The organism is Streptomyces sp. NBC_00210, assembly GCF_045160975.1.
Classification (GTDB): Bacteria; Actinomycetota; Actinomycetes; order Streptomycetales; family Streptomycetaceae; genus Streptomyces.
In genome coordinates this window covers 8,562,714-8,675,799 of record NZ_CP108120.1, presented here as the reverse complement: position 1 = coordinate 8,675,799, position 113,086 = coordinate 8,562,714, and the positions used below count along the sequence as shown (strand labels likewise).

The 113,086-nt window shown below is 68.8% G+C and carries 100 protein-coding genes and 8 pseudogenes (2 of these 108 only partly in view); 52 read left to right on the top strand and 56 right to left on the bottom strand.

From position 1 onward, the window contains the following. Both ppdK and OG729_RS38935 read right to left on the bottom strand, forming a co-directional pair. Positions 1–141, bottom strand: a pseudogene (gene ppdK, locus OG729_RS38940) (pyruvate, phosphate dikinase) (it extends 2,518 nt beyond the left edge of the window). Continuing rightward, positions 138–602 carry a universal stress protein gene (locus OG729_RS38935; RefSeq protein ID WP_405810873.1) on the bottom strand — a complete coding sequence of 155 codons (465 nt, stop codon included), beginning with the start codon at positions 600–602 and terminating at the stop codon, positions 138–140. Before OG729_RS38935 ends, ppdK begins: the two are co-directional and overlap by 4 nt. Before the next feature lie 172 nt (positions 603–774). Between OG729_RS38935 and OG729_RS38930 the strand changes: the two genes are divergently transcribed. From OG729_RS38930 to OG729_RS38910, 5 genes are all read left to right on the top strand, one after another. After that, positions 775–1,314: a hydrogenase maturation protease gene (locus tag OG729_RS38930; protein ID WP_405810872.1), complete on the top strand. Its 540-nt coding sequence runs from the start codon at positions 775–777 to the stop codon at positions 1,312–1,314. A 479-nt stretch (positions 1,315–1,793) separates the two neighbouring features. Then, positions 1,794–4,499: a GNAT family N-acetyltransferase gene (locus tag OG729_RS38925; RefSeq protein WP_405810870.1), complete on the top strand. Its 2,706-nt coding sequence runs from the start codon at positions 1,794–1,796 to the stop codon at positions 4,497–4,499. Between the two features lie 14 nt (positions 4,500–4,513). Further along, positions 4,514–5,245 (top strand): CBS domain-containing protein, encoded by a 732-nt coding sequence (locus tag OG729_RS38920; RefSeq protein ID WP_405810868.1) that lies wholly within the window; start codon positions 4,514–4,516, stop codon positions 5,243–5,245. A gap of 13 nt (positions 5,246–5,258) precedes the next feature. After that, positions 5,259–5,774, top strand: coding sequence for a flavodoxin domain-containing protein (locus OG729_RS38915; RefSeq protein WP_405810866.1), 516 nt, complete (start codon positions 5,259–5,261; stop codon positions 5,772–5,774). A 214-nt stretch (positions 5,775–5,988) separates the two neighbouring features. Then, positions 5,989–6,369, top strand: coding sequence for a hypothetical protein (locus tag OG729_RS38910; protein WP_405810865.1), 381 nt, complete (start codon positions 5,989–5,991; stop codon positions 6,367–6,369). Positions 6,370–6,741: 372 nt separating this feature from the next. Here the strand turns inward: OG729_RS38910 and OG729_RS38905 are convergent, their stop codons facing one another. Continuing rightward, positions 6,742–7,287 carry a flavodoxin family protein gene (locus tag OG729_RS38905; protein WP_405810864.1) on the bottom strand — a complete coding sequence of 182 codons (546 nt, stop codon included), beginning with the start codon at positions 7,285–7,287 and terminating at the stop codon, positions 6,742–6,744. Positions 7,288–7,764: 477 nt separating this feature from the next. Next, positions 7,765–8,667: a universal stress protein gene (locus tag OG729_RS38900; RefSeq protein ID WP_405810863.1), complete on the bottom strand. Its 903-nt coding sequence runs from the start codon at positions 8,665–8,667 to the stop codon at positions 7,765–7,767. A gap of 400 nt (positions 8,668–9,067) precedes the next feature. On the opposite strand from OG729_RS38900, the gene OG729_RS38895 reads away from it, so the two are divergent. Further along, entirely contained in the window at positions 9,068–9,769 is a 702-nt protein-coding gene (locus tag OG729_RS38895) for a response regulator (RefSeq protein WP_405810861.1), read from the top strand. Positions 9,770–9,849: 80 nt separating this feature from the next. Here OG729_RS38895 and OG729_RS38890 read toward each other — a convergent pair whose 3' ends face one another. From OG729_RS38890 to OG729_RS38855, 8 genes are all read right to left on the bottom strand, one after another. Further along, positions 9,850–10,098: a hypothetical protein gene (locus OG729_RS38890; RefSeq protein WP_405810860.1), complete on the bottom strand. Its 249-nt coding sequence runs from the start codon at positions 10,096–10,098 to the stop codon at positions 9,850–9,852. Between the two features lie 225 nt (positions 10,099–10,323). Beyond that, a complete protein-coding gene (locus tag OG729_RS38885; RefSeq protein WP_405810859.1) occupies positions 10,324–11,805 on the bottom strand; it encodes an alpha/beta fold hydrolase in 1,482 nt (493 codons plus the stop codon). A 217-nt stretch (positions 11,806–12,022) separates the two neighbouring features. Next, positions 12,023–13,387, bottom strand: coding sequence for a carotenoid oxygenase family protein (locus tag OG729_RS38880; protein ID WP_405810857.1), 1,365 nt, complete (start codon positions 13,385–13,387; stop codon positions 12,023–12,025). A gap of 34 nt (positions 13,388–13,421) precedes the next feature. Continuing rightward, positions 13,422–13,862 carry an SRPBCC family protein gene (locus OG729_RS38875; protein ID WP_360875776.1) on the bottom strand — a complete coding sequence of 147 codons (441 nt, stop codon included), beginning with the start codon at positions 13,860–13,862 and terminating at the stop codon, positions 13,422–13,424. A 76-nt stretch (positions 13,863–13,938) separates the two neighbouring features. Further along, the gene (locus tag OG729_RS38870) at positions 13,939–15,411 is read right to left on the bottom strand and encodes an MFS transporter (RefSeq protein WP_405810856.1); all 1,473 of its coding nucleotides are present in this window, start codon (positions 15,409–15,411) and stop codon (positions 13,939–13,941) included. Between the two features lie 115 nt (positions 15,412–15,526). Further along, positions 15,527–17,518 (bottom strand): ATP-binding protein, encoded by a 1,992-nt coding sequence (locus OG729_RS38865; RefSeq protein WP_405810855.1) that lies wholly within the window; start codon positions 17,516–17,518, stop codon positions 15,527–15,529. Positions 17,519–17,773: 255 nt separating this feature from the next. Further along, the gene (locus OG729_RS38860; protein WP_360875770.1) at positions 17,774–18,166 is read right to left on the bottom strand and encodes a nuclear transport factor 2 family protein; all 393 of its coding nucleotides are present in this window, start codon (positions 18,164–18,166) and stop codon (positions 17,774–17,776) included. Positions 18,167–18,262: 96 nt separating this feature from the next. Further along, positions 18,263–19,516, bottom strand: coding sequence for a cytochrome P450, cyclodipeptide synthase-associated (locus OG729_RS38855; RefSeq protein WP_405810853.1), 1,254 nt, complete (start codon positions 19,514–19,516; stop codon positions 18,263–18,265). Positions 19,517–20,035: 519 nt separating this feature from the next. On the opposite strand from OG729_RS38855, the gene OG729_RS38850 reads away from it, so the two are divergent. The 6 genes and pseudogenes from OG729_RS38850 to OG729_RS38825 all read left to right on the top strand — a co-directional run. After that, positions 20,036–20,533, top strand: coding sequence for a SigE family RNA polymerase sigma factor (locus OG729_RS38850; protein ID WP_360875766.1), 498 nt, complete (start codon positions 20,036–20,038; stop codon positions 20,531–20,533). Then, positions 20,526–21,008, top strand: coding sequence for a hypothetical protein (locus tag OG729_RS38845; protein ID WP_405810852.1), 483 nt, complete (start codon positions 20,526–20,528; stop codon positions 21,006–21,008). The genes OG729_RS38850 and OG729_RS38845 overlap by 8 nt, the downstream gene beginning before the upstream one ends. Before the next feature lie 283 nt (positions 21,009–21,291). Continuing rightward, on the top strand, positions 21,292–22,566 hold the full coding sequence (locus tag OG729_RS38840) for a glycosyltransferase (protein WP_405810850.1): 1,275 nt from the start codon (positions 21,292–21,294) through the stop codon (positions 22,564–22,566). A 5-nt stretch (positions 22,567–22,571) separates the two neighbouring features. Beyond that, positions 22,572–23,822, top strand: a complete 1,251-nt coding sequence (locus tag OG729_RS38835; RefSeq protein WP_405811440.1) for a hypothetical protein — start codon at positions 22,572–22,574, stop codon at positions 23,820–23,822. 388 nt (positions 23,823–24,210) lie between these two features. After that, positions 24,211–24,492 (top strand): annotated as a pseudogene (locus OG729_RS38830) (hypothetical protein); the annotation flags it as partial. Between the two features lie 120 nt (positions 24,493–24,612). Further along, positions 24,613–24,881: pseudogene (locus OG729_RS38825) on the top strand (ATP-binding protein); the annotation flags it as partial. Between the two features lie 66 nt (positions 24,882–24,947). Here OG729_RS38825 and OG729_RS38820 read toward each other — a convergent pair. From OG729_RS38820 to OG729_RS38805, 4 genes are all read right to left on the bottom strand, one after another. After that, positions 24,948–27,128 carry a M48 family metalloprotease gene (locus tag OG729_RS38820; protein WP_405810849.1) on the bottom strand — a complete coding sequence of 727 codons (2,181 nt, stop codon included), beginning with the start codon at positions 27,126–27,128 and terminating at the stop codon, positions 24,948–24,950. Then, complete coding sequence (locus OG729_RS38815; protein WP_405810847.1) at positions 27,107–27,724, bottom strand: hypothetical protein; 618 nt, start codon at positions 27,722–27,724, stop codon at positions 27,107–27,109. The genes OG729_RS38820 and OG729_RS38815 overlap by 22 nt, the downstream gene beginning before the upstream one ends. A gap of 175 nt (positions 27,725–27,899) precedes the next feature. Next, positions 27,900–28,121 carry a sensor histidine kinase gene (locus OG729_RS38810; protein ID WP_405810846.1) on the bottom strand — a complete coding sequence of 74 codons (222 nt, stop codon included), beginning with the start codon at positions 28,119–28,121 and terminating at the stop codon, positions 27,900–27,902. After that, positions 28,118–28,279, bottom strand: a complete 162-nt coding sequence (locus tag OG729_RS38805; protein WP_405810844.1) for a hypothetical protein — start codon at positions 28,277–28,279, stop codon at positions 28,118–28,120. Before OG729_RS38805 ends, OG729_RS38810 begins: the two co-directional genes overlap by 4 nt. Before the next feature lie 332 nt (positions 28,280–28,611). On the opposite strand from OG729_RS38805, the gene OG729_RS38800 reads away from it, so the two are divergent. After that, entirely contained in the window at positions 28,612–31,104 is a 2,493-nt protein-coding gene (locus OG729_RS38800; protein WP_405810842.1) for a SpoIIE family protein phosphatase, read from the top strand. Positions 31,105–31,136: 32 nt separating this feature from the next. Beyond that, positions 31,137–31,383 (top strand): annotated as a pseudogene (locus tag OG729_RS38795) (ABC transporter ATP-binding protein); the annotation flags it as partial. A gap of 727 nt (positions 31,384–32,110) precedes the next feature. Here the strand turns inward: OG729_RS38795 and OG729_RS38790 are convergent. The 3 genes from OG729_RS38790 to OG729_RS38780 are packed head-to-tail and all read right to left on the bottom strand — an operon-like array spanning position 32,111 to position 34,862. Further along, a complete protein-coding gene (locus OG729_RS38790; protein WP_405810840.1) occupies positions 32,111–33,133 on the bottom strand; it encodes a TolB family protein in 1,023 nt (340 codons plus the stop codon). After that, complete coding sequence (locus OG729_RS38785) at positions 33,130–33,960, bottom strand: MFS transporter (protein ID WP_405810838.1); 831 nt, start codon at positions 33,958–33,960, stop codon at positions 33,130–33,132. Before OG729_RS38785 ends, OG729_RS38790 begins: the two co-directional genes overlap by 4 nt. Positions 33,961–33,965: 5 nt before the next feature. Beyond that, the gene (locus tag OG729_RS38780) at positions 33,966–34,862 is read right to left on the bottom strand and encodes an alkaline phosphatase family protein (protein WP_405810836.1); all 897 of its coding nucleotides are present in this window, start codon (positions 34,860–34,862) and stop codon (positions 33,966–33,968) included. Between the two features lie 698 nt (positions 34,863–35,560). Between OG729_RS38780 and OG729_RS38775 the strand changes: the two genes are divergently transcribed. Then, the gene (locus OG729_RS38775; RefSeq protein WP_360875747.1) at positions 35,561–35,893 is read left to right on the top strand and encodes a putative quinol monooxygenase; all 333 of its coding nucleotides are present in this window, start codon (positions 35,561–35,563) and stop codon (positions 35,891–35,893) included. Between the two features lie 142 nt (positions 35,894–36,035). On the opposite strand, the gene OG729_RS38770 is transcribed toward OG729_RS38775, so the two are convergent. Then, positions 36,036–36,542, bottom strand: a complete 507-nt coding sequence (locus OG729_RS38770; RefSeq protein WP_405810834.1) for a nuclear transport factor 2 family protein — start codon at positions 36,540–36,542, stop codon at positions 36,036–36,038. 409 nt (positions 36,543–36,951) lie between these two features. On the opposite strand from OG729_RS38770, the pseudogene OG729_RS38765 reads away from it, so the two are divergent. From OG729_RS38765 to OG729_RS38750, 4 genes and pseudogenes are all read left to right on the top strand, one after another. Next, positions 36,952–37,218, top strand: a pseudogene (locus tag OG729_RS38765) (IS5/IS1182 family transposase); the annotation flags it as partial. A 61-nt stretch (positions 37,219–37,279) separates the two neighbouring features. Beyond that, complete coding sequence (locus tag OG729_RS38760; protein ID WP_405810833.1) at positions 37,280–37,783, top strand: hypothetical protein; 504 nt, start codon at positions 37,280–37,282, stop codon at positions 37,781–37,783. Positions 37,784–37,786: 3 nt separating this feature from the next. Beyond that, entirely contained in the window at positions 37,787–38,638 is an 852-nt protein-coding gene (locus OG729_RS38755; RefSeq protein WP_405810831.1) for an alpha/beta fold hydrolase, read from the top strand. A gap of 274 nt (positions 38,639–38,912) precedes the next feature. Continuing rightward, on the top strand, positions 38,913–40,049 hold the full coding sequence (locus OG729_RS38750) for an alpha/beta hydrolase family protein (RefSeq protein ID WP_405810829.1): 1,137 nt from the start codon (positions 38,913–38,915) through the stop codon (positions 40,047–40,049). Positions 40,050–40,245: 196 nt separating this feature from the next. Here OG729_RS38750 and OG729_RS38745 read toward each other — a convergent pair whose 3' ends face one another. Next, complete coding sequence (locus OG729_RS38745; RefSeq protein ID WP_405810828.1) at positions 40,246–40,392, bottom strand: hypothetical protein; 147 nt, start codon at positions 40,390–40,392, stop codon at positions 40,246–40,248. A gap of 187 nt (positions 40,393–40,579) precedes the next feature. Further along, complete coding sequence (locus OG729_RS38740; RefSeq protein WP_360875720.1) at positions 40,580–40,810, bottom strand: helix-turn-helix transcriptional regulator; 231 nt, start codon at positions 40,808–40,810, stop codon at positions 40,580–40,582. A 333-nt stretch (positions 40,811–41,143) separates the two neighbouring features. Between OG729_RS38740 and OG729_RS38735 the strand changes: the two genes are divergently transcribed. After that, the gene (locus tag OG729_RS38735; protein WP_405810826.1) at positions 41,144–43,069 is read left to right on the top strand and encodes a SpoIIE family protein phosphatase; all 1,926 of its coding nucleotides are present in this window, start codon (positions 41,144–41,146) and stop codon (positions 43,067–43,069) included. Positions 43,070–43,338: 269 nt separating this feature from the next. Here the strand turns inward: OG729_RS38735 and OG729_RS38730 are convergent, their stop codons facing one another. Together OG729_RS38730 and OG729_RS38725 are read right to left on the bottom strand one after the other, a co-directional pair. Beyond that, positions 43,339–43,866 (bottom strand): helix-turn-helix domain-containing protein, encoded by a 528-nt coding sequence (locus OG729_RS38730; protein ID WP_405810825.1) that lies wholly within the window; start codon positions 43,864–43,866, stop codon positions 43,339–43,341. Positions 43,867–44,073: 207 nt separating this feature from the next. After that, the gene (locus OG729_RS38725; protein WP_405810823.1) at positions 44,074–44,901 is read right to left on the bottom strand and encodes a hypothetical protein; all 828 of its coding nucleotides are present in this window, start codon (positions 44,899–44,901) and stop codon (positions 44,074–44,076) included. A 1,291-nt stretch (positions 44,902–46,192) separates the two neighbouring features. On the opposite strand from OG729_RS38725, the gene OG729_RS38720 reads away from it, so the two are divergent. Beyond that, a complete protein-coding gene (locus OG729_RS38720) occupies positions 46,193–46,891 on the top strand; it encodes a hypothetical protein (RefSeq protein ID WP_405810821.1) in 699 nt (232 codons plus the stop codon). Between the two features lie 241 nt (positions 46,892–47,132). Then, entirely contained in the window at positions 47,133–48,260 is a 1,128-nt protein-coding gene (locus tag OG729_RS38715; RefSeq protein WP_405810819.1) for an NADH:flavin oxidoreductase, read from the top strand. Positions 48,261–48,372: 112 nt separating this feature from the next. Here OG729_RS38715 and OG729_RS38710 read toward each other — a convergent pair whose 3' ends face one another. Together OG729_RS38710 and OG729_RS38705 are read right to left on the bottom strand one after the other, a co-directional pair. Beyond that, positions 48,373–49,362 (bottom strand): TolB family protein, encoded by a 990-nt coding sequence (locus OG729_RS38710; protein ID WP_405810818.1) that lies wholly within the window; start codon positions 49,360–49,362, stop codon positions 48,373–48,375. Positions 49,363–49,367: 5 nt separating this feature from the next. Then, entirely contained in the window at positions 49,368–50,633 is a 1,266-nt protein-coding gene (locus tag OG729_RS38705; protein WP_405810816.1) for an MFS transporter, read from the bottom strand. A gap of 380 nt (positions 50,634–51,013) precedes the next feature. Between OG729_RS38705 and OG729_RS38700 the strand changes: the two genes are divergently transcribed. Further along, on the top strand, positions 51,014–52,390 hold the full coding sequence (locus tag OG729_RS38700; RefSeq protein ID WP_405810815.1) for a DNRLRE domain-containing protein: 1,377 nt from the start codon (positions 51,014–51,016) through the stop codon (positions 52,388–52,390). 288 nt (positions 52,391–52,678) lie between these two features. On the opposite strand, the gene OG729_RS38695 is transcribed toward OG729_RS38700, so the two are convergent. The 6 genes from OG729_RS38695 to OG729_RS38670 form a co-directional block, all read right to left on the bottom strand. Further along, on the bottom strand, positions 52,679–52,909 hold the full coding sequence (locus tag OG729_RS38695; RefSeq protein ID WP_360875720.1) for a helix-turn-helix transcriptional regulator: 231 nt from the start codon (positions 52,907–52,909) through the stop codon (positions 52,679–52,681). A gap of 285 nt (positions 52,910–53,194) precedes the next feature. Continuing rightward, the gene (locus tag OG729_RS38690) at positions 53,195–54,430 is read right to left on the bottom strand and encodes a cytochrome P450 (protein ID WP_405810813.1); all 1,236 of its coding nucleotides are present in this window, start codon (positions 54,428–54,430) and stop codon (positions 53,195–53,197) included. Between the two features lie 142 nt (positions 54,431–54,572). Further along, positions 54,573–55,964, bottom strand: a complete 1,392-nt coding sequence (locus tag OG729_RS38685; RefSeq protein WP_405810812.1) for an NAD(P)/FAD-dependent oxidoreductase — start codon at positions 55,962–55,964, stop codon at positions 54,573–54,575. Then, a complete protein-coding gene (locus OG729_RS38680) occupies positions 55,954–56,199 on the bottom strand; it encodes a ferredoxin (protein WP_405810810.1) in 246 nt (81 codons plus the stop codon). The genes OG729_RS38685 and OG729_RS38680 overlap by 11 nt, the downstream gene beginning before the upstream one ends. Before the next feature lie 112 nt (positions 56,200–56,311). Continuing rightward, positions 56,312–56,980, bottom strand: coding sequence for a hypothetical protein (locus tag OG729_RS38675; RefSeq protein ID WP_405810808.1), 669 nt, complete (start codon positions 56,978–56,980; stop codon positions 56,312–56,314). 138 nt (positions 56,981–57,118) lie between these two features. Further along, positions 57,119–57,301, bottom strand: a complete 183-nt coding sequence (locus OG729_RS38670) for a hypothetical protein (RefSeq protein ID WP_405811476.1) — start codon at positions 57,299–57,301, stop codon at positions 57,119–57,121. Here OG729_RS38670 and OG729_RS38665 point away from each other — a divergent pair. From OG729_RS38665 to OG729_RS38650, 4 genes and pseudogenes are all read left to right on the top strand, one after another. Further along, a pseudogene (locus tag OG729_RS38665) lies at positions 57,300–57,377 on the top strand (transcriptional regulator); the annotation flags it as partial. The gene OG729_RS38670 and the pseudogene OG729_RS38665 overlap by 2 nt on opposite strands. A 380-nt stretch (positions 57,378–57,757) precedes the next feature. Continuing rightward, positions 57,758–59,656: a propionyl-CoA synthetase gene (locus OG729_RS38660; protein WP_405810807.1), complete on the top strand. Its 1,899-nt coding sequence runs from the start codon at positions 57,758–57,760 to the stop codon at positions 59,654–59,656. A 192-nt stretch (positions 59,657–59,848) separates the two neighbouring features. After that, positions 59,849–60,364, top strand: coding sequence for an SDR family NAD(P)-dependent oxidoreductase (locus OG729_RS38655; RefSeq protein WP_405810805.1), 516 nt, complete (start codon positions 59,849–59,851; stop codon positions 60,362–60,364). Positions 60,365–60,563: 199 nt separating this feature from the next. Then, the gene (locus OG729_RS38650) at positions 60,564–61,472 is read left to right on the top strand and encodes a hypothetical protein (protein ID WP_405810803.1); all 909 of its coding nucleotides are present in this window, start codon (positions 60,564–60,566) and stop codon (positions 61,470–61,472) included. Between the two features lie 153 nt (positions 61,473–61,625). Here the strand turns inward: OG729_RS38650 and OG729_RS38645 are convergent. Continuing rightward, positions 61,626–61,685, bottom strand: a pseudogene (locus OG729_RS38645) (hypothetical protein); the annotation flags it as partial. Between the two features lie 343 nt (positions 61,686–62,028). On the opposite strand from OG729_RS38645, the gene OG729_RS38640 reads away from it, so the two are divergent. The 6 genes from OG729_RS38640 (at position 62,029) to OG729_RS38615 (ending at position 66,207) form a co-directional block, all read left to right on the top strand. Further along, positions 62,029–62,655, top strand: a complete 627-nt coding sequence (locus OG729_RS38640) for an ATP-binding protein (protein ID WP_405810801.1) — start codon at positions 62,029–62,031, stop codon at positions 62,653–62,655. Continuing rightward, complete coding sequence (locus OG729_RS38635) at positions 62,652–63,104, top strand: Fur family transcriptional regulator (protein WP_405810799.1); 453 nt, start codon at positions 62,652–62,654, stop codon at positions 63,102–63,104. Before OG729_RS38640 ends, OG729_RS38635 begins: the two co-directional genes overlap by 4 nt. 736 nt (positions 63,105–63,840) lie before the next feature. Then, positions 63,841–64,098, top strand: a complete 258-nt coding sequence (locus OG729_RS38630) for a hypothetical protein (RefSeq protein WP_360875700.1) — start codon at positions 63,841–63,843, stop codon at positions 64,096–64,098. Between the two features lie 20 nt (positions 64,099–64,118). Then, positions 64,119–64,385 (top strand): hypothetical protein, encoded by a 267-nt coding sequence (locus OG729_RS38625; RefSeq protein ID WP_405810797.1) that lies wholly within the window; start codon positions 64,119–64,121, stop codon positions 64,383–64,385. Between the two features lie 129 nt (positions 64,386–64,514). Continuing rightward, positions 64,515–64,754: a hypothetical protein gene (locus tag OG729_RS38620; RefSeq protein WP_405810795.1), complete on the top strand. Its 240-nt coding sequence runs from the start codon at positions 64,515–64,517 to the stop codon at positions 64,752–64,754. 334 nt (positions 64,755–65,088) lie between these two features. Next, the gene (locus tag OG729_RS38615) at positions 65,089–66,207 is read left to right on the top strand and encodes a PP2C family protein-serine/threonine phosphatase (RefSeq protein ID WP_405810793.1); all 1,119 of its coding nucleotides are present in this window, start codon (positions 65,089–65,091) and stop codon (positions 66,205–66,207) included. A gap of 174 nt (positions 66,208–66,381) precedes the next feature. Here the strand turns inward: OG729_RS38615 and OG729_RS38610 are convergent, their stop codons facing one another. From OG729_RS38610 to OG729_RS38600, 3 genes are read right to left on the bottom strand one after another with little or no spacing between them, the layout of a single operon-like run. Beyond that, positions 66,382–68,691: an FtsX-like permease family protein gene (locus tag OG729_RS38610; protein WP_405810791.1), complete on the bottom strand. Its 2,310-nt coding sequence runs from the start codon at positions 68,689–68,691 to the stop codon at positions 66,382–66,384. 3 nt (positions 68,692–68,694) lie between these two features. Further along, positions 68,695–69,465 (bottom strand): ABC transporter ATP-binding protein, encoded by a 771-nt coding sequence (locus tag OG729_RS38605; RefSeq protein WP_405810789.1) that lies wholly within the window; start codon positions 69,463–69,465, stop codon positions 68,695–68,697. Beyond that, on the bottom strand, positions 69,462–69,965 hold the full coding sequence (locus tag OG729_RS38600; RefSeq protein WP_360875688.1) for a PadR family transcriptional regulator: 504 nt from the start codon (positions 69,963–69,965) through the stop codon (positions 69,462–69,464). Before OG729_RS38600 ends, OG729_RS38605 begins: the two co-directional genes overlap by 4 nt. A gap of 157 nt (positions 69,966–70,122) precedes the next feature. Here OG729_RS38600 and OG729_RS38595 point away from each other — a divergent pair, with 157 nt between their 5' ends. Next, complete coding sequence (locus tag OG729_RS38595; RefSeq protein WP_405810787.1) at positions 70,123–71,388, top strand: ABC transporter substrate-binding protein; 1,266 nt, start codon at positions 70,123–70,125, stop codon at positions 71,386–71,388. A gap of 280 nt (positions 71,389–71,668) precedes the next feature. Beyond that, positions 71,669–72,157, top strand: coding sequence for an ATP-binding protein (locus OG729_RS38590; RefSeq protein WP_405810786.1), 489 nt, complete (start codon positions 71,669–71,671; stop codon positions 72,155–72,157). A gap of 369 nt (positions 72,158–72,526) precedes the next feature. Here the strand turns inward: OG729_RS38590 and OG729_RS38585 are convergent, their stop codons facing one another. The 3 genes from OG729_RS38585 to OG729_RS38575 are packed head-to-tail and all read right to left on the bottom strand — an operon-like array spanning position 72,527 to position 75,437. Next, complete coding sequence (locus tag OG729_RS38585) at positions 72,527–73,315, bottom strand: ABC transporter ATP-binding protein (protein ID WP_360874880.1); 789 nt, start codon at positions 73,313–73,315, stop codon at positions 72,527–72,529. Next, positions 73,312–74,208, bottom strand: a complete 897-nt coding sequence (ntrB, locus tag OG729_RS38580) for a nitrate ABC transporter permease (protein WP_360874883.1) — start codon at positions 74,206–74,208, stop codon at positions 73,312–73,314. The genes OG729_RS38585 and ntrB overlap by 4 nt, the downstream gene beginning before the upstream one ends. After that, positions 74,205–75,437, bottom strand: coding sequence for an ABC transporter substrate-binding protein (locus OG729_RS38575; RefSeq protein WP_405810784.1), 1,233 nt, complete (start codon positions 75,435–75,437; stop codon positions 74,205–74,207). Before OG729_RS38575 ends, ntrB begins: the two co-directional genes overlap by 4 nt. A gap of 796 nt (positions 75,438–76,233) precedes the next feature. On the opposite strand from OG729_RS38575, the gene OG729_RS38570 reads away from it, so the two are divergent. Beyond that, positions 76,234–76,896 (top strand): hypothetical protein, encoded by a 663-nt coding sequence (locus OG729_RS38570; protein ID WP_360874893.1) that lies wholly within the window; start codon positions 76,234–76,236, stop codon positions 76,894–76,896. Positions 76,897–77,031: 135 nt separating this feature from the next. On the opposite strand, the gene OG729_RS38565 is transcribed toward OG729_RS38570, so the two are convergent. Then, the gene (locus tag OG729_RS38565; protein ID WP_360874896.1) at positions 77,032–77,226 is read right to left on the bottom strand and encodes a hypothetical protein; all 195 of its coding nucleotides are present in this window, start codon (positions 77,224–77,226) and stop codon (positions 77,032–77,034) included. A 472-nt stretch (positions 77,227–77,698) separates the two neighbouring features. On the opposite strand from OG729_RS38565, the gene OG729_RS38560 reads away from it, so the two are divergent. Beyond that, complete coding sequence (locus OG729_RS38560) at positions 77,699–78,628, top strand: PIG-L family deacetylase (protein ID WP_405810781.1); 930 nt, start codon at positions 77,699–77,701, stop codon at positions 78,626–78,628. A gap of 147 nt (positions 78,629–78,775) precedes the next feature. Here the strand turns inward: OG729_RS38560 and OG729_RS38555 are convergent, their stop codons facing one another. Genes OG729_RS38555 through OG729_RS38545 form a run of 3 tightly spaced genes read right to left on the bottom strand, consistent with a single transcriptional unit; the run spans position 78,776 to position 80,395 of the window. After that, a complete protein-coding gene (locus tag OG729_RS38555; protein WP_405810780.1) occupies positions 78,776–79,312 on the bottom strand; it encodes a nuclear transport factor 2 family protein in 537 nt (178 codons plus the stop codon). Continuing rightward, complete coding sequence (locus OG729_RS38550; RefSeq protein WP_405810778.1) at positions 79,296–80,144, bottom strand: class I SAM-dependent methyltransferase; 849 nt, start codon at positions 80,142–80,144, stop codon at positions 79,296–79,298. The genes OG729_RS38555 and OG729_RS38550 overlap by 17 nt, the downstream gene beginning before the upstream one ends. After that, complete coding sequence (locus tag OG729_RS38545; protein ID WP_405810777.1) at positions 80,141–80,395, bottom strand: hypothetical protein; 255 nt, start codon at positions 80,393–80,395, stop codon at positions 80,141–80,143. The genes OG729_RS38550 and OG729_RS38545 overlap by 4 nt, the downstream gene beginning before the upstream one ends. 305 nt (positions 80,396–80,700) lie before the next feature. Here OG729_RS38545 and OG729_RS38540 point away from each other — a divergent pair, with 305 nt between their 5' ends. Further along, entirely contained in the window at positions 80,701–80,895 is a 195-nt protein-coding gene (locus OG729_RS38540; RefSeq protein ID WP_360874911.1) for a hypothetical protein, read from the top strand. Here OG729_RS38540 and OG729_RS38535 read toward each other — a convergent pair. Beyond that, positions 80,859–81,236 (bottom strand): hypothetical protein, encoded by a 378-nt coding sequence (locus tag OG729_RS38535; RefSeq protein ID WP_360874914.1) that lies wholly within the window; start codon positions 81,234–81,236, stop codon positions 80,859–80,861. The genes OG729_RS38540 and OG729_RS38535 overlap by 37 nt on opposite strands. A gap of 206 nt (positions 81,237–81,442) precedes the next feature. On the opposite strand from OG729_RS38535, the gene OG729_RS38530 reads away from it, so the two are divergent. Then, a complete protein-coding gene (locus OG729_RS38530; RefSeq protein ID WP_405810775.1) occupies positions 81,443–82,093 on the top strand; it encodes a TMEM175 family protein in 651 nt (216 codons plus the stop codon). Positions 82,094–82,167: 74 nt separating this feature from the next. On the opposite strand, the gene OG729_RS38525 is transcribed toward OG729_RS38530, so the two are convergent. From OG729_RS38525 to OG729_RS38515, 3 genes and pseudogenes are all read right to left on the bottom strand, one after another. Next, the gene (locus tag OG729_RS38525; protein WP_405810773.1) at positions 82,168–82,524 is read right to left on the bottom strand and encodes a hypothetical protein; all 357 of its coding nucleotides are present in this window, start codon (positions 82,522–82,524) and stop codon (positions 82,168–82,170) included. A gap of 306 nt (positions 82,525–82,830) precedes the next feature. Further along, positions 82,831–83,310 (bottom strand): L,D-transpeptidase family protein, encoded by a 480-nt coding sequence (locus OG729_RS38520; protein WP_405810772.1) that lies wholly within the window; start codon positions 83,308–83,310, stop codon positions 82,831–82,833. A 544-nt stretch (positions 83,311–83,854) separates the two neighbouring features. Next, a pseudogene (locus OG729_RS38515) lies at positions 83,855–84,275 on the bottom strand (Ig-like domain-containing protein); the annotation flags it as partial. Positions 84,276–84,795: 520 nt separating this feature from the next. On the opposite strand from OG729_RS38515, the gene OG729_RS38510 reads away from it, so the two are divergent. From OG729_RS38510 to OG729_RS38495, 4 genes are all read left to right on the top strand, one after another. Continuing rightward, a complete protein-coding gene (locus OG729_RS38510) occupies positions 84,796–85,491 on the top strand; it encodes a response regulator transcription factor (protein WP_405810771.1) in 696 nt (231 codons plus the stop codon). Next, positions 85,481–87,298, top strand: a complete 1,818-nt coding sequence (locus OG729_RS38505; RefSeq protein ID WP_405810769.1) for a sensor histidine kinase — start codon at positions 85,481–85,483, stop codon at positions 87,296–87,298. Before OG729_RS38510 ends, OG729_RS38505 begins: the two co-directional genes overlap by 11 nt. 271 nt (positions 87,299–87,569) lie before the next feature. Next, positions 87,570–88,187: a hypothetical protein gene (locus tag OG729_RS38500; protein ID WP_360874930.1), complete on the top strand. Its 618-nt coding sequence runs from the start codon at positions 87,570–87,572 to the stop codon at positions 88,185–88,187. 184 nt (positions 88,188–88,371) lie between these two features. Continuing rightward, positions 88,372–89,028, top strand: coding sequence for a TetR/AcrR family transcriptional regulator (locus OG729_RS38495; protein ID WP_405810767.1), 657 nt, complete (start codon positions 88,372–88,374; stop codon positions 89,026–89,028). 68 nt (positions 89,029–89,096) lie between these two features. Here the strand turns inward: OG729_RS38495 and OG729_RS38490 are convergent, their stop codons facing one another. The 3 genes from OG729_RS38490 to OG729_RS38480 all read right to left on the bottom strand — a co-directional run bounded on the left by OG729_RS38490 (position 89,097) and on the right by OG729_RS38480 (position 94,931). Further along, on the bottom strand, positions 89,097–90,737 hold the full coding sequence (locus OG729_RS38490; RefSeq protein ID WP_405810766.1) for a carboxylesterase/lipase family protein: 1,641 nt from the start codon (positions 90,735–90,737) through the stop codon (positions 89,097–89,099). Positions 90,738–90,833: 96 nt separating this feature from the next. Further along, the gene (locus OG729_RS38485; RefSeq protein ID WP_405810764.1) at positions 90,834–92,078 is read right to left on the bottom strand and encodes a choice-of-anchor Q domain-containing protein; all 1,245 of its coding nucleotides are present in this window, start codon (positions 92,076–92,078) and stop codon (positions 90,834–90,836) included. A gap of 426 nt (positions 92,079–92,504) precedes the next feature. Further along, the gene (locus OG729_RS38480; RefSeq protein WP_405810762.1) at positions 92,505–94,931 is read right to left on the bottom strand and encodes a SpoIIE family protein phosphatase; all 2,427 of its coding nucleotides are present in this window, start codon (positions 94,929–94,931) and stop codon (positions 92,505–92,507) included. A gap of 285 nt (positions 94,932–95,216) precedes the next feature. Here OG729_RS38480 and OG729_RS38475 point away from each other — a divergent pair, with 285 nt between their 5' ends. Continuing rightward, positions 95,217–95,393: a hypothetical protein gene (locus OG729_RS38475; protein ID WP_405811475.1), complete on the top strand. Its 177-nt coding sequence runs from the start codon at positions 95,217–95,219 to the stop codon at positions 95,391–95,393. On the opposite strand, the gene OG729_RS38470 is transcribed toward OG729_RS38475, so the two are convergent. Further along, the gene (locus tag OG729_RS38470; RefSeq protein WP_405810761.1) at positions 95,363–97,147 is read right to left on the bottom strand and encodes a sigma-54-dependent Fis family transcriptional regulator; all 1,785 of its coding nucleotides are present in this window, start codon (positions 97,145–97,147) and stop codon (positions 95,363–95,365) included. The two genes, OG729_RS38475 and OG729_RS38470, sit on opposite strands and share 31 nt — an antisense overlap. A gap of 180 nt (positions 97,148–97,327) precedes the next feature. On the opposite strand from OG729_RS38470, the gene OG729_RS38465 reads away from it, so the two are divergent. The 6 genes from OG729_RS38465 to OG729_RS38440 all read left to right on the top strand — a co-directional run bounded on the left by OG729_RS38465 (position 97,328) and on the right by OG729_RS38440 (position 103,937). Further along, positions 97,328–98,353 (top strand): NAD(P)-dependent alcohol dehydrogenase, encoded by a 1,026-nt coding sequence (locus tag OG729_RS38465; RefSeq protein WP_405810760.1) that lies wholly within the window; start codon positions 97,328–97,330, stop codon positions 98,351–98,353. Positions 98,354–98,370: 17 nt separating this feature from the next. Continuing rightward, complete coding sequence (locus OG729_RS38460; protein WP_405810758.1) at positions 98,371–99,969, top strand: extracellular solute-binding protein; 1,599 nt, start codon at positions 98,371–98,373, stop codon at positions 99,967–99,969. An 81-nt stretch (positions 99,970–100,050) separates the two neighbouring features. Beyond that, on the top strand, positions 100,051–100,929 hold the full coding sequence (locus OG729_RS38455; RefSeq protein ID WP_108153095.1) for a carbohydrate ABC transporter permease: 879 nt from the start codon (positions 100,051–100,053) through the stop codon (positions 100,927–100,929). Then, positions 100,926–101,771 (top strand): carbohydrate ABC transporter permease, encoded by an 846-nt coding sequence (locus tag OG729_RS38450; protein WP_405810756.1) that lies wholly within the window; start codon positions 100,926–100,928, stop codon positions 101,769–101,771. The genes OG729_RS38455 and OG729_RS38450 overlap by 4 nt, the downstream gene beginning before the upstream one ends. Further along, complete coding sequence (locus OG729_RS38445) at positions 101,768–102,856, top strand: ABC transporter ATP-binding protein (RefSeq protein ID WP_360874958.1); 1,089 nt, start codon at positions 101,768–101,770, stop codon at positions 102,854–102,856. The genes OG729_RS38450 and OG729_RS38445 overlap by 4 nt, the downstream gene beginning before the upstream one ends. 1 nt (position 102,857) lies before the next feature. Further along, positions 102,858–103,937 (top strand): ABC transporter ATP-binding protein, encoded by a 1,080-nt coding sequence (locus tag OG729_RS38440; protein ID WP_405810755.1) that lies wholly within the window; start codon positions 102,858–102,860, stop codon positions 103,935–103,937. A 118-nt stretch (positions 103,938–104,055) separates the two neighbouring features. Here the strand turns inward: OG729_RS38440 and OG729_RS38435 are convergent, their stop codons facing one another. From OG729_RS38435 to OG729_RS38415, 5 genes are read right to left on the bottom strand one after another with little or no spacing between them, the layout of a single operon-like run. After that, complete coding sequence (locus tag OG729_RS38435; protein ID WP_405811439.1) at positions 104,056–105,213, bottom strand: MFS transporter; 1,158 nt, start codon at positions 105,211–105,213, stop codon at positions 104,056–104,058. A 5-nt stretch (positions 105,214–105,218) separates the two neighbouring features. Further along, complete coding sequence (locus tag OG729_RS38430; RefSeq protein WP_405810754.1) at positions 105,219–105,788, bottom strand: GNAT family N-acetyltransferase; 570 nt, start codon at positions 105,786–105,788, stop codon at positions 105,219–105,221. Beyond that, positions 105,778–107,031, bottom strand: coding sequence for a type III PLP-dependent enzyme (locus tag OG729_RS38425; RefSeq protein ID WP_405810752.1), 1,254 nt, complete (start codon positions 107,029–107,031; stop codon positions 105,778–105,780). Before OG729_RS38425 ends, OG729_RS38430 begins: the two co-directional genes overlap by 11 nt. Continuing rightward, positions 107,028–108,353, bottom strand: coding sequence for a DUF6271 family protein (locus OG729_RS38420; RefSeq protein ID WP_405810750.1), 1,326 nt, complete (start codon positions 108,351–108,353; stop codon positions 107,028–107,030). Before OG729_RS38420 ends, OG729_RS38425 begins: the two co-directional genes overlap by 4 nt. Then, a complete protein-coding gene (locus tag OG729_RS38415) occupies positions 108,335–109,399 on the bottom strand; it encodes a phytanoyl-CoA dioxygenase family protein (RefSeq protein WP_405810749.1) in 1,065 nt (354 codons plus the stop codon). Before OG729_RS38415 ends, OG729_RS38420 begins: the two co-directional genes overlap by 19 nt. Before the next feature lie 780 nt (positions 109,400–110,179). Here OG729_RS38415 and OG729_RS38410 point away from each other — a divergent pair. Then, positions 110,180–111,697 (top strand): glycoside hydrolase family 3 protein, encoded by a 1,518-nt coding sequence (locus OG729_RS38410; protein WP_405810747.1) that lies wholly within the window; start codon positions 110,180–110,182, stop codon positions 111,695–111,697. A 172-nt stretch (positions 111,698–111,869) separates the two neighbouring features. Then, positions 111,870–113,086: the 5' portion of a serine/threonine-protein kinase gene (locus OG729_RS38405; RefSeq protein ID WP_405810746.1), read on the top strand. It continues 337 nt past the right edge of the window; only the first 1,217 of its 1,554 coding nucleotides appear in the window; its start codon is at positions 111,870–111,872; the stop codon falls past the right edge of the window.

Here is a 113,086-nt window from a genome sequence, read left to right as displayed (position 1 = left end):
GCAGGCCTGCGAACTGACAGTGAACCCCGGGGGCACGGGCAGCCCCAGCCGAGTCATCTCGGCCAGGTTGGCGCCCTTGCCACCCAGCAGGTCAGCCATCTCACGGCTGCCCTCGCCGAATCCGTACACGTACTGCCTCATGAGTCTCGACCTCCTGCAAGGGGTGGGTCAGCCGTGCGGAACGACAGCGACGGGGCACCTTCGGCGACGGTCACGGTGACAGTGACCTCGGGGAACTTCTCCCGCCACGGGTGCAGCGCCGCACTCACGGCGTGTTCGTGCTCGGCGAGCAGTTCCGGGCCGGGCTTCGGGACGGGTTGGTCGACGGCGGCATACGGAGGCGGGGCGCTGAAGGTGTGGATCACGCGCAGCGTGGCACCACGATGCTGTGCGGCGTCGAAAGCGGACTCGATCAGTTCGTCGCACGGGCTGCTGGTGTCGAGGCCGAGGACAACATTCCGGTACGGGGTCTTGACCGAATCCCGGTCCGAGTCCGGAGAGGCTCCGTCCGGGCCGCGGCGCAGGGCCTCCCGGGCCGCCCAGTGCGCGGCGGCGAGGCTCTCGGGAAATCCGTCGATTCCGGCGACGACAAGTCGATGCACGATCCGCACCTCCTGTGCAGGGCTCCGCTTGGTGCCTTGCCGTCGAGCCTGGCGTGTGTGCGGTCAGGTCCGCAGGTGCCGCCCAGACCCCTCCTGGGGGCCCTTCGGCCCAACGCTCCCCGGCAGGTCCGCACGCAGGCTGGAGAACACACGCAGTGAAGGGAGAGGAATCATGTCCGGCCCCACACGCTCCGCCCGTATCGCCATCATCGGGGTCGGCAACGAGTTCCGCCACGACGACGGGGTGGCCTGGGCGGTGATCGCCCGGCTACGCGAGCGGGCAGTCGGCCGTCCCCTGCCCCCCGGAGCAGTCCTGTCGGTGTGCGACGGCGATCCGGGGCGGCTGATCGGGCTGTGGGAGAACGCGGACCTGGCCGTGGTGCTGGACGCGACGCACGCCCATCCCGGCCACCCGGGGCGGGTGCACCGGCTGGAGCTGGACGCAGCCGAGCTGGGGCGGCCGCGCACGTCGAGTTCGCACGGGCTGGACCTCGGTGAGGCCGTCGAGCTGTCGCGGGCGCTGGGGCGACTGCCCGGCCATCTCGTGGTGTACGCCGTCGAAGGGGCGGACACCTCGCTCGGCACGGGCCTGTCGGAGCCGGTCGCTGCGAGGGTCGAAACACTCGTCGAACGGGTGGAGGACGAAATCGTCCGCCACCGGGACGCGGCCGCACGCGGCCCCCGCGACACACACGGCGGAGGCCTGCCATGACCGGCAAGCGTGCACCCGGCGCGTCGAGGTCTTCGGCACTGTCCAAGGCGTGGGCTTCCGCCCGCAAGTGCACCGTCTGGCGACCGGCCCGGAGATGTGTCCTAGCATTCCCGGCCGGGTTCTTGAGGTCCACGACTCCGGCGCACTGCGCATCGCGGCAGTCGACTTCGGCGGAGTGCGGCGCGAGGTGTGCCCGGAGTACACCCTGGGGCCGAGGCCGGAACATACGTCATCGTCCATGTTTGATTCGCGATCTCGACTGGCGACGAGGCGGAGGCCGAGCGGACGCTCGGGGTGCTGCGCGCGATGGCGGACGTCGTCACCGGCGAGCTGGGCGAGATGCTGCCGCGGGCGCCCCGGGACCGACCGGACGCGCCCTGAGGGCCGGTCGGCCCCGCTCACTGGCCTGGCCGACCCCTGCGGCCGGCCGCGCTCCCGCCTGAGTCTGGACGTGGATTCCCCACGAGGAAGGCACCGTCATGACGCAGATCCACAGCCCTGCGAGTACCGCCCGGCAGGTGCACGCGCTCCTGACGGACGGCACGACAGTGCGGATACGGCAGGCGGAGCCGGCCGATCACGACGCCGTCCTGGCCCTGTACGAAGGCATGTCGGCGGAGAATCTGCGGCGGCGCTTCTTCACGGTGAGCCACCTGTCCGCCGAACAGGCGGCCGACCGGCTCAATCGGCGCGACCGGTCCGGCTACCGCGCTATGGTCGCGGAGAGCGGCGGGCGGCTCGTGGGACTCGCCGAGTACGAGGCCATACCGGAATCGGCGACGGCCGAGATCGCACTCAGCGTCGCAGACGATTGGCACCGCCGGGGCCTGGGCACCCTGCTGCTGGAGCATCTTGTCGACGCCGCCCGCCAGGCGGGCATCACCGCCTTCGCGGCCGACGCACTGGCCGAGAACCACGAGATGCTGAAAGTGTTCGCCGACCTCGGCCTGCGTACGACCCGCCACTTCGATGGTCCCGAAGTGCGCTGCACGGTCGAACTCGCCGCGGATGAGGACTACTTGTCCGCGGTCGACAACCGGGCAAGCACCGCCGACGTGGCCAGCCTGAAACCACTGCTGCGGCCCCGCACGGTCGCCGTCGTCGGCGCGGGCCGCAAGGCGGGCTCGGTCGGCCGGGCCGTGCTGCGCAATCTGCGGACCGGTGGTTTCGCGGGCCGTTTGGACGCGGTCAATCCGCATGCGGACGTGATCGAGTGGGTGAGCTGCCACCACTCCGTGGCCGAGCTGTCCTTCCCGCCCGATCTCGCCGTGCTCGCCGTCCCCGCGGCCGCCGTCCCGCAGGCCGCCGAGGACTGCGGAAAGCTTGGCGCCAGGGCGCTGCTGGTGGTCTCCTCCGGCCTCGACGCCCGACAGGCGGCCGCGCTGCTCGCCACGTGCCGTGCGTACGGGATGCGGCTGGTCGGCCCCAACTGCCTCGGTCTGGCCAACACCGACCCAGATCTGCGGCTGAACGCCACCTTCGCCGCCGACCGCCCCTTGACGGGCACGGCCGGAGTCGCCGTGCAGTCCGGAGGGGTGGGCATCGCGCTGCTCGACGGGCTGTCCCGGCTCGGCATCGGGGTGTCCACCTTCGTATCGCTGGGCGACAAATACGACGTCAGCGGCAACGACATGCTGCAGTGGTGGGAGAGCGACGGGCAGAGTGACCTCGCTGTGCTGCACCTTGAATCCTTCGGCAATCCGCGCGCATTCTCGCGAACAGCGCGGCGGGTGGCCCGCACGATGCCGATCCTTACCGTGGACGCGGGGCGCTCCGAGGCCGGTCGCCGGGCCGCCGCCTCCCACACCGCGGCGGCAGCCACGCGGACCATGACCCGGCAGGCACTGTTCACCCAGGCCGGAATCATCGCGACCCGGACGATCGGCGAACTGCTCGACAGTACGGCGCTGTTGCACTCCCAGCCGCTGCCGTCCGGCTCCTCGGTCGCCATCGTCACCAACGCGGGCGGGGCAGGCGTACTGGCCGCCGACGCCTGCGCAGAGGCCGGGCTGAGGATTCCCGCGCTCGGCAGCGAGCTGGTCACCGAGCTGCTGGCCGGGCTGCCCGAGGGAGCCTGTGCCACCAATCCCGTCGACGCCACCGCCGCCGTCACCGAGACGCAGCTGCAGGAGTGCGTCAACCGGCTCTCGGGGCACGGGGCCGTCGACGCCGTACTGGTGGTGCTGGTCCCCACCGCGGTCGCCGCGGCGACCGGCGACGATCTCGTCCGGGCCCTGTCCCCCGGCCTGGACCACCGTCGCTCCCGAACGGTCGCCGCGGTCCTGCCCGCCCAGGCCGCGCGGGTCGAGCTGCTGCCCACCGCGGGCGGCGGATTTGTACCCGCCTACTCCGACGCAGCGGACGCGGCCGGCGCCCTGGCGCACGCCGTGACGTACGCACGCTGGCGCGCCCGCCCGGAGGGCACGGTCCCCGACCTTGCGGGCGTGGACACCACGGCAGCAAAAGCAATGGCCGACGCCTTCCTCGCCGAACACCCCGACGGGGACTGGCTCGACCCCTGTGCGACAGCCGAACTCCTCGGCCACTACGGCATCCCGCAGATCCGCTGGGAGTGGGCCGAGGACGAAGAGGCCGCCGTCGCCGCCGCGGCACGGCTGGCCGGACCTGACGGGCGGGTCGTGATGAAAGCCCACTGGCCCGGCCTGGTCCACAAGAGCGAACAGCGCGCCGTCCACCTCGATCTTCAAAATGCCTCGCAAGTGCGGGCTGCACACCGCGATCTGGTCACCCGATTCGGAGACCTGATGACCGGAGTGGTCGTCCAGCCGCTCGCCGAACGCGGCATCGAGCTCTTCGCCGGCGTCGTTCAGGACGAAGTCTTCGGCCCGCTGGTCCTGTTCGGCCTGGGCGGTACGGCGACCGAGCTCCTGGCCGATCACGCGGCCCGGCTCGCCCCGCTGACCGACCACGACGTGCACGACCTCATTACCTCGCCGCGCTGCGCGCCGCTGCTCTTCGGCTTCCGCGGCGGCGGCGCCGTCGACCTCGAAGGACTGGAGCAGCTGCTGCTGCGGCTGTCCCGGATGGCCTGCGATCTTCCGCAGCTCGCCGAGGCCGATCTCAATCCCGTGATCGCCCGCCCGGACGGCATCACAGCCCTGGACGTCCGCGTCCGGCTGGTGCCGCGGCGAGCCCGCGACCCGTATCTGCGCCGGCTGCGCTGAGAGGAGCCATGGACATGAAGCACATGAAGATCGGTTCACTGATGGTCGATGACGTCGTCAAGGCCGAGTACGACACTCCGTTCAAGGAAGTCGCCCGGCTCCTCGGCGAGCACCACATCAGCGGACTGCCGGTGGTCGACGAGGACGAAAAGGTCATCGGGGTGATCTCGGAGAGCGACCTGATGGCCCGGCAGGCCGAGGGACCGGCTCCGGACGAGCGGGGACGACCGCACTGGCTGGCTCGGCTGCACATCTCCAAGGGGAACGATGCGGACAAGGCCCATGCCCGTGACGCGGGCACCCTGATGTCCGCGCCTGCCATCACCGTGCGGGCCGAGTCGAGCATCGCGGAGGCCGCCAGAACCATGGCGCAGCGCCGGATCGAGCGGCTGCCCGTGGTCGACGAGGAGGACCGGCTGGTCGGCATCGTCACCCGCCGGGATCTGCTCCAGGTCTTCCTGCGGCCGGACGAGGAGATCCGCCGCGCGATCGTGGACGAAGTGATCGTCAACGCTTTCTGGCTCGCCCCGGAGACCGTGACGGCCGACGTGACCGAAGGCGTCGTCACGCTCAGCGGCCAGTTGGAGCGGCGCAGCGAAATACCGATTGCCCTGCGAATGGCCAGCCAGGTCGACGGAGTCGTGGCCGTCGTCGACAAGTTGACGTACCGCACGGACGACTCGCATCTGCGGCCCGACGAGCCGGCCGTCCACGGCGTCGGCGAGGAGTGGCTGCGCAGGCTGTGAGGAGGTGTCCGGAATGAACGCGAGAGTACTTGTCGCGTACGGCACGAAGAACGGTTCGACTGCAGAGATCGCCGACGTCATCGCCGACGCCCTGAAAGAGGCGGGACTGCGCTCCGAGACACGGCCCGCGGCGGCGGCCCGCGATGTCACAGAGTATGACGCGGTGGTGCTCGGCGGCGCCCTGTACGCGGGCCGCTGGCACCGCGACGCCGTACGCTTCGCCCGCCGCCACGAGCATTCCCTGGCCGAGCGCCCGGTGTGGCTGTTCAGCAGCGGTCCGCTGGACGCCTCGGCGGGCGAGCGCGACATCCCTCCGGTGCCGAGCGCTGCCCGCGCGGCGACCCTGCTCGACGCCCGCGAGCACGTCACCTTCGGCGGCCGACTCGAGGAGGGGGCCCGAGGCTTCATCGCCCGGATGATCGTCAAGCAGGGGCGGGGCGGTGACTTCCGCGACATGGAGCGGATACGGGCCTGGGCCCGCGGCATTGCCAAGGAAATCAGCAAAGCGGGGCCGGCATCGCCGACATGAGGCTCGCCCTTGATTCCGCCCTCGCTCGCGGTCCGCTTCCTCCTGGCGGACGCCGCCAACCGTGCCCGCCCGGCTCGGAGTTGTTCCTCGTGCGACTCCCGCGCTGCTTGGACAACCGGCCCGTCCCACCACAAGCCGAAGGAGATCTCACCATGACCGATGTCCACCCGACGTTCCGCCTCGACCTGGGCGGCGAGGAACAGGAGCCGCGACTGTGATCACGGCACTCGTCGCTGTCTTCCTGATGGCCCACGGCCTTGTCCATCTTGCGGTATGGGCCGGACCGGCCGGCCCCGAGCGCCCCATGTCGTTCTCGCCGACGCGTTCATGGATCCTTGCGGAATCCGGTCTGCCGCGGTCGGCGGTCAACGTCTCCGCCGTGTCCGTCGCCGCCGTTACCGCGATGCTTTACATCATCGCCGGCGCGGCGGCGGCCGCCCACAGCGGCGGCTGGCCGGATGCCGCCGTCGCCGCAGCCGTGTCCGGCCTGGTCCTCAAGGCGGTGTGGTTCAACCCCTGGCTCCTGGTGGGTGTGCTGCTGGACGCCGGGGTCCTCGCCGCCGTGTTCGGCCAGTGGCCAGCCTCGCTGTACTGAGCGCGTCGCCCCCTCGCCGCGCGGTGTGGGCCGCACGGCCTGCGACTGGGGACATTCGGCCCCAGGAGCCCGTGGGCACGACCCGATGCTGGAGGCAATCCGCACGAAGGGAGGCCATAGTGGCCGTGACCGCTCTCGACACCACGACCGTGGCCGCACCGGTGAAGGACGCCACCACCGCGCCGTCCATGCACAACGCCCAGCCCTGCCGGTTCCGGTACCGGCGCGACTCGGCAACGCCGAGCTGTGCGCCGATCCCGAACGTGCGATGCCGTACGCCGATCCGGTCGGCCGCGCTCTCCACATCGGCTCCGGCCCCGTGGGCCTGTTGGCACCGGCTTCGGCGCGGCCCCACGGATCAGGTGGGATGAGTCAGTCCAGTGCCGAGCCCCAGGCCTTGGCCCGGTCGAGCTCCCCTTCCCGCAGCGGGCCTTCGGTGTCCTCAATGATGAAGCCTTCAGGTTCGGCGGCCAGTTGGTAGCCGTGAGTGCGCAGTCTGCGCGCTATGGCGTGGGCGGCACCGCCGGCCAGACGGAAGTCCGCACGGGTGTCGAAGGCCGCGGCGCGGGCACCGTTGCGGGTCTTGGACAGCCCGTGGAACCAATCCCGAACCCCTGGGCCCTCCGCGCCCTCCTCGGGCTCGTGCCGGGTTTTCTCCTGGTCCTGGTCGTCCTCGCTCTCCTTCTGCTCGGCCTGCAGCCCCATCTTCCGGCTGAGGCCTGACGTCATGCCCCGCATATGGGTCGGGCCGCCCACGACGAGCAGGTCTGCCGCCGCGACTCGCTCCGGGGTCGCCTCCTCCACTCTCAGACAGTCGATTTCGGCGTCTGGCCGGGACTCGCGCACACCATCCGCGATCGCCTCGGCGACCTGGCGCGTATTGCCGAACAGACTCTCGTACACGATCGCGACACGCATCACGTCTCATCTCCTCCAGAACTTCGGGCGTCCGCGGATGCGGACCGTGCCGGCTCTCCCTCTGCCGCCTTCTTGACCGCCTGAAGCGTTGCGCGCAGGACCACGCCGACGCCCGGCGAGACGAGCGCCCAGTAACGGCCGAAGCGCGCCGTGGACTCCGGATCGGTGCAGGCAGTGCGAGCCTCGTAGGGCAGCAGGGACCGCTGCGTTCCCTATCGGTGGTGGACGAAAGCGGCGGCCATCTTCGCCCAGCCGGGCAAACCGAAATTCCGGCAGTGCACTGTCCAACAGCAGTCGCGCGGCGGCCGTTTCGTTGGCCGCGTCGGCGTTCATGAGGGCCTCCCAGAGCCGGTACTTCCCATGTGAAACCGGGTGGGGCTCCGGGCGCGAGGGCCAAATGGCCCGCGACGCGGGTCACCCGGGCCACCTCACTCCATGGCCGGTCGGCGCAGGATCGTGGGACTGGCTCGGAGAGCCTCACTCATGAGAGACGATCGCCACGGGGCATCCGGCACGGTGCATGAGCGCGTGGGCGACCCGACCGGTGTGCGGGCCCATCGAGCCCGGGCCAACTTTGCGGCCTACGGCCAGCAGGCCGGCTCCATGGGCGGCCTCGAGAAGCTGTCGGACAGGCCGGCCCTCCGCAACCAGCTCATGGACCTCCACCGCCGGGAACTTCTTCCGCCACGGCCCGAGTGCCACCGCGAGGGCCCTCGACGCCTCCGCCTCGGACTCCGTCCGTACTCCGGCGTCCATGGGGCCGGGCGCGTAGCCCGAGGCGTGCGGGAAGTCCCAGGCGTGGATTGCCTGCAGGGGCGCGTGGCGCCGAGCGGCCTCGTCGAAACCGAACTCGACGAGCTCACCGCAGGGATGCGACGGATCGATGCCGAGGACCACCGGGGCGTGTGGCGTGAGTGTGGAGCGCCCTCCGTTGGGGCTGGGCACGTAGTCGCGCCCGGCGGCCGTGCCGGCTCGTACAAGAACCACCGGCCGCCGCGCCTGAGCCACGACCGCCTGGGCGACTGAGCCGACCAGGAAGCCGCCGACACCGCTGAGGCCACGACTGCCGAGCACCAGCATCTCGGCGGCCACCGCCTCGGCCAGCAGCCCGGCGGGCGCGGGCCGCGCGATCACGTCCCCGCTGATGTGGAGGTGGGGGTGGCACTCGACAAGCCGGTCCAGCGCTTGGCGCAGAGTGAGGCGCGCCCGGTCCCGTGGTACTTGAAGCTCCGGCAGGGTTGCGTCGTCACCCGCCATTCCTTCCCAGGCGTGCACAAGACGCAGGGGCCGCCCGCGCAGCACGGCTTCACTCGCCGCCCAGTGGGCAGCGGCCAGGCTCTCGGGGGATCCGTCGATTCCCACGACGACCGGTCGAAGCATGATCCGCACCTCCCGTCCCGCTCAACTGTGGGACTCGTACCCTTCCATCACATACCGACGCGGGGCGCGACACAGGGTGCTGAGGTTCCCTGTTGAGGGCCGAACGGCCCAGGCCAAGGGCCGGGCGGCCCGTAGTAGCGGTGCGGCGGCTGCCTGACGCTGAGGGTGTCAGCCTCATACGCACGCCCAGGGGTGCGACATGGATGACACTCCGGCGGCCGTACTCGACAGAAGCGGGCTCGACGCTACGCGAGGGGCCGCTGGTCCGCGCCGGCGGGCCGACCGGGGCCTCTCACAGACCCAACTAGGGCCGGTCGGCCCTGGTACTCCTGCCCGGGGCTGGGCAATGATCGTCTCAGGAAGTCGCAGTGCGGGAGAGATGACAACCGAGGGGCCCGTCATGACCGAGGCACGGACATTCACGGCGGAGGATCCGGTACGAGTGTTCCTCGTCGACGACCATGAGGTCGTACGCCGTGGACTGACCGATCTCCTCGACGCCGAGCCGGACATCACCGTGGTCGGTGACGCGGGCAGCGTCGAACAGGCGCTGGCGCGCGGTCCGGCGCTGCGCCCACACGTGGCCGTGCTCGACGTGCGCCTGCCCGATGGCGACGGTATCGGCGTGTGCCGCGAACTACGCAGCCGTATGCCGGAGTTGGCTTGTCTGATGCTGACTTCGTTCGACGAGGAGGACGCCCTGCTGGACGCGATCATGGCCGGTGCCTCAGGGTATGTGCTCAAACAGATCAAGGGCTCCGACCTGGTGTCGGCGGTGCGCACCGTCGCTTCGGGCCAGTCCATGCTCGATCCCGCGACGACGGCCCGGCTGATGAGCAGCCTGCGGGCGGAGCCGAACGACTCCGATGCCGTGCCGCCCGCGCTGGCAGGCCTGTCCCCGCGTGAGCGGGACATTCTCGCGTTGATCGGAGAGGGGCTCACCAACCGGCAGATCGGCAAGCAGCTGTATTTGTCCGAGAAGACGGTGAAGAACCACATCTCCCGCCTGCTGGCCAAGCTGGGCGTTCACCGCCGCGTCCAGGCCGCGGTCCTGGCGACCCAGCTGCAGCAGCACGAGGCCCCAGACCACCCGTCCCGCTGAAACGCGGAGAGCGTATGGGCCGCCAGCCGGGGTCGGATTGACGTGCGAATGCCGTGGCCGTCCTGGGCACTGGGCGTGGCTCAGGTCCCTGGATCCGTGGTCACGAACCTGCGGCCTGCGCCGCGCCGCCTGGGCATGTGCACCACCGTGGCATTGGCGGCGTCCTCCTGCTCACGGCGGAGGTTCTCCACCTCGATCGACAGTTCCACGGTGGTGCGGCGCATGAAGGCGGTCAACTGACGTTCTGCTGACCGCTGTTGCTTCGCCTCCTTCAGCTCCTCGACCACGGCCGCGTGCCGCTCGGCGAGTTCCTGGGCGGCTGTGGGCACTCTGCCTTGCGCCCTTGCCGCTGAGCCGGAACTCGTCGACCAGGTCCTGGTGTTGTGGATAGACCACATCACGGCGCAGCCCGGACAGGTCTCCTGATGACCAGGCAGGTCGCCCACGAGCGCTCGCTGCCCTCTGAGCGGTGAGGTCACCGCTCAGAGGGCTCCGAAGACGTGGGGGACGTCGGGCGCGCGGCCGGACGGTCTCCTTCGGCAAGGCGATGCTTCTCAGTCGGTGCAGACGGTGCCAGGGGCGGGCAGCGCGCGGGTGGTCAGGTAGCGGTTGGTGGCGTCCCGGGAGCACTGGGAGACCAGGAACATGCTGTAGTCGTCACCTTCGTGGCCGAGTACGACGCTGCCGGGCAGTTGGGCGGCCATGGCCGCGCCGGCGCGGTACGGGGCGAGGGCCTGGTGGGTGGACTGGAGGATCAGTGCGGGCGGTGCGCCGTGGACCGGGGCGCCCGTCTTGAGGGGCTTGGCCGGGCTGGGCCAGCCGAGGCAGCCGGCGATGGCCTTGTAGGAGCGCACGGCCCCACTGAGGTGCGGGGCCACGCGGGCGAGTTCCTTCCGCAGTTGGGTGAGCTGGGCGAGGGTGTGCACCGGGCGTGCGTTGTCGAGGCAGGCGGGCACCTGTACATGGACCGGGTCGAGGGTGTCGTCGGGGTCGTGGGTGAAGTCCGTCGCGTCGCCGGCCTTTGCCTTGACGATGGCCTGCGCCAGGGCTGGCCAGGACAGACCGGACAGGGTCAGGTAGTCCTGGGTGGCTTCGCGGATGTCCTCACCGGTCAGCGGCTGGTGGGCCGTGCTCCCGGTCGGGATGGGGGTGCGGTCGGCACGGGCGACGAGGGCGTCGTACGCGGCCGCGACGTCCTTGCCGTGCAGCGCGCAGTCCTTCGACGCGGTGCACCAGGCGGTGAAGCGGTTGAAGGCGGTCTCGGCGGTGGCCGCCTCCTGGGTGACCCGGGACAGAGGCGAGCCGGTGTCGTCCAGCGCGGTGTCGAGGACCATGGTGCGCAGCCTGCCGGGGTAGAGCTTGGCGTAGGTGCGTCCGAGGAGCGTGCTGTAGTGGATGCCGTACCAGTTCAGCTGCCGTTCGCCCAGCCCGATCCGAACCGCTTCGAAGTCCCGCGCGGTGCTGGTCAGGTCGACGTGGGCGGTGAGCGGGCCGTTGCGGCGCAGGCAGTCCTCGGCGAAGGCCCGGTTGTGGGCTATGAGCGTGTCGAACGCGGCCCGGCCCTGCGGGAAGTGGCTGACTCCGGCGGGCTTGAGCGGTTCGCCGCAGCGGATCGGCGAGCTGTGTCCTACTCCGCGCGGGTCCACCGCGACCAGGTCGAAGTTCTGGGTCATGGCGCCGGCGAACTTCGGCATGCCGATGTGCATCGCCAGTCTCAGCTGCTCGATGGAGGAGCCGCCGGCTCCGTCGTTGAGGAGCAGGGTGCCCTGGCGGTGGGCCCGGTCGTCCGCCGGTCGGCGGACCACGGCGAGGGTGGTGCTGCCGACGTGGGGCTGGGACCAGTCCACTGGTACCTGGATCGATCCGCACTGCATGTGCTTGAAGTCGGTGTCGGCGCAGGCGTGCCAGTCGATGCCGTTGGCGGGGGTGCGGTGGTCGGCGTCCTCGGTCTGCGCGAGCGCCGGTACGGCGATGGTGGTGGCTACGAGCGCGGAGAGGGCGGCTGTCCAACCGGCGTTTTTCCGGTTTCTTGTCATGTCGACTTCCTTGGTCTTGTGCCGCGGCCTGTGCGGGTTCGAGGCGTTGTTCGGGCTGCCCGGGAGGAGGCGGGGCCAGGGGAACTGCGATGCCTATCGGCGGCGTTGGAGGCGCACGAGCGGCTTCAGCGGTCGGCAGGTCCCGTTGGGCTCCGGGGACAGTCAGCCTTGCGAAAACACGCCGCCGGTGGAGCTTGAGGTGCGTCTTGGATGTCCGTCAGCCCTGGGTGGCCTCCAGGGCGGTGTCGGGGATCCAGGAGCCGTGGAGTCCGGCGCTTACCCGTTGGGGCAGGTGGACGGTGGCGATCCGGTCGAGGCCGGAGGCGTCGAGGACAAGGAGCTGGGAGGCATCCTGCTTGAGGTCTGAGGTCACGGTGAGGAGGTAGCCGTCGTCCTCGCGGGTGGCTCCGGCGGCGGGAACGAACACCGCTTCGCTGGGCATGCGGGCGTCGCCGACCTGGTGGATGCGGCGGGCGCCGGTGGTGCGGTCGTACTTGACGATGCCGTAGCCGCCGAAGCCCTTCTCGTCGGGGAAGGAGATGGCGTACTGGTAGCGGTTCTCAGAGCCCAGGTAGTCCTCGTTGAGGGTCGGGAACTCCACGGTGAGGTCGTCGATGATCTGCTCGTCGACGGTACCGGCCGCCATGTCGACCACCCAGCGGCGCGTGTAGGAGCGGGCGACGGGCTCGGTTCCGCGCCCGGGGGCGCCGACCCACCAGTTCCAGGAGAGCTGGAAGCCCTCTCGGTCCACGGTGGGGCCTTCCAGGACGATCCGGCCCTGGCCGTCCTCGTAGGCGTTGGCGACATGCAGCAGGTTGCCGGGCTCGATGGAGAACCAGCGGACCTGCGGGGCGCCGTCGGTGCCGCGGGGCACGATGCCGATACGGGCGGGCTGGGCGTCGCTCCAGCCGTAGGGAATACCGGAGTGCTCGGCCGGGTCGAAGGTGACATTGCCCTCGATGAAGACCACATGGCGGCGGGTCAGGGCGAAGTCGTGTTTGAGGGATGCGGTCGCTCCGGGGATCTCGGCGCTGTGGACGATCCCGCCCTTGGCGTCGGCGACGTAGTACGTCAGGAACGGCGGGAAGGGCGAGGAGCCGAAGAAGTGCAACTCGCCGGTGAGCGGGTCCTCCTTGGGGTGCGCGGTCATCGCGCTGCGCAGCGTGCCGTCGAAGTCGTACGCGCCGATGGTCTGAAGGTCCGGGGTGAGTTCGAAGGGGACGTTCGCCTCGCACAGGGCGAGCAGCCGACCGGCGTGTTCGATGACGTGTGTGCCGGCGGTGCTGGCGGTCAGGTCGGGGCCGTGCTCGGTCATGTAGGGGGCGCCGTCGAGGGCGGGGGTGTGCACCCAGCGGTTGCGGTACCACTCGGCGCGGCCCTCGCGGAGGCGGATGCCGTGGACCATGCCGCTGCCCTTGAACCAGTGGGTCGGGGTGACACCGGGCTTGGGGTTGTGGCCGTTGCGGATCAGCCGGCCGTCCAGCTCCGGGGGCAGCGTGCCTTCCACGGTGAGGTCGGTGGCGGTGATCTCGTCGGTGACGGGGGTGTAGTGGCCGGTCAGGTAGGGCTTCGAAGCAGTCATGGCGGGAATCTCTTTCAGTGGATGGGATTTTTTGTCAGGCGGCTTGTTCGGCACGGGCCTTGAGGTGGGAAAGCCAGTTCTCCAGGGAGTCGTGGAGGGCCTTGCCGAGGTGGTCGGCCGCGGCTTCGACCGGGGCGCCGCTCCAGGACTCCTCGGTGCGGACGGTGACGTGGTCGCCGTTCTGCTCGAACGTCCACACGTGGATGCCGGTGATGCCGTCGGCGGGGCCGCCCCACACGATCCGCTCGCCGGGCACCAGTTCGCGCACCGTGGAGGTGATCTCCAGGCCGTGGGTTCGCCAGCTGAAGGAGTTGCCGGGCATCAGGGGGCCGTTGAGCTCGGCCTGGTCGATGTCCGTGTTCCAGGCGGGCCAGGACGCGATGTCGGTGTGCAGCTCCCACACCGTCGCGAGCGGGGCGTTGATCTCGGTGCTCAGGCGGACGATGGCGGGGGCGGTTTCGTCGATGGTGACCATGGCTGTGGGTTCCTCTCTCTGGATGACATGTTTCGGTGGCGCGGCTGATCCATTGGTTCAGCCGGATTCAGGAGTTTCAGGCGGGTTGCGGGTCGGAGGCCGGGCCGATGGGGGTGGTTGCGGTCCGCGGGCCGGTGCAGCGGGTGAGGAGCAGCGCGAGGAGGGCTGTTGCGGCCAGGACCGCGGCGGCGACGGTGAAGACGGTGCGGTAGCCGGCGGTGAGGGCTTCCAGATGGGGCTGGTGGGTGGACGCGTGGGCGGTGACGGAGCCGGCCAGGGTGGCCAGGGCGGCGAGGCCGATGGCGCCGCCGACCTGGCGGGTGGTGTTCACCAGGCCGCCGGCCAGGCCCGCGTCCTCCCGCGGGACGCCGTCCACGGCGAGGGCGGTGAGCTGGACGAAGGCGATGCTGAGGCCCAGGCCGATCAGGATGCTCGGGCCGAGGAGGTTGGCGAGGTAGCTGCCGTGGGCGCTGATCCCTGACAGCCACATCAGGCCCGCGGCCTCGGTGAGCAGAGCCGCGGTCACGGTCGCGGAGGCCCCGATGCGCCGGGAGATGCGCGGCGCCAGGGCGGCGCCGAGCATGTTGGCGCCGGCGAGCGGGAGTTGTCCCGCTCCGGTCGCCAAGGGGCTGGATCCGAGGACCTGCTGCTGGTAGAGCGGCAGGAAGAAGAACAGGGCGATCCACACCGAGCCCAGCAGCGCCATCAGGAGGTTGCCTGCGGCGACCTGGCCGGTGGTGAACAGACGCGGCGGTATCAGTGCGTTCGGCCGGCGGCGCTCGATCACGGCGAAGGCCGCGAGCAGAGTGGCGGCGGTCCCGAGGGCGCCCAGCACCCGGCCGTCGGTCCAGCCTGCGTCGCGTGCTGTGGTCAAACTCCAGACCAGGCAGGTCAGGGCGAGGGTGACGGTGGCCGTGCCCAGCAGGTCAAACCGCCCCGCCTTCCGTCCGGCGGCCCGTGGCACGAGCGCAGCCACGGCGGCCAGGACCAGCGCCGCCCCGAGCGCGACCGAGTGGAAGATCCAGGGCCAGCCCCACGCCTGCGTGAGCACACCGCCCAGCAGGACGCCGCCCGCTCCTCCCGCACCGGAGACAGCCCCCCACACCCCCAGTGCCTTGCCACGCCCCGGGCCTGATGGAAACTGGTCCATCGTCAGGGCGAGCGCTGCCGGGGCGATGGCGGCGGCGGCAACGCCCTGAACGGCGCGGGCGGCGATCAGCACGCCCGAAGCGGTGGCCAGTCCCGCCGACAGGGAAGCCGCGGCGAACAGCGCGAGCCCGCCGATCAGCACCCGACGGCGGCCGAGGAGGTCGGCCGCCCTCCCGCCCGCCAGGAGCAGTGCCCCGAACGCCAGGCCGTAGGCGTTGACCACCCAGGTGGTTCCGCCGTCCGACAGGCCGACTCCGGCGCGGATCTGCGGAAGCGCCACATTGACGATCGAGGTGGCGAGCATGACGGTGAACTGTGCCGCGGCGAGTGCCGCGAGCACGGCTCCCGGCCGGGGGGCTTGGCGGGCTTCCTGGTTCGTCTGCGTGTGTGCAACGTTCATGGCGCACAGGCTCGTGTCGGACGGTGTCCACTTTCCAGGCCCGGCAGGGGCAAGGACTGTCCACTGCTGTCCGCACCCGTCCACCCGCATCTGCCGAAGCGTGCGGCTTCGGTTGCTATCGGGGGCCGTGCAGCTCCTGCTGCCACAGGGCGTCGCAGAGCAGGTCCAGGCCCTGGCGCAGGTGGCGACGGTAGGTGCCGTACGGAAGGCCCAGGCGGCGGGCTGCGGCCTCCTGGGTGGGTGCACCGGAGAAGTAGCCTGCCGTCAGGGCTTCGCAGGCGCGCACTCCGCGCGGGTCATGGGCGAGGTCGTCGACGGCCTGGCGCAGCAGGGTGCGCAACTCCCCGACAGGTTCACCGAAATCAGCCGCGAGACGGGCGCGCATCAGGGCACAGGCGGCGAAGGCTCGCGCATCGCGCCAGTGCGCCAGAGCCTCACGCACGGCCCTGTCGAAGGCGGTACGCGAGATGGGCGACGGTCCGGGTGGAGCCGGCACTTCGGGGGCTGATATGAAGTGCAGAAGCCAACTCTCCACGGGTACCTGACGCCAGTCGACGCTGAACAGCCCGTAGGTGTGCTCACCGACTCGCGGGCGCGCCCCGGTGTCGCTGAGGGTGCCCTTGACGCGCTCGGCCCAGGTCTCGGCGTCCCGGTAGACGGCGAAGCCATAGGCGCGACCGCGGGCGCGGGCGGCCTCCGCCTGGGCCCGGGAACTACTCAAGTCGATGACGCGCGAGGGGACCTGGTACCGCTCGGGGTAGATCGAGAAGCGGCTTACGCCGATGTGTTCGCCGGGGCTCACCGGGGCGGTGGCATCGGTGTACTCCCACGCTGCCGCGACGACAGGATCGGTGGCAAGGTCCTGAGGGTCGGGAGGGGCCGGCAGAGCCAGCCGGGCCGTGAACGCCACGATCCGGCCCGAGCTCACGAGACGGTAGACGCTGAAAGCCTGCGGCTGGCGCTGTGCCCAGTAGCGCACCAGTTCCGCGGAGGCGGCCCCCTCGGTCTCCTCGGCCATCCGCAGCACGACATCGATGTCATCCGGGTGCAGCGGACGGTCGTGCACCTCGTCCTCGCGGGACCAGGTGCGTAGCCGGGCCAGGGTCTCCCCCTCCCGGAACAGGTAGAAGAGCTCGTCGGTGACGGTCCACACCCGCTCCTCGGGTGCCTCGCGCAGAATGCGCAGGTACTCGTCCGCCAGGCGCTGGCGCATCGTCTCGAACGCGTTGGGAGCACGCCAGCGCAGGTCGGCTGCCAGCGTCTCGCGTGCGGCGTCGTGCGGGTGGAGCCCCCGATGCGTGGGCTCCATGAAGGGCAGGTCCCTCAGCCAGGAGAAGAGCAGATGGGCATCCTCCTCGGGCAGCACCGCGTCGAGCAGTTCCTCGGACGTCGAGTGAGCCTGTGCCGCCACCTCCAGGGCGCGGCGGTGGGCCGCCGTGGGCACCTCACCGATCAACCCCGCCAACAGGGTGCGCAGGACGTCCGCCGAGGGGGCCCAGATCTCCTCCCTGCCGCAACCCGACGATCCTGCCGCGGCCGCGAGGGACAGAGCCAACGGGTTGCCTCCGGCGAAGCGGAGCACCCGGTCCCGTAGTTCGGGCCGGATCTGCGCCGCGACCAGCAGGCTGCGGGCCTGTTCCTCGGAGAACGGCTCCAATTCGGTCACGTGCAGGAGCCCGGACCAGGCCGGATCGGCGGTCCACTGCGGCTGCGGAGCGCGCCGACCGGCCAGGACGACCAGGGTGTCGTCCGCCGCGCGAGGCAGGAAGTGGTGCCACAGCCAGCTCTCCAGCCACTGGCAGTGCTCGAAGGAGTCCACGAACAGGACCGTGCCCGGAACGTCCAGGAAGGGACCGGCGGCGCGCTCGAAATCGGCCGGGTCCCGGCTCACGAACCGGCCGTCGAGTTCGACGAGCAGCCGGCCCGCCGAGCGAGCGTGGTCCGCCAGGCGCCGCAGTAGCGTCGACTTCCCGATGCCGCCCGGCCCGAACACGTAGAACACGAACGGCGCCTGCGGATCGCCGGCCAAAGCCTCCCCGAAGCGCCCGAGTTCCTCGTCCCGGCCGATGAAGGCCCGCACGCGCGCTCTGCTCAGTCTCTCTCCCACGGACACCATGGCGGCTCCCATCCTCCTTGTGCCACCGGACAGCCACGCCCGGAGACACCCATCAGGCCCGCGGCGACAGCCACCGGCACGAGTTACGCAGGGCGGTGGTCCGAGCTCCTTGTGCACCACCCGGCTCCGGCCGGTCGAGGCTGTGCCGCGCACGCGTGTGAAGAGGTGTCGCATCCGGCGCTTCGCAGGCCTATTCCCCTCCAGGACCGCTACTCCGGGGAGATCCTAACGGAGGCCCTGTCCATGTCACCTGATGAGCCCGAGGTTCCCGTCGTCGGAGTGGCCGGTGATCAGGAGGGTGGTTTCTTCGACTCGATGGAAGCGGCCGTCGGGGGCCAGCTGGGCGAAGAGGTAGACCTCGGTGCGGGAGATGCGGCCGTTGTGCTGGCTGAGAGTGACGGTGTGGCGGTCGGCGTAGCGCAGTCCGTCCCGGAGTTCGTCGTGGACCTCTATGTGTCCGCTGCGGATCAGGGAGCGGAGGCGTGTGATGTGCTGGGCGAAGGAGGTCCGGTCACTCCACACGCCGTCGGTGCGCTGGCGGTAGTCAGGGGTGAAGTGCCGCTCGAGGGCTTCGGCGAGGTCGAGGCCCGGATTGAACAGCAAGTCGTTGATGGCTCGGGTGATGTCGGTCGATGTCATCGCTGTATTCGCCTGAAGAGAGTAGAGGCATGAAGTTGGTCCCGGCTGCTTGAGCATGGAGGCATGGACACCGGGCCGGCCAGGGACAGGCCGGGATCAGGGACGGCCGTCAGTCGTGGCCGGTGCCGCCTTCGTGGACGGAGTGAAGTCCAGCGACAGCGAGACAGGGCCTCGGGTGTACAGGCCGGTCTCCTGGTAGCGGAAGCCGGGGCTGTAGCGGACCTGGTCGAGCAGGGGCAGGAGCATCGCGGCGACGGTCTCGATCTCGGCGCGTGCGAAGGCCGCGCCGACGCACTGGTGGAGTCCGGTACCGAAGGCCAAGTGCTGGGCGGCCGCGGTGAAGGAGCGGGCGGTGCCCAGGTCCGGGCGGTGGATGTCGAAGGTGTCCGGGGCGGTGAACGCATCGGGGTCGCGGTTGGCCGCGCCGATCATGCAGAAGACGGTGGCACCTGCCGGGACGGTGGTGCCCGCGAACGCGGCGTTCTCCTCCGCCTGGCGGGGAATGAGCTGGACCGGCGGGGTGAAGCGCAGGGTCTCGGCGATCGCGGCGGCCAGCAGGTTCGGGTCCTGGCGGACCTGCGCCATCTGCTCGGGGTGGTCGATCAGGTGCTTGAAGAGGAGGGCGAGGGTCTTGTCCGCGGGCTCGGTGGCGGCGGCCAAGACGTTGATGATCAGCGCGGTGACGTCGCGATTGCTCATGGCGACGCCGTCGAACTCGGCGGTGCACAGCGTCGATATCAGGTCCTCGCCGGGGTGGCGGCGCCGCTGTTCGATGACCGGTACGAGATAGGCCTCCAGTTGCTCCGCGCAGTCCATGCAGTGCCGGCGGCGCTCGGGGGTGAGAGTCATGCTGGTGATGAACTCGGCGACCCCGCTGTGCCAGGCAGCCACCTGCCGCCAGTCCTCTCTGTCCAAACCGAGGACATCGAGGGTCACGTGGACGGCGAAGGGCTTGCCGAAATCGATGACGAGGTCCATCCGGCCTCGGGAAAGGAAGGGGGCCATGAGTTCGGCGGCGTTGGCGTGGATGGCGCGTATCTGGTTCTGCAGGGCCTGGCCGGTGAAACCCCGGACGACGATCTTTCGCTTGGCGGTGTGCTCGGCCCCGGTCATCTGGGCGAGGACCGGCCCGCGCATCACCGGCTCGGCGCGCACCTGCAGCGTCTGGGTAGTGAACGCCTCATGGTCGGTAAGTACGCGCTTGACGTCCTGGTAGCGGGAGAGGAAATAGCTGTCGATCGCCGGCTCGTAGTGCACCGGAGACTGCTCCCTCAGCTGTGCGGAGTAGCGGTAGGGCGCTGCGGCGAAGTCCTCGGACAGGATGCTGAAACGGGGATTGACCACGGACATGGTGCAGACCTCTCAAAGTGCGCAGTGCCAGGTAAGAACAAGTACCGGGGAGGCGGGAGGTGGACCGTCAGCGACCGCGGCGAAGCTGGGCAGCAGGCCGCAAGGGAGAACCGGTCGGCGAGGATCTGCTCGCGGGTTCCCGGGGGTTCAGGCGGCGACGGTTGGCAACGCGCCTAACCTGGTCGGAATGCGTGACCTGCCGTGTGATGCGCCCCCACCCCCACCTATTGCGTCCGCGCGAGGGTAAGCAAGCAGGCCCACCCGGGGTACAGGATGAGCGAACGGCGGCCCTGGTTCCGGTCGTGGGGAGGGCTTCTCGCTCAGCCCAACCCGCGCCCACTGCTCGTCAGTCAACGGCACACCCGGGACCAACGATCGGATGATCCGGATGAAACACCCTACATCGCCACGCGGGCATCGCAGGGCATCACCAGACACAGAAAAACATCGTGCTCGATGTCAACCGGAGACCGGTCCCCCGGCGTAGACGTAGCGAAGACCGATCGTAAGGAGCGCGCGTTGACCGTCGAGGAGTTCGAGGAGTTCTACGCCTCAGCGGTCAGACGCCTCACCAGCCAGCTCTACCTGATGGTGGGCGACCTGCACGAGGCCCAGGATGTGGTCCAGGAGGCGTTCGTCCGCGGCTGGAGTCACCGGGCCCAGCTCGCGCGGGACGGAGCGCCCGAAGCATGGGTCCGCACGGTGGCCTGGCGGCTGGCGGTCAGCAGATGGCGCCGGAGCAGACGCTCGGACGAGGCATGGCAGCGGCACGGCCCACCGATCCCGGGCAGGGAACCCGACCCGGGATCGGTGGCACTGGTCGCGGCGCTGCGGCAGCTGTCGCCCAAGCAGCGCCGCACCGTGACACTGCACTACGTGTGTGACCTGTCGGTCGAGCAGATCGCCGCCGAGACGGGCCTGTCCACCGGCACGGTCAAGACCCATCTGGTCCGGGGCCGGGCCGCCCTCACCCGCCATCTGGACAACCCGTACGCGAAGGAGGCCCCCGGTGCTTGAGCCCGACGATCACCTGGCGGCCCTGCTGAAGCAGGCGGCCGATGCCGCCCAGGACCGGACCGTGGCCGCCCCCGCCGCCGAGATCCTCGCGCGCGGCACCCGGCACCGACGTCGACGCTTTGCGGTGATCGCCGCCGCTGCGTGCCTGGCCGTCGGGGCAGTGACCGGCGTCGCCACAACCACGCTGGCACCTTCCGACCGCGGTGGGCGGATCGAGCCGGCCACAGACCCGACGCCCAACCCGTCCCCCGTACCTTCGGAGAGCGTCACAGTCGAGCCCACGCCGGGCGAGACCACCACCAGTCAGCCGCCTGACTTGGACAGCTCCACCACCGTGCCGCCTGCGGACAGCTCCACCACCGTGCCGCCCGACGGGGGCGAGTCCACCACGATCCAACCGGACTCGGACGGATCCAGCATCCCCCCGCCCACACCGGGTGACTCCGCCACCGCGACTTCCGACCCCTCCGGCTGACCTTCCCCGCCCGATACGCCCGGCGCCCGCCCCGCCGCCGCCGCCGCCGGGGGATCCTGCACGCCCTCTTCCGCCCCATCAGAACCGGACACTCGATGACCACGCCCCTGCCTACACCCGTACGGACATCCACCCAGCCCTCCGTGCCGTGAGCCCGCCCCGGCACCAACTCCGGTGCCCGGTACGGCACGACGACTGTTGGACCGGCTGACACCCGCCAACCCACGGATATTGCGGCGAGCCTTCAGCATCTCCAGCGGCAGAGAACGGATCAGGAAAAACAATGACAAGTGCAGAGCCAACCGCCTTGACGGACCGTCTGCCGCGACGCGCACCGCTGCCGGCACAGCACCCGGACCCCGTACTGGACGTGGTCGTCCCCGTGTTCAACGAGGAGGCAGACCTCGAGCCGTGCGTCAGGCGGCTCCACGCGCACCTGCGCGAGACCTTTCCGTACCCGTTCCGGATCACCGTCGCCGACAACGCCAGCACCGACGGAACCGCGCTGGTCGCCGCATGGCTGGCCGCCGAGCTGCCCGAAGCGGAGTGGATACGGCTGGCCGAGAAGGGGCGGGGCCGGGCGTTGCACGCCGCCTGGTCGCGCTCCCCGGCCCCAGTGCTCGCCTACCTGGACGTGGATCTGTCCACCGATCTGGCGGCGTTGCTGCCGCTCGTCGCCCCGCTGATCTCCGGGCACTCCGACATCGCCATCGGCACCCGCCTGGCGCGCGGATCCCACGTGGTGCGCGGCCCCAAACGGGAGATCATCTCTCGCTGCTACAACGCGCTGCTGCGTTCCACCCTCGCCGTCGGATTCTCCGATGCGCAGTGCGGCTTCAAGGCGGTACGGCGCGACGTCGCCGAGCGGCTGCTGCCCCTGGTGAAGGACTCCGGGTGGTTTTTCGACACCGAGCTGCTGGTGATCGCCGAGCGGGCCGGACTACGTATTCACGAGGTGCCGGTCGACTGGGTGGACGACCCCGACAGCCGGGTCGACATCGTGTCCACCGCGCTGGCCGACCTGCGCGGCATCGCCAGGATCGGCCGGGCGCTGGCCCGCGGCTCGCTGCCGCTGGGCGGGCTGCGCCGAAGCAGCGGCAGCGAGCCGCGGGGCAATCTGGCCGTCCAACTGGTGCGTTTCGCCGCCGTCGGCGCCGTAAGCACCCTCGGATACCTGTTGTTGTACGCGGCTCTGCGGCGCGCGACGGGGTCGCAGGCCGCCAACGCTCTGTCCTTGCTGACCTGCGCCGTCGTCAACACGGCCGCAAACCGGCGGCTCACTTTCGGGCTGCGCGGCCGCGCCGGCGCGATGCGCCACCAGGCCAGGGGCATGGTGGCCTTTCTCGTGGGTCTGACGCTCACCAGCAGTTCGCTGGTCGCCCTGCACCACGTGGCGCCCAAAGCCGCCCACTCCACCGAAGTCGCGGTGCTGGTCGTCGCCAACCTGGCCGCGACGCTGCTGCGCTTTCTGCTCTTCCGGGCCTGGGTGTTCGCTGCCCGGCCCGGCCGCCTCGGGTCCCGGCCCAGCAGCCACAAGACGGGATCCACCACTTCATGACCACGATGCTGACAACCTGGGGTTCCGGTCCCGCCTTCACCGAATCCCCCGCCCCCACTCCCGACCGGCGGCAGCGACTGCGCCGTGCAATCGAGCACTACGGCCCCGTGCTGGCGCTGTATGGCGGGCTGAAGCTCATCGGCTTCTCCGTCTTCATGTACCTGTTGCACTCCGCCGGGGATTACCGGACGAAGCACCCGCGCTTCGGCGGCGGCGCCAACCCCTGGGACGTACTCGCCAGTTGGGACGGCTGGTGGTACCAGCAGGTCGCCGAACACGGGTACCACCCCGCGCTGGTACCGGTCCCCGGAGCCACCGGCATGATCACCCTCGAAGGGAATTCGGCGGCGTTCTTCCCGCTCTACCCGGCGGTTATGCGGCTGGTCTCCGAGTGCACCGGCCTCGGCCTGTTCGGCGCCGGCATGCTGGTCTCCGTCACCGCCTCGTTCGTCGCCGCCCTCGGTATCCACGCCGTAACGGCGCGGCTCGGGGGTAGCAGAGCCGGCCTGACTGCGGCCGGACTGTGGGCCGTCTGGCCCGGCTCGGGCATGGAGTGGTCGGCCTACTCCGAGTCCCTTTACGTCGCTCTCGCTGTCTGGGCCTGTCACGCCGTCATGACCCGCCGCTGGCTCACGGCCGGTGTCCTCACCTTCGCCGCCGGACTCAACCGCCCCACCGCCGGCGCGCTGATAGCCGCCCTCACGGTCGCCGGGCTGCTGGCCCTCCGCCGACGCCAGGACGGCGTCCTGCGCCCGCTGGCCGCGATGGCGATCGCCCCCCTCGGTCTGTTCGGTTACCTCGGCTGGGTGGGGCACCAAATGGGCGACTACGGCGGCTACTTCACACTCCAGTCAGGTGCTTGGGCTCACGAGTTCGACTGGGGCCGGCACACGCTCAACGTATTTACGTCCGTCCCGGTCGGCCACTTCGACTACTTCGGCGCGTGGCCCATGGAAGACATGATCGGCGTCGTTGTCGTCGTGATGGCACTGATGCTGATCCCGCTGCTGATCCAGCTGCGCCCGCCGGCCGTACTGGTCGCGTACACGGTTCTCACCATCGCCCTCGTGCTGGGCACCCAGCAGTTTTTCGGCAATGTCTCCCGCTACCTGCTCCCTGCCTTCCCCCTCTTCATCCCGCTCGCCATCGCGATGCGCCGCCTCGGAGGGCCCATGCAGGTCACGCTGCTCGGCATCGCGGCGCTGGCCTCCGGTTCGTACGCGGGCTACGTCCTCTTCGAACTCGGCGTTCCGTAACAGCAACCGGACCGTGACCGGCACCGGCCGGATCCTCACGACCGACACCTCGTGACACCAAGACGACGGTTCGACGCCGCGACTGGCGTACTGACAGGCGGCCCCGACACCCGCCCCACCTCGCCGCCGCCGGGAATTCCGCACGCCCTCCTCCGCCTTCCGCCGCTTGCCGGCACGGCAGGACTGGACTCTCGATGACGACCACCCAGCCCACCGCCCCGCCCCGCGCCTCGCCCGTGCGGAATCCAAAACATCATCCCGCGCGCGGGCCCCGACACAGTGCGGCCCCTGGCGTGGCCCGACGCCTGCTGGACCGGCTGACGCCCGCTGACCGGCGGGTGCTGCGCCTCTACGGTTTCACGCGCCTGGGTCTGTGGATCGTCACCTGGAGCTGGCCGCCATGGCAGCCGGAGTCGTGCTGCTGGCATGGCTGTTGATCCGCCGCCGCTGGCCCGAGGCCGTCTACATCGCGCTCAGCCTCTGGGCTCTGGGAACGTCGTACTGGTACCTGTCGATACCCCGCGCCGCCCTGCTCTGGTGGCCGCTGTGGACCGGGCTGGCCCACTGGAGCCTGCGGCGCGGCTGGGTGAAGGAGTCGTATGCCTTCGTGGTGGCCCCGCTGATGGTCGTGCTCGCGATGACCTTCGCCTCGGGCCGCTGGGCCGGTTGACCGCATCGCACTGAAACGGGGAGGCTGGCCGTGCAGCGGCTCAGGTCCGACCATGCCCGTGTCGTACGCGAGGATCGTGGCTTGGACGCGGTCCCGTACCCGAGCTTGTTCAGCGGGGCGTTGACATGGGTCATCGTCCGCTACGGCCGGGGCGATCTCCTCGCGATCGACGAACTCGGCTACGGGGAACTGGACCGCCACGGCGCCGAGTTGCTACGAACGCATCGTTCGGGGGTTGGACGAAAGCCTGCACTGACCCGCCGCTTTGCGCGGCCATCGTGGACCGGCTCACCTTCGGCGGCAACATCATCGAGACCGGCACCGAACCCTACCGGCTCGCCAGCACCAGGGCCCGGGCCGCTGCCCAGCAAGACACCACTACCGGCTGAAAGGCGAGGGGCGCACGGTTCCTCGACCGTCGTGTGGATAGGTGAGTGGTGCGTGCCCTGTCGAGTTCAGGATGCCACCCGCGCCGCAGCGCGCGCCGTGTCCGGAGCACGCCCACGGCGGTGCCGCAGGTCGTACAGGGCGGCCGCCGACGTCGCGGACGCGATGACTACACCGGCTGCCGGGCCCAGCAGAATCAGGACCAGCCATGGGGTCGTTCGCCCCTCGGCGAGCAGATTCAGCGTCAGGAGCAGCCCTGCCGCGGCTAGGCAGCTCACCGCGGTGTGCATGCGCTGGTGGAACACAGTGTCGTGCGGAGCGAGAGAGGCACTGGCGATGCCGCAGCCGTACAGCACGAACCCCAGCTGACTGACCAGGGTGAAAAGGGAACTCGGCGCGAAGTCGGAGAGGAGCCGAGCCGCCGTGGAGACCGCCCACGCAGTCATCCCGAGCGTGATGAGATGGCAGAGCACCCGCAGTGGGCGCCGCATGGGTGAGGAAACCACGGTCACACTGCCCGTGCCGTAGCCGGCTCCTGAGGCACGGCGGCACATGGCGGGCGGAGGGCGCCGAGCGGTGAGCAGGCCGAGGGCGCCCGCAAGAGGCAAGGCGAGCGCCGCGGCGCGGAGGTACACGGCCGTGCTGGCCGGCAGCGCCGTAGGGAACCCGACGACGGCAATCAGCGCCCCGTATGCGGCGGTCAGTGCCACGGCCAGACTGCGACGCAGTCGCACTGCCTCACAGCCGAGAGCCAGCAGCGCGCAGAAAGCGACGACTGCCGCCGATGCCAGCGCCAGACCGAGCGCGGGCGCGCCGGTGAAGGTCTGCCACAGCATGACAGCGGTCGTGTCGTCGCGCCGGCCGATCGGCCCCGGGTAGATGAGGCAGCCGAGGCACAGCCCGGCCCAGAGACAGGCCGCGAGCCCTGCGAGGCGGGCACCCATATGCGGACCGAGCGCACGGAGACCGCCCCAGGCGAGGACCGAGTTCCGCACCCCCAGGGCGACCACGGGCCCCGCCACCAGAAGGAAGGGCATGGCCGTCCAGGCGTACAACGGGTGGAGCGTACTCACATCCGCCAGGTCGAGGAGGCCTATCCGGAGCGCGAACATCATCAGTTCGAAACTGCGCCCGAGAACAAGGTTGACGGCGAACAAACCCAAGCAGCCGATCAAGGTCAACTCCCAACCCGTGAACTCGTCCGCGAGGACAGGACGGACCAGGGCGGCTCTTCTGCGTGCCAGGGAGGGGTGCGTGCCGAACGGCCACACCGAGGTCTCGCCCGCGCGCCCGGGGCGTGCCCCGGCCAGTGTGCTGAGGATGTTGTCGAGGACCTCTCGAGTAGTTCCGGCGCCGTTGGAAGGGCACGAGGCCGCAAACCTGTCCGCGTGCAACTCGCGTGACTGGAGGAAGCTGTTGCGAGCGGCGTAGACCACGCCGGTGAGCAGGGCGAGTCGCAGGCACAGCTCGCGCAGACTCGTAGCACTGTCCGCGTATCCCGTCAGGGAGAGGCAGAAGGCGCCAACGACGAGGGCGACGAAGCCCCACCACAGCGCCGTGACGGCGAGAGTGACTTCGAGGTCGCGATTGCGTATGTGACCCAGCTCGTGGCGGACCAGAGCCTCGAAGACGTCTCGGCCGCCACTGAGTCGGAGCTTGTTCTCCAGACCGCCGGACACCTCGATGTACCGGCGGCCCCGGTGTCCGAACGCGACTGCGTTCACGGACGTGTCCACCACGTTGACCAACACCATGGGCGCGTTCACGCCGGCGCCTGCCGCGAGATCGTGTACCGCGATGTCGACCGGGCGTGGGGGTTCGCTCGGATCCGCGGCCTTCAGGCGGCGACAGCGAATGCTCAGGTGGGGCAGCAGCCAGTACAGAAGAAGTGCTCCGCCAGCCAGCACTGCCACGGCAAAGGCCGCACGGCGTTCCGGGTGGTCGACGGGCTGCTCGTGACAGCGCCGCTCGATGGCTCTGTCCACCTCGGCGCGGTAGGCGTCCGGCACGAAATCCCTGCGCCAGAGCGGCGAGTCGGCGGCGCGCTTTTCCTCATCCGGGGTCAGGGGCAGCTGATTGCGGTAGCCGTCTCCTACCTCGTTGGCGCACCTGGTGTAGGTCCATGCGTCCCGCGCGTGCTCTGCGGGTTTGGCCGGGAAGGCGATGGCACCGGCTGCGACGGTCAGGGTCAGCCAGAACAGCAGCGCGCGCAGAAACACAGCAGTGGTCAGCTGCCGTAAGCCGCACACCCGTCGCCCGCGGAATCGTCGTCCCGTTCCGGTGCCGGGTTGGTCGGGTCAGGTTCCTCGGGAGCGTCCGGGGGAACGGAACCGGGCGCGTCTTCGCCATCGGCCAGGTGCTGAACGAGCTTCGCGAGCGTAGCGTCGGCGACCCGCCGGGCAAGATCCTCGGGAGCAGCGCACTCCAGGGCGGCGGACAGGGCGATGGCGCGCCACTGCGCCAGGTCGGTCGCGCTGAGCCTGGCAGGCCCCGCCGTCGGCATGGCCCTCTCGGGCGCGGCAGCCTGCGGGAGGGGAGCCTGGCGCCGCCCGCGTCGGCGTATCCCTCCGATGGCCCGCTCCAGTCTGGCCACCACCGTGGTGGAGAGTGCCCCCAGTAAAGCAGTGGCGACTGCAAGGGCGACCGGGGTCGCCAACTCCCCGGCCATCCCTTGGGGGTCGAACTGATTGGGGCGGGTCCAGGGCAGGCGCGGGCGGAAGTGCGCGGCAGCGCGCTGGTCGAAGTCCGGCGTTTCGTGACCGGCCACCGAGCCCACCACGCTCCGTGCGAGCTCTTGCGCGAGGTGGCGGCGATCTCGGGTCAACCTGAGGTGCGTGGTTTCCATGAGTGTCTTCCCCCCGTGCTCGGAGACCGCCTGCACTGCGATCACTCTACGGATTTCCTCTGTCGCCTGACGTATACGAGTATGTGGCGCACTGTCGCACCTTGTGCGGGAGTCCGGGAAAAGCGCGCGGTGTGAGGTGTCACGGAGAAGCCGTCGCGCGCGCGTACGGGCGAAGTCACGCGGGCAGATGCAGCGTCACGACGGTACCGGTGTCAGGGGTGCTGCCCATGGTCACGGAGCCGCCGTGGGCCTCGGTGAGCTTGCGTACGATCGACAGTCCCAGGCCGCTCCCGCCGGTCTGCCGACTGCGTAACTTCTCCGCACGCCAGAAGCGGTCGAAGACGTGGGGCAGGTCGCCGGGCGCGATTCCAACGCCGGTGTCCGCTACCTCGATCACCGCTGCGGCGTCGTCGCGACGGGCCCCCGCAGGACGATGCTGTCACCGGCACCGGTGTGTCGCACCGCGTTGGACACCAGATTGCTGATCACCAGCCGCAACCGCAGCGGGTCCGCGCTCACCTCGACGCCGTCGTCGGCGTGGACGGTCAGTGTCACACCGACGCTCTCCGCGTGCGCACGGTAAAAGCACGCAAAATGCGCCGTCGGCCAGCAGCCGGCCACCTTCCCGCCCCCGCCCCGGCCGGGGCACGCGCATCGCCCACCCCCCACGACAGCAGGCCCCACCGCCCCCGGGACACGGGCACACGTCAAACCGCACGTATAACGGCGCACCACCGCACACCCCGACCCGGGCCCGGCCCACAAGCACCGCAGCCTCACGCCGCCCCCGTCCGGCAATCCGGCGCGGCAGCGCCGCAGGGCGCAAGGCCGTGCGCCGGCGTGAGATTGTGGTCCTATGGAATAGGCCCCTCGAGGGGATCCACACCATGGCGACACAGGGCACGGCGTACGAATACCTCGCTGAGCCGTTCGACATCACCCATGCGGCTGTGGTCGGCATCGACGCGCACGGTCTGGTCGAGCGATGGAGCAAGGGCGCACAGGCGCTGCTCGGCTACCGGGCACGCGAGATTCTGGGGCAGCCTGCCACCTCGCTGCTGACTGGCGGAGCAGACCTCGCGTCCGCCGTGTCCGAGCCACGCCGTGGGGGCAACGGCTGGGAAGGCCTGATCGCCGTCAGGCATCGCGCCGGCCACCACGTAGAGCTGGCACTGCGCATCTGCCCGCTCCAGGACGGTGGTGGGCGCCGAAGCTGGCTTGCCGTGGGCTGCGAGGTGAGCACGCCCCGCAAGTGGGAACTGGACCAGGCAGTGCTGCACGGCCTGCTCGACCAGTCGCCCATAGGGATAGCCGTGGTGGACACCGAGCTGCGGTACCAGCTGGTCAACCGCGTGCTGGAACACATGGACGGCGTGCCCCTCCAGCTGCGCGTCGGCCGCACAGTCGGGCAGGCCATGGCCGGGGAAGCCGAATCCACCCTCGAGTGGCAGGCCAGGCAGGCGCTGGGCAGCGGGCAGACGCTGCTGACGTTCCAGCGCGACGTACCTGAACCGGGCGAGCCGCACCGACAGGACCGTGAGCGCGTCAGGCTCTGTGCGTCCTTCCGGCTGCAGGACCGCACAGGCCGCGTCCTGGGCGTGTGCCAGACCACGGTGGACGTCGCCGACCACGACCGGGCCCGCCAGCGACTCGCCCTGGTGAACGAGGCGAGCAGCCGTATCGGCACCACTCTGGACCTGGACCGCACCGTGCGCGAGCTGGCCGAGATCGTGGTGCCCCAGGTCGCCGACTTCGTCGCGGTCGACCTGCTGGAAACGGTCTTGGCGGCCCGCGAACTCACGCCCGTCGCGGTGCGCGGCGAGACAGCGCTGCGCCGCGCAGCGCACCTCTCGATCCAGGAAGATCTCCCCGAGGTCCTGGTCTCGGCCGGGGACCCCACCCGCTACCCGCTGGCCTCCCCGCAGAGCCGGTGCCTGAACACCGGTCATTCGATCCGCGACCCGGTCATCGACGAGTCAACGTCGTGGCTGGCCCAGGACCCGCTGCGCAGGGCAAAACTGAACCTTCTGGGCGTGCACTCCCACCTGGTCGTCCCCCTCCAGGCCCGAGGCATGACCATGGGCGTGGCCACGTTGCTGCGGTGGAAGTACCCAGAGCCCTTCGACGACGACGACCAGCTTCTCGTCGAAGAACTGGCGGCCCGCGCGGCCGTCTGCATCGAGAACGCCAGACGTTTCACCCGCGAACACAACACCGCACTCGCCCTCCAGCACAGCCTGCTCCCCCACGGCCTGCCCGAGCAGAGCGCGGTCGAGGCGGCCTACCGCTACCTTCCCGCCGACACCGAAGCCGGGGTCGGCGGAGACTGGTTCGACGTCATCCCGCTTTCCGGTGCACGGGTCGCTCTGGTCGTCGGGGACGTCGTCGGACACGGCATCCACGCCGCGGCCACCATGGGCCGACTGCGCACCGCCGTGCAGACACTCGCCGACCTCGACCTGCCCCCCGACGAACTCCTGGGCCGCCTCGACGACCTGGTCATCCGACTCGCAGACGAAGCCGATGCCACCGCCGGCGGCGCCTTGGTAATTGGCGGGACCTGCGTCTATGCCATCTACGACCCCATCTCACGCAAACTCACCGTGGCACGGGCCGGACATCCCAGCCCCGCCATAGCGCACCTACGTGAACCAGTGGAATTCCCCGACATACCCGCAGGCCCACCCCTCGGACTGGGCGGCCTGCCGTTCGAATCCGCCGAGATCGATGTCAAGGAAGGAAGCGTGATCGCCTTCTACACCGACGGCCTCATCGAAGCCTCCGACCGCGACGTGGACGTCGGCTTCGAACGGCTCTGCTTTGCGCTGGCCCACCCCGACCGCCCACTCGACGAAATCTGCAACACCATGGTCCGGATGCTGCTGCCCGAGCACCCACACGACGACGTCGCCTTCCTCGTCGCCCGACCCCGCGCACTCAGCACCGACGACGTCGCCTCCTGGGACGTACCCGCCGTCCCCTCAGCCGTCCACACCATCCGACAGATGACCAACCGGCAACTGACCGCCTGGAACCTTGAGGACGCCGCATTCACCACCGAACTCATCGTCAGCGAACTTGTCACCAACGCAATCAGACATGCCTCCCCACCGATCAGCCTCCGCCTGATCCGAGAACGCACCCTCATCTGCGAAGTATCCGACAGCAGCAACACCTCACCACACCTACGCCGCCCCCTCAGCACCGACGAAGGGGGACGCGGACTCTTCCTTGTTGCCCAGGTCGCCCAACGGTGGGGAACCCGCTACACACCGCAAGGCAAAACCATCTGGGCAGAACAACCACTACCCTCCAAACAAGCCCACGCCCCCCATCCCGCACCCGCACCCGCACCGGTGCCGGAACATGACACCACGTAGCAGCGCGGCTCTGTCCAAGGACCTTGTCCACCCTGCTCGTGCTCGACGAGGCGGTTGCGGCCCTGGACGTGTCCATCCAGGCCCAGATCCCCCAACTGCTCCCCGAGATCCTCCGCGCCCACGGCAGTAGCGCTCGGCTTCGTCAGCCACGACCTGGCGGTCGTGCGGCACGTCACGGACGAGACCGTGGTTGAACAGGGCCCGAGCGACCGAGTGCTCGGCAGGCCCGAGGACCCGTACACCCGGCTGCTCCTCGCCTCCGTACCTCATCAGGCCTGAGATCCGGCCGACGCGATCCGGGGGCCGAGGCCGATGCGGCACAAGCCATGACCCGAGAAGCAGCCCGTGGCCGGTGCGTCGGCGGACGATGCCCCGAGCCCAACGGTAATCCAGGCTGCCCAGCACTTTTCTCCCTCGCCGCGAGGGACAGCTCACCCCTCTTACCCGAACGACGCATGCCGAACTTCCGCCACCGACCACGCGCATTCTCTTTCTGCGCCCCGGACCGGAAGTGAGCGAAAGGACCATCGAACATGCATGGCGAGTCGACAACTCCCCCAGGCGAACGGTCCGTTGTCGCGCGGGCCATGAGAATCCTCGCGGCTTTCGATGCAGAGACGCCCATGCTGACGGCCAGCGACCTCGGCCGACGGTCCGGCTCCCCGACTGCGTATACCGGGGCGGCTGCTGCCGCAGACCCTGCGGTGGGCGATGCGTACCCGGGGCATGTCCCTGCTGCGGCTGGAGACGCTCATCGCCCGTGGCGCCTACACGACCGCGGAGACCGGGGTGTACTGCCCCGGGCTCTCCTACTAGCGGTGGTGTGTCGGCTCGAGGCAGGGCATCGAGAAGGCAGTTGAGCGGGGACGTTCGCATGGTTGCGCGTCTGCTCCCCGCAGGACACGTTCGTGCAGGTCAGCTCGTCCGCGGGGTGAAACAACGGGAGACAACGACCTCTTGAACCCCTGGGACGGGGCGGTCATCCCTGCCTCCGGTGTCCAGCCCGTCAATCCAGATAGGCCGGGGCGAGTGCGGAGGTCATCAGTCGGCGGGCCCTGCCGGTGCCGTCGGCCGGGACGGTCCACAGGTCCGAGCCGTAGTCGCCGGGGAGGGCGTAGAGGAGTGTCGAGTCGTCGGCCCACAGCGCCTGGTCGTCGATGTTGCGCTGCTCGGCGGTCGCGGTCTCCGCCATGCTGCGCAGGTCGAGCACGTACAGCCGCCAGGGAGCGTCGGGCGAGGCTCCGGGGATGCGCTTCTTGTAGGCGATGCGGGTGCCGTCGGGCGAGAGCGAGGGGCATTCGACGTTCTGGTGCAGGGTGGTGAGGGTGCGGGTGGTGACATCGCCCCGGACGAGATAGGTCCTGCCGCCGGTCGCCAGGGTGGCGTAGAAGCGGGCGTCGTCGGCGAAGGTGACACCCCAGACGTTGATGTCCGAGGCGCGATAGGGCCGGCCGTCCTTGGTGACGGCGAAGGTCTCCAGGGTGTCGTCGATCGTCCAGGTGCGGGTGTCGACGATGGCGGTGCGGGTGGAGAACGCTGTGCCGGCGTAGGAGTCTCCGCTGACGAAGACCGTCCAGGCGACCAGGTGGCCGGAGGGCGAGACGCGGGCCCGGGAGGGGATACCGGCTGCCGGGAAGTGGTGCAGCTCGTGAAGGTGCGAGTCGAGCACCACGGCCCGGTAGGTGTCCACCAGCGCGCCGTGCACTGCCTTGAGGCAGATGCCGGTGCCGGCGGCAGCGTGGAAGCGCAGGCACTTGACGCCCGACACGGTGCGCGGACCCTGCGGACGGTCGGCGGGCACGGTGGCGATCTCGTCGCGGTGTGACCCCCAGGCCAGGTTGCGGACCAGCAGCTGACGGGCGGCGGTGGGGCGCAGCGAGACGGTACCGGTCCGGACGGGCGGACCGCCCGCCTGCTGCTGGTCGCGCTCGCTGGAGCGGTGGGCAGCGTGCAGCACTGCCCCGGTGCCGACCGTCCCGAGCAGTACGACGGCGACCAGCAGGATCACCAGGCGGGTGGTTCGGGTCATGCGGACACCCCATCGACGGTACGGAGGACGAGCGAGGCCACGACGGCGCTGACGGCCAGCGCGGCGGCGGCCGCGAGGACCCCGTCGGTGGCCGCGTAGAAGGCGCCGTGCAGTACCAGGACGGCGACCGCGACCGCGGCGCCGCGCAGCGGGGAGAGCAGCAGGCCGTAGCCGAGCAGCGGGACGCCGTGGCCGGCCAGGAAGAGCCGACGGCGGCCGCCCCGGTCGGCGAGCGCCCCCAACGGGATGGCGAGCAGGAGGAAGGCAGCGGCCGTGCCCAGCGGCAGCAGCGGGAACAGGTGGGGCGGCAGGTGCAGTTCGCGCTGGAGCAGCAGATAGAGGAAGGAGTCGCTGACGGTGGTGAGGCCGAGCAGGGCGGCGCATACGGTGAGCCGGCGACCAGCGAGTCGCCCAGCGTCGGGCCTTGCCTTCGGTGGTGCGGTGTCTTCGGGCGCGATCCGGCGGGGCACCAGGAGCACCAGTACCAGGAACCCGAGCGCGGCGATGCAGCCGCTGACGGCGAAGACCGCGTCGTAGCCGTCGACGGTTGCTCGGAGCACGGCGAAGGCCGCCAGCGGGCCGAGCAGGGCGCCGGTGGTGTCCATGGCGCGGTGCACCCCGAACGCCCGTCCCCGGTGTGGGGACAGGCCGAGTCCTGCGACTACGTAGAGCGGCAGGACGGCGGTGACCATCTCCGAGGAGATGTCGGTGATCAGGCTGACCGTACCGAGGGCGAGGACGGTGCCGGGCACAGCGGCCGGCCGTCGCCCCGGACCGGTGTCCGGGGCGACGGCGGCCTTGGTGCTGCGGGAATCCGCGAGATACACAGGCTTCAGTTCCAGATGCCGGTGATGTCGGAGGCCGAGGCGGCGTTGCCCGCGTGCGTGCTGAGGCCGGCCAGGTCCTCCAGGGTCCGCAGCACGTTGTAGTGGTTGTAGGTCGTGCTGCTGGAGCTGCCGGGAGAGACGTGCTGTCCGTAGAGGACGGTGGGGATGCGGTTGCCGGACAGCCTGTTGTCCTCGTCGAAGGTGACGGCCAGGATGCTGTTGTGGGTCTTGGCCCAGGTGGCGTAGGCGCTCAGTTTGTTCTGGAGCCAGGTGTCGCCGGTGGAGACCGAGCAGTCGTGCATGTCATTGCACAGGTTCGGCACCACGAAGGAGACCTTGGGCAGCGTGGTGAAGTCGGTCGGGAACTGTGTCATGGTCTTCGCGGTGCTCGTCGGCACATTGGAGAATCCGAACCAGGGGTTGTGCTTCTGGGCGTACTTGCCGGCGCTGTTGGTGCACACCGTGGAACCCTGGCTGGGCAGGCCTTCGTTGTAGCTGGCCCAGGTCTTTCCGGCAGCGATGAGCTCGGAGGCGAGGTTGGGCGCTGAGATGGAACCGACCGGGACGCAACTGTCGTCGGTACGGCCCTGGTTGGAGCCAGAGAACAGCATGTAGTAGTTCGGCTCGCTGGGGTGGGTGAGGCCGTAGGACTGGGTGAGGTTGGCGCCACCCGCTTTGAGGGTGTTGTTGATGTACGGCGCGCTGGAGCTACCGATCACCTGCGAGTAGGAGTGGTTCTCCATCACAACGACCACTATGTGGTCGGGGGTCGGGAGTGCGGCAGCCTGCGCGGTGGAGCCGGCGCCGGCCCAGAGACCGATCGAGGTGGCGGCGAGCGCCATGGCCCCGGCCAGCGTGGTGAGGGAGCGTCGGTTGCGCTTGGGAGCCTGGACTACGGTCATGACTGTCCTCCGGACAGAAGTGACATACGGGCGTTGGAGCGCCGCAACCCTAGAAGCTGCCGGGTGGACTGGGCCGCGCGTCGCAAGTGAAGAGCCGACGAACGGTGCCCCACCGATCGGCGTGCGCAGCCGGAGCATCGCCTCGCCGCGCTGCACCGCGCCGGCGCCGGTGACTCGGCCGGTGCATGCCGCCTGTCACTCCGCCTGGCGGGCAGCGCCGCCCGCGCGCACCCTCCCGTCACAGCTCAGTGGCCGCGTGATCACGGCGGCGCGCACCGCTTCCGCACGCGGCACCAATCGGCTATCGGCGTCAGGGGCTTCGTCCAGTCGGCCGAACCGCGTCGGCGACGGTACGGCTCACCGCGTCGCGAGGCGCCGCGACAACCCGTTCGCAGGGGAACCGCCACCGTTGCACGATGCCGCCGACCCCGGACAGACGCTCGTGTCGGCGCTACCGGCCCGGGCGCGCTTCTCAACCGGTTCGATCACAGAACCGCGGCCAGAGCCAAAATTCGAGATCAGCATCACCCGCCGCTGTTCCATCTCCGATCGGCTGCCTCATCCCGGGGTTGGATTCAGGCAGTCGCTGATCATGTCACGTACTCTGTCACTCGTCGCAGGAACTCGGTGTCCGCTCCCGAGGCTCAGCCTCAAGCAGGCCGCGCGCGCATTTTGGACAGTCCAGCGAGAGGAATCTGATGATTTTCATCACGGCGAAGTTCAAAGTCCGCCCTGAGGACGCCGACCGGTGGCCTGAGATCGTCGCCGACTTCACGGCCGGCTCGCGCGGTGAGCCGGGCTGTCTGTGGTTCGACTGGTCCCGTAGCGTTGAGGACCCCACCGAGTACGTGCTGGTCGAGGCCTTCCGGGACGACGATGCGGGGGCAGCGCACGTGCGGTCCGAGCACTTCAGGACCGCGCAGCAGACTCTGCCGCCCCACCTGGCCGAGACCCCGCGGATCGTGAACGTGAAGGTCCCGCATGACGATTGGTCACTGCTGGGTGAGATGGCTGTCACTGGCGCTGAATAGCCCTGAACGGCCCTTGTCTGGTGCGGTCGGTGAAGCGGCGACCGGCCGGCCACAAGGTCCTCCTTTCGTGGCCGGCCGGTGCTGGGAGCGCGGCGTTGCGTAGTGGGCGACGAGCTGTGTGCGGTGTGTGCTCTGGCTGCCGTCAGGTGGCGGGCGGGGTCCAGTCGGCGGGCAGGCCGGACTGGGCGAGGACGGTGGCCAGGCTGTAGTGGTCCCGGTCGGAGGCGATCCGGCAGTGGTTCTTGTCGAGGCCGAGCAGGGTGGTCATCGGCACTGCGAAGGGCTTGGGTGCACCCTTGAGGTGGCCGGAGTAGACGGCCCGGACGGTGATGCGGTCGCCCTCGAGGTGGGTGGCGCGGATGGTGACGTGGACGTTGTCAATGAGGGTGTCGGCGCGGGCCTTCCACCATGCTATCTCCTTGCGGCCACGGAAGGTGACGGCCACGGCTTCGTCGGTGTAGGTGCCGTCGGCGGTGAACAAGGCGCCGAGCGCTTGGGGGTTGGTGCCGTTCCAGGCACGGGCCCAGGCGGTGACGATCCGCGGCGCGCGCCGGTTGGTGTCCTGCGCGGCGGAGGCGGTGGAGGCGGTGGCGCAGAGAGCTGCGGCGGCGGTCAGCACAGTCATGGTACGGAGTCGGCGGGACGTCATGGTTGATTCTCCTTCGGGTGCGGGTGCGGCCTCATCGGAGACGTTGACGGGCAGGTGCGGGGGCTTCGGCGACTGGGTGAACGGCAGAGCCGTTCCCGGCCGAGGACATTGGCGCGCTGCCTCGTCCGTCGGTGTACGTGCAACATTCATGGCACACAGACTCGTCTCGGGCGGTGCCCACTCTCCAGGCCCTGCAGGGTCGGTGGCTGTCCAGTACTGCCCACTCCCGTCCACCCGGACCTGCCAAAGGCGCACGTGCCGTTCGGCATTAGACGAGTCCTCCCACGTCCGTGGCTCAGCCGTGAGGTCGACCGGAGACGTTCCACCGCCACTCAAAGTGGCTGCTGCAAGGAAGTTGAGCCAGAACCCGAGAAGTGACGGCAGTGCTGTGTCGCACCGACCGACGGTAGCGATCCGGAAGCATCTCCGCCGTCGTGGGATCCGCGCTGTCATTCCCCAGCCGTCCGACCAGGTCGGTCACCGTCTGCGACGAGGCCGCTCGGGTGGCCGGCCACCCGCCTTTGACGCCGAGACATACAAGCAGTGCAACGCGGTCGAACGATGCATCAGCCGGCTCAAGCAATGGCGCGGCCTGGCCATGCGAACGGACAAGCTCGCCATTGCCTACCAGGCAGCACTCCACCTCGCCGCCATCCTCATCTGGGCCCGGGCATAGGGACGTCGGGTCGCATGATTTGGAGGGGCACCTCCCTAGTCCAGCGTGACAGCATGCGGCAATGGCCTTCCGACACCCCGACGGCGACTACACCATCACCGCGATGTACTCCGTGCCCGATGACGCCTGGTATCTGGAACTGGATCTTGCAGCCGGGCAGCGGAATCTCGTGACCGCAATCGTCCCCGACGAGGATCCGGCACGGGAGCCGACGGTGTGCTTCAACCCGCACGGAGGGCATGTGGACATCCCGTACGAGGTCATACGCTGGTTCATGCATCAGGTCGATGAAGAGATCCGCACCTCCCGTGCCTGGATGCGGCTGAGGCCCGATCTCGTCGAGATCATCTACCAACTCCGTCAGGAGCACATGGGCGCCATCGACGATGACGCCTTTCCTCATGTCCTGGCGGAGGCGCGCGCCACGGTCCCCGAGGCAGACCTCCCCGCCGTTCTAGAGGCCGCCTTCGGGCGGAGCCCTGACGGCACCACCATGGACCATCCGCAAGCGCCCCGGACAACTGCCAGTCACCTCATGCATGATGGGCCTCCACTTGGGAGGTGAGCGATGGAATCGGTACGGGCGACGGCGTTCACGGTTTCCACGGCGATGGGAGAGATATCGGTGCGTATGACGGACGGCGCGGAAGGGCCTGCCGCACCCGCTGTGCTGTGTCTGCACGCCAACCCCGGCGACAGCCGCGACTTCGACGCCGTCGTGCCCGCACTCGCTCAGGGCCGGACAGTCGTGACGATGGACTGGCCCGGCTTCGGACAGTCCCCGGCCGTCGACCCGGACCAGATGACGGCAGACCGCATGGTCAACGTGGCGGAGCAACTGATCCAGGCTCTGGCCGAACGCGGAGTGCGACGACTGGTGCTCGTCGGCAACAGTGTGGGCGGCTATGTGGCCGTACGGCTGGCACAACGCCGTCCGGACGCGATCGGCGGGCTCGTCCTCGTCGACCCCGCCGGCTTCACCCGGCACAACGCGCTCACCCGGGCCTTCTGTCGCCAGGTGATGGGCAGACCATCGCTCGCCCGCCATATCGTCGCACCCCTGGCCCGCGCCTATCTGGGACGGCTGCGCACCTCCAGCGCCCGTGCCACCTATGCCCGTGCCCGCCGGGTGCGGCACGACCCGATGCGACTCGCGGTGCACTGCGCGATCTGGCGCAGCTTCGCCGACCCGGGGTTCGATCTGACCGAAGCCGGAAGCGAGTTGAGCGTGCCCACTCTCCTGATCTGGGGCAGACGAGACCCGGTCCTTCCGGCGCTCCTCGACGGCCGCAGGGCCCGTCGCTCCCTGCCACATGCCCGGTACGTGTCGCTGCCGACGGGGCATGAGCCCTTCAACGAGCATCCGCCGCTCTTCCTGGGCCACGTGACACGGTTTCTGCGTGAGGACGTTGCCAGATGACCCACGGCCGACGGGCATGGCCAACACCCGTGTACTCCTGGCGCTCCATACCGGGATGCGGCCCATCCGCTGCGCCTTGAGCGCCTTCATTGCGCGCGCCGCACCGTACGACTTCATCACTGACTTGGGCCGTCCGTGCCAGGGCTGACTGCATGACAAATGTCAGGGAAAGCAAGGACATTGCGCACTGCCGAGGGCCGGGTTCCCGGCTGACGCTGGGGCCATGAGGACAACCACAGCTCAGGGAACTCCGCGGGGGATCAGCAGGAGGGCGATGGTGGTATTCGGGGCCACGCTCGTGCCGGTCCTGGCGGCCGGTCCGACCACCGTCAACGCCGCCCCCGCCGCCGCTCCGGTGCGGCTCACGCTGCCCGGCCCGGGCGGCCCGTACCGACGGCGGATCGGCACCCGTTCGCTTCACCTGGTCGACCGGTCCCGGCCGGACCCCTGGGGTTCCGGCCGCCCCTACCGGGAGATCATGGTCCAACTCTGGTACCCGGCCCGGGACACCGAGGGGCGACCGAGGGCACCATGGATGTCGCCCGGGGCCGCCGCCCACTACCGGAAAGTCACCGGGATCCCCGAGGACGCGGTGCGGCTCCCGGTGACCCACGGACGTGCCGGCGCCCCGCCGGACACCTGTCGCGGGCCCCTGCCGGTCGTGGTGTACTCGCCCGGGTTCGGGACGGACCGCACCTCCAGCACTGCGCTGGTGGAGGAGCTGGCGAGCCATGGATACGCGGTGGTCACCATCGACCACACCTATGACGCATCCGAGGTGGAGTTCCCGGACGGGCGGGTGGAGACCGGCAACATCGCCCTGGCCGGGGACGAGATCGACGACCCGGTGATCGTCAAAGCGCTGGAGGTACGGGTGGCCGACACCCGGTTCGTACTGGACCGGCTGGGCGGGATCGGGCGAGGAGCGTTCGATCTGTCTCGGGCCGGGATGTTCGGGCATTCCTTGGGCGGGGCGACCGCCGCGGCACTGATGGGGCGCGACCGCCGCATCCGGGCGGGAATCAACATGGACGGCTCGGTCACCGCATCCGTCAGCGCCGCCGGGGCGGACCTGCCCTTCCTCCTGATGGGCGCGGACCAGGAGGACGACGGCACCTGGGAAGCGCTCTGGCCCCACCTCCGCGGCTGGCGCCGGGAGCTGCGGCTGACCGGCTCCCGGCACGCCTCCTTCACCGATCTGTCGGTGCTGCTGCCGCAGGCGGCGCCCGCGCTGGGGATCAGCCCGGAGCAGGTCACCGCGGTGCTCGGGCCGCTCGACGGGCAGCGGGCCATTGCCGTGGAGCGCGCCTATCTGCGGGCCTTCTTCGATCTGCACCTGCGGGAGGCCCGCCCCGCCATCCTGACCGGACCCTCCGCCCGCTATCCGGAGATGCGGTTCATTCGCCCGTAGGACGTGCCATACGTTCGGCGGCCCCCAGACCCGCCCGCGCAAGCCCCACACCGAGCAGCGCATCGGCACCGCGCCGGCCCACCCGTGCGAGACCGGCTACCGCCGCGGAATCGCCGCCGAACCCGCAGCCCAGCACAACGAACCGTCCTGGAACGGCGAAAGCGCCGTCAGGCCGTCGCACGGACCGGACGGAGAATCAGATGAGGTCGCGATCAAGGCGACCCTCAGCTTCGGCGATGCTCGCCGTGGCTGTGCTTACCGTGCCCGCCCTCGCCGCCACCGGCAGCGGGGCGGGCAGCGGGACCACCCAGAACTGGATCATGCCGGGCCAGATGGCCCTCATGACTCCGACGTTGGCTGCTGGCAGTGGGGTCACGGCCCTGGCGTGCCGCTGCTCACGGCCCGGGGTGGGGAACTCGGCCCGCGGCTGGTGAGCAGCGGCGGTGCTGCGCGGTGTGTGCCCGGGGACGGGCATGGGCGCCGACCGATTTCTTTGCGGTTCCCGCCCGGTGCGGCAGGGCGCCACGGTGTCACAGTCCCAGGGAGATGGCCCATCGGGTGAGTTCGGCCGTGGTGGTGATGTTGAGCTTGGTCCGGATACGGCGGAGATAGGCGTCGACCGTGTGCCGGGAGAGCCCCATGTGGCGGGCTGTTTGCAGGTAGGTGCGCCCTGCGGCGATATGCCGCAGTGTCTCCTTCTCCCGCGGGGCCAGCGCAGGCGCGGGGGCTTCGGCGTGCGGCGTGGCGGGCGTGAGGCTCATGGGATTTCCTCCGACGGATCGGCTCGGTCATCACTGCTCACACCCTCGGAAGCAGGGGACATACGCCGGAAATGCTGCGCTTTGTCCGCTTTCGAAAAGACTGTCTGGGTGACTTCATGACCGTGTCCGCCCACTGTCACAGGCCTGTCACAGGCCACCCCCACAGGCACGCCACGCAGCGATCACAGAGAAGTGCCGCTGGCTACGGAGATGACTTGTCACTGAGGGAGGGCCCTTCGTGCCGGCGCTGGGTTGGTGCTCGGTGCCCGTGAGGATCATGATTGTCAGGGGGACCCGGGGCGTGCAGGTTCCCGAACGGCGAGATGAGCGGCGATGGAGCGACTTCCCACCCCTCCCGGTGACCAGGCGCAGGCGGACGCCTTGCCGGGGCCGGCCTACACGGCCACCGCCACCATCGATGAGCAGGGCATGGTGACGGGGTGGAGTGAGGGTGCCCGGCGGCTGCTGGGCTATCTGCCCGCGGAGGTGGTCGGGCAGGCCGCTGCCCGGCTGCTCGCCGATGACACCGGCGCGAGGGCGTGGCGGGATGCGGGCGGGAGAGAGAGGTGGAGCGGCACCCTGGCGCTGCGGCACCGGGACGGCCGTCGGCTGGTGCGGCAACTGCTCGGGCACCGCCGGACGTCGGACGGTCCGGGCGGCGAGTGGCTCGTGGTGTCGGCCGTGGCGGGCTGGGCGCGCCCGCCCGAGGGTGAGGCGTTGAGGGAGTGGGCGTTTCGCCAGTCCCCCGACCTTCTGGCCCTCTTCGATGCGGACCTGCGGCTGGTGGGGGCCAGTGCCGGCATGGAGCGTGCACTGTCCCTGACCGAGGAGCAGATGCGTGGGCTGCGGCTGCCGGAGATCGCGCCGCATCCGGTGAGCGAGGAGGCCGAGACGAAGATGCGCCGGGCGCTGGAGAGCGGCGAGGTGCAGCACGTGGAGGCCTGCATCCGCCCTACCGGTGTCAGCGCGGAGCGCGGCCGGCCGGCCTTCCTGACCCCGCTGAAGGACCCCGGCGGGCGGGTGCGCGGCGTGTGCCTGGCGGCGCCGGACGACCTGTGGCCGACCGAGGAGCGCACGGCCAGGGCGGCCGTCGGCATCCACAGCGCCGACCGGTCCCCCCGGGGGCGCACCACCACGATGACCCTGCAGCGCAGCCTGCTCCCGCATTCGCTGCCCGATCAGGCGGGACTGCAGATCGCCTCCCGCTACCTGCCCGCCGACAGCCGGGCCGGTGTGGGCGGCGACTGGTTCGACGTGATCGGACTGTCCGGTGCGCGGGTGGCCCTGGTGGTGGGCGATGTGGTGGGGCACGGCATCCGTGCGTCGGCCACCATGGGCCGGCTGCGGACCGCGGTGCGCACCCTGGCTGATGTCGACCTGCCGCCCGACGAGCTGCTCACCCACCTCGACGACCTCGTCATCCACCTGTCCGCCGACGAAGCCGGCACCGAAGGCGCCGCCGAAACCGCCGGTGGCATCGGCACCACCTGCCTGTATGCGGTCTACGACCCGGTTTCCCGCCGCTGCACCTTCGCCCGGGCCGGCCACCCCCCGCCCGCGGTGGTCACCCCGGACGGCGCCGTCCGTTTCCTCGATGTCCCGGCCGGCCCGCCGCTGGGCCTGGGCGGCCTACCGTTCGAGACCTTCGAGACCGAGCTGCCCGAGGGCAGCCTGATCGCCCTCTACACCGACGGTCTGCTCGAAGTCCGCGACCACGACATCGACGACGCCCTGGACAAGATGTTCGCCGCCCTCGCCCACCCCGCCCAGACGCTGGACACCCTCTGCGACAGGATCCTCGCGGCCATGCTGACCCACCGCCTCGACGACGACATCGCCCTGCTCATCGCCCGCACCCGTGCCCTTGACGCCGACCAGGTCGCTACCTGGGACCTGGCCTTCGACCCCGCCATCGTCGCCCGCGCCCGCAAAGGCGCCACCGACCAACTGACCGCCTGGGGACTGGACGACGCCGCGTTCATTACCGAACTCGTCGTCAGCGAACTCGTCACCAACGCCATCCGCTACGGCCACCCACCCATCCAACTCCGCCTCCTCCACACCGACACCACCCTCATCTGCGAAGTCTTCGATTCCAGCAACACCGCCCCGCACATGCGCCGCGCCCGCACCTTCGACGAAGGAGGACGAGGCCTGCTGCTGGTCGCCCAGCTCTCCCAGCGCTGGGGCACCCGGCACGCCCCCACGGGCAAAACCGTCTGGGCCGAACAATCCCTCACCGGACTTTCCGCGGACTGAAACCCATCCAGACCTCCCACCGCGCACGGGGCCTCCCCGGCAAACCGACCCCGGCCCCCGGCCCGAAACAACGACGCCACGCGGGCGGTGCGCGCCGGGGGCGGCGCGTTCGTCACCTGCCCCAAGGGCGGGGTGGCCAGCGGGTGGCACGTCGCTTCGGGCCCGCAGATGCCCCTCCGATGCGAGCCGGAGCGTGCGGGACCGGGGCCGGCCGCCTGTCCGGCTCGGAGCCTGGGTGCCGCTCGACTGTGGCGCCGGACGGCGGCGCCTCAGGAGGGGACATCCTTACCCATCAGCGCGGCCCAGCCGCCGGCGAGGTACTGCCGTTTCCAGGCGTCGATCTCCTGTGCCGGCATCTTGTATTTCCTGGCGGCCTCGGCGCTTGTCGTGGGTCCGTGCAGGACGACCATCACAATCCTGACCCTGTCCGCCAGCGTCAGCTTGTCCTTCGGCTTGTCCGGCAGGTCCTCGAACCGGGTACAGCCGTGTGTGCCGGGCTTGCCGGGCTCCCCCGACTGACCTGGGCCGCCGCCGCGCCCGCTGTCGCCGCCCTTGCCGCCATCACCCCCGTTACCGCACTCACCGCCCGTGCCACCGGCACCACCGACACCGCCCTGGCCGCCGACACCACGACCACCCGCGCTACCCGCGCCACCGGCGAGTGCAGGGGCCTCGGCCCGGTGACCGGAGCCTGCCGCGGCGGTGTGCGGCGCCTGCGCGGCACAGGCGATACCGGCCGCGAAAACCAGCGAGAACGGCGCCAGGACGAAACGACGCTGCCAGAAACTTCCAGACATGGGGATTCTCCGTATTCCTCACATGGACGCGGCGCCCGCAGGCGCTGCGCATCCGGCCGCCGTGTCTTCAGCGGCCGCAGCCCGGCCAGCTGGCCGGTGGGAGTGGAGGCCTTCGGACCCCCACCCCGCCGGGATGGGCCGGTACGGCCCGGACGGCATGAGCCGTCCGGGCCGTACCGGATGTGACCACAGGGTGAAGCAGCCGCCTCAGACGGCGTCGCCGCCCGCACCACCAGTGCCGCCCACGACGCCACCGGTGCCGCCCGTGCCACCGGCACCTCCCGTGGTCCCGCCGGTACCACCGGTGCCACCAGTGCCGCCCACGACACCACCGGTACCGCCGGTACCCCCGGCACCTCCCGTGGTGCCGCCGGCACCGCCGGTACCACCGTTACCGCCCGCGACACCACCCGTGCCGCCGGTACCCCCGGCACCGCCCGTGTCAGCGCCCTTGCCGCCCGTACCACCCGTGCCGCCCAGGACGCCGCCCGCGCCGCCGTCGCCGCCCTTACCTCCCGTCTTCTTCGGAGCGTCCTTCGGGTCCTGCTTGTTCTTGTCCTTCGGGTCGACCTTCGGGTCGTCCTTCTTGTTGTCCTTCGGGTCCTTCTTCGGGTCCTTCTTCGGGTCCTTCTTCGGGTCCTTCTTCGGGTCCTTCTTCGGGTCATCCTTCTTCTTCGGGTCGCCCTTCTTGTTCTCGTCCTTCTTGTCGTGCTTCTTGTCGTGCTTGTCGTGCTTCTTGTTGTCGTGCTTGACGACGACGATGACCACCTTCTTCTTGCCGTGCTTGTCCTTCTTGATGACGACCTTGATGACGACCTTCTTCTTGTCGTGCTTCTTGTCGTGCTTGGTGTCGTGCTTGTCCACATGGGCGGCCAGGCTCACCGCCGGTGAGGCCGGCATCGGGGCCGCCATCGCGGAGGAGGCCGGAATGATGGCGGCCCCTGCCATGAAAGTGCCAGAGGCGAAAAACGTCGCCAGACGCAGACCCCGACGCTTGGAACGGACATCACTGCGGGTGTGAACGGTACGGGACATGACTTACTCCTACTGAATAGATGGATTCTTAGATTTCCCGGGAACCCGGGACACCCGGCAAAAGGAGAAACCCTCGGAAAGGAATTCCCTTTCACCGTGCCGCCTCGTTCATTTCTTCCGCCGAGGCCGCACTTCCAGTAGGCCCGAACCGCACAGCCCGGTCACGTTCCGACAAGTCGTGGCTTGACGCAGCCATAAACACCAGGTAAAAGCACGCACAAGACACACCACCCGACAACAGCGACAGCCACACTCCCGCCCCCTAGCAGCCCGCATCCCCGGCCCCTCAGGGCACCGCACACCCCACCGCAGCAGGGGCCCACCGGAACCGCCCCCTATGACTTCACACCGCGCCCACCCCCGGCCCGGCCCACAAACACCGCAGCCACAGCCCCGGTCCAACTACCCTGCACCTGCAGCCACTTCACACAGACCAGCCATCACAACCGAAGGACTCTGACACCGCACCCTGGGGCCCCTCCCGCCCACAGCACCGTGGCCGCCACCGAACTCACGGACACCTTCCCGCCGGACCTGGTCGACCTCACCGCCGAGCTCTACCGGACCTCGCGCGTCAAGAAGCAATCCCTGCGGGCTGAGGAACACCAGTGGCTCACGGCCGGCCAAGAAGACCTCAACGCCTGCCCCTCTGCAGCCTGGAGAGGCCGGCGTCGCCACGAACGTGGAACGCAGCCGTCTCCTGACCAACCACATCGGCCCGCCTGCATCCGACCTCAGGCCGGGGTTACTGAGACGGCCGCCTGACGGTTCCCGCACGGCACACGGGGACGCCGTGGCAGGAGGCGACTTGCTGATGAAGCCATGTCGTCAGCCCGGTTGAGACACGCCAGGAACTCGTCAGCGGCACCCCACGACCGCCCCGCGACGCGGGCGACCACCCAGCCCCACCTTCCGATCGGGCACACCACAGCCGTGCCGGCCTCAACGAGTCAAGGAAACCGGCTTTACGGATATCCCCACGCAGCCCCCAAAGGCGAGGCGAGCATGTGACTCCGGCGGGCGTGCAGGCCCGGCGACGACTTACCAGGCTGCGCGGGCATCGGTCTCCCACACCAGCCCCCTTTACGGGCAATTACCCGATGCCTTCGGCTGCGTCAAGCCACGACATGTCGGAACGTGACCAGGCAGCGCGCGCTCGGGCCTACTGGAAATGCGGCCCCACCGGAAAGACCGGAATCCCGGGCCACACGTCACGAATCCGCCCACAGCCACCGAATTTTTGCTCTTTCCTGCCCCGATGGGAACGTGCGAAAGAAGGACACCGATTTCTATGAATGACACCATCTGGACGCGTCGTCTGGCCATCGTCGCCACCTCCGCCCTCCTGGGCGTCGGCGGTGTCCTGATACCGGCTTCCGCAGCGTTCGCGGCACCGACAGCACGGAACACGGCGGAACCGGCAGTCACCACAGACCACAAGGACACCAAGACCCCCAAAGAGCATTCCAAGAACTCCAAGGGCCATGGCAGCAAGAGCCACAAGCACCCCAAGGGTCATGACAGCCACAAGAACCACAAACACCCCAAGAGGCATGGCGGTCACGATGATCTCTGCCGTCCCGGCTACGGCGGCGACGGAGGCAACGGCGGCACCGGCACGGGTACCGACGGCACCATCTGCACCGCGCCGGGCGGCGCCGGCACCGGCGGCGCAGGCGGCCGCGGCGGCAACGGACGCTGCGGCGGCAACAACGGCAAGAACGGCCGCGGCGGCACCGGCAGCGGCGGCAAGAACGGCCCCCCGTGCCCCGACACTCCCACCCCACCCAAACCCCACAAGGACGACACTCCCAGCGCCCCAGCCCACGACGCCCCGGCCCCGCCCGAACCGCCCAAGGACAACACCGGCAACTCCTCCCCTCCCGACGCCCCGGCCCCGCCCGAACCTCACAAGGACGACACCAATAACTCCCCCGCACCCGACGCCCCGGCCCCGCCCGAACCCGCGGGGGACGTCATCGTCAAGTGAACGCCCCCGGGAAAGCACCCGAGGCAGACCGCCTATCAGGGCCTGTGAAGAACCCCGATCTGTGCCCCACACCGCGCCTGCGGCGGCGCACACCCCTCAGGAGCGGGTGCGCTGGGTGCGTGTCCGGGATCACACGGCGGCTCGCCAAAGGGGCGGAATGCCGTGACCAGTGGGACGGTTGGCACCTTCACGCATTCAATGCATGTGCACATACCGTCTGGTACCTACGAGGAGCACCCCCGTGACCGTCACTGAGTCCTCCGCCTCCCGCGCGGCCGAGATCCTGTCCCGGCCTGTCGCGCTGAACGGCCTGACCGTCCCGAACCGCGTCGTGATGGCGCCGATGACGCGCATGTTCTCCCCGGGCGGCGTCCCGGGTGATGACGTGCGGTCGTACTACGCCCGTCGCGCCGCCGCGGGTGTGGGCCTGATCGTCACCGAGGGGACCTACGTCGGCCACGAGTCGGCCGGGCAGAGTGACCGTGTGCCGCGGTTCCACGGTGAGGAGCAGCTGGCGGGGTGGGCGAAGGTCGCCGAAGCCGTTCACGCGGCGGGCGGCGCGATCGTGCCGCAGCTGTGGCACATCGGCATGGTGCGCAAGCAGGGCGACCCGCCTTACGCCGACGCCCCCGCCGTCGGCCCCTCCGGCATCCGCGTCGACGGTACCGAGGGCACCGGCAAGGCGATGACCCGGCGCGACCTGGACGACGTCATCGGCGCCTTCGCCGAGGCCGCCGCGGCCGCCGAGCGCATAGGCTTCGACGGCGTCGAACTGCACGGCGCCCACGGCTACCTCCTCGACCAGTTCCTGTGGGCGGGGACGAACCGCCGTACCGACGCCTATGGCGGCGACGCCGTGGCCCGTTCGAAGTTCGCGGCCGACATCGTGGCCGCGGTCCGCGAGGCCGTCTCGCCCGAGTTCCCGGTGATCTTCCGCTACTCGCAGTGGAAGCAGGAGGCCTACGACGCGAGGCTCGCCGAGAGTCCGGAGGAGCTGGAGGCGATCCTGACCCCGCTCGCCGCGGCCGGCGTCGACGCCTTTCACGCCTCCACCCGCCGCTACTGGCTCCCGGAGTTCGAGGGCTCGGACCTGAACCTGGCGGGCTGGACCAAGAAGCTCACCGGCAGGCCCACCATCACCGTCGGCTCGGTCGGCCTCGACGGCGACTTCATCCGCGGCTTCATGGGCGAGGGCGCCCCGGTCCAGGGCATCGACAACCTCCTCGACCGCCTGGAACGCGACGAGTTCGACATGGTCGCCGTCGGCCGCGCCCTGCTCCAGGACCCGGAGTGGGCGGCGAAGATCCTCGGGGACCGGATCGAGGAACTGAAGCCGTACGACGCGGCGGCGCTGAAGACGCTGAACTAGGGACGGGCCGCCTTCCCTGCAGACATTGGCCTGGACATAGCCGACGTCGAGACCCGCATCTGCCGCGGTGCCCTGGGCCGGGGCCACGGAGCGCCGGATCCGCGTCCTCGGGTCAGCCGAGTGCGGCCGGGGACTCCGCGCCGGGGACCAGCAAGCGCGGCCTGGCGGAGCCGTCGGCCGGCGTGGACCAGACGTCGGGGTCGCCGCTGCTGTCGCGCACGGTGTAGGCGAGCGTGGTGTTGTCGAGCCAGGCTGCCTGGTCGTCGATGCTGCGGGTCTCGGCCACTGGCGTCACCCGCATCGAGGCCAGTTCGAGCACCGACAACCGCCAGCCGCGGGTGGGGTCGGCGTCGATGGCCTGCTTGAACGCGATGCGGGTGCCGTCGGGCGACAGCGACGGGCACTCGACGTTCTCCTTGAGCGTGCGGACGGTTCTGGCCGCGAAGTCGCCCTCGACGAGGTACCGGCGGCCGGCCGTGGACATGGTGGCGTAGAAGCGGTTGTCGTCGGCGGTGAAGGTGACGCCCCAGAAGTTGATGTCGGCGGCCTGGTAGGGCCGGCCTTCTCTGGTCACCGCGAACTTCTCCAGCGTGCCGGCGAGCACGCCGGTGCGGGTGTCCAGGATGCCCGTCCGGGTGGAGAAGCCGCCGCTGTTGTAGGAATCGCCCCCGACGAAGGTCGTCCACGCCACCATCCGGCCACTGGCCGAGACCCGGGCCCGGTTGGGCAGTCCGGGAACCGGGATCGCCCGCTTGTGACGGAGCTGCCGGTCGACGACGACGAGATGGTACGACCATGGGGAGTCGGGGCGGATGCAGACGCCGGTGCCCGCCGCAGCGTAGACCCGGACGCACTCCAGCGGGGCGACCGTCCGCGGGCCGCCCGGGTTGTCCCGGGAGACGGTGGCGAGATGGCGGTCGCTGACCACCAGCAACCGTCGGCCGGGGGCGAGCGTGACGCGGTCCGCGGTGGTGGTGACCGGATTCGATGTGGCACCCGCGGTGGTGGTCCGGTCGGCGGCCAGCCGGATGTAGCCGACGGCGACGGCGGCGAGTACAGCCGCGGCGGCGACGAGGACGGTGATCCGCGTCCGCTGGGTCATCGGCCTCAACGGGACGCCTCCTGAGAGACAGGGGTGGTCGGGCGGGCGAGCAGGACCGCGGTGGCGATGATCGCCACGACCACGCCCGCGGCGGCCACCCGGCTGGCGGTGACCGGACCCCATGCCTGCCAGGCCATCCCGAACAGGACCGAGGAAACGAGGTAGGCCAGTGCCTGGCCGGTCTGTACGACGGCGATTCCGGTGGCGCGCAGCCGTTCGGGCAGCAACGGGCCTGCCAGCGCCATGAGTACGCCGTCGGTGGCGGCGTAGAAGAGACCGTAGAGGCCGAGCGTGAGGACGATCAGCGGCCAGCCGTCCAGTGGTCCGAAGAGCAACAGATAGACGGTGACCAGCGCTGTGTAGCCGCCCAGCAACACGGGCAGCCTGCCGAGCCGGTCGGCCAGGGCGCCGAGGGGAGCCGCGAGCAGCAGGTAGGCGAGGTTGGTGCCGACCGCGAGCAGCGGAAACCAGCCTGCGCTCAGCTCCTGGCGTCGCTGCAGGAGCAGATAGACGAAGCCGTCGCCGACGGTTGCCAGCCCGAGCAGGCAGGCGGCGAGGATGAGGCTGCGGACCGGCGCGGCCCGCAACAGGGCGACGGCGTCGCGGGGCGAGACGGTCACGGCCGTGGGTTGGACGTCACGCCGGTCGCGGACGAACAGCACGAGCAGCACAACTCCGAGGACGGCAACGCAGAAGCTGGTGACGAAGACCGCATCGAAGGACTGGCCGGCGGCGGCGAGGACCGCCAGGGCGACCAGCGGGCCGAGGAAGGCGCCGAGGCTGTCCATCGCCCGGTGCACGCCGAAGGCCCGGCCCAGGGACTCCATCGGCGTCGACAGCGTGATCAGCGCGTCGCGAGGTGCAGTGCGCAGCCCTTTGCCGGTCCGGTCGACCGCGATCACCAGCCCGACGGCGGCGACCGACCGGCCCGCCGCGAGCAGGCCCAGCTTGGCCACCGCCGAGAGCGCGTACCCGACGCCGGCCACCGCCTTGTGGCTGCGTACCCGGTCGGCGACATAGCCGCCCACGATCCGCAGCACTGCCGTGGCGCCGGTGTAGACCCCGTCGATCACTCCATAGGCCATCGGGCTCAGCTGGAGGCCGAATACGAGATACAGGGGAAGGACCGCGGTGACCATCTCGGAGGAAATGTCGGTGACCAGGCTGACCGAGCCGAGAGCGAAGACGTTGGCGCCTATCGCGGGCAGGCGGCGGCCGGGCCCGTCGGCGCCGTCGGCCGTCCTGGACCAGCCGATGGTGTTCAGGTACACGCGTGGGCACCTCCTGCGGCGCGCGCCGGACGAGTGGGTGGGCCAGCGCCGCGACGACGGACGCCCGCGGGAGTCTCCACCCGCCGAGCGGTCGATCACCTTGGCGACGCCCCATCGTCCGGTGCACGCACGCCGTGAACCACGCACGGACATCGGCGGGCAGGCATGCAGTCGGTGAACGGCCGGTGGCCTGTTCGCAGTTGGCCAGAACGCCTGAGCGAACCCGAAGAAACCTCACTCAACGCACGTATCGCGTTCACTCAATCGCGTGATGGCGGCTCCGCTGGGTCCCTAGATTCCCTGCCGCCTGTGACGCAAGTCACGGCCTTCACCTCAGAAGGGACCACCCGATGGGCAACCGCCACCTCCGGAGAGCAGCGATGGCTGGAGGAGCAGTCACACTGACGACCGCCGCCATCGCCGCCTTGCTCACGACCGCTCCCGTGGCCACCGCAGCCACGTCCTCCTTCACCGCCGTAGCCGACACCTATGTGCAGGGCAGCACCCCGTCCACCAACTACGGCACGTCGACCCAGTTCGTGGTCGACAACTCTCCGGTGCGCCAGTCGTTCCTGAAGTTCACCGTCAGTGGTCTGAGCGAGGCGGTGACCAGCGCCAAGCTGCGGATCCGCACGGTGAGCAGCAACAGTGGCAGTAACGCCGGCGGCACGTTCAAGGCGATGACCAACACCACGTGGTCGGAGACCGGGACGACCTGGAACAACAAGCCTGCTATCGACGGCGCGACGCTGGGCAGCATCGGCTCGGTCGCCAAGGACACGTGGTACGAGATCGATGTGACCTCGCTGGTCACCGGCAACGGCACCTTCAGCATCGGCGCGACCTCCGCCAGCGCCGACGGCGCTTACTACGACGCGCGGGAGAGCGGCGCCGACGCCCCGCAGCTGGTGATCACCACCGGAAGCGGCCCGTCGCCGAGCCCCACATCCACCTCCACTCCTCCGCCCTCGGGCGACCCTGTGCTGGTCGGCGCCGGTGACATCGCCAACTCCGGCTCGGGCGACAGCGCGACCGCCAATCTGCTGGACGGCATCTCCGGCACGGTGTTCACCGCCGGTGACAACGTCTACGACAGCGGCACGGCCTCGGAGTTCGCCACCTACTACGACCCGACCTGGGGCCGGCACAAGGCGCGCACCAAGCCGGCTCCGGGCAACCACGACTACAACACCTCGGGCGCCACGGGCTACTACGGCTACTTCGGCGCCGGCGCCGGCCCGTCCGGCCGGGGCTACTACTCCTACGATCTGGGCAGCTGGCACGTGGTCTCGCTGAACTCCGAGGTCAGCATGTCCGTCGGTTCGGCGCAGGAGCAGTGGCTGCGTTCCGACCTGGCCGGCAGCAGCAAGCCGTGCACTCTCGCCTACTGGCACAAGCCGCGGTTCACCTCGGGCGCCAACCATGCTCCCGACACCTCGACCGGTCCTCTCGTCCAAGCGCTGTACGACAACAACGCCGACGTGATCGTGACGGGCCACAACCACCAGTACGAGCGGTTCGCCCAGATGAACCCGAGCGGTCAGCTCGACACCACCCGCGGCGCCCGGCACTTCGTCGCCGGCATGGGCGGTGCCAGCCACTACGGCTTCGGCACCATCCTGCCCAACAGCCAGGCCCGCAACAGCGACACCTATGGCGTGCTCAAGTTCACGCTGCACGCGGGCAGTTACGACTGGCAGTTCGTGCCCGAGGCGGGCAAGACCTACGGCGACAGCGGCACCACCAGCTGCCACTGAGTCATCACGCCTCGCACACAGGGGGCTGTCCGCGGCCAAGCCCGGACAGCCCCTCGTGCACAAGTGCGACATCGCAGCCCGGGGGCCAGGGCGAAGAACAGTGCACCGCAGGCGAGCTTGGCCACGAGCCGGAGGGCGGCGCGCAGGGGGCGGTTGCCGAGCCTACCGTCGTGTCCTGCAACTCGGCCCGCGGCTGGTGAGCAGCGGCGGTGCTGGGCGGCGTGCGCCGCGGGCGTGCGCAGGGACCGGATTGCCTGTGGGCGCTTTCCGGCCCCGGTGGCCTGGGTGTCACAGTCCCAGGGAGATGGCCCATCGGGTGAGTTCGGCCGTGGTGGTGATGTTGAGCTTGGTCCGGATTCGGCGGAGATAGGCGTCGACCGTGTGCCGGGAGAGCCCCATGTGGCGGGCTGTTTGCAGGTAGGTGCGCCCTGCGGCGATATGCCGCAGTGTCTCCTTCTCCCGCGGGGCCAGCGCAGGCGCGGGGGCTTCGGCGTGCGGCGTGGCGGGCGTGAGGCTCATGGGATTTCCTCCGACGGATCGGCTCGGTCATCACTGCTCACACCCTCGGAAGCAGGGGACATGCGCCGGAAATGCTGCGCTTTGTCCGCTTTCGAAAAGACTGTCTGGGTGACTTCATGACCGTGTCCGCCCACTGTCACAGGCCTGTCACAGGCCACCCCCACAGGCACGCCACGCAGCGATCACAGAGGAGTTGAAAGCGGCCCGCCTGCGGGCGGCTGAGCCAGGCCCACGGCACTGGAGCCGCAGCCGGAGCCCGACGAGTGAGTCAACCCGTCCCCCGCACTAGGCGCGCAGGCTGTCGAACTCGATGTTCAGATGGCGGGGTCCCCGCAGGACGGCGTTCTGGCGGTAGGGCGGAGGATCCTCCACCAGGCGGGGCCTGTCGAGCCTGCGGGCGAGCTCGGAGAGGGCGATCTGGGTCTCGAGGCGAGCCAGCGGGGCGCCGAAGCAGCTGTGGATACCGCTGCCGAGTCCCAGGTGCTGGATGTCCTTCCGGTCCGGGTCGAAGCGATCGGGGTCCTCGAAGCGCTGTGGGTCACGGTTGCCCGACGCCAGAACCAGCCACATCGACGATCCCTTGGGGATGGTGACACCGCGGACCTCGATGTCGGCGATCGGTGTGCGCTGCGGCAGCAACTGCACCGGCGGTTCGTAACGCAGCAGCTCCTCCACGATCTGCACGGCCAGACGCGGCTCGTCCCGCAGGCGCTCAAGGACATCGGGGTGGCGCAGAAGGGTGAGCATCCCGTTGGTGATCAGGTTGACCGTCGTCTCATGGCCTGCGATCAGCAGCAGGGCGGCGGTGCTGAGCACCTCCATCGTCGTCATGGCTCCGTCCGGTCCACCACCGTTGACCAGTGCGGAGAGCATGTCGTCACGCGGTGACTTGCGCCGCTCCTCGATCAGCCCGGCCAGGTACATGCCCAGTTGTGTCTTGGCCTCCTTCGCGATGCGGTCCCGCTCGGTATGGTCCTCGTTCGGGGCGGGATCCAGGCTGGCGGCGAGGGTGTCGGCCCATGTGTGGAAGCGTGGCTCGTCCTCACGCGGCACCCCGAGCAGTCGGCAGATCACCGTGACGGGGAAGGGGTAGGAGAACTGGTCGACCAGGTCGATGCGGCCACCGTTCCCGAGACCGTCGATGAGACCCGAGACGATCTCACCGAGTTCCGGGCGCATGCTCTCGATGTGCCGGGGGCTGTGTGGTGGCCCGAAGGGGCGGTTGGTCATACGGCGCAGCCGGTCGTGCTCCGGGGGGTCGAGCTTCAGGAAGCCGGGTGGCAGGGTCGTCTCCTGCTCCTGCTCCGGCTGCTGCAGTTCGTCGGCCACCGGCGCGGTGCGGTTCCGGGCGTCGGAGCTGATCCGCGGATCGTGCAGCAGGCTCAGGATGTCGTGGTAGGTGCTGATGACGTACGGGCCGTCCTCGTCGTGGGCCACCGGCGTCTTTCGGAGTTCCGCGTAGAGGGGGTAGGGGTTGGCGCGGTTGGAGTAGTCGGTGATCTGCCGCAGGAGAGACGTCATGACGGGTCCTTGTTGGCGTGGGCGCCGGCCGTGGAGACGTTGCCGGAGACGGTTCGGGCGGTGGACTGGTCCGGCCCCGGACGGACCCGGACGGGAGGGGCCGCCGTCGGACGGCACGCGGTCGCCCGACGGCACGCGGTCGTCATCGGCCGGGGGTGAAGACCATCCGCCGGTCGGCGGGCGAGTAGCCGCCGAGGGTGACGGTCGGAGCGTGGGTGGGCACGGACGGGTCGGGGAAATCGGCCGGGAGCGGGCGCTGTCCGTCGGAGCGCCTGTCCAGCGTCGGGAACGGCGGCGGGAACGGCGCGGTCGACTCGATCAGCCGCTGGTAGAACGGCAGCCACCGCGAGTTGTCGAAGGTGACGGCGCCGATGACGCGTCCCTGGTATCCGTACACTCCCGTGAACCTGCGCTCCGCCAGTGCACCCTGGCTGATGAGGATCTCCTCGCCCATGGACGGCACCCCGACCGACTTGATGTTCACCCCGAACTGGGAAGACCAGAAGGCCGGCACCCACATGTGCGGGCGGCGGTCGGCGCCGGCGCTGACCATGTTGTGCGCGGCGATCTCGGCCTGCGAGACGGCGTTGCCCCAGTGCTCCAGGGACAGGAACTGGTACCCGAACAGCGGGTGCGGGGACCTCGCCACGTCGCCGGCGACGAAGACGTCGTCGGTCACGATGCCCCGGATGTCGAAGGCCCGGCAGCCTGCGTCGCACGCGATGCCACGAGGGCCCGCGCCCAGTCCGGATCCGGCCAGCCATTCCGTGTTGCGGGTCGCGCCGAGTGAGACGACCACGATGTCCGCCTCGACCGCGGCGCCGTCGGACAGGTGGGCGGAGCGCACCCGCCCCGCGGAGTCACCCTCCAGCGAGGTGACCATGACACCGCAGCGCAGGTCCACGCCCTGTTCGCGCTGCATCTGTGCGGCCACATCGCCGATCACACCGCCGAGGGCACCGACCAGGGGCGCGGCGGCGCGTTCTGCGACGGTGACCGCAATTCCCCGCTCCCGGCAGGCGGAGGCGATCTCCGAGCCGGTGAATCCAGCGCCGATCACGAGCACCCTGCGTGGTCCCTGCGTGAGCCGGCTGTGCAGCCGTGCCGCCTCGTCGCGGGTGCGCAGGACGAAGACCCCGTCGAGTTCCGCCTCGCTCTGGTTCGGCCACGGACGGGGCCGTACACCGGTCGCGATCAGCAGCCGGTCGTACGCCACCTCGTCGCCGTCGGCGAGTTGCACACGCCTCGCCGCCATGTCTAGACCGGTGGCCGCGACCCCGAGGCGCCACTGCGCGTCCGGGTCCCGTCGCCGGGGAAGCGCGGTGCGGTGGGCGTCCGCCTTCCCCAGCAGGACCTGCTTGGACAGGGGCGGCCGGTCGTACGGCTCGTACGGCTCATCGCCGATCAGCGTGAGGGAACCGGCGAAGCCCTCCTCCCGCAGCGTCTCCGCGGCCCTCAGGCCGGCCAGTGAGGCGCCGACGATCACGATCCGTCCCTCGCGCCTCAACCACTCCAGCTGGCGGTCACCGTCCACGGGATGCCTCCTCGCCGGGCGCGATGGGAGCACCGGCCGATTCGTCCAGGCCCTCCACGAGGATGGCTTGGACGGGGCACGCGGCTACGGCACGCGCCATGTTCTCCCTCTGCTCGGCGTCGGCCTGCGGGTTGTACAGCAGTGCCTCGTCGCCGTGCATGGCGAAGACATCGGGTGCGAGGAACGCGCATTGCGCATATCCCTGGCAGCGGTTCAGGTCGACGACAAGCCTCATCAAGGGGCGTCCTTCCAGTGGTTCCGTGCCTCAGCTTGCGGGTGTTGCCGTGTTGTCGCGAGCACAGACGGGCCAGAAGCGTTATGGGTCCGCAACGCCCCGGAACAGCGCGTCATGACGAGGCGGCCGATGCGGACCGCGGGGGCAGACCGGCAACAAGGATGTGCAGGCTGACAACCAGGGCCCACAGCGGGAAGACCAGCTCCGACCAGGCGATGCTGTCCGTCACGAAGAGCAGCGTCAGGGCGACGAGATAGCCCAGGAGGGTCAGCCATCGGGGAAGGACTCCGAGCTGGTGCCCGATGGAGGAGGTCGTCAGGGCGAACACCGCTGCCATGCGCATCGAATAGGTCGTCAGAAGGCCGTAGGTGAAGTGCTGGCCGAAGGACTGCAGTTGCGGCCCGGAGCCGGCCCCGGACACACCCGCCGAGGCCAGCAGGCCTCCCGCTGCCGCCGCGGCGCCGAAGAGGGTCGCCACGAAGAGCAGACCGCTGCCCAGGAACACAGTGGCGACGAACTTGTCCTCCGCATCCCCTATACGTGCGCGTACGGCGCCCATGAACCACAGGAAGAAAATGCCCGCGAACGGGATGAGGCCGAGCGCCGTCTGCACCGTGCGCCGCCGCGAGGCATCGGTGAACCAGTCGCCGCTCACATCACCCGCGTCGCCGGGCAGCGTCAGGCGGACCAGAATGATGACGGCGCCGAGCAACAGAGCGAAGATGATGCCCACCAGGCCCGCGGCCCGTGGAGTACGCAGCGCCTGATCTCTTCTCGCCATGGGCGGCCGCTCGCTTCCTCTCCGCGTCCGTGGGTCACCCGATACCGGGACGGACCACTGCAACCAGAAAGAACCCGTACTCGTGGCTGCGCCACCCCGGACGCGCGTGAGGGTGACACGCGGTCGGTCGAGGCCGCCTCACGCCCCGCCACCCGATGGCTGCGACGGCGGTGAGGGATGGGAGCCCGCCGGAAGCTGCTCGACGGTCATCGCGAGGGCACCGTGCGCATCGCGGCTGATCGAGCTGCCGAAGCGCGGGTCGTGGTGTTCGGCCTGGTCGTCCGCCTCGGACTCGGCAGCCCATGTCTCCGCGTCGACCATCGCTCCCGAGGTTGAAGTGCTCGCGCGCTTCGGCCGGGCTCTCGCCGGCCCCATCCGCTGCCAGCTGCTGCTTGCCCATCATCGCCGTCTCGTTCTTCGCGCTTGCCGCCTACGCCGGCATCGACTCCATCCGCGCGCTGACTGGCGCCGGCGTTGCGGGGCACTGTCCCCGGCATCTTGCTCGCCGCCCATTTGAGGGCGATCGAGGGCTTCTCCGACGCTCTGCCCGGCGCCGCCCCAAATCCAGGTCTGTTCGGCGGCGGCGACGGCCTGGCCACTCCTATCGGGGTACTCAACCGCCGCCGTTACTGAGGTTTCAGGGTGAGGATGGTGGGGTGAGGGTCAGGGCAGTGGCAGCGCACGGCGGCAGACGCTCTGGGCTGACCGTGATACGGCCCGCACGGGACGGGCCAGTCCTTTCCAGTGCCCAGGCTTAACGACGAAAGGAACGTCGACATGACGCAGACGCCTGAGCAAGGCGGCTATGCGGCCGGGTATCGGCGCAGTCTGGAGGATCCGGAAGGCTTCTGGCTGGACGCCGCCCGTGCCATCGACTGGGCCGTCGCGCCAACCCGCGCCCTCGACGAGTCGCAGGCCCCGCTGTACCGGTGGTTCCCCGACGGGCAACTGAACACCTGCCACAACGCCCTCGACCGCCACGTCGACGCCGGGCGCGGCGAGCAACTCGCACTGGCGTACGACAGTCCGGTCACCGACTGTAAGGCGTCGTTCACCTATCGAGAGTTGCGTGACCAGGTCGCGCTGTTCGCCGGAGTGCTGGCCGGGCTCGGTGTGGCCAAGGGCGACCGCGTCGCGATCTATATGCCGATGATTCCCGAGACGGTCGTCGCGATGCTGGCCTGTGCCCGCATCGGCGCCGTCCACTCGGTCGTCTTCGGGGGGTTCGCCGCGCACGAGCTCGCTGTGCGCATCGACGACGCCCGCCCCAAAGTAGTCATCGCCGCCTCGTGCGGCATCGAACCGACCCGCGTCGTGCCGTACAAGCCCCTGCTGGACGCCGCCCTGGCCCTGGCCGAGCACCAGCCGGAGCACTGCGTCATCCGCCAGCGTCCGCAATCCACGGCGAATCTGACCGGCCGTGACCTCGACTGGGACCAGGCCATGGCGACTGCCAAGAAGGTGGACTGCGTCCCCGTGGCCGCCACCGACCCGCTCTACATCCTCTACACCTCTGGCACCACCGGCCGCCCCAAGGGCGTGGTGCGCGACAACGGCGGCCACGCGGTGGCGCTGCGCTGGTCCCTGGAGAACATTTACGACACCCACCCCGGTGAAGTCTTCTGGGCAGCCTCCGACGTCGGCTGGGTCGTCGGCCACTCGTACATCGTCTACGGCCCCTTGCTCACCGGCTGCACTACCGTGCTCTACGAAGGCAAGCCGGTCGGCACCCCGAACGCCGGTGCGCTGTGGCGGGTGATCGCCGAACACCGCGTGACGGCACTGTTCACCGCGCCCACCGCAATCCGCGCGGTGAAGAAAGAGGACCCGCACGGAGCACTTGTCCACGCCCACGACATCGGATCGCTGCGCCACCTGTTCCTGGCCGGCGAGCGCCTGGACCCGGAGACCTACCGCTGGGCGACCGACCTCCTCGGCGTGCCGGTGGTCGACAACTGGTGGCAGACCGAGACCGGCTGGCCGATCGTCGCCAATCCCGTGGGCCTTGAGCCACAGCCGATCAAGGCTGGCTCACCCACGGTGCCGATGCCCGGCTACGACGTGCGCATCCTCGACGAAACGGGCCGCGAAGCGCCCCCCGGCACCGACGGCGCGGTGGCGATCCGGCTGCCGTTGCCGCCCGGAACGCTGCCCACGCTGTGGCACGACGACGAGAGGTATGTGCGCTCGTACCTGTCCGCCTACAGCGGCCACTACCTCACCGGCGACGGCGGCCGCAAGGACGAGGACGGGTACATCTACATCATGGGCCGCACCGACGACGTGATCAACGTTGCCGGGCACCGACTGTCCACCGGCGCGATGGAAGAGGTCCTCGCCGCCCACCCGGATGTCGCCGAGTGCGCTGTCGTCGGCGTCGCCGACCCGCTCAAGGGACAGGTGCCGCGCGGATTCGTTGTGCTCAAGGCCGGCATCGATCGCGATCCGCGCAAAATCGCCGCGGAACTCGTCACCGCAGTAAGGGAGACGATCGGCCCGGTGGCGGCGCTGCGCCGGGTGGACCTGGTCGCCGCGCTGCCCAAGACGCGATCGGGAAAGATCCTGCGCCGTACCATGCGCGACATCGCCGACGGCCGCGATCCCGAACTCCCCTCAACCATCGAGGATCCCGCGGTGATCGATACCCTGCGCCCGGTACTCCGCGACGACGTCTAGGCGAGACGGGTTCCGCGGCAGCCAGGAGCGGCACGCGAGGCCGTACACCTTCTCTGTCGAGATCAAAGGGCGCACTCGGCACCACCGCGTCGTTCACCCCGGACGTCGACGCGGTGGGGCTCCTCCTCACCCCGGGACGGTAGCCACGAGCCCGGCCGGTACTTCCTGGCCGCGAAGTACGGCCTGCCGGCGATGAGCGGCGGCGGCGCGATCGTCTTCATCGGATCCCTTGCCGGGCTGCGCGCCGCCACCGGCTCGCCCGCGTACGACAGTTCCAAGGCGGGCCTGGTGGGTCTGACCCGGCACGTCGCCAGGAAAGGGGCGGCGCGCCGTATCCGCGCCAATGTCGCAGAGGACCCCGGCCGCCGGGCGTCAGCTGGTCCTCCGGTCCGCAGTGAGTGCCGGCAGCACCATGTCGTGGGCCGCGCGGCCGATTTCTCCAGGCGGGCGCGCGAGGAGTCCAGCTGGTACTGGAGCAGCACGCCGCGCGCCAGGCTCTCCAGCAGGAATGCCTGCGCGCGGGCGTCCAGTTCGGGGCGGATGCTGCCGTCGGCGACCCCCCGTCGGATGTCGTCCTCCACGCCGGTGCGGACCAAGTCAAGTTGGCTGTCCAGGGGCCCCTTGGCGGTCTCCCCCGGGCTGCCGTTGACCATGCCTCGGCTGATCCCGGCGCGATCACCGACCTTCTTCACCGTGACGCCGCGGTAGACCTCCTCGGCAAGGATCCCCCGGTGCCGCGTCGATCAGTCTGCGCCGCCAGGCCTCCCGCCCCCACTCGCTACCTGCGCACGTCCCGCGTCGGCCTGCCGCTCCTCAAACGTTCACCGAATTGGTCTGTACATGTCGTAGCGACCTGAGCAGACTGTGCGCCGACCCCCACAGTTCGACGAAGCCAAGGAGCCCCCACATGAGAGGGCAACGTTGTCAAGCCGCCCGAACCGCCCCCACTGTCCGTCCCATTGGCACAGCCCGCACCGCCCTCACCGCTCTGGTCGCGGCTGTTGCCGCCGCGGCGCTGAGCACGGCGCCCGCATCGGCGGCTGACACCTGGACGGAGGTCGGCTCGGACCGCGCGAACCCACTGACGGAGAGCCAGGGCCTGACCTCGGTCGAGGTCCCTGCGGGAAGTCCCAACCGCTACACGGGAGTCGGCACGATCCCCTCCAGCGTCAGCAACCGCGGCTGGAACCACGTCGGCGACCCCGACGCCTCGTTCAACGGCTACTACATCGAGCCCTACCAGCGGGACTCCGGCAGCTCCAAGATGTTCCGTGTCCAGGCACCCGGCGGTGCCTGGTCGGAGTACGTCCACCAGCTCAGCGCGGGCGAGGCGCTGAACAACTCGTGGGTCGCCATCAACCCGAACGGGCAGTTCATGGTGGGCGGCGAGTGGGGCACCATGAGCCGTTTCATCGTCTACCCCACGCCCTCAGTCAACTCCGGCACCTCCCCGTCGGCGAACCTGCCGCAGGCCTCGACGGTCGTGCTCGACCGTCCCGTACGCGACATCCAGGGCTGCGACTTCTCCACCCCGACGACGCTCCTGTGCTCGTCGGACGACCCGGCGGGCACGCTCTTCGGCATGACCAAGCCGCTGCTCCAGGTGGACCTGTCCGGTGAGCCGAACGGCTCGGCGGACGTCCGGGGCCACGTGACCGCCCTGCGCCAGCTCCCGCTGCGCAGCTCGTGCTCGGGCAGCTTCGAGGCGGAGGGCATCGACTACGACCGGCGGACGAGCACACTGCGAGTGATCGTGCTCTCGCCCGGCTTCTGCGTGGCCACGGACAGCAAAACGTACCGATTCACACGGAGTTGAGCGGGGCCTCACGGGTGCGGATGAGCCGCTGCACCCGTGAGGAACCGTCAGCCCGCAGGCCTCCTCACCGAACCGGCCTGAGACTGAACGAGCCCGACTGACCGGCCCGCCCATCACCCGCGACGTCTGCGACGTGAACCAGTCGGCGCACCACTCCCATACGTTGCCGACCACGTTGCAGCGGCCATAACCGTTGGGCCGGATGGACTTCACTGGGCGCCGTCCCCTCGTAGCCGTCGTCGGCGGTGTTCAGCGTGCAGCGGACGGGACTGGACTGTGTGTGGTTGCGCAGGTGGGAGGGTGAGCCGCCGCTCCAGTTCGAAAGTCGGTCCGAGTTGCCGGTTCGGTCCGGAGTCGCACCGATCGGTTGGTCGACGACGCGTTCGCCGGGGGAAGCGCAGCTCGGCCTCATTGGAGGCGGCCGAACAGCGCACACGATCCCCTCTCCAGTAACTTGGACTATTCATGAAAAATGATGCGCTCCATAGACTTGACCGACTCCAGAAAAGGCGTACGGTCGAAAGAGAGATTGCAACCGCCCCCCGAAAGCACCCCCATGGACCGCACAGTCACCCGAGCACCCCGCCCGGGCGAAACGATCGCCGTCGCGGCTACCCCTGGCCCTCAGCGGTCCGCTCTGCCCGCACGCCCCGCTGCTCTCGACGCGCCCCTCACCGCCGGCTACGAGACATCATTCATGGGCGGGTCCTGGCCTCTGCCGTGGTCGCCGACCGCGTGCGGCCTGGCGAGGACAGCGATACGTGACGTACTGACCCTATGGGGTGTCGGCGAGCTCGTCCCGACAGCCGAACTGCTCGTGAGCGAGCTGGTGTGCAACGCGCTGCGTCATGCCACGGGCCCGCTACACCTCATTCTCGAACAGGTGTCCGGTGTGCGCTGTCAGGTCAGTGACGGCTCTTCGAAACCTCCCCGCCCGACCGACGCCGGCCCCGAGGATGAGGGCGGCCGAGGACTGGCACTCGTGGACATGCTGGCCGCACGGTGGGGCTATGAGCACAGCCCCATGGGGAAAAGCGTGTGGTTCGAGCTCTCCTTCGTCGCGGACACACCCGACCTGGACGGAATGGACTGCTTGGACGGGCAGAACGCACGATGGAGAGGCGAGAGCGGCCTGGACGGCCTCGACACCCTGAAGGACGACCCGAGGATCGAGGCGGCATGACGGCCCCGACGACCGGCCAGGAACCCATGGCGCTGGCCGCGGAACTGCTGCGCACAGCAGGCATGCGGGTCACCGCCCAGCGTATGGCCATGCTGATGGCTGTCAGCGAGTCGCCCGGCCACCTCGACGCCGACACCCTGCGCGAGCGCGCCCAGCAGGTCACGGGCCGCTTGTCCCTCCAGGCCACCTACAACGTATTGCGCGCCCTCACGGACGCCGGTCTGGTCCGGTGCACGCAGATCCCCGGCCACTCGGCTCGCTACGAGACCGAGCGCCACGACAACCACCACCACTTCGTGTGCCGTCATTGCGGCGCCATCCGAGACGTCGAGTGCACGGTGGGTGCGGCTCCCTGCATGGAGCCACAGTTGCCGAAGGAATACGACACCCAGGAAGCCGCCGTGACCTTCTGGGGCTTGTGCCCCGACTGCCGGGCCACCGCCCGGTAGTCCTGATGGCGCCGGACGATTCCGCTCGCACCGACCAGCGCCTCGACCTTGGCAATGACCTGACCGTGCGGTGGAAGCGGTTCGCCGCCGGCCGGACGGCGGACCGCGGCCCGGTTGCTTTGGCCACCGTCCCTCCTGGTCGTGACGCTGGGCGCCGCGACTCTGATCAGCTCTGATCAGCGCGCCCGACGGGCCGTCGGCATCTCGGCCGCTCTGATGCTTTGGCGGCTGGTCGGACCTTGTGGGCGGCATGCGCACGTGTCGACGACGAGGGCAACGGAGACGGTGCGGGCCCACGCCGCGACGTGGGGTTCGTTGACCGCCACCTGCTCTCGACGATCCTCAAAGTCTCCCCCGAGGGGTGCGCCGGCCCAGCCACGCCACGTCCTGACGCTGGGCACCAAGTACCGCCCGTTTGACGGCAAGGTGGGCATGTCCCGCGCGTGGCACTACTACCACACCGGTGACCACAGCGTATGGGGCGGATGGTCGTGGATCGACAGGGGCGCGCTCGGCGGAGCCGACTCCTGAGGCGCTCCTCACCTCTCGGGGTGCCGCCGGTGCCACCTGCGGCACCCCGAAATTCTGGTCAGCAGGCCGACGGCGAGAGGCCCGCCTCGCCGCGTGGCCGCCAAAAGCAACCCTTCCGGGTATGCGGCGGTCTTACGGGGCGTCGCAATCAGAGGATCAGCCTCTGTCGACTCGTAACCGGTAACCGTTGGAAAGGGCGCACTCCATGGAGCTCGATCCCAATCTCTGCCTGGACGTTCCGGAGGGTTTCGACGACACAGACGCTGAGTCTCAGGTGCATCCCATGGCCAGGAAGCTGTTCCCCGCCACAACTGCCGCGGAAGCCTTTAGGCAAGCCCATGAGTGGGTGGGGAAACACAAAGTCTTCCTGGTAGATGTTTCATGGGATTTCGCGCACGACGAGGACGAGCCGTACACGCTGAGCATCTATTTCACGTTCGAGCTGGAACCCGACGACACCTGACAACCGCGATGCAAGTTCGTTTGGATCAGCCGGTCGTTGGTCCGAGCGCCAACCGGCACTTCCACACCTACCGGATCCGCAGCCGGGTCACACAAAGGCACGGGCAGGTGACCCTCGGCCTCGATGAGACGGTCGGCATCCTCGAAGCCGCAGGAGGCGAACTTCTTCGCAGCGGCTCGATCAGGACGGCGGATCGGGTATGGACGTTCACACTCTTTCTCAACGCCACCGCCACGACGGTGCTGGCCTGCGCCGGCGTCGCCCGCACCTCTCACGAAGGGGCCTGACGGAAGCCGATCGCTCGGCTGGGCAACTACAACGCTCAGTGGCCAACTAGAACGCTCAGTCACATCAAGGCGCATCCCGCGGCGCGTCTCCCCATGCACCGAAAATCGAACACGTGCTCTAATCGAGGCATGGCACGAAACGGCTTCCCTGACGACCTGGTGCAGATGCAGAGCGACTGGCTCCGCACATACGAAGAGCTCGCCCGCCGCTCCCCCGCGGCCGGCACAACGGCGCTCCGGCGCCGCCTGATTCTGCTGTCGTGCCGACTGGCCGGTCACCGGTTCTGGACCGAGGCGGGCCGATCGCCGACGGCCCGCGTGAAGCTGCGGCACCACGCCCGTGCGCGCGGCAAAACGGAGGTGGCATGAACGAGATCACCGAGATGCAGCGCCGGATCCTGATCCTTGACTGACCACGTCGAAGGCGTTTGGATCACTCGTCGGAGCGGCCTGCAACCCGCTCACGTTCTGCTCTGCCGAGCGTGGAGAGCTTCTTCGTCACACGGCGTCGAGAGGACAGACGCGGCGAGGGACGGCCCTTGAGGAGCTTCGGGTGCATCCCCGCAAAGAGGGCCGACGGAGGGTGGCCGTACGCGATCCCCTGCGGACCGATTCGCCGAGAAGCGCAACGCAGACGTCGAAGCCCAGCCGCTCGGACCTCGGAGTACAGAAAGGCCCGCTTCGCCCCGATATGATGCATTTTGTGATCACGCCCGGGCGGCTGCGGCGCCGTCGTCCTCCCCACGGCGGCCGGTGGGAAGCTGCCCTGCTGTCCCCGGTGATCGTTACCGTCCTCATCGCCGGCTTGGCGTTCGCCACACCGAGGGACATCGCCATCAGCCGCCTCCTGCCCGCCGCACCCGCCCTCGCCGCCGCGATGTGGCCCGTGCTCCCGACGATCCTGCTGGGGACGTTCTGCCTGCTGGTCATGATCGGCCTCAGCTTCGCCTACACCGACCTGGGGACGCCATACACGTCGGCTGCGATCGTCGCGGTCACCTTGGCGGCCGCATACGCAAGCCATGTCCGACTCCAGCGCGAGGAGACACTCTTCCACGTCCGACTCGTAGCCGACGCGGCCCAGAAGGTGCTGCTGCGCCCCCTGCCGCACCTCGTCGCGGACATCGAGATCGAGTCGCTGTATCTTGCGGCCCAAGAGCAGGCCAGGATCGGCGGGGACTTCTATGAGGCGGCCGACACACCGTACGGGGTCCGGCTGCTCATCGGCGACGTACGCGGCAAGGGCCTGCCCGCGGTGGGAGCGGCCGCGGCGGTGATCAGCTGCTTCAGGGAAGCCGCGTACGACGAGCCCGACCTGAGGGGCATCGTCCATCGCCTGGAGACCAGCATGACCCGCCACAGCGCCGCGTTCCCCTCCCAGGACCTGCCGGAGCGCTTTGCCACCGCTCTTATCGCCGAGATCGCGCACGGCGGCGGCCAGGTCAGACTTCTCAACTGCGGGCACCCCCCGCCGCTGCTCGTGCACCGCGCGGAGATCCACGTCCTGGAGCCCACCGCTCCCTCGCCGCCCCTCAACCTCGCGACGCTCATCGGAGACCGCTACTGCGTCGACACCGTCGCCGTCGCCCCGGGCGACCAGCTGCTGCTCTACACCGACGGCGTAACGGAGACCCGGGACCGCACCGGCGAGTTCTTCCCGCTGCCGGACTGGATGCGGCGGCAAGGCCCGGCGTCGCCCCGCGAGCTGCTCGACCGGCTTCACCGGGACCTGCTCCACTACAGCGGTGGAAGGCTCGACGACGACATCGCGGCCCTCTCCGTGCGGTGCCCGAACACCCGGGCCCAGGAGCACCCCGGGTAGGTGGCTGGAACCCGTGGGAGGGAGCTGGCGCTCCATTCGCCTTTGCCAGGGGCCCGCCCCCGCGCCGACGCCTATGGGCCGCGCCCGGCCATCCAACGGTCCGGGTCATACTCGCCCCAGCCGATGGGGCACCTGGAGCTGGCGCAGGCGCTGCTGCAGTCATGGTGCACACGCTCACATAACATCGCTGAGCGTGTCCGCCAGCCTGCGTCGGGACGCCCGCATGGCTGGCAGAGTTGAGACCGCGATCGCCCCGGCGACGGCGGCTCCGCCGAGCAGGAGCAGTACTCCCGGGGAAGGAGGCTGGGCAACGCCCGCGCCGAGCCCGCTCGATCGCCCCTGCAGGTCGATCAGCCAAGTCGACGCAAGCACGCCCAGGATGGTTCCTGTCAGGGCTGCCGCCGCAGCGATGAACCCCGTGCTTGTGACAATCACTGCGGTGATCTGGCGAGGGGTGAGCCCGATGGCTTTGAGGGCGAGAAGGTCGCGGCCATGTTCGCGAAGTCCGGCGGCGATGACGGTGGACAGTTCAGCCAGACCGATGAAGGCGAGCACTCCGACGAGTCCGATGATCACCCCGCGGGCGGCGGAGAGTTGGTCGGCGGGGTTGGTGTTCTTCCGGACCTCGAGACCTCCGTGGGAGGACTCGGCCAGGGCGGTACTCACGGTATCGGGATCAGCCGCACGCGTCAGGACCACGTTGTAGAACTCGGGCCGCAGCGAGGCGTCCCCCTCGCGAAGCGTGTCGACGGTCGTGGAGATCACTCGGCCGCCGTCCTGTGGCTCGATACTGCGGCCTACGATGTGGAGGACTTGCGGGCTGCTTCCGACGGTCATTCGGACCCAGTCACCGACCTTCGCTCCCATGAGGTCAAGAAGCCCCTGGCCCGCCACTGCTTCGTCCGAGTTCTTGATGGTGCGGCCCTCTGCGACGGTGAAGGGGTAGGGGTGCTCCGGGGTGCCCAGGCCGCGGAGCGTGATCGTCCTGGTCTGGCCAGGGACCAGCGCCGCAACTTCGACACCCGGGTGGGCCGCGGCGACGCCCGGTTGATCGGACAGCAGCCTGCGGGCCGTCGCGTCGTCGATGCCCTCCGGTTTGGCGCGAAGTTCTGCGGCAAGTCCCACGTCCTCAGGCCGGCTTTCGAAGCGGTCCAGGGTCGACCAGGCCCCCAGGGCGATCGTGATCATCAGCAGCGGGAGCGCGAGCCGTCCCACGGCCGCTGCGGCGCGCGCCGGGCGGTGGAAAGCCCCGCGCCAGCCGAGCACGAGTGCGGGCGGCGTCCTCAGCCGCAGAGCGAATCTGGCAGTTCTGGACAGTCGGCGGCCGCTCTTGATGGCTCCTCGGGCGACGGGAATAGGGGAAACGCGGCCGGCACGCCAGGCAGCCAGCCCAGTAGCTGTTGCGATGACGAGAACCGCCCCGAGTGACGTGGCAAGAAGTGCCCAGGCGTGCTGGGGTAGTTCGCGCCACAGCACCATCGCGTCCCCGATGCGTCCGGGAATCCGGGGGCCCAGCGTCTCCGTGACAATCGCCCCGAAGGCAACGCCGATGAGTGCGAAGGCCGCGTGCTCGACCAAGAATGCGCGTACGACCTGACCGGGCGTGAACCCGATGGCTTTCAGGACGGAGATGTCCCGCAGATGGCCGCGAACGCGGGTACTGATTGCTCCGGTCACCGCGAGAGCGGCAGCCAGCAATGCCCCCAGACCGAAGGAGCCAAGCAGCAATCCCAGAAGGCGGTTGTCGCCCTCGGCTTCGGACCTCGCCTCCTCCCATGTGGAGACCCCTGCAACCTGGTCGGCACCGATCAACGTAACCGCCTGCTGCGCGGCGAAATCGGTGTCCTGGGGATCGGCCAGCCGGAGTCCGACCGTCTGCCCGACACGATGGGTGTCGGGTTCGACCCGGTGAAGTTGTGAGGGCAGCAGCCAGGCAACGCCGGCCCTCACCCCACGCACGAAGCGCGGTTCTGCGGTGTCCGCCAGCCCCACGACCCGAAGAGTGGTAAACCTGCCGTCGCTGCCACGGACTCGCAGAGTGTCGCCGGGCTTGGCCCACAGCGCGTCGGCGGCCGACCGCTCGAGCACGATGCCATTGGGGACGCCGGCTTCCAGCCAGTGTCCGGAGTCAACCAGTGGGCGAGCCGCCTTGGGGGGTTCCGTTTCGGCACCGCGCAGCTCCAGTGACACCCTCGTGCCGCGGATTTCGGCGGTGGCCGGGGCAGTCGGGAAGGGCCCGGAGAAGGCTGCGACGCCATCGATGTCAGTCAGCTTCTCGGTGCGCTCGTTTGCTCGGGTATGGATCCATACGTGTGCGCCGGAGGACTCGGTGAAGATGCGCTGCCACGGGTTGGCCGCATATTGCAGGAGCGCGCCCGCCAGCAGCAGGGAGGCGATGATCCCTGCGGTAGCCAGGACGATGAACAATGCCTCGCCGCGGTTGGCCCGAAGGTCGGCGTGCGCCCAGCGCACGGTGGCCCGCATCGGTCAACCCTTGATTCTCAGGATGTCGGCGACACTGCTCGGCACATGCTCAGGCCCGCCGAGGACCGCGTCGTCGACCACTTGGCCGTCGAAGAAGCAGATCACTCGGTCCGCCGTGCTGGCAGCCCTCGCGTCGTGGGTGACCAACAGGATGGTTTGGCCGCGCTGATGGAAGCGGGTGAGCAATCGCAGGACGTCGCGGCCTCCCTTGCTGTCCAGGCTGCCGGTCGGCTCGTCGGCGAGGAGCAGGCGCGGGTGGTTGACCAGGGCACGAGCCAGCGCCACCCGCTGCTGCTCGCCTCCAGACAGCTCACCGGGCATGCTGCGCATCTTGCTCTCCAGGTTCAGCTCGGCGAGCAGCTCCTCACAGCTCGCCCTCGCTTGCCGTGGACTCTTGCCGGCCAGCAGTGCCGGGAGTTCGATGTTGTCGGCCACGGTCATGTTGGAGATCAGGTTGAAGAACTGGAAGACGATGCCGATACTGCGTCGGCGCAGCACTGCCCAGCGAGCCTCGCTCAGCGAGTCGACCTGCCGGCCGTCCAGCCAGATTTTCCCGCTGTCCGGGCGGTCCAAGCCACCCAGCAAATGCAGCAGCGTGGACTTACCCGCGCCAGAGGGCCCGGTGACGGCAACGAATTCGCCTGGCTCCACATACAGATCGACGCCACGCACGGCTCGCGCCTCGGCGCCTTCCGCCCGGTACGTCTTGACCAGACCCTGCGCCTTCACCATCGGCTGAGGAACAGCGGCAGCAGACGAAACGTCGCGGCTCATTCCAGCTCCTCCTGACAGCGTTCCAGCCAGTCGAGGTCAGCCTGTAGGTGCAGCATCGCACCCTCGATCAGCAATTGCGAGACTCGCTTGTCACGGTCTTCCGAGGCCGCGAGCCTGGACAGGTCACGCATGGCATTCAGGCAGTAGCGACGCTGCTTGTTGATCAGCCCGATCTGGTCGGCCGCCCCCGTCTCGCGGGCGAGCGCGAGCTTCATGAAGAAGTCGTCCCGCACCTTCGACTCGGCCGGCTCCTCAAACCAGTCAGCCACGGCCTCCCGCCCGGCTTCGGTGAGCTCGTAGATGCGCTTGTTCGGCCGACTGGACTGAGCGACTTCCTCCCCCTGGATCAGACCCGCGTTCTCCAGACGACTGAGAGTGACATAAATCTGTCCGATGTTGGGCTGAGAGTAAGCTGCACCCATGAGCTGCTCAAGAGCTTGCTTGAGCTCATATCCATGAGCCGGCCCCTTGCACAAGAGCACCAGCAGGGCGAGACGCACTCTGCATCTTTCCCCTCGCCGCGGATTGCGGAGGCGATTTTGACTTCCTCCGGCTTTGCTTCCTTTTTCTGCCAGCTCTGGTATCCGTAATGGCTAACAGGTATGCATAGAGCATACGCCGCGAGAGCGACGAACGCGCCACACGAAGGAGGCATCTATGCGGTGGGCGCGAGCCGCTGCTGGAGGGCTCATCGTCGGAGCCCTACTCCTCGCAGGCTGCACCGGGGATGGCGGCAGCGCGCAACGGCCCGCCGAGACCGGTCCGATGACGTTCGTGACTGGCGGTGACCTGACAGATTACCTGCGCAACGTGCTGAGCGAGTGGAACCGCTCGCACCCTGCCGAGAAGGTGAAGGTCATCGAGCTGCCGGAAGCCGCGGACGAGGTTCGCGCACAAATGGCAACCGGCTTGCGTTCGGGCAGCGGCCGTTTCGACGTGCTCAACATCGACGTCACGTGGACCTCGGAATTCGCCGCCGCCGGCTGGATCACCCCGCTCGACGCCGAACGGTTCCCGCTCGACGATTTTCTGCCTCCCGTTGTGGACACCGCCACCTTCCAGGGGGAGCTCTACGCCGTCCCCTACGTCACCAACGCGGGACTGCTCTACTACCGCAAGGATCTACTCCAGCGAGAGGGCCGGCAGCCGCCACGCACCTGGCGCGAACTCGAGAGTCAGGCGAAGTCGATCGCCCCGAAATACGGCCTCGACGGCTATGCCGGCCAATACCTTCCTTATGAAGGGCTCACCGTCAACATCGCCGAGGTCATCCAGTCTGCCGGTGGCCAGATCCTGAGCGACGAGGGGACACGGGTCACCGTCGATTCCCCCGCCGCCCGTGAGGGCCTGGACTTCCTCGCCCGCGGCGTTCGCGACGGCTGGATACCCAGGCACGCCCTGACCTTCAAGGAAGAAGAATCCCGGCGCGCCTTCCAGAACGGCGACCTGCTCTTTCTGCGCAACTGGCCATATGTGTTTGACCTGGCCAACGAGAAGGGCTCCGAGATCGCCGGGAAGGTCGGCGCCGTCCCGCTACCCGGACCGAACGGCCAAGGTTCGAGCATCCTCGGAGGCTCCAACCTCGCCATCAACGCCGACTCACCGCATCGGAAGTCGGCAACCGAGCTGATCGCCTACCTCACCAGCGAGCGCGTCCAGCGCCAGGTACTCACCCAAGGGTCACTGCCACCCGTACGGGCGGCCCTGTACTCAGACCCCGCCTTGGTGCGCAGGTTCCCCTACCTGCCGACGCTCAAGCAGAGCATCCTGACAGCCAAACCTCGCCCCAAGAGCCCGCGCTACGAGCAGGTGAGTCTGGCTGTCCAGGCAGTCGCACACGATGCCCTTGCAGGTCGGCAGACCTCCGATGAAGCCGTCGCCCGCCTGGCACGAGAGCTGCAGGCCATCGTTCGCAATGACTGAGCCCCCCACTGAGGGCTCCGGCCGACGCACGCCTCCCCGTCGGCAGCGCGGGCCCATAGTGCCCGACATTGCCGGACATAACATCTTGATCCTTCCCGTGAAGCCATTGACACACCCCCCACACCCCTACTTAACATGTATGCATAACTCCAGTTCTCGGCGAAAGAGGTGCCCCTCCACCGCCGACGCCCCACGGCCGCAGCCTCGCTCCTCCTGCGGGACAACAGGTCGATCGCAATCCATCACTCCAGTCCGACACAAGTCAGGACGGTCACGGGAAATGTATACAACCCAGGTTCAAAGTGGCCGCGCAGATGGTGTGGTGGCGCCCGAGGCCCTGATGCAGACCCTGAGCGCCCCACAGTTCCGCTACGAAATGACTTTCCGCACCGACGCGCATTCGGTCCCCGCTACCCGTCGCGCGGCCAAAGCCATCCTCGTAGGGGGCACTCCGGGTATGGAGGAGGACTGCCTCGACCGAGCACTGCTGATCATCACCGAACTGGTGGCCAACACCGTCAAGCACGCCGCCCCGTCGTCCCCTCGTGCCGAGCTCACGCTGGTGACCGACGACCACTCTCTGACGATTGCCGTCCACGACCGCGACCCGGGCCTCCCCCGTGTGCTGCCCCCCTCGCACCCCGATGCCATCGGCGGGCGGGGCCTACGCCTGGTCCACGACCTTGCTGCCGAGGTCGACGGCACCCTCGAAGTCCGCTCCGACCCTGATCGACGAGGCAAGGCCGTGCGAGTCTCGCTGCCCCTGTGACCCACCTCTTCTCAGCCTCGGGCGTGTCCACTCCCTCGACGGCCGGCCCTGCGCCACGGGCCGCTACACACTGACGTGGTAGAGGTGCGAAGGATGCCGCGGGCAGACCGTCCGCGACAGGAGGCACTGCGCAGCAATGCCGCGCCATGACCACGGCCCGCTTCTCGCGCCAGCTGATCCCGACTGCGCAAACAGTGCTCCGATCGTCCCGGAGAGTCACAGCGAGCTGCGCTCCGGCGGCCTGAACCGGACAAGAGCGAGGTGACTGCGGGCGGTGGTCTCGGCGTGGAGGGGCCGAGACCACCACCCGCAGCCACCTCACCCCAATCGATCGCTCGGCAGACTTGTATCGACCCCGGGACCGCCGGGCTACGCGGCCGCCGCCTGGTCGGCGAGCAGCAGGTCGGCCAACTGCTCCTGGGTACCGGCGTATGCCGGGTGGCTGGTGATCGTCGCGCGGTCCCGGGGACGCGGGATCGGCACCGGGATGATCGTGCGCACCGACGGCTGCGGCGGGTTGGACATGACCACGATCCGGTCGGCGAGCAGAATCGCCTCATCGAGTCCGTGCGTGACCATGAGCACCTTCTCGGTTTCCGACTCGTTGCCCCACAGCTCGACGAGTTGTTGCTGCAATCGCGAGCGGGTGAGCGCGTCCAGCGCGCCGAACGGCTCGTCCAGGAGCAGGGTGCGGGGTCCCACTGCGAACGCCCTGGCGACCGCGGCGCGCTGAGCCATGCCGCCCGACACCTGACCTGGGCGCTTGTCGCGGTGCTCCCACAGCCCGACGGCGGTCAGATATCGCTCGACCATGTCGTCGGCCTTTGTCCGAGACCAGTCCGGCCGTGCCGCGCGGACGGCCTCGCGCACATTGGCGAGAAGGCTCAGCCGGGGCAGCAGTGAGTAGTTCTGGAAGACCATCGCCCGTTCCGGACCCGGCCCCGTGACGGCCTGACCGTCCACGACGATCTCACCCGCATCCTGGCGGTCAAGCCCGCCGACCAGGTTGAGCAGCGTCGACTTGCCGCAGCCCGAGTGGCCGATGAAGGAGACGAACTCCCCTTCCTCGACGGTCAGGTCGACCCCTCGCAGAACATGCTGAGCGGCTGATCCCCTTCGGCGGAACGACTTGTGCACCCCGCGGATCTCGACGGTCACGACTGAACCTCCTCGATGGCCACCTTGCGCGAGAGCCGTACGAGGATCGCGTCAAGGATCAGACCGACAAGACCGATGAGCACGATCGCGGCGACGACCGAGCTGAGGTTGCCGGCGTTGTACGAGTCCCACACGAAGAACCCGATCCCGGAATTGCCGGAGAGCATCTCGACCGCCACGATGACCATCCAGGCGATGCCCATCGACAGCCGCAGACCAGTGATGATCGACGGCAGGGCGTTCGGCACGAGCACATGCCTCAGGTAGGCGATGCGACCGAAGCGGAAGACCCGCGCGACGTTGCGGTGATCCTGAGGGATCTCCGCCGCGCCGGCCGCGGTGTTGATCAGCGTGGGCCAGAGCGCGGTAATGAAGATCACGAATATCGAGGCCTGGGAGGCGTCCTTGAACACGGCCAGCCAGATCGGGAACCATGCCAGCGGCGACACGGGACGCAGCACCTGCACAACCGGGTTGAATGCCAACCAGGCCCGTCGGCTCGCGCCGATGAGCAGGCCGGCCAGCACCCCGACCACGGCGGCCAGAGCGAAGCCCGTGAACACTCGCTGCAGCGACGTGGCCAGCTGGAGACCGACCCCCTTGTCGTTCGGGCCGTTGTCGTAGAACGGATCCGCCATCAGGTCGATCAGCGTCCGTGCCCCGTCGAGCGGGGCCGGGACGTCGGTCGAACGGAATGCGGCCAGCTGCCAGAGCAGCACGATGATCGCGGTACCGAGCACGGCCCATCCGATACCGCGGCCCAGCTCGGCGAGCCGGCTCCCCCAGCCGCCGCTGGTGGGCGACCCGGGGGCGGCTGGGGGGCCGGGCCGCCCCGGCTGGGCGTCCGCCACAGCCGGTTCCGCCTGGTCCGTATCCGTCAGCGAGCTCGTCACAGCCGCTTCGCCTCCTCCGTCGGCTTCTTCGGGTCGAACATCGTGTTGTCGAGCTTCACGTGGAACGGGCTCATGTCGTCTCCCGGGACGTCAATGCCCTCCTTGGCCGCGACCTCCTCGTAGAGGTCGCGAAGGATGATCTCGTCAGCGATCTTGGTGTAAGGCGGCGCCTCCTTGAGGAGCCCGAAGCGCTCGTACTGGCTCAGGAACCAGATGGCGTGCCCGCGCCGCGGCGCGGAGGTCTGGCCGTCGCGGAAGAACATCATCTGGTCGCCGCTGAACTTCTTCGTGCCCAGGTCGGCCCCCAGCTCATAGCTGCCGAGCAGCCGGCCCTCGATGTCCTTGGCCGGTGCCTTGACGTACTGCGCGGCCCCGATCGTCGTCGCCGCCTTTTTCCGGTTGTCCAAGTCGTCGAGCCACTTGGCGGCCTTGAGGACCGCCCCCATCACATCGGCCAGGACGTCCTTCTTCTCGTCGGCGAACTTGGCGCCCGCGACCAGGGCCTTCTCCGGGTGGTGCTGCCAGATGTCCTGGGTGGTGATGTGGGTGAAGCCGATGCCCTGCTGGACGGCGACGGCGTTCCACGGCTCGCCGACGCAGTAGCCGTCCATGTTGCCGACCTTCATGTTGGCAACCATCTGCGGTGGCGGGATCGGAACGATCTTGACCTTCGACAGATCGGCCTTGGTGGCCTTGAGCCAGTAGCGCAGCCAGGTGTCGTGCGTACCGCCGGGGAAGGTCATGGCCAGGGTCGGCGACTTCTTCTCCAGCAGTGCCCGGGCGGCTCCCAGGTCCGCATAGCCGGCGTCGGCGAAGTCCTTCTTGAGGGTGATGGCCTGGCCGTTGTTGCTCAGCACCATGGCGATCTTGAGATCGGTGGAACCCTTGCCCGCGATCTTCGAGGCAACGGACAGAGGGAGGCTGAAGAGGGCATGTGCGGCATCGATCTGCCCGTTGAGCAGGTTGTCCCGGGTGGCGGGCCATGAGGCCTGCTTGATCAATTCGACGTTGAGGTCACGCTCGGCGAAGTACCCGAGTTCCTTCGCCATCACCAAGGGCGCACAGTCGGTCAACGCGATGAATCCAAGTCGCACGGTACGGCCGGGCTTGGCTGATGAGGTCTTCTTGTCGGCCGATCCACACGCGGTGAGGGCGCTGCCGAGCGAGGCGGTAAGGGCGGCTGTTCCAGAGAGGCGGAGGAAGCCTCTACGCCCGAGGTTGTTTTCCATGGCCAGAAGGTATGGGTGCCTGGCGACGGTGGAATTGCACGTATGTCAAGGATGTAAATCACACATCTCGCAGCCCCGTGGGCACGCTGTGTGAGGTGAACGAAACGAACCGCGACTCGTCTGGAGGGTCATGGACCGTACGGGGAGGAGTTGCATCCGCGCCGCCCAGATCCCCGCCTCGGCCCCCTCCTCGCTCCCCGCCGGCCACACAGCGCTCCTCGCGGTACCGAGGTACAGAGCATGATGCGACTCCCGGGCCTGATACCCGGCAACAGCTCTCCGGGGGACCCTGCACCAATACAGTGCGCCCGTCGAGACGGGAGCGTCATCATCGGGACCGTCACCAAACGTGGGTTCCGTGTAGTTCTCCCAAACCGTGGTGTTGGGCATTGCCTTGCACCGCCTGTCGAACAGCGGCGGGGACAGCACGCGCCGCGCCGAGTCGGCCGGGAGCGGGGGTGGCCAGCAGGCACACGGCACCGACCTCGTCCGTGCCCTGGCCGATTGGCAGCACAACCGGCAGACCGCCGAGGTGGTCTGGGAACTGCCTTTGCAGCACGCGCGAACTCGCCTCGCGGTCCGCAGGCCGCGTCATCAGCGCATGCCCCGAAGGCTGAGGCGGAGTTCAGATACATACTTGACGAGAACTACATGTTCCGCTTGCCCGTACTATCTCTACAGCAGGGCACTGTGCATTGGTTGTTGCTACCACCCCGCAGGCATCAGCCCGGGAGGCCACACACGTTTGACAGTCCCTTCACCTCCGGCCTCGAATCGAGGAAAGGCTGTACACCCCATGTCTGAGAACGCCTCCACCACCGAACTCACATCGCAGTACACCGCTCAAGTGACCGCCGACCTCGAACGCAACGCCAAGGAACAGGAACGAATCGGCGCAGAAATCGCCGCACTGCAGGAGCAGTTGGCAGCCCTCCAGCGCGACCACACCGTGCTGGTCAGCATCCAGCAAGCGATCGACGCGACACCAGCACCGGCGTCGGCTCCCGCTGAGCCTGCGGCCCCCTCCGTCAGCGCCGCGGTGCCCGCCCCCCGGAAAATGACCGCTGCTACGTCCGGCCCAGGCAAACGGGCACGGACGAAGAAGACCACCGCCGAGACGCCTCGCCCCACGGCCGGGAAGGCGGCAGCCGAGAAGCGCGCAGGCAAGGCCGCAGCCGCACAGACGGCACTGCCGACGCTCGTCGAATTGGTCCGCCGCCACCTTGCCGAGCAGAACGAACCGCGCTCGGCGGCCGAGATCGCCACAGCCCTCGGCCAGGCCCATCCCGAACGCAGCGTCAAGACAACCGTCGTGCGCACCACGCTCGAAGGACTGGTGGCCAAGAACCGGGCTCAGCGCACCAAGCAGGGCGCATCCGTCTTCTACACCACTCCTGACATGCCGGAGCAGGCCGCACCTTCACAGGCTGAAAATCAGTCAGCACAAGCTGACGCCTGACCCGCCGCGGCAAAGCCCTACCGGACTTCGTCCCCCGGCAGGGCGCCGAGCGATCTGCCGCGAGGCGGGCCCGCATCCCCTCACGCGGATGCCCGCTTCTCATGAAGCGACATTCGCCCCTGCAGGGGCCCGGGTTCACTCCTGCAGGTACGAGGTCTGGCCCTCATCGCGGCGACGGCGCTTGTTGGAGCGCCTCACCAGTTCGCCCGCCGCGATCGTCGCGGTCGCCACGACGCGGACCCATCGGGGGCCGCCCCTCGCCGCCCACACCACGCAGACGCACCCCGCGATGACGAGCAGCAGGACGCCAAGCAGCACAATGATGGTCATGGGCCTTCCCTCCTCTTAGCCTGTACGCATCGATCTTCTCAGCCGGAGGGCGGCGCCGACACTCGGGGTTAGCGACTGGGAGGCCACCGCTCCCTTCTACTGGGGCCGTTGGGACGCAGCGACACACAAGCACCATGTGGCCAGCCAGCCGAGCAACGAGGAAGCTGTAGCTTTCTTCGTGGCCGGGTGTGCCTTCAATCCGGAAACCACTCGTGCGGCGCTCGCGGGCTGCGAGGCACCAGTCCTGCTGCTCGCCGGAGAGTTCGACGTGAACAGCCCCCTCGGTCGGCGGCCGAGTTCGCGGCTCTGTCCCCCGATGCCACGCTCGTGGTGAAGCCGGGAGCGGGTCACTACCCCTGGCAGGAATCCGACCAGCCAAATGCATCATTTTCATCACATGATCGGTCCCGCAGCCAACCTCGTCACCTGAAACGCCCTCCTCATGCGCGGGAGAGGAAAGGGCGTTGACTTGATGGACGAAAAGCGGGCGATGTCCCGGCGGTCGGTGCTTCGCACGGCTGCTGCTGTGGGGCTGGGTGCGAATGCCGCGCCCGCGGCCGCCTTGGTGGCCGCCGAGACGAGTCGCAAGCGGGCGCAGGAGGGGCCTGAGGGCGGGGTGCACCCGGTAGCGTCGTTCCCACCTGTCGACCCCATATCCGCAACCGGGCGCCCGTTCATCTGGTTCGAGCCCCACCAGGACGACGGCCTGCTGTGGGCGTGGAAGATCTTGACGCATCACGCGCTCGCCGGGCGGGAGGTACATGTCGTCCTCGCCACGGACGGATCCGCCTCAAGGGTCCGGCGCGCGCTGAACGGCGAGGTGTCCAACAAATACTGGGGCCGTCACTATCCGGAACGCGAGGGCTATGGCCATCTAACCCCCATGAGCCCGAACGCCTTCGCCAAAGCCCGGGACAGGGAGCTGAAGGCGGCATGCGGCCCCCTCGGCATCCTCCCGGAAAATCTGCATCTGGAACTGGACTGGCGGCAGCCGAAAATCGACGTCCACAGAGCGCGGGAACTGATCACCCGCTACGCCGGTCTGTACCCGAACGCCGAGCTGTGCACGATGTGGTGGGGCGACACCGATCCGTGCCATTCCACTCTCGGCAGAGCCCTGCGGCAGCTTCACCTCGCCGATCCGGTGCGGTTCCCGGACTGCCGATGGGCGGTACGCCGCAAACAGGGCCCAACGGCGCCCGGGGCCGTCCAGTATCAGATCCCTCCGCAGTTCGCGGCGACCGCACAACAGATGGCGAAGAACGCGTGCCTCGCCTACAGCTCGTGGGCACCGGGCGAGACGGAGGACGACGGCATGTACGCCATCGGGCTCCATTCGGTCGGCTCCGACCTCGCGGCAGTCAAGCGCGGCGAACCCAACTGGATCGTGGAAACAGCATGATCGGGCTCCGTGAGAACCCGGCGTACCGCGCACAGGCGACGGTCTCCTCGGGAAGCCGGAAGTGAGCTTCACGCGCGGGACGGTGTGGCCGACCTTCTGAAGCAACTCGAAAGGCAGTTCTGGCAATGGCCGAGAACTAGCGTCCCGTCAATTGCTGCCGTTCGTCAGCTGGTTGAGGGGACCGTCGGTCAGGGTCGCCTGCTGGTCCGGCACGACCGGGAGCGGAGCCAGGGTCTCGGGCCGGATGAGTCCCGTCTGGCCGAGGACCGCGGCCTGGTCCCAGTAGATGTGCTCGCTCGAGATCAGGGAGCCCTCGAAGGACACGATTCCGATGACGGCGATGCTGACGGGCCGGCCGGTGGGGGCGACTCCCGGAAGGATCCAGGGGACCTCGATGTCGTGGGTGAAGGAGACGAGCATTTCGTCGACGATGCGGTTGTGGCCAAGGGTGCGGCTCAGCGTCGTGATCGTGAAGTCCTGGGGGTTCTGTCCGATGAACCAGCGCCGGTAGAAGTCGCGTACGGGTTCCCGGCCGCGGGCGCCCATGGCTGTGGGCACATGGAGCACCACGGGCGTGTCCGTCATCGTAGCCATGGTCGCGTCGACGTCGAGCGTGGTGAACTCGCTGCTGGTGTGGAGCTCCCAGATCCGTTCGAGCTCCGAAGGTTCAGGGACGGCCATCATCAGAGGTTTCCTCCGGTTTCCATCCCCAGGCGGTGAGCATGCCCGGCGAGAGAGCGGCGCAGTCGGGCGAGTCCAGGTAGCGGATCGCCGCGTCGATGGTCGGCCCGTCGGCCAAACCCGTGGCCGCGATCGCGTCCCGGGCTCGGTCCCATGTGCCGGCCCAGAAGCGGCTGATGGGGCTGCCGGGCAGCAGGGGTGGCACATGGATCTCGGCCGCTACGGATTCGAGGCCCACTGCCCGCAGCAGCTCGGGGTATCCCGGCACCCAGGAGATGTCTGTGCCGATGGTGTCCTTGAGTCCCTGCCACATGGCTCGCATCACCTGCGTGTACGGGGTGGTGGGGGCCGTGGCGGTGGTCAGGTCGACCGCGTCGCTGAGGACCAGTACGCCGCCGGGAGCGACCAGGGATCCGAGCTTGTTGAGCATCTCCTGCCTGGAGCGCAGATGCATGAGGACGAACCGGGCGTGGACCAGCTGGAACTGGCCCGGCACGAAGTCCGGGGCGGTGATGTCCGCCTCGAGTGCGGTGAGTCCGGGCAGGGGGTGGGCCGTGAGGAAGCGCACATCGCGGTCGACGGCGACAACGGCCGTGACATCGGCCTGGCGCAGGAGGAGGCGGGCGACCGTGCCCGTTCCCGCGCCCACGTCCAGGCAGTGCCAGCCCGGGCCGGCGCCCAGCTTCATCAGCCGCGTCAGGGTGGCATCGTCGTAGGTGAGTGCGCCGAGGTCGATGCGGTCGTCCTCGCCTGCCTGTTCCGGTCGGAACACCGCCTCGCCGTAGCGGCCGCCGCGACGGGTGTCACCGCCTTCGCCGCCTGGCTGCCTGTTCATTTCCTTGCCGGGACTGCGACGAAGGTGGTGTCGAGCCCGTCGAGGACTTGCTGGTCGAACAGCGATCGCGTGGCCGCAGCGATCATGCGAACAGCGGTGGGCGGCCAGGCACGGCGTCGTGCGTCGCGGTCGCTAGGGGCGATCTGCCAGGCGGTGAGCGCGCGGTCACCGTACTCGGCGACACCGCGGTTGATGAGCTCCAACGCTCGCTCGGCGTGCTTCTGGGACAGCGGGTCGTCGAACAGTTTCATGGCCGAACCTCTTCACCGAGCGGGGCAGCACCGAGCGGCTCCTTTCCGGGCCGTCGCCCCATCGATCCTCCACGGGCCGGTGCCCGCACGGCCGAGGCGCGCCGTGCAGGGGGCCAACCGGTCTAGAGCATCACGTGCTTGACCTGCGTGTTCGAGGGCGCTGCACATGGGGATCTTGCGGGTGAACACCCACGGCGGTCCGCGGTCCAGACACCGGCCGCCAGGCGGTACCGCACGTCGCTGGCGAGCCGGAGAGCCTCGGACTCGTCGGTGCGGGTGCGCACGGTCGATGCCATGAGGCCCTGTTGCTGCGCAATCTGCTCGTCCCGACCGGTGGCACCCCCGATGCCCAGCAGCGGATGCTCGGTCGGACGATGCAGGCGCTGTACGACGACGCCATCCTGCAGGGCCCGTTGCTCGTACCGGACGCGCAGAGCAACAGCGTGGCTATGGACGGCGACGATCAGGCGACACCCTTCTTGGTGGCGCTGCACTGGTAGTTCTTGCCTTCCCTCGTGTAGCAGAGCTGAAGCCAGACGGTGGTGCCCTCGCGAATGCTGAGGTGCTTGTCCTGCCCCTTGTTCTCGCCGTTGGCGTACACAGACACCTTGTTTCCGCCCCACGTCAGATAGGCGCGGGCGCCGATGCCGTCGGCCTTGTAGTCCCCGACGTGGAGCGTATTCGTCCCGTGGTACCAATACGCGGCGGACCGGGAGGTGCGGATGACCGCGGTCGCTCCCATGGCCTCCGCCGCCATGGACGTGGAGGCGCAAATTCCGGTCATCGCCAGGGCAGCGGTAGCCGCTAAAGCAGTCTTGCGGGCGGTATTGCCGAATGTCATGAAGGCCCTTCCGAAGGATGTCAGTCGCACATTCCCGACAGGGAGCCACGATGCCTGCCCACGGGAGGCGGGCGCACCATCCGGAGGTCGGAAACCCGGGCTCCGTCCTACACCGAACGGAGGAGGCTCCGTTCACTGATGGCGGCTCACCAAGTTCAAGGGATCAATCGGAGTATTCAGGGGCATTTGACCCTAGGGTGGGGGTTGTGAACGGCCACCAGCGAGTGCGGGACGACGAGGGAAGCGTGGCCCGACTCCTCGCGCTGTCGGACGGCGTGTTCGCCATCGCCATGACGCTGCTGGCGCTGGACATCACGCTGCCCGCCGGGTTGGACCCCGCCGGTTTCGAGCACGCGCTGGGGGATGTGATGCCCAACGTGTGGGCGTACGCCCTCAGCTTTCTGGTCATCGCCGCGTTCTGGCGGGGCCACCACCAGATCTTCCGGTACACGCGGGAGGTGGATGGGACAGTCATCAGACTCGGGCTGCTGACCCTGGGGCTGATCGCCCTGATGCCCTTCCCTACCACCCTGCTGGCCGAGTACGGGGACCAGCCGCAGTCAGTGGCCGTCTACTCCGGCGCCGTCGCAGCCATGGGTGCCGCACAACTCGCGCTGACAGTCGTACTGTGGAAGCGCCCGTGGCTGAGTAGCACGGCCCTTCCCGGTCCCGTCGCGCGCAACGATGTGGCCGATCTGGCGTCGACGGTGCTGGTCTTCGCCGTCGCCGTGCCGCTCGCCTTTGTCTCCCCGACCGGCGCGAAGCTGTGGTGGGCGGTGCTGATCCCGGTCAAGTCGGTGACCGGCAAGCGGGGCAAGCGCCTGCGCTCCGCAGCCCAGCAGCTCGGCGCCGAGTAGGACTACGTTAGGTCGGCGTGGGTCTGGGTGGGCTGTTCCGTTCGTGACTGCCCGGCTCGTCCGCGTCGGGCGGATCAACACGTCCGCTCGGTCCACTCCCGCTGGGAGATCGCCCGGTTGATGCGGTCGGCGACCTCAGTCTTCGCCGCCGCGTCCAGCGTCTCCGGCAGTCCTCGGAAAGTGGCGGGCAGCACGTCCAGGAAACCTCGGATCTCCTCGCCGGTCCGGACCGTCATCAACAATTCGCACCGCCACTGCGGCGACACCTCTGGCCGGTGACTGAGCTGATGCACCAGCATCGGAAATAGATGGTGCACCGCCGTGGCTGCAAGGTGCTCCCGCAGCCAGTCAACCGGAAGGCGCCGGCTGAAGCCCAACCGCGCGGCCTCCTCCTCCTGATTCCTGAGGCTGGTGTTCTCCGGCTCGGGCACGACGACTCCTCCTGGTACGAGTGTTGGTGCCGGAGCCTACCCACCTGCGACGACGCGTCTATATGTCGGGAGGCGATGATCACCTGAGAGACGCCACATCGGCACCGTCACCACCCCGGAACGGCGAGGCATCTTCGCTGTTCGCCGCGGCGGCCGGTACCAGACTGGGACTGCTGCCGCGCGAGCCACGACGTCCCCGGGCGGCGGCCCTCGCCGAGCGCAGGCGCGTGCGGCGGAGTCTGTGCCGGACAGCAGGCGTCAGGCGGTGGGAACGGATGCGACCTTGTTGGACATCGGCAGCACGCATCAGCGTTTGAGGGAGTCGGCGTCTCCCATGACGATCACCGGTTGCTGGTCGGGATCGAGCGTGAGCAGCAGTTCCTTCATGTGTTTTCGCGCCAGGCTCACGCAGCCGTGCGTAGGCCCACCGTGGTCGACATGCAGCCAGATGCCGCCGCCCTTGTCCGCGCCGAGCGGGCGGGTCCAGTCGCGGGGGGTGGTTCCGGCTTTGCGGTTGTAGTTGATCGCGACGACGTAGTCGAAGGAGCCGGCGAGCGGCTCGCCCTCGAAGCCCGTGCCGCCGATGGTGAAGCCCCGTGACTGGTCGTACGGCAGCTTGGTGCCGGGATCGTCGAGCAGCCCACCGGCATCGGTGAGGGTGAACACGCCGATGGGAGAGTGGAGATCGCCGGCTTGGTGGTCGTCCGTCCAGCCCTTGAAAGCGTTGTGCGCGGGCCAAGTGGCTCCCGGCTCCCAGCCCGCGCTCGTGCGCCGGTACAGCACCACCTGCGACTTCGGGGAGTCCTTGCCCCGGCCGGTGACCAGGACAACCTGCCGCGCGTTCTTGGGGATTTCGGCCAGCGTCTGGGGGCCGAGGCCCGGCAGCTGCGCGGGGACGGATGCGGCGGTCGCTTCGGTGTCGGCCGGGGTTTGGGCTGGGTCGTGCCGGGGGCGCCGGACGCCGTCCCTGGTACGTCGAGCGCACCGATGGCCGCCGACGAGGTGTCGTCAGCTGTTCCTGAGTGCATGTCCCCGCATCCGGTGAGGGTTACGGACAGGGCCAGGACGGCGGCCGGAATTCGCAGTCGGTTCAGGCCCGGAGTTATGGAGGCGGTCGCTTGACGGTTCCCGAAGGGCGCACGGGGACGCCGTCGCGGGGAGCGACTGGTTGATGAAGCCATGTCGTGAGCCTTGATGAGACACGTCAGGAACTTGTCAGCTCCGGCACGCAGGGCAGACGAAGGGCAACGCTCGCGGCAGCATCGGGTGTGCTGCGAGGGGGGATGCCGGTAGCAGATCGCTTCAGGCATCCCTTCCCGCACCGTCCGCCTCAGCGTGCGGAGCCCGCCTTCCACTGATCCCACGCCATGTTCCAGCCGTTGAGGCCGTTGTCGGGGGCGATCGTCTTGTCGTTCGAGTTCTGCACCACGACCACGTCACTGACGAGGGAGTGGTCGTAGAACCAGGCGCCGTCCTGACTGGGGTCGCCGCCGCCCCGGGCGTCGTTCAGCCCCACGCAGCCGTGGCTGATGTTGGACCGGCCGAACACCGAGTCGGGAGGGTCTTGATTCTGTTCGCCGAAAGCGCCCTCGGCACCTTTGACCCCCGTCGATGCGGATGCTGACAGTGACGGTGGAGTGGGCCTTCCAGTACTGCTGCGGACGGAAATCGAGGCGCTGCGTGCCGAACCAGTGACCGACGACGGGCTGTCCGCTGCTGGAGCTGACCTCGATGGCAGCCTCGACGGCCTGGTGGCCGCCAACGAAGACGGACGCGAGGTGCCCATGTCCTCTTGTCCGGGGAGAGTTCGCCGCCAACGGTCCGGCCGGCCGCAGTGGCGAGGGACAACTTGGCGACCGTCGGCGGCGTTCAGGCCGAACGACCGCGCGAAGGCGCCGCCGGCCGATGCCCGCGAGGGCCGGGGCGGGGCGGGTTCGGTGCATGGGGTCTCCGTCGTACGCGTTGAGTGGCGTAGCCCACCGAGTGGAGGGAACCCAGCCCCAGGTACGAGTGGTGGGTTCGGCGCTGTTCGCATGACTCATCACTCGCGCGACTCATCGGGGCGGGCGCCACCACTGCCGTGGCTGCGGCCCGGCCGCAGCTCTTCGGCTCGCCGTTGCCGCCCCACCCGGCAGCTGCCCGGCGTGATGGCAACGCCGAACGCGACCAAGGGCAGCGCCAGCCTGGCGCACGCATATCAGGAACTTGTCAGGGTGTGGGAAGGCCCGCACATCGGCCTGACGTCGATCCCGCGCGCTTAGAGTCAGTGGCGTGTGCGCACATATTCTGGTGGCGGAAGACGATGAAATGCAGGCCACCCTCATACGCCGGCTGCTGCTTCAAGAGGGTCACACCGCAGTCGTGGTCCACGACGGCCGGGCCGCGATCGACGAGGCCCAGAGCCGCAGACCCGATCTGGTCGTCCTGGACCTGATGCTGCCCAGGGTCGACGGTTTCGGCGTGTGCCGCGTGCTGCGCCGGGACGGGGACGTACCCGTTCTCATGCTCACCGCCCGCTCCACCGAAGACGACGTGCTGCTCGGCCTCGAACTCGGCGCGGACGACTACATGACGAAGCCGTACAGCCCACGGGAGCTGATGGCCCGCATACGCACCGTGCTGCGCCGTTCCATGGCCCCCGCGCGGAACTCCCCTTTGCAGCGCGCGGGCTGTATCACTGTCGATCCCATAGGGCACCTGGTGACCTGTGACGGCAACCCCGTTACCTGCACCCCTGGCGAGTTCGCCATCCTCCACGCCATGACCGCAGAACCCGACCGCCTGTTCTCGCGCCGTCAACTGCTGCAGTACACCCGCGGCCACGACCGCGCCTCCACCGAACGCGCCATCGACGTACACATCATGAACCTGCGCAAGAAGATCGAGCCCGACCCGCGCAGACCCGTGCGGCTGCTGACGGTCTTCGGCGTCGGCTACAAACTTGTCGACGGCCGCCATGACGCCTAGTCCTCGTATTCCCTGGCGCAAGAGCCTGCTCGTACGGCTTGTGCTCACCTCCATGGCGATCACCGTCGTCTCCGTGGGCGCCACGTCCTGGCTGGCCGTGGAGACCACCACGCGTGCCATCCAGGAGGAGCGCGGTCAGGTGCTCTCCGACGACACCGACATCCTGCGGCAGCTCAGCGGCTTCGCCGCGACCCACGCCGACTGGGACGGCGTGCACACCTTGGTGCGCACGCTGTCACACACCATGGGCCGGCGCATCGCCCTGACGACCGAGACCGGATACACCATCGCCGACTCCGCCGCCCCGGGTACCGCCCTGCCCGCCCGCGCCTCGGCCACCGTCGAGCCGCTGAACACCGACACGTACACCGAACCGGGGGCCCAGCTCGCCGGGATCGACCCGCGGGCGGTGGGACCGTATCTTCTCCCCGCGGCCGAACGGGCACAGGTGAAGGCGGCCGCCGAGAAGCGCCTGGCGTGCATGCGGCGGGGCGGAAGCAACGGCAGCAGTCGCCAGAGCCCCAGCGGCCGCACGGTGGTCATACCCCACGACGGGGAGGCATCCGTGCCGTTGCCGTGCGCCGACGCAGAACTCACCACGGCCACGCGCACGGAGGAGAAGGCACTGCGCGAACTCAACGCCCTGATCGTTTCCTGCCCCGGTCTCGAGCCGTGGCGAGGAATCCCGGTGGCCGCAGCAGGCACTGATTTTGTTCCCGGCTCCAACGCCCAGGCGAGCGACATAGCCCGTCGGCTGGGCGGCGGCCAGCGGACACAGAACTGTGTCGAGAGCGCGCGCCGCGCACAACTCGACCCGTACGTAGCCCCAAGGGCCAGACTCTATCTGGGCAGCCAAGGCCAGCAGCCTGCGGGTTTCGACCTCTCCCCCGCCAACAAGGCCAAGATTGTCGGCGTCACGGGGCTCGTCCTGGCCATCACCGTCGCCTTGACCGCAGTCGTCGCGATCCGCCTCGTCCGTCCCCTGCGCGCACTGACGGCCGCAGCCCAGCAGCCACCGCAGCGGCACGCGCGTGTTGCCGTCACTACCAAGGACGAGACCGGATACCTCGCCGCCGCCCTCAACGATCTCACCGCGCGCCGCGAACAGATGGAAGCCCAGCGCAAGGCCATGGTCAGCGACATCGCCCACGAATTGCGAACCCCGCTGACCAATATCCGCGGCTGGCTGGAAGTCACCCGCGACGGGCTGCTCGCCCCGGACCCGGACCTCATCGCTTCCCTGCACGACGAAGCACTGCTGCTCCAACACATCATCGACGATCTGCAGGACCTCGCGGCCGTCGACTCCGGCACCCTGAGGCTGCACCGCGAGCCGGTGGACGTGGCCGAACTCGCCGCCCAGGTAGTGTCCGCCCACAGCACCCGCGCCGAGGTCTCGGGCATCCGCCTGTCCACCCGCACCGACCCCGGTCTCTGGCTGGATGCCGACCCTGTGAGGATGCGCCAGGCACTGGGCAATCTCCTCGCCAACGCGCTCCGGCACACCCCCCAGAACGGCACGGTCACGCTCACCGCCAAGCAGACCGGTGACTTGGCGGTGCTCACGGTGGAGGACACTGGCGGCGGCATCGCGCCCGAGGACCTCCCCCACGTCTTCGAGCGTTTCTGGCGGGCCGAGAAGTCGCGCAGCAGGCGCACCGGCGGCAGCGGACTGGGCCTGTCCATCGTCCGCCAGCTCGTCGAGGCGCACGGTGGAACCGTCACCGCCGACAGCGAGCCCGGCGCCGGGGCGGTGTTCACCATCCGGCTTCCCCGCGCAACGGAGCCGGAGCGCCTCTCGCCATGAAGTTGCCTCGACGCCGATATGTGTACACCGTCTGCTGACGGCCGACGGTAGCCTTCTGCAACACGCTTTGGACCGGTCCGGTGCAGCACCGTCAACGCCGTTGAAAGGCAAGGCGGTTGTGGCCGATCGGGGCTGGGTACCTCACCGGGATCCAATGAAGGAGTGCAGGAGGGGGTCCGGAGTGAAGAGGAGTAAGGCGGAGTTGGGGGGCGGAGGGTGTCAGTGACAATCGGCGTTTTCTCGCGGCCTGTCGAGAGACGGGGTGACAGACATGAGTGACCGTTACCCAGAGCTTGTCGTATCCCCGGACAAGAGCCGTTTCGGCCGCGTGGCACTGGCGATCGTACCGGCCGCCATCCTGCCGGGCATCGGCTTGACGCTCATGCTCGCGGGCGGGCGCGGCACCAGTGAGGGGCTCGGGCCGACGGCCGTACCGGCGGTCATCGTCCTCGTCGCGCTCCCGTTCCTGTGGTACGTGACCTACGCAGTCCTGCACACCATGAACTCGTACGTGTCACTCGTGGACGGCATCGTCCTGGTGCGCAACTGGGCGCGGCGGCTGACCATCATCGAAGGACCCGGCTTCCTGGTCCGGACACATATCGACTCGAGCGGCATCGCCGGAGCGGTGATCATCGTGGGTGACGACCGTGCCGCCGTGATGCTCAATCCGCGGCAGTGGCGTGCAGCCGAACTCGACAGGGTGTGGCGTAAAGCGGCTCTTCAGGAGCAGCCCGGGGGCATGCCGACTCCACGTGAGCTGCGGGGGCGTTACCCGACGATCCGGATACCTCTCTACATCCGGCACCCCGGCATCGTCTACACCTTCTGGACCATCCTTGTCATTCTCTACATCGGAGTAGTGGTCAACGTCTTCGCCCGCATCTGAGGGGGCCGCGAACCGGACGCCGGCGAGGTGTCCGCGGCCCCCCGCGCGCCCGGACGACGCAGGGGCGCAGCCGCTCGGCTGCGCCCCTGCTCACGCCGTACGAGCTCGTGGCCTACTCCGCGGGCGGAACTGCGGTCGCATTCGATCACTGAACAGACGGGAACTACTCGTCTAGAGTCAGGGCATGACGGAGGCACCGGCCCATGACCGCGGCATGCGGTCCCGCGACCTGATTCTCGACACCGCCACCGAGTTGATGTCGCTGCACGGCTACGCCGCCACCTCCATTTCGATGATCTCCGCCGCATGCAATCTGCCCGCCAGCTCCATCTACTGGCATTTCGGCAGCAAGGACGGCATCTACGTCGCGGTGCTCGAACGCGCCAGGATCGCCTTGTTGGCGGCACTGCCCCCGGTTGAGGTACCCGGCGCAGACGTTGCACAGCGGCTGGACAACTTTCTGAAAGCAGTCAGAGACGGATTCCAACGCCACCCGCACGGGCTGAAGCTGCTGCTTGGACTGGGCATGTTGCAGCAGAACGCCAGCACGGCGGCCGTGGCCGAGTTGCACCACTACCGAGCCGCCCTGACGGCATGGACGCAGGACTCCCTGAGCGTAGTCTTCGATCTGTCCGACCGCCCTGAAGTGCGGCAGGAACTCGCCCGCTTCACCCTCAGAACGGCGAGCGGAACCGCCATCGCCCGGTGGTTCGATCCCACCACTGCCCTGGAGACAGAGCCGCTGCGTGTCGCGTTGCTGGCCCTCGCGGCACACCACGGCGTTCCCCTGGGGATGGCATCCACGGCGGACTCGAGTCCTGGACGTGTCGCGAACCGGTAGGCCCCGCCGGGGCAGACACGCTTTCCCGTACCGCAACGCCCGGCGCCCGTCCTGGCGAGACGTGCCCGTCAGGAGGTGCTGGAGGGCTGCCAGAAGGCGCAGCGGTGGTCGGCAGCGAAGCCGGTGGTGGGAGCGGGCCGGTCCGGGGCCAGCACCTGGATACGGTCGTGGTCGGGGGTGTAGCGCGGCCAGATGGGGGCGCCCGGCCCGTTGGGGTCGCCGGTGGCGGCGAACCTGGCCCAGTAGCCGGCCATCGTGGCGGACAGTTGACGCTGGGCGGCAGTCAGGGGTGGCAGGGCATCCGTCGGGAACAGGTAGGCCAGTTCCGCGGCGTGGAAAGCGCCCTGAGGTGTGTGCGGCGCCGGGATGAACGGCGGTGCCTGCGGATCGCTGAACTCGTAGGCGTAGACGCGCGTCCGGCCGCTGTACAGGCGGCTGTCTGCTCTCGCCGGGCAGGCGAACCGCTGGTCGGTGGCGACGGCGGAATAGGCCAGGTTGGGCGAGGGGTACGCGGAGGCACGGTAGGTGTCCAGGACGGCGTCCGCCCGGGCGGGATGCTGCAGCCTGATCAAGGCGGCGTAAGTCTGGGGCGTGAGTGGCCCGCCGCCGAGCAGGTCCACGTACAGGGCTGTGAAGTACCGGTACTCGTCGTGGGTGCTGCCGCTCAGTGTCGGGACCGCGTTCACCCGCCCCGCAGCCCATGCCTCGCGTGGCGGGATGGGAAGTATGCCCGGCCCGGTGTTCGCTGCCCACAGGGACGCGGCCCCGGGGGCGCCGCGGATGAGCTCCGTGGTGGGAAGGGCGCGCATGCAGGCCGCTACGCGGGACGGTTCGGCGCAGCCGACCGAGGCCGCGAAGCTCTGCCCTTTCTTCTCGGCCGCGGCCAGGGTGAGCGGGGTGAGAGCGTCGTCGGCCACGCAGCTGCCGCTCTGCTGGACGGCTCGGTGGAACAGGCCCTTTGCGGTCGGCGATGTGATGTGGAGGCAGGTGTCGACGGACCCGGCGGACTGGCCGCCGAGGGTAACCCTGTTCCGGTCGCCACCGAACGCGCCGATGTTGCGCCGTACCCAGCGCAGCGCGGCCTGCTGGTCCATCAGGCCGTAGTCACCCGAGGCATGCTCCGCGCTCTCGTCGGACAGGGCAGGGTGGGCGAGAAACCCCAGAGCTCCCAGACAGTAGTTGACCGTGACCACGACCACGCCCCGGGCGGCCAGCGCCGCGCCGTTGTAGTCGCTTCCGGCGCCGTAGGTGTTGCCGCCGCCGTGCAGCCACACCAGCACGGGCCGGGACCTGCCGCCGGTGCGGGCCGGGGTCCACACATTGAGGTACAGGCAGTCCTCCGAGGTACTGCCGGTCCGGTTGGAGTCACCGGGCAGGACTGGCCCACCGTCCGGGAGCAGCGTCAGGGGTAACTGGGGGCAGGGGCTGGCCGGCGCGGTGGCGTTCCGTACGCCGGACCATGGTGCGGTCGGCTGGGGCGGGCGCCAACGAAGCTCTCCTGTCGGGGAGGCGGCAAAAGGGATGCCCTGGAATACCCGGCCGCCGTTGAGACCGGCCGCCCCGCGCACCGAGCCGTGCGCGGTGGCCACAACCAGGGGGTCGGGGCCGGAGTCGGCGGAGGCAGGCGGGGGTGTCGCAACCGACAGCAGCAGGGCCGCGACGGCGGTCGCGGCGCGGGTGGCGGTACGGCGCACGCTGCGGGATCTCATCGGTCTCCTTCGGTTTCCTTGAGGTCTCCTTCGGCGGCGGGAGGCACCGCACGGTCAACGCGTATGTGATGCCCCATGGCAGCCGGGTTGCCGGTGTCACTGCTTGTGCTCGTAGGCGCCGATATCGCAGGCGGCGCCCTGGGGACGGGTGATGCCGCGTTGGTCGGTAGCGGGACAGTGGGCGGCTGCGTCGAAGGCGGGACTGCCTTGCAGCAGCGCACTGGTGTCCGTGGGCCCGCCGTTGTCGGCGAGAGGGCCGACCAACGGGGTCCGGCTTGGCAGGTCGCCCGCGGCGGTGAGATGGCAACTGCCGTCACCGTCCATGTTGTGGCCATGCGATGCGATGTCGGCGAAGGCTTTCTCGCAGTCACCGGACGTGCCCTCGCCGGCGTTGCCTGCGACGATCGAGTTCTGCAGGGTGAGATGTCCCAGGGGCAGATCGAGGATGTCTCTGATCGGCGCAGGCAGGCTGTCCAGGTAGGCGGGGGCAATATTGATTCCGCCGCCCCCGTGGGTCGAACTGTTGCCGGTGATCGTCGAGTTGAGGAACTCCACCGTCCCCAGGCCACGGATGTCCACGCCTCCGCCGTAGCCACCCAGGCTGCCGGGACGGTCGCCGGGGTCGGTGACGTGGTTGTCGGCGATTGTTGAGTTGATGACTGTGCCGCTGTCGTCGAACCTGATGCCTCCGGCTTCTCCTGCGATGTTCCCGCTCACGGTGCTCTCGATCAGGTTGAGGTGCGAATCAGGGGTGTTGAAGACGCCACCGCCGTATCCGGCGGAGTTCCTGGTCACGGCAACCCGCCTCAGTGTCATGTTCTTGTCGTTGGCGATGCCGCCGCCACCGGTGTCGGTGATGGGAACTTCGCGCTGCTTGGCGACTCCTCCGGTGATCGTGAGGTCGGACAGCCGGGTGTCCGCTCGCATGCGGAAGGCCCGGTCGATGCGGTTGGCGTCGATAACCGTGGCACGGGTGCCGGCCCCAAGGATCGTGGTGGGCGCGTTGACGTTCAGGTCGCCGGTGCTCGGGTCGGGGTGCGAGCCAACAACCAGCAGGGGGTTGGGCGGGATGGTCAGCCGGTAACGGCCGGCGGGCAGCGTGATTGTGCTCCCCGGTCTGGCGTTTGCGGCCATCACTGCCGCGCGGAGGCTGCACGTACCGGTCGCGGTGCGACAGAGCCCGTCCGACGGGTCGGCGTCCACGGCGTCGGAGGTCGTGTCCACGGTGAACCCGGTCGGTCCGGCGGCTTCGGCCGCAGCGACGGAGGCGGGCGTGCCCCAGTTCGCCGCCATGGCGAGTGCCACAGTGGCGAGCGTGCCTAAGGTGGTTCGGTTCCTCATCTGGTGAACTCCTGTCCGCGAAGGAATGCTGACTGGCGCTCAAACCGGCGAGTTCTGCCGGGAAAGGGCGGACGGACGCGATCCGACCGGCACGGGCGGAGGAAGACCCCCGGCTCGCCGATGGCCCCGCCGAACACCGCTGCGCACGCGGCCCGAGATCAGGTCGTGCCCACCGAACTGCGCGTCAACCCTGCTGCGCAGGCAGGACGAAGCGCTCTCAGCGACACCCCTGCTTCTCTGTAGCGAGCGTTCCATTCAGAGTCACTGATGTCTACAGGGCTGACGGAGAAAGACCGCGCAAGGCTTGTCGGTCATCGGTTGTGCCCCCGCTGAGCGGCACTGGGCGGCCGCCGGTCTTGGGGAACCCCATAGAGCGGATGGGCTGGATGCGCGGGTCGTCGCTGCGTCTGCGTCGTGCCGGACGATTTACAGCCCCAGCAGTGGCTGCTCGGTCCAGACGGTCTTCCCCTCGCGGGTATAGCGGGTGCCCCAGCGCTCGGTCATCTGGGCCACCAGGAACAGGCCACGCCCGCCCTCGTCGGTGGTGCGTGCCCGGCGCAGATGCGGTGAGGTGTGGCTTGTGTCGGTGACCTCACAGATCAGAGATCGTTCGCGGATGAGTCGCAGGGTCACGGGGCCGCTGGCGTAGCGGTAGGCGTTGGTGACCAACTCGCTGGCGATGAGCTCGGTGGTGAAGGTCAGGTGCTCCAGGCCCCATTCGGTCAGCTGGGCTGTCGTCAGTGTCCTGGCCTGGGCGGCGGAGGTCGGGTCCAGCGGAAGTCGCCAGGAGGCGACGTTCTGCGGGGGCAGCACACGGGTGCGGGCAATGAGCAGGGCGATGTCGTCGGCGGGGTGAGCGGGTACGAGGGAGTCCACGACCGCCTGACAGGTCCGTTCCAGGGGGTCGGCGGGGCGGGTGAGCGCCGCGCACAGCCGTGCCAGACCTGTGTCGAGATCGATGTGGCGTTCACCGATGAGTCCGTTGGTGTAGAGGGTGAGCAGGCTTCCCTCGGCCAGTTCGATGTCCCGTGACTCGAACGGCAGGCCGCCCAGGCCGAGCGGTGGGCCGGCGGGCAGCTCAAGCAGGCTCACCTCTCCGTCCGGGGTGGTCACCACCGGTGGCGGGTGGCCGGCGCGGGCGGCGGAGCACAGCCGGGAGACCGGGTCGTAGAGGGCATACAGGCAGGTGGCGCCGATGACCTGTTCGCCCACGGGCCGTTCCCCCACTGCTTCTTGTTCGGCGGCCAGCAGGTTGACCAGGTCGTCCAGGCGGGAGAGAACCTCGTCCGGTTCCAGGTCCAGGCTGGCAAGGGTGTGCACGGCGGTACGCAGCCGGCCCATGGTGGCTGAGGCGTGGAGGCCGTGGCCGACCACGTCGCCGACAACGAGCGCGACCCTGGCCCCGGACAGAGGGATGACATCGAACCAGTCGCCGCCCAGACCCGAGGCCGCCTTGGCGGGAAAGTAGCGAGGGGCCACTTCAACGGCCAACTGATGCGGTACCGCCCTCGGCAGCAGGCTGCGTTGCAAGGTGAGGGCTGTCTGTTGTTGCTGGGTGTAGCGCCGGGCGTTGTCGATGCTGACGGCGGCGCGCGAGGCGACTTCGTGGGCCAGCGTAACGTCGTCCGCTTCGAAGGGATCGGGGCGCCGCGAGCGCCACAGGCTCATCGCGCCCAGCACCTGACCCCGTGCGGCCAGGGGCACCACGATCAGGGAATGGACACCCGGGTCGGGAACGTGCTGGCCCTGGCGCGGTTCCATGGAGAACCAGTCAGGCGGAAGCACGGGTTCCAGGACTGCCCGCCCATCAGCCAGGCACCTGGCTTGGGGCATGTCCGGTGCGAACTCGACGGGCTCCCCTCCCGGCTGCAGCAGTTCGGGCTGCTGGGCCAGGACGCTGCGGACCGCCACCCGTACGAGAGGCTCCGTCAAGCCCGGCGCCGACTCCTCACCACGCGTCACCGGTTGCGACATGTCCACTGATACATGGTCGGCGAGGTGAGGAACCATCACATCAGCGAGCTCCCAGGCCGTCTCCTGCACATCGAGTGTGGTTCCGATGCGGGCGCCGGCTTGGGCGAGGAGAGCCAGCCGAAGGCGAGCCCGATGGCGTTCGGTGACGTCCTCGACGGTCTCGGCCACTCCCAGAACCCGGCCGGACGGATCCTCCAACCGGAAGGCCGAGACGGACACAGCCCGCTCTCGTGCCGGATCCCGCTCCAGGCGGGCGTACTGCTCGGTGGAGAACAGTGATCTTCCGGTCTGCATCACCTGGCGCACCCGGTCCACGGCCTTCTGCGCGTCCTCGGCAACCAGCAACGCGCCAGTACCCACTCCCCGAAATGAGGCGGCCGGAACGCCGGTGAACCGTTCGATCGCCCGGTTGACGCGGAGAATCGTCATCTCGGGACTGTGGACGACAAGACCGATCGGGCACCGGCGGAACAACCCGTCGAGAACCGCGCGGTCCCTCTGCCACTCGAGGACCTCCGCGGCCGGCGCCCCGACCAGAATCCACTCTCGGACACCGCCGTCGCGCAGGAGCGCACGTGCCCTGAACCCCATCTCCACGAACCGCCCGTTGCGGTGCCGCACCGCCAGGACACCGAACCAGCCTCCGGCTCTCCTGCACATCGCCACGGCGTCCTTTGCGGCCGGCAGGTCGCGGGGATCGACCAGGTCTTCGAGCGCCGGACGGCCGATCACTGCTGTCTCCGGGTAGCCGAGCAGGTCCTGGGCCCGCCGGCTCCATCCGACCACCGTTCCCCGGTCGTCGAGCACCGCCGAGGCGGCCAGGTGCAGAGCGAACGGATCATCCCGGCTGTCGCTGAGCACCGTCACCCGCTGGTCCATTGCCAGACACCACCTCTACTCGGGTACCGATGTTCTCCCGCTGGTACTGGTGCACGACCAAGACTGGCTCGGCCCCGGACCGGTCGCTTCGCCGCGCCACAGAGTGTCCGGTGCAAAAGACCAGGGTGATGCTGTGAGCCTATTGAACCCGGCCACGCCCAGCAGCCTTCCGGGCGCAACACGCCGCTCGACGTCCGCCCACCGCGACGGACGCAGCTGGTTGGTCTCCGGCAGAGCCGTATCACCGAGGGCTGAGGGTCACCAAACGAGACACGACCCACGGCAGTGAGCCCGGACGAGCCGTTCATCGCCATCGTGTGGTGGGTCAACCGGGAAGTCCTGCACCACGGAGCCGAGATCGCCTTGATACGCGATCTGTACCGCACCACGGCCGAATCTCTCCCCGATTCCAAGATCCCTTACGACAACCTTCAGGTGAGGCTCGACGGGACGATCCCGTAACGGCGCATCTTGCGGTACATGGTGGCGCGGGAGATACCGAGATCCTGTGCGGTGCGCTGGACGTTGGAGTTGCGGTCCATCAGCCCGCGGAGAATGGCATCCCGTTCCAGCGCTTCGATGGTGGTCAGGACCTTGTGCGAGGACACCCGGCATTCCGGCGGGAGATCCTCCACCCGCAGGATCCGGACGGACGGCCGCCGTGCCAGTCCACGGATCACCGACTCGAGTTGCCGGACATTCTCCGGCCAGGAGCAGCGCTGCAGCATCGCCAGCGCATCCGGGGAGCAGCTGCTCTCTCCGCTCGGCCGATATTTGAGCAGGAAGAACCGGACCAGGTGCTCGATGTCTCCATAGCGATGGCGCAGCGGCGGCACCTCCACCGAGGCGCCGCACAGACGGTCGAGCTCGTCCTCAGTCATGACCATGGACGGCTGGCTGGTCATGATCAGTTGCCCGGTGGCTGTCCCGTCGAGCTGCGTCAGGAGGCTTCGCAGCTGCCGGCGCAGGTGGTCGCCCAGGAGGTGGACATCCCGCAGGACGACCACGTTCGACGGCTCGGCCAGCAGCTCGCGGACGTTGCCCAGCCAGTGCTCGGCGGCGTGCGGTGACTCCGACAGCGGCGCCTCCGTCCTCTCGAGTCGACGCCCGGCACCGCGGGCCCGGTGGATGGCCTCGATCAGCGCCCTCTTGCCGACCCCGGCTTCGCCGACGAGATGAAGCCAGGACCCGGCGACGAACGCCGCCTCGGTTTCGGCGACCGCGCTCAGCCATTGCGGGGAGGAGCCCACCAGGCCCAGGCCCGATCGCGTAGGTCCGGAGGAAACGACCGGTCCGGGCTGGGGACGTCCGATGACTCGGACTCGGAAGATCGTGCCCGCGTCTCTTTCGTCGCGCCGGCTACGGCTGACCCGGAGTTCGGCGACTCGTCCGGAGGGGAGGGCGATGCTCCGGGTCCCTTCGAACCGGGGGTCGTCGGCGATCTCACGTGCGTGGTCGAGCAGCGCGTAGTGATCCGTCCCTGTCACGGCCGATCTCAGCTGCTCGTTCATCATGACGACATCGCGATTGATGGCCAGGACGGGTCCAGGGCGCACCGAGGAGCATGCGTCCATGTAGTCCTGGAACAGGGCCCGTTCCCGTCGCGAGCTGATCGCGGCGATCTCACTTTCGATCTGGCCCGCGACAGAGCGGGCCAGGGCCATGAGCATGCCGGCTGAGCCCTGACGGGCCGTGGTCAGGTTGAAGGCTCCCAGCAGGGTGCGCCGGGTGGGATGCAGGATCGGCACGGCCGCGCAGTGGAAGTCCCGCAGCGCCTCGACGTAGTGCTGACTTCCGGCGATCATGACCGGGCGGCCGCTGGCCAGTGCGGTCCCGATGCCGTTGGTGCCTACGTAGCGCTCGGCGAACACGTGTCCCGGGGCCAGTTGCACTCGGTTCAGCCGCGTCGTCAGAGCCTGGTGGGAGACCATGCGGGACAGCACCACGCCGTTGCGGTCGGTGACCATCGTGGACACCGGGTCGTCGGCCAGTTGCTCGTGCAGCCCGTTCAGGATCGGTAGCGCCGCTCTGGCGAGCGGGCTGTCCAGATTGGGGTTCTCGAGGTAGGGAGCGTCGATGCAGCTCGACTTCACCTGGTACTCCATCGAGCGTTGCCAGGAGGCGACCACGAGCGGACGGGCGCTCGGATCCTTGGTGATCTCCTGGTAAAGCTCTCTGGCTGCTGTCAGTGAGCTGCCAGGTTGACGTCGGGGCATTTAACACTCCCGTATCGCGCGCGTCATCCCTCGGTGGAGTGATTGGAACAGCTCGATGACGCCGCGCCTATGGCCTGTATCACATTGATACATCCGCGGACCTCTTCTGAGACATCGGCCTGCGCGCGGCGGGCTGTGTAATCGGCGCACCATCCACCCCGCCGATTCGCAGGGAGCGCCATGAAAGCCGTGCAGGTCATCGAGTACGACGAGCCGCCAGTGCTCGTGGATGTGCCGGACCCGCAGATCACCGGTCCGCTGGATGTGATCGTGAAGGTCGGGGGCGCGGGGGTCTGCCGCACCGATCTGCACATTCTCGAAGGACAGTGGAGCGACAAGAGCGGGGTTGTCCTGCCCTACACCATCGGCCATGAGAATGCCGGCTGGGTGCAGGAGGTGGGACAGGCCGTCACCAACGTCAAGGTCGGCGACCCGGTCATCCTGCACCCGCTCGTGACCTGCGGTCTGTGCCGTGCCTGCCGGGCCGGCGACGACGTGCACTGTATGAACTCGGCCTTCCCGGGCATCGACACCGACGGGGGCTATGCGGAGTACCTGAAGACCACCGCCCGCTCAGTGGTGGCACTCGACCCGTCCCTTGAGCCGGCCTCGGTTGCGGCCCTGGCCGATGCCGGGCTCACGGCGTACCACGCCGTCGCCAAGGCGGCCCGGGTCCTGCGACCGGGCGATCGGGCCGTGGTGATCGGCGCCGGAGGTCTCGGGCACATCGGCATCCAAGTGCTCCAGGCCCTGTCGCCGGTCGAGATGATCGTGATCGACCGAAGCCCGGACGCTCTTGCCCTGGCCAAGGAACTGGGAGCCGAACACACGCTGGTCGCGGACGGCACCGAGGCCGAGCGCGTCCTGGAACTCACCGGAGGGCGCGGGGCGGAGGCCGTTTTGGACTTCGTCGGCGAGGGGGGTGCCGTCGAGACCGGCGTGGCCTGCCTGCGCCGCAACGGCAACTACTACGTCATCGGCTACGGCGGCCGGCTCGACGTTCCGACGATCGACGTCATCTCCACCGAGATCAACTTCATCGGCAACCTCGTGGGGTCCTACAACGACCTCTCCGAGCTGATGGTCCTGGCGGCCCAGGGCAAGGTCGGCCTGCACACCCAGCGGTACCCCTTGGCGTCCTTCCGTGACGCCCTCGACGACTTGTCCGCCGGTGCCGTCCGCGGCCGAGCGATCTTGATCCCGTGAGTCGAAGGAGCAGCTCCATGCGCAACAACTCGTACAAGGGCATGATCGCCGCCGCGGCAGTCGTGGCCCTCACCGCCACCGGATGTACCAGCCAGGACCAGACGGAGAGCAAGGCCGACAAGCCGGCGCTGTTCAAGCCGGGTTCGGAGATCAGCTACAGAAAGTACGGCAAGGACTACCCGGCCGCGAAGGTCAAGGACGTACCGGGTCCCTGCAGCTACGAGTCGATCAGCCGTAAGGACTACTCCGGACAGACGCTGAAGATCATCAGCCATGCCGTCCCCGTCATCGGCGAGCCGACCAAGCTGCACGCCAGACAGTTCGAGGAGATCACCGGGGCGAAGGTGGAGGTGGTCAACGTCCCGTTCGGGGAGCTGCACCAGAAGATCCTCACGCCCCTGCAAGCGAATCAGCCAGCGTACGACGTCATGTTCTACCCCTCCTTGTGGATAGGCGACATGGCCCCGTATCTGGCCCCGGTGCCGCAGGAGTACCTGGACACCCCCGGCATGAAGGACGTCACGAAGGCCTATATGGACGTGGCCACCTGGAACGGGCAGGTCGTGCAGTACCCCGTGGACGGTGACCGGCATTACCTCAAGGTCCGCACGGACGTACTGAAGGATCCGAAGCGCCAGGCGGCGTACAAGGCGGCCACGGGTAAGGACCTGCGCACGCCCAAGACGTGGGCCGAATACCAGGAGGTCGCCAAGTTCTTCAGCGGCAAGGACGTCGACGGCGACGGCAAGCCCAACTTCGGCAGTGCCGAGGTGACCAAGCGTGACGACCTGACGTTCTCCGCCTTCATCAGCCGTGCGGCACCGTACGTGAAGAACCCGGACGTCAAGGGGGGCCTCTTCTTCGACCTGGACACCATGAAGCCTCTGATCAACACCCCCGGCTTCGTGCGAGCCCTCGACGACATGGTGAAGGCCAAGTCGACCTGGGCACCCGGTGGCGCCAACTTCGGTCTGGGCGACGAGATCTTCTCCTTCGGAGGCGGGCAGACGCTGATGTCCTACTCATGGGACGACGCGTTCATCCAGGCCCAGCAGCCGGACAGCAAGATACGCAACAAGATCGAAGCGGCGGCGCTGCCCGGTTCCACCGAGGTCTACAACCGCACCAAAAAGGTGTGGGACAAGAAGCCGAACCAGGCTCCGTACTTCACCTGGGGGTGGACCTCGGCGGTGTCCAAGGCCTCGGGGCACCAGAAGATGGCCTTCGACTACCTGTGCTTCTTCAGCAACGAGGCCAATGCCGCCCTCGATCTGACCATCGGCCGCTTCGGCGTCAATCCTTACCGCAACGCCCACTTCGATGCGGCGTTCTGGGAGAAGCAGGGCTGGGACAAGGACGTCGCGAAGTCGTACGTGCAGACGCTCTCCGGCATGGAGAAGAGCACCAACCGCGTCTTCGACCTGCGTGTCCCCGGCGTCAACCAGTACATGTCCGCGCTGGCCAACGGCGTCGCCGCAGCTCTGGCGGGGCAGAAGACGCCGCAGCAGGCGCTGGACGAGGCGGCCAGGGAGTGGGCCAAGATCACCGAGCAGATCGGCAAGGACACCGTCCACGACGCCTATCGCAACGTGGTCGCGCTCGAGGACTACCGCTGACCCGACCACAGGACGCCCCCGGGTAGCCGGCCGGTCCGGCCGGCCACCCGGGGGCGACCGCCCCTTTCCACAAGGAGCACCATGTACGGCCTGCGCCGGCACAAGAGCATGTTCCTGCTCCCAGGACTGCTCACACTCCTACTGATCATCATCTTCCCCCTTTTGTTCACGATTCGCGTGAGCTTCTCCGGCTGGAACGTCAGCAGCCCTCAGATGGACTTCATCGCAGGGGCCAACTACGCCACGATGCTGCACGACAGCCGCTTCTGGTCGTCGATCATGCGCCTGATCCTGCTGGCCGGCGGCACCGTCCTGATCCAGTACGTCATCGGATTCGGCATGGCCCTGCTCGTCTGGCGCGATGTACGCGGCCGCAGGTTCTGGCGGGTGCTCTTCCTCGTCCCCATGATGACCACTCCCGTCGTGATGGCCGCCATCTGGCAAATGATCTTCCACGAGTCGCTGGGGCCGCTGAACGATCTGCTCGGGATGCTGGGCCTGACCAAGGTTGCCTGGCTCACCGAGTCCGGGCCGGCGCTGGTCGCGCTGATGACCGTCGAGGTCTGGCAGTGGACCCCGTTCATGTTCCTGCTGCTGCTGGCCGGCCTGCTGAGCCTTCCCAAGGAACCGTTCATGGCCGCCGCGATCGACGGCGCCGACGTGTGGCGCACCTTTTGGAAGGTGACCTTCCCGCTGATGGCGCCGGTGTCGGTCGCGGCGGTCATCATCCGGCTGATCGAGGCGTCCAAGCTCTCCGACAGCGTCTACGTGCTGACCTCCGGTGGACCGGGCTCCTCCACGGAGACTCCGGGCTACTACCTCTACATCCAGGGGCTGCGGGATCAGCAGACCGGCTACAGCGGGGCGATGTCCCTGACCTACCTGGTCCTGATGATCGTCACGCTCACCGTTGTCGCCGCCTTGCTCACCAGGGCCCTCAAGCTGAAGGGGCACTCATGAGGCCGCGCCTTTACCCCGTATTCAAGTACACCGTGATCGCACTGTGGGCCTGCTTCGTGGCGGGACCGTTCTTCTGGGCCATGACGACCAGCTTCAAGGACGCCAACGCAGTGCAGGGCGGCGCCACATATCTTCCCTGGATCCAGTACCAGCCCACCTCCACCGGCTGGCGCAACATCTTCGGCGGAGCCGGTGGCGTCGATGTGATCCAGCCCTTCATCAACAGTGCCATCGTCACCATCGCCGCCTCGGCCATCAGCCTCGTTCTCGGATCCCTGGCCGCCTACGCGTTGTCCCGCTACCGGTTCAAGATCGGCTTCATCAAGAACAGCGACATCGTCTTCTTCTTCGTGTCACAACGGATCATGCCGCCCGTCGTCCTGGTGATCCCCTTTTTCTACCTTCTGCAGTGGGCGGACCTCCTGGACAGCATCGCGGGACTGGTCATCGTGACGGTCGCCCTGCTGCTGCCCATCGCGGTGTGGGTGATGGTGGACTTCTTCAACGGCATCCCGCGTGAGATCGACGAGATGGCCATGCTCGACGGATGCGGGCCGTTGCAGACCTTCGTGCGGGCGATCCTGCCGAACTCCCTGCCCGGGCTGACCGTGGCCGCGATGTTCTGCGCGGTGTTCGGCTGGAACGACTTCTTCTTCGCCTTCAGGCTGACCTTCACCGAGGTCCAGACCCTGCCCCAGGCGGTCGTCGCCCTCAACTCCTCCATCCCGCCCTGGTGGACCCTGTCCGCGGCTGCCCTGTTCGGTGTGGCGCCGCTGGTCCTGCTCGCCATCTGGGTGGAGCGCTATCTGTCAAAAGGCAACCTGTCGGGAGCAGTCCGATGACCCTGAGTGCCACTGATCTGAGCCTGACCGTCGACGGCGTCGACCATCTCAAGAGCGTGACCGCAATTTTTGAACCGGGACGGCTCCACACTGTCATCGGCCGGACCATGGCGGGAAAGACGACGCTGCTGCGGGCCCTGGCCGGCCTGCAGGAGGTGGACTCCGGCTCCCTGACCCGGAACGGAGCCGACCTCCTCAAAACGCCGGTCTGGCGGCGGGACACCGCCATGGTCTACCAGCAGTTCATCAACTATCCACATTTGAGCGTGTTCGGCAACGTGGCCTTCCCGCTCCGGCGGCAGAGGCTGTCACGGGACGAGATCCAACGACGGGTCAGCAAGAGCCTGGCGCTTGTCGGCCTGACCGGCTTCGAGCGGCGCAAGCCGTCCCAGCTCTCCGGCGGACAGCAGCAGCGCGTCGCCGTGGCGCGCGCCCTCGCACGCGGCACGGGAATTCTCCTGCTCGACGAGCCCCTGGCCAACCTCGACTACAAACTGCGCGAACAGCTGCGCGAGGAGTTCAAGACTCTCTTCTCGGACCAGGGCGACACGGTAGTTGTCTATACGACGACCGAGCCCGCCGAGGCGATGATGCTCGGTGATGTTGTGCTGGTCATGCATGAGGGACAGATCCTTCAGGTCGGCCCACCGCAGGAGGTCTTCGAGCGGCCGGCGACGACCACGGTGGCGTCCATCATCAACGACCCGCCCATGAACATCTTCCCGGGCCGGATCGAGGGCGGTCAGGTCACGGTGGCGGGCTTCCAGGCCACGCACGTGTCCCCGCATCTCGCCGACCTGCCCGACGGCGCCTACCAGTTCGGCCTGCGGGCAACGGATGTCAGCCTGGCCTCCGCCGGTGTCGAGGGCGAGGTCACGTTCGTGGAGATCTCCGGCTCCGAGACATTCGTGCACGCGGCTGTCGGCAAGACTCCGTTCGTCATACAGATCGAGGGCATCCATGACGTCGCTCTCGGTGATCTTGTGAAACTCCGGCTACGCCCCGAGCGGCTGTACGCCTTCGACGAGAAGGGCTCGCTCGTGCGGACACCTTCGTACGATCTTGTTTCAGTGGGAGGGCGTTGAGATGGCGCAGTTGGACATCGTCGACGTCGGGCACAGCTACACGCCCGGCGCCGAAGAGAAGCAGTGGGCCCTCAAGCCACTGAGGCTGACTTTCGAGGCCGGCAAGACCTACGCATTGGTCGGGCCTTCGGGCTGCGGCAAGACGACGCTGCTGAACATCTTGTCCGGGCTGGTCAAACCGTCACAGGGCCAGGTCCTGTTCGACGGCGTGGACGTCACAGCGCTGCCGACGAAGGCGCGCAACATAGCCCAGGTGTTCCAGTTCCCTGTCATCTACCACTCGATGACGGTGTACGAGAACCTCGCTTTCCCGCTCCAATGCCGCCGGTGGGACAAGGCAAGGATCGATGCCAAGGTCCATCAGGTGGCCGAGGCGCTGGACCTGGACGACCGGCTGGGGCAGCCCGCCCGGCGGCTCACCGCGGACGACAAGCAGCTGATCTCGCTCGGCCGTGGTCTCGTCCGTGACGACGTGGCGGCCGTGCTGATGGACGAGCCCCTGACCGTCATCGATCCGCAGCTGAAGCACTCGTTGAGGCGCAAGATCCGTGAGATCACAGAGCAGTTCCAGCCCACAGTGATCTACGTTACCCACGACCAGTACGAAGCCATGAGCATTGCGCAGGAAGTGCTGGTCATGAGGGACGGCCAGGCGATGCAGCAGGGCACTCCGGAGCAGCTCTTCGAGGCACCCTCATCAACGTACGTCGGCTACTTCATCGGATCACCGGCCATGAACTTCCTCACCCTGGACCGGGCGCAAAAGGAGTTCACCCTCGGAGGCCGGACCCTGGCCGTGGCGTGGGACATCCCGGAGAGCACCAGCGAGGTCCAGGTGGGAATCCGGCCCGAGTACGTCACGGTCGTCACGGAACCCGGGCCGAACACCTTTACAGCCAGGCTTCGCGGTGTCCAGGATCACGGCCCTCAGCGCGTGCTCGAGATCGACGTGGCCGGCCAGCTCATGAAGGCGAAGGTGCCGCGAGAGGACGGGGTTCCTGCGATCGAGGAATTCCTGGTGCATCTGCCGCGCGCGAAGGCTCTCCCCTATTCGGACGGTCACCTGGTTCTCCAGTCGTAGTGCGAGTGGTTGCCGACGGCAGGTCAGTTGCGGTCAGGGAGACAGCAGTCCCGGAGCTGCCGTCGGCTGCCCAGCCTGAACGCGGACAGTTCACCGTTGTCCTCACCCAGTGCCCGGATCAGACTTTCGCAGGCGTCCACCGGATCTGTGTGCCGCAGAGGGACACGACAAGCGCCGAGGCGGCGACGGCACCCAGGCCCCACACCAGGCTGCTGGCATTCGCTATGAGGCCGATGACCGGCGGCCCGACCAGCAGGCCCGTCGTTCCCATGGCGGCGACCAGGGTCAACGCGTCCGGGCCTTGGCTCGCCGCGGCCACGTAGACGCAAGGGGTCACGGCTGCAATACCCAGTCCGACGCATGCGAACCCGATCAGGGCCGGCACCACACCGCCGCTGAGTAGGGCCAGGGCCAGCCCTACCCCCGCCAGTGCGCTCCCGAGGACGACGACGCGACTGTCACCCCAACGGCTGCGCCAGCCGTCGGCAAAGAGGCGGGCCACTACCATCATGCCCGAGACGACGGCGATGCCCAGGGGCACCAGTTCCGCCGACGCCCGGACGACGTCCTTCATATAGAGGGCCGACCAGTCGTTTACGGCGCCCTCGGTCACAGTGCCGAACGCCATGGCGCAGCACATCCACAACGTCACGCGCGACGGTAGGGTCCATCTGCCGCGGCCCTTCTTCTCCTTCGCCTCAACAGGCTGGTCATCCGCCAGAAGTCCCGTCCGTGCGTACCCGGACAGCAACAGCAAGATGACGGCGGCTACGCCGAAGTGCACGCCAACCGTCGAGGTCACCGCGTTCACGCCGGATGCGAGGACGGCCGCGAGCAACGAGCCGCCGCTGAACATCGCATGCAGTCTGGCCATGACGTTTCGCCGGTGTCTGACTTCGAGCGCGGCTCCCTGTGCGTTCATGGCGACGTTCAGACACCCTACGAGGACTCCGTCGCAGCACAAGATCGCCAGAGCGACAGGATAGTTCGGCGCCGCGGCCAGGGCCACCAGCAGCAGAGTCAGGCCCAGGGCCGACAGCAGCGCCAGGCGCCGTGAGCCCAGCCGCCTCATCAACATCGCCACCACGGGAAACGACGCCACCGCGCCGACACCGGCGGCCATCAGCAACAGGCCTACCTCCGCTGCCGTCAGGCCAAGGTGCGTCTTGATGGCAGGGATTCGCGACGCCCAGGTGGCGTACTGGAAACCGAGGGAGCAGAACAGCGCGGCAATCGCCAACTGGCTGCGAATGAAGGGATCTTGAAATCGGAGCATGTGCTTCAACCCAATTCCTTTTGCGATGACGAGCCGCGCGGCAATGCGCCGGTCAACTCCGGCTTTCCGGTGCGATCGCCCGGCACTGCCCTGGTCATGTACACAGCGCCGGGACCGTAACTGCCCGGGGGGACGACTCCCTCATGGCCGGCGAACCCGCGCGCGGACCAGAACGTCTCGCTGCCGGCGACGGCGACCAGGGAGATCTGCTCGTACCCGTGCGAGCGAGCCACTGTGGTGAGGTGGTGCAGGAGACGCTGCGCCAGTCCCCTGCGACGGAATCCCTCCGCTATGACGAGGTCGTGCAGGTGCAGATTGCGGGACGGGAACGCGAACTTTTCCGTCCGGTCCAGGTCCGGGTACCGGAACATCGGATAGGGCAGTGCGAGCAGATACCCCGCCAGCCGCGGGCCCAGGTCCAGCGCGCAGCACGTGGTCGGCGACACGCGCACTCGGGACTCCAGCGCGGCCCGCCCCTCCGACAGCCCGAGGTCGGCGTAGGCACGGGACTCCATTGCCACGATGCCGTCCCAGTCACCGTCAGCGATGCGGCGTATTCGTGCCTCATTGCTCATCTGCCGTACGCCTTCCCGGACATGCCGCGCCGGGCGCAGGATCCTGGTGCCGTCGCCTGCTCCGCACCCCGTCCCCGCCCTCAATGCACGTGTACGGCAGTGGGCTGAAGCCGTTGAAACCCTGCGTCATATAGCTGGTCGCATACGCACCGCAGGAGAGCACCCAGACCGGATCGCCCGACGCCAGCGTCCTGGGCACCCGGACCAGGCCGTGTTCGTGGGAGTAGGCGTCGTCGCTGTCGCAGGTGGGACCCGCCACGACGACCGGGACCTGCTCGACACCACGGTGCGAGGGGAATACGAGCCGGTACTGCAGCTCGTCCATCTCGTACAGGCCGTTGAACTTCCCGCAGCTCAGGTACAACCAGTGCTGACACTCGCCGTTCGCATTCCGCCGTGAGGACAGCCTGGACACATGTGCCCGGATCGCCCCGTGGTCCGCCACGAGATAGCGCCCGGGCTCCACGACGAATTCGAGATGGTGCCCGGGGATCCTCCTGAGAGACTCCATCCCCTCGCGGATCACGGCGAATATCTTGTCCACCGGGGGGTCCAGTGGCCTGCCGCGTCTGTCGAGGTACCCGAGCGCCGGCAGGCCGCCGCCAAGATTGACGTGGTCCAGAGATATACCGCGACGCTGAAGAGCGGTCAGAGCGTCAGCCAGGATTTCGAAGGCGCTGTGCCAGGCTTCGGGCGTCATCTGCTGGGAACCGACGTGCACAGACAGCCCCGAGGGCATCAGGCCCCTGGTTCGCGCCATCTCGAGCACGAGCACCGCGTCGTCGGGCGAGCACCCGTACTTCCTGCTGAGCCCCCACAGCGCCCCGTCCCCGCTGGTCGCGAGCCTGCAGAAGACCCGGGCACCGGCAGCATGGTCTGCGAGCGCCGCCACGTCCTGAAGACTGTCGGTTGCGAAGTCCCTGATGCCGAGGCGATACGCATCCACGATGTTCCGGTCGGACTTGACCGTGTTGCCGTAGTGCATCCTGCCGATCGGCACACCCGCCCGCAGCGCCTGCTCCATCTCCTGCAGGCTTGCCGCGTCGACTCCCGCGCCTTTCTTCGCCAGACGGGCAAGCACCTCGTCCACCGGGCAGGCTTTCATGGCAAAGCGAACGGAGACTCCGGGCAGTTCCCGGCGCAGGGTCTCGTAGCGCTCCTCGATGCCGGAGAGGTCGAAGATGATCTGATCCTCGGCCGCGGCTGCCAGCGCGGCGAACAAGGATGCGTCCTCGTGCGTCATGGTCGCTCTCCACCCGCCCGCCACGGTGGCTGCAGAAGACCGGTGACCCTGCTCGCGCGCACCAGCGGTTCCCACGCCTCGACCAGTAGGGCGAAGTCGGCGATGTCGCTCTGGGCTTCGTCGAGGAGGCGTTCGCGGCGCGAAGCCAGGAGATCGGCGAATGTGGCGTATCTGCCGCCCAGCTTCCGGTAGGCGGTGTCGAGGCGCTCCAGCCGCTGGACGTTCTCCGCCCGGTCCAGCCGGGTGCTCTCCCTGGCGAACCCGGCGACGGCGGATGCCCGCACCTGCCCCCGGCCGTCGAGCAGCGATGGGCCGGCCTGGGCCATCCTGTCGTAGATGAAGTTGAAGTAGAGCATCGACAGTAAGAACTTGGCGAAGCGCGTCTGGTAGGCCATGAAGCCCGGATCGGTCCTGCGCTCGCCGGTGTAGAAGTTCACGATGTTGCGGTTGTGCAGAACACCCGGCAGCTCGGCGTCGTGGACCAGATGGATCAGAAAGTAGTCACTGCCGATCGTGTCGGTCGCGGGCGGCAGCGGCACGCGTTCGTGCACCCCGTGGAAGCTGATGTTGCACATGTCGACCCGCATGGGGTCGACCAGGGTCAGCGTCGAGTGGTCCTGGGCGAACGCGTCGGAGCCGGCCCCTTGGAAGGACTCGTCGACGAGCTGCCGCTTCTGCTCGCCGGGCCAGTGGACAGGCGCCCACAGACTGACCACGTCGTAATAGACATCGTTGTCGAGCCGACGAATCTCGTCGATGTCCACGGACAGTTCACCCACGAAGGAGCTGCCCACCATGGCGACCCGCTTGTCCGTGTGCTCCGCGGCCAGCGCCGTTTCGGAGACGCCGTGCGCGGCGTCGGCGGCGCGTTCACCGAGCGACATGAGCTCATGGTGGATGGGGAAGGCGGGCTCACCGTTCACGACCTGGTAGCGGCTGTCGGAGTCTCTCCGGTGAACGGAGTCACACCCGAGCGCGACGCTGATCAGGAAGGCGCGGTTGGTGCAGGCACCGTAGGAGAGGTCGGCCGGAAGCATCAGATCCAGCATCAGGTCGGGCTTCGTGGTCTCGATCCGGCGGATCACCCGCTGCAGGAAGTCCCGCTGCTCCGCCTCGCCGAGATGGTGCACGACGACCCGGCGATCCCTGCGTGTTCCTCGTACGACTTCCGCGTGCTCCTTGAATGCTTCGGAGCTGTCCAGGATCAGGAGGTGCACCTCAACGTCGAAGTGCTCGGCAGCGTAGGCCGCCTCCTCGGCAATGGCCGCGATCGTCGACGGGCACGCCCTGTTGGTGGGAAGAGTCAGACAGATGCTGCGCATGCCACTTCTCCGGCCCGCTGGTCGAGATCCCGCGTGTTCCAGGGCTGCAGACCCAGCAGCTTTGCACCCAGTTCGTTCAGCGTGGCCGTCCCGTACCGGAGAGCCTCCTGCTTCGAGGCGTCACCGAGAAGCGTTCCGTTCCAGTCCGGCGTGCTGAGATGGCGCCACGAGTCGATCCGTGAACGCCTCAGCTCCCGGTGGGACTCCAGCGCCGGCATCATCGAGAGGTACTGGACCGCCCGCACGCCGTTCTCTGAGGTGTTGGGCGCTACACCGTGCGCCAGGAGACCGTTCCAGATCAACAGGTCGCCGGCCTCCAGTTCCGGTCGGACCACAGGCAGCTCGGCCCGGTCGATTCTGGGCCGGATCGGGTCGCGGTCGGTCGGCTGGAGGGCCTTCCACGGGTCGAACTGCCGGAACAGCTCGGGACAGCACTGGAAACCGCCGTGGTCCGGCCTGGTGTCGTTCAGGGCGATGATCCCCTGGACCCGCTGCGGCAGCACACCGAGCGAGGTGTCGACATCCCAGTGGAGCTCGATGTCGAACCCACTTTCCGTGGGCGCGATCAGCGCCCGGTCCCGGTTCTTGACGTTGGGAGGGTTCAGGTTGAGCCGGTCCAGGGTCACCCAGAGCTCCTCGCAGTCCCACACGTCGACGAACGCGTCGTAGACCCGCTGCGTTTGGCGGCTGTCCCATATGAGCTGGTGGTGGTATGCCTCGACGAACCCGTAGATGTGCAGTTCCCGATCCAGGTCCGAGCGGAACTCGCGCTCCTCGTACCAGGTGTCCGCCCGGTCGGGATCGAGCCCCTGGAAGTCCCAGGCGAAGGCGAGCAGTCGTCGCGCCGCCGAGGCGGGGATCGCCTGCTTCACCACGACGTAGCCGTAGGTCTGCCAGAAGGTGAAGTCCTCCTCGGACAGCACCCTGAGCTGCCGTGTCTTTCGAAGGTCTCGCAGCTGGGTCTGCGCCAGGTACGTCTCGCCATCAGAGCTGAAGTACGGGACGTCCGAAGGAGATCGGTGGAGATAGCGGTCAGGCGTTGCCATGCAGTGCTCCAAAGCTCATTTCTCTTCTGTCGCTCCCGACCCGCTTACCGGGCCCGAGGCGTCAGCTGTGCGAAGTGCGGAGGGTTTGCGCCGGGACGGTTTCTGCCGGGAGCCACTCCGCGCTCCCGTGGGCACCCAATGCCGACGCGCACCGGAACGCGATCACCGGAAGGCTCCCCCGCTCCGGTGTCGGGCGCGCGGCGTTCGGCATCCATCGCTGCCAGGTCTGCACCCGTGGCAGATCAACGGATCCTGGACGGGCGGATGGTCGCACCGAGCGGGCCCTCGAGAAGTAGTGGTTGCCCGCGGATACAGCAGTGACTTACCGGCTCGATGCCCCCCATATGAACGCGGTGTCCGTCGCCGACCGAGGACGCCGATGGTCTCCTGGGTGTCGGCAGACGCGCGTCACGTCCGCCGGGCGGAATGCCTCACCCGCCCCTTGTTGCACATGTACCCCACCAAGTTGGACTAGACCAAATGCCCTTGTCAACAAAGGAGTTGAGCGGACCAGTTGGCTGCGACCCCGGGCATGATCCGCCAATCCGCTTCGAACCGCAGGTGAGCGACCTGCGGATGGGGGCACGGGTGAACTCCGAAAAGCCGGGCGCCGGCCAGTCGCCTCCCGACAGTCACCACCCCGGTCGGCCCCGACCACGGCTCGCTCCTGGGCCAACGAGCGTCTTGACACTGGCAATTGACCTAAGCAAGTATCCATTGGTCTGTACCAGAGCCCATCCATGTCATCGGTGTGTCGGCACTACCCGAAAGGCGCAGTCGATGTCCTCCAGCAAGCACAGCAAGGAGTTGCGACGACTCGCGCTCTCCGTCCTGCAGCCAGGGTTCGTGGGCACCGTGGCACCGGACTGGATACTGCGTGACATCGGTGACGGCCTGGCATCCGTCGTGCTTTTCGCTCGCAACATCGCCTCCCCCGAGCAGATCGCCCGCCTCACCGATCAACTCCGCAGGGAGAACCCGGCGTTGATCATCGCGATCGACGAAGAAGCCGGGGATGTCACCCGGATCGAATCCGCGACCGGCTCCACCCGGCCCGGCAACTTCGCCCTCGGAGCCGTGGACGACACCGACCTGACCGAGTCCGTCGCCGCCGACCTGGGACACCAGCTGCGCGCCGCCGGTGTGAGCCTCAACTACGCGCCCAGCGTGGACGTCAACTCCAACCCCGACAACCCCATCATCGGCGTCAGGTCCTTCGGCCTCGACCCGAAGGTGGTGTCCCGGCATGCCGCCGCGTGGATCCGGGGCCTCCAGTCGGCCGGGGTCGCCGCCTGCGCCAAGCACTTCCCGGGCCACGGGGACGTCGCTGTCGACTCACACCACGGCCTGCCCAGCTACAGCGCCGGCCTCGACGAAATCGCCGCCCAGGCCCTGCCCCCGTTCCGAGCCGCCCTGGACGCGGGCGTTCGCGCGGTCATGAGCGGTCACCTTCTGGTACCCGCCCACGATCCGCACCTCCCCGCCACTCTCAGCCGCCGCATCCTCGACGACCTGCTCCGCCAAGAGCTCGGGTTCGACGGCCTGATCGTCACCGACGCCATCGAGATGGGTGCCGTCGCCGACCGCTACGGGATCGACGGGGCCACGGTGCGAGCCGTCGTCGCCGGCGCCGATGCCGTCTGCGTCGGCGGGGAGAGCGCCGAGGAGGCCACGGTCGAAGTACTCGCCGGCGCGCTCGTCGACGCAGCGGCCGCCGGGGACCTCACCGAAGAGCGGCTCGTGGAGGCGGCCGAGCGAGTCCGGGCGTTCGCCGACTGGTCGGCAGGTCTGGGTCAGGCCGCACCCGTCAACGCCGTCAGCGGTGACATCGGCTTCGTCGCCGCCCGCCGAGCCATCCGGCTGACCGGCCCCGTGCAGGATGCCCTGCCCTTGGCCGCCCCGCCACACGTGGTGGAGTTGGTGCCCTCCACCAACCTGGCCATCGGTAAGGAGACCCCATGGGGCCTCGCCGTCCCACTCGGCGAGCGACTGCCCGGAACCACCTCCGTCCGGGTGCACCACCAGCAGTGGGAGACGCGGACGGCCACCCTGGAGGGATCCGTGCTGGCGCCCGCCTCCGGACGCCCGTTGGTCGTCGTCGTCAGGGACGCCTCCCGGCACACGTGGATGGGCCGCGCCCTGGCAGACCTCCTCTCGGCGCGCCCCGACGCGATCGTCGTGGAGATGGGCCTGCCCGGAGCGGCTGTCCCCGCCGCGGTCCACATCTTCACGCACGGTGCCACTGCCGCCTTGGGGGTGGCCGCCGCGGAAGTGCTGGTGGGCGCCAGGCAGGCGTAGGCACCAGCACCCCTCATGACGCACGCCGCGTCCGGCCCGCTGATGCCGACGATCCCTGTCGGGGACCCAGCCCCCGATCGCGCCCCGGCCAACACGGATAATGAGAGGTGGGTGGGCTGGTCCGGGGGCTGAGCCCGATGGGCAGTGTGCAGGTGTGAGGGGGCGGCGGGGCGTGGAGTTGCTGGACGGGTCGGATCCCGGGGCTGTTGGTGGCTATCCGCTGCTGGCGCGACTCGGTGAGGGTGGCATGGGGCAGGTGTATCTGTCCCGGACTGTGTCCGGGCGTCCACTCGCGTTGAAGACGGTGCGTCCCGAGTTCGGGCGGGAGCCGGGGTTCGAGGAGCGGTTCGCGCGTGAGATCCGTAACAGCGACCGGGTGCGCTCCCCTTGGACCACTGCGGTCGTGGACTACAGCCCTGTGGGGCAGCGGCCGCAGTGGCTGGCTACGGAGTACGTGGCCGCGCCTTCCTTGACGGAGTGGGTACAGCGGTACGGCCGGCTCCCCGAGCAGTCCGTACTGGCTCTGGCAGCCGAGCTGTGCGGGGCGCTGGGGGCAGTACATGCGGCGGGACTTGCCCACCGGGATGTCAAGCCGTCCAATGTGCTGTTGGGCCGCCGCAGTCCCTTGCTCATCGACTTCGGGATCGCGCGCGCCGTAGAGGACTCGCGTCACACGCGGACCGGCGGCGTGATCGGTTCGCCCGGATATCTGGCGCCGGAGCAGGCGAGCGCCGGGGGATCGGGTGCGCCGGGTGATGTTTTCTCCCTGGCTGCCGTACTGGTGTACGCGGCGACCGGACTCGGCCCCTTCTCCCACCGGCACGAGGAAGTCTCGGCCGCGGTGTTGCTGTACCGCATCGTGCACGAGGAGCCGGCCCTCGACGGGGTTCCGGCTGCCCTGGTCTCGCTGCTGCGGTCCTGCCTGACCAAGAACCCGGAGCAACGGCCTACGGCCAGTGCCGTCGGCGCGCTGCTGGAACGCATGGGCGGACGGACCGGTACCTGGCCGCAGCTGCTGCCGGAGGCGCTGGAGAGGGATATCGCGGTGCGGGAGGCGGAGGCGCACGCGTTGATCTCCGCGGCAGCACAACCGCCGCCTGTGGCGGCTGTGTCACGTGAGGCTGCGGACGCCCCGCCTACCGACGCCGGAGGGACCGCCACCTCCCCGGCCACCGGTTTCCCGCGACGGCGGTTGTCCGGCCCTACCGCTTGGGCAGTCGCAGGGACCGTCGCCGCAGCTCTGATCGTGACGGCGGGCACACTCGTCGTACAGCATCTGGCGGGCAATGATGCATCCGGCGCGACGCCTTCGCCGTCTCCCACCGTCGCTTCTCTTCCCTCGTCGTGGGCGGGTACGTGGGTCGGCACCGGCCCGGGCACCCCATCCGC

What these genes read in the sequence shown, in the direction of transcription:
- OG729_RS38930 (WP_405810872.1), top strand. Translation starts at nt 775, where the DNA reads ATGTCCGGCCCCACACGCTCCGCCCGTATCGCCATCATCGGGGTCGGC.
- OG729_RS38925 (WP_405810870.1), top strand. Translation starts at nt 1,794, where the DNA reads ATGACGCAGATCCACAGCCCTGCGAGTACCGCCCGGCAGGTGCACGCG.
- OG729_RS38920 (WP_405810868.1), top strand. Translation starts at nt 4,514, where the DNA reads ATGAAGCACATGAAGATCGGTTCACTGATGGTCGATGACGTCGTCAAG.
- OG729_RS38915 (WP_405810866.1), top strand. Translation starts at nt 5,259, where the DNA reads ATGAACGCGAGAGTACTTGTCGCGTACGGCACGAAGAACGGTTCGACT.
- OG729_RS38905 (WP_405810864.1), bottom strand. Translation starts at nt 7,287, where the DNA reads ATGCGTGTCGCGATCGTGTACGAGAGTCTGTTCGGCAATACGCGCCAG.
- OG729_RS38900 (WP_405810863.1), bottom strand. Translation starts at nt 8,667, where the DNA reads ATGCTTCGACCGGTCGTCGTGGGAATCGACGGATCCCCCGAGAGCCTG.
- OG729_RS38895 (WP_405810861.1), top strand. Translation starts at nt 9,068, where the DNA reads ATGACCGAGGCACGGACATTCACGGCGGAGGATCCGGTACGAGTGTTC.
- OG729_RS38885 (WP_405810859.1), bottom strand. Translation starts at nt 11,805, where the DNA reads ATGACAAGAAACCGGAAAAACGCCGGTTGGACAGCCGCCCTCTCCGCG.
- OG729_RS38880 (WP_405810857.1), bottom strand. Translation starts at nt 13,387, where the DNA reads ATGACTGCTTCGAAGCCCTACCTGACCGGCCACTACACCCCCGTCACC.
- OG729_RS38875 (WP_360875776.1), bottom strand. Translation starts at nt 13,862, where the DNA reads ATGGTCACCATCGACGAAACCGCCCCCGCCATCGTCCGCCTGAGCACC.
- OG729_RS38870 (WP_405810856.1), bottom strand. Translation starts at nt 15,411, where the DNA reads ATGAACGTTGCACACACGCAGACGAACCAGGAAGCCCGCCAAGCCCCC.
- OG729_RS38860 (WP_360875770.1), bottom strand. Translation starts at nt 18,166, where the DNA reads ATGACATCGACCGACATCACCCGAGCCATCAACGACTTGCTGTTCAAT.
- OG729_RS38855 (WP_405810853.1), bottom strand. Translation starts at nt 19,516, where the DNA reads ATGTCCGTGGTCAATCCCCGTTTCAGCATCCTGTCCGAGGACTTCGCC.
- OG729_RS38840 (WP_405810850.1), top strand. Translation starts at nt 21,292, where the DNA reads ATGACAAGTGCAGAGCCAACCGCCTTGACGGACCGTCTGCCGCGACGC.
- OG729_RS38835 (WP_405811440.1), top strand. Translation starts at nt 22,572, where the DNA reads ATGCTGACAACCTGGGGTTCCGGTCCCGCCTTCACCGAATCCCCCGCC.
- OG729_RS38815 (WP_405810847.1), bottom strand. Translation starts at nt 27,724, where the DNA reads ATGGAAACCACGCACCTCAGGTTGACCCGAGATCGCCGCCACCTCGCG.
- OG729_RS38800 (WP_405810842.1), top strand. Translation starts at nt 28,612, where the DNA reads ATGGCGACACAGGGCACGGCGTACGAATACCTCGCTGAGCCGTTCGAC.
- OG729_RS38790 (WP_405810840.1), bottom strand. Translation starts at nt 33,133, where the DNA reads ATGACCCGAACCACCCGCCTGGTGATCCTGCTGGTCGCCGTCGTACTG.
- OG729_RS38780 (WP_405810836.1), bottom strand. Translation starts at nt 34,862, where the DNA reads ATGACCGTAGTCCAGGCTCCCAAGCGCAACCGACGCTCCCTCACCACG.
- OG729_RS38775 (WP_360875747.1), top strand. Translation starts at nt 35,561, where the DNA reads ATGATTTTCATCACGGCGAAGTTCAAAGTCCGCCCTGAGGACGCCGAC.
- OG729_RS38770 (WP_405810834.1), bottom strand. Translation starts at nt 36,542, where the DNA reads ATGACGTCCCGCCGACTCCGTACCATGACTGTGCTGACCGCCGCCGCA.
- OG729_RS38760 (WP_405810833.1), top strand. Translation starts at nt 37,280, where the DNA reads ATGGCCTTCCGACACCCCGACGGCGACTACACCATCACCGCGATGTAC.
- OG729_RS38755 (WP_405810831.1), top strand. Translation starts at nt 37,787, where the DNA reads ATGGAATCGGTACGGGCGACGGCGTTCACGGTTTCCACGGCGATGGGA.
- OG729_RS38750 (WP_405810829.1), top strand. Translation starts at nt 38,913, where the DNA reads ATGGTGGTATTCGGGGCCACGCTCGTGCCGGTCCTGGCGGCCGGTCCG.
- OG729_RS38745 (WP_405810828.1), bottom strand. Translation starts at nt 40,392, where the DNA reads ATGAGGGCCATCTGGCCCGGCATGATCCAGTTCTGGGTGGTCCCGCTG.
- OG729_RS38740 (WP_360875720.1), bottom strand. Translation starts at nt 40,810, where the DNA reads ATGAGCCTCACGCCCGCCACGCCGCACGCCGAAGCCCCCGCGCCTGCG.
- OG729_RS38735 (WP_405810826.1), top strand. Translation starts at nt 41,144, where the DNA reads ATGGAGCGACTTCCCACCCCTCCCGGTGACCAGGCGCAGGCGGACGCC.
- OG729_RS38730 (WP_405810825.1), bottom strand. Translation starts at nt 43,866, where the DNA reads ATGTCTGGAAGTTTCTGGCAGCGTCGTTTCGTCCTGGCGCCGTTCTCG.
- OG729_RS38725 (WP_405810823.1), bottom strand. Translation starts at nt 44,901, where the DNA reads ATGTCCCGTACCGTTCACACCCGCAGTGATGTCCGTTCCAAGCGTCGG.
- OG729_RS38720 (WP_405810821.1), top strand. Translation starts at nt 46,193, where the DNA reads ATGAATGACACCATCTGGACGCGTCGTCTGGCCATCGTCGCCACCTCC.
- OG729_RS38710 (WP_405810818.1), bottom strand. Translation starts at nt 49,362, where the DNA reads ATGACCCAGCGGACGCGGATCACCGTCCTCGTCGCCGCCGCGGCTGTA.
- OG729_RS38700 (WP_405810815.1), top strand. Translation starts at nt 51,014, where the DNA reads ATGGCTGGAGGAGCAGTCACACTGACGACCGCCGCCATCGCCGCCTTG.
- OG729_RS38695 (WP_360875720.1), bottom strand. Translation starts at nt 52,909, where the DNA reads ATGAGCCTCACGCCCGCCACGCCGCACGCCGAAGCCCCCGCGCCTGCG.
- OG729_RS38690 (WP_405810813.1), bottom strand. Translation starts at nt 54,430, where the DNA reads ATGACGTCTCTCCTGCGGCAGATCACCGACTACTCCAACCGCGCCAAC.
- OG729_RS38680 (WP_405810810.1), bottom strand. Translation starts at nt 56,199, where the DNA reads ATGAGGCTTGTCGTCGACCTGAACCGCTGCCAGGGATATGCGCAATGC.
- OG729_RS38675 (WP_405810808.1), bottom strand. Translation starts at nt 56,980, where the DNA reads ATGGCGAGAAGAGATCAGGCGCTGCGTACTCCACGGGCCGCGGGCCTG.
- OG729_RS38670 (WP_405811476.1), bottom strand. Translation starts at nt 57,301, where the DNA reads ATGGTCGACGCGGAGACATGGGCTGCCGAGTCCGAGGCGGACGACCAG.
- OG729_RS38660 (WP_405810807.1), top strand. Translation starts at nt 57,758, where the DNA reads ATGACGCAGACGCCTGAGCAAGGCGGCTATGCGGCCGGGTATCGGCGC.
- OG729_RS38655 (WP_405810805.1), top strand. Translation starts at nt 59,849, where the DNA reads ATGAGCGGCGGCGGCGCGATCGTCTTCATCGGATCCCTTGCCGGGCTG.
- OG729_RS38650 (WP_405810803.1), top strand. Translation starts at nt 60,564, where the DNA reads ATGAGAGGGCAACGTTGTCAAGCCGCCCGAACCGCCCCCACTGTCCGT.
- OG729_RS38640 (WP_405810801.1), top strand. Translation starts at nt 62,029, where the DNA reads ATGGACCGCACAGTCACCCGAGCACCCCGCCCGGGCGAAACGATCGCC.
- OG729_RS38635 (WP_405810799.1), top strand. Translation starts at nt 62,652, where the DNA reads ATGACGGCCCCGACGACCGGCCAGGAACCCATGGCGCTGGCCGCGGAA.
- OG729_RS38630 (WP_360875700.1), top strand. Translation starts at nt 63,841, where the DNA reads ATGGAGCTCGATCCCAATCTCTGCCTGGACGTTCCGGAGGGTTTCGAC.
- OG729_RS38620 (WP_405810795.1), top strand. Translation starts at nt 64,515, where the DNA reads ATGGCACGAAACGGCTTCCCTGACGACCTGGTGCAGATGCAGAGCGAC.
- OG729_RS38610 (WP_405810791.1), bottom strand. Translation starts at nt 68,691, where the DNA reads ATGCGGGCCACCGTGCGCTGGGCGCACGCCGACCTTCGGGCCAACCGC.
- OG729_RS38605 (WP_405810789.1), bottom strand. Translation starts at nt 69,465, where the DNA reads ATGAGCCGCGACGTTTCGTCTGCTGCCGCTGTTCCTCAGCCGATGGTG.
- OG729_RS38595 (WP_405810787.1), top strand. Translation starts at nt 70,123, where the DNA reads ATGCGGTGGGCGCGAGCCGCTGCTGGAGGGCTCATCGTCGGAGCCCTA.
- OG729_RS38590 (WP_405810786.1), top strand. Translation starts at nt 71,669, where the DNA reads ATGTATACAACCCAGGTTCAAAGTGGCCGCGCAGATGGTGTGGTGGCG.
- OG729_RS38575 (WP_405810784.1), bottom strand. Translation starts at nt 75,437, where the DNA reads ATGGAAAACAACCTCGGGCGTAGAGGCTTCCTCCGCCTCTCTGGAACA.
- OG729_RS38570 (WP_360874893.1), top strand. Translation starts at nt 76,234, where the DNA reads ATGTCTGAGAACGCCTCCACCACCGAACTCACATCGCAGTACACCGCT.
- OG729_RS38565 (WP_360874896.1), bottom strand. Translation starts at nt 77,226, where the DNA reads ATGACCATCATTGTGCTGCTTGGCGTCCTGCTGCTCGTCATCGCGGGG.
- OG729_RS38560 (WP_405810781.1), top strand. Translation starts at nt 77,699, where the DNA reads ATGGACGAAAAGCGGGCGATGTCCCGGCGGTCGGTGCTTCGCACGGCT.
- OG729_RS38555 (WP_405810780.1), bottom strand. Translation starts at nt 79,312, where the DNA reads ATGATGGCCGTCCCTGAACCTTCGGAGCTCGAACGGATCTGGGAGCTC.
- OG729_RS38550 (WP_405810778.1), bottom strand. Translation starts at nt 80,144, where the DNA reads ATGAACAGGCAGCCAGGCGGCGAAGGCGGTGACACCCGTCGCGGCGGC.
- OG729_RS38545 (WP_405810777.1), bottom strand. Translation starts at nt 80,395, where the DNA reads ATGAAACTGTTCGACGACCCGCTGTCCCAGAAGCACGCCGAGCGAGCG.
- OG729_RS38535 (WP_360874914.1), bottom strand. Translation starts at nt 81,236, where the DNA reads ATGACATTCGGCAATACCGCCCGCAAGACTGCTTTAGCGGCTACCGCT.
- OG729_RS38505 (WP_405810769.1), top strand. Translation starts at nt 85,481, where the DNA reads ATGACGCCTAGTCCTCGTATTCCCTGGCGCAAGAGCCTGCTCGTACGG.
- OG729_RS38500 (WP_360874930.1), top strand. Translation starts at nt 87,570, where the DNA reads ATGAGTGACCGTTACCCAGAGCTTGTCGTATCCCCGGACAAGAGCCGT.
- OG729_RS38495 (WP_405810767.1), top strand. Translation starts at nt 88,372, where the DNA reads ATGACGGAGGCACCGGCCCATGACCGCGGCATGCGGTCCCGCGACCTG.
- OG729_RS38490 (WP_405810766.1), bottom strand. Translation starts at nt 90,737, where the DNA reads ATGAGATCCCGCAGCGTGCGCCGTACCGCCACCCGCGCCGCGACCGCC.
- OG729_RS38485 (WP_405810764.1), bottom strand. Translation starts at nt 92,078, where the DNA reads ATGAGGAACCGAACCACCTTAGGCACGCTCGCCACTGTGGCACTCGCC.
- OG729_RS38480 (WP_405810762.1), bottom strand. Translation starts at nt 94,931, where the DNA reads ATGGACCAGCGGGTGACGGTGCTCAGCGACAGCCGGGATGATCCGTTC.
- OG729_RS38470 (WP_405810761.1), bottom strand. Translation starts at nt 97,147, where the DNA reads ATGCCCCGACGTCAACCTGGCAGCTCACTGACAGCAGCCAGAGAGCTT.
- OG729_RS38465 (WP_405810760.1), top strand. Translation starts at nt 97,328, where the DNA reads ATGAAAGCCGTGCAGGTCATCGAGTACGACGAGCCGCCAGTGCTCGTG.
- OG729_RS38460 (WP_405810758.1), top strand. Translation starts at nt 98,371, where the DNA reads ATGCGCAACAACTCGTACAAGGGCATGATCGCCGCCGCGGCAGTCGTG.
- OG729_RS38455 (WP_108153095.1), top strand. Translation starts at nt 100,051, where the DNA reads ATGTACGGCCTGCGCCGGCACAAGAGCATGTTCCTGCTCCCAGGACTG.
- OG729_RS38450 (WP_405810756.1), top strand. Translation starts at nt 100,926, where the DNA reads ATGAGGCCGCGCCTTTACCCCGTATTCAAGTACACCGTGATCGCACTG.
- OG729_RS38445 (WP_360874958.1), top strand. Translation starts at nt 101,768, where the DNA reads ATGACCCTGAGTGCCACTGATCTGAGCCTGACCGTCGACGGCGTCGAC.
- OG729_RS38440 (WP_405810755.1), top strand. Translation starts at nt 102,858, where the DNA reads ATGGCGCAGTTGGACATCGTCGACGTCGGGCACAGCTACACGCCCGGC.
- OG729_RS38435 (WP_405811439.1), bottom strand. Translation starts at nt 105,213, where the DNA reads ATGCTCCGATTTCAAGATCCCTTCATTCGCAGCCAGTTGGCGATTGCC.
- OG729_RS38430 (WP_405810754.1), bottom strand. Translation starts at nt 105,788, where the DNA reads ATGAGCAATGAGGCACGAATACGCCGCATCGCTGACGGTGACTGGGAC.
- OG729_RS38425 (WP_405810752.1), bottom strand. Translation starts at nt 107,031, where the DNA reads ATGACGCACGAGGACGCATCCTTGTTCGCCGCGCTGGCAGCCGCGGCC.
- OG729_RS38420 (WP_405810750.1), bottom strand. Translation starts at nt 108,353, where the DNA reads ATGCGCAGCATCTGTCTGACTCTTCCCACCAACAGGGCGTGCCCGTCG.
- OG729_RS38415 (WP_405810749.1), bottom strand. Translation starts at nt 109,399, where the DNA reads ATGGCAACGCCTGACCGCTATCTCCACCGATCTCCTTCGGACGTCCCG.
- OG729_RS38410 (WP_405810747.1), top strand. Translation starts at nt 110,180, where the DNA reads ATGTCCTCCAGCAAGCACAGCAAGGAGTTGCGACGACTCGCGCTCTCC.